The following is a 115343-nucleotide window of genomic DNA, read 5'->3' on the forward strand; positions in this document are numbered from 1 at the left end:
TGCTGCCTCTAATTTAAATTCAGCACTAAATAATCGTCTTGTTCGTTTTGTCATGATGTCACCTATCCATGTTAAGAGGTGATGATATCACCTCTGAGTAGGTGGCCAAATTTAATGTACCACTACAAACGTACGAGGTATATTATATGCGAAAATTGATGGGGAAGTGATGTTTCCTCGTATTTTGAAAGAATTACGAGCACCAAGTCGAATAACGAAAATTGCTACCTCTAGGTATAAAGTTATTTCCTTATTAGTAGACACTGAAAACGTAAATAATCCTTTATACGATAACCCGACGGATTTTCTGATTAAAGCTAAGAACTATGGTGCTCCTCAAGCTCGCCACCGTGTGATTTTATTAGGTGTTCGTGCTGACGTTGAAGGCGTTCCTGGGACGCTGGTGCGAAGAGAAAAGTAAACGATAGTAGAGCAAGTTTTATCTGATTTACCTAGGTTAAGACGTTACTGAAAAGCAATTTGAGAATGCTAAAGATCTAGATCTTTAGTCTTTTAAAAAACTTAACAGAAGTGAGGTTTAGCAAGCAACTCACCTAGGAAAAATGCCTATTCACCTGATTAAGTGGTATCTGAATAATGCTCCTACGTGTGTGCCAAATAATGAAACTCATGGCACATTTGGGGTGACTTGCTGCGCTATGCATTCAGCGCTGCGTATACCAAGATGAGTGGGGGGAACGTTACTAAGGACTAAGGACTTTCCTGACGATCTTGCACCTGAACACGAAAACTGAAAGTCGGGTACACACGCAGACCGTTTTAGAACTCAAGCCGCAAAGAAGTGCTCTACAACAGTAACTAGCCATATCTCGAAAGATGGTCACACTATGTCAAAAGCAATGCCGAAGCCTAACAGTCCGCGAAGCAGCGCGCTTACAGACGCTTCCGGATAACTACTTGTTTGAAGGAAACAGAATACAGCAGTATGTGCAAGTAGGAAATGCTGTGCCACTATATTTGGCACAGCAGATTGGCTTTGTTGTGATGGATTTACTTGCAGGTTAATTAAGCTCGCTAGTACACTGTAACCACAATAAAATTAGTTGGTTATAGGTATGTCTGATTCTCTTATTCTTAAGTTTGACCCAAATACGATCGAGCATTTGGGTGTTTCTCTATATTCAAAACTCCCGAGCGTTCTTTCGGAACTTATCAGTAACTCATGGGATGCTGATGCGGATAGTGTCAATATTGATTTCATCGAAAACGGAGATGAGAAAGAGATCATCTACGTGGACGACGGAGAAGGAATGACATTTGATGAACTGAATGATAAATACCTTGTTATTGGTCGTAACCGTCGCCGTGATACTCAACGTCAAGAAAGTACGAAAGGTCGTCCAGTAATTGGGAAGAAAGGACTTGGGAAACTTTCTGTATTTGGTATCTGTGACGAAATTGAAGTCGTTTCAATTAAAGAAGGTATGAAAAACCATTTCATTATGAACCTTCAGGAAATTAAAGATAGTCGTGGAAATGAGTACTCTCCTGAGTTGTTGGCACATAATGTACCGACATCTGTCCCTTCGGGCACAGTTATTAAGTTAAAACAAATTCGTCGAAAGAGTGGATTTAGCTTAGATGATATTGCACTGAGTTTGTCTAAAAAATTCATCATTTTTAGTGAAATGGTCACACGAATCACCAAGAATGGTGAGGCCAAGTCTGAAGTTCATATTACTAATGAGCTTAAATTTCAGACTCTTAATACGGAGTTTACTTGGTCTTTCCCCGACGAAAAGTATGACAAAAACTATGCTTATTGGGAGCAGATGAAAGGTTCAGTGATTACTCTTAAAACTCCGCTAAAAGATACGGAAATGAGAGGTATTTATCTTACTTCAAGAGGTAAAATTGTAAATGTAGCAAGTTTTTACGGAGCGCGTGACAACGATCAGTTCCATAACTATGTTACTGGATACCTAGAAGTCGACTTCATCGATGACTTTGATGATGATGTTATTTCTACAGATCGACATTCACTAAACTGGGAGCACGAAGAAACCCGCGATCTTCAAGCATACTTGCAATCCATTATTAAGGTAATTGGCAAGGAATGGCGTGAAAAACGTGCTCGAGTAAAACAAGCAGCAGTAGAAAAAAAGCACCAAGTTGGCATTGAGCAGTGGAAAGAAAATTTACCAACATTTGAACGTGAATTAGGTGACAAGATCATTACACCGATTTTAGAAAACTCCAATATTGATGTCGATGAATCAGCAGATCTTATTGGCAATGTAATGGATAAGTTTGATAACCAAGCTTATAAAGAATATGCATCTTCAATTGCCGATCTCTCTGAATCACCTGAAGATATTCCTAAGTTACTACGACTGATGGATGAGTGGAAGTCAATTGAATCGAAGCAATATCGTGATTTAGCTACATCTCGTGTTGAAGTAATTAAGCAATTCGAAAATTATATAAATACCAATACTAAAGAAGTGCCAACATTACATAATTTTCTGAAGAAGTTTTCATGGCTTTTAGATCCTCGCATTCTAGAGTTTAGAGATGAAGTGACATATTCAAAATTGCTTGAGGAAACATATCCAGACGAAGAACTTGATGAAAAAGATCGTCGAATTGATTTCTTATGTAGTAATGCCCTAGGCGAAATTCTGTATGTCATTGAAATTAAGCGTAGCACCTACAAAGTTGACGCTAAAGCCATAGAACAAGCCTATGATTACGCTTCGTTCTTGGAGGAAAGATATGCATCTGAAACTGGCTTTTCGAGAGTGGTTTGTTATGTTGTTGGCGGTAGTAAATCAGAGGATAGACGCTTTAGGTCTAAGGAGAAAACTTATGCTGAAACAGGTGAGGTCTTTGTCAAAACCTACCGAGAATTACTAGAGCAATCTAAAGAATATCATAAAGAGTTTATTGAAACTTATGATGGCTTTAATAGCTAGTAAAATGCCCCGAATTACGGGGCATTTTCTTCATGTTTAGTCAGAAAAATTTATCCGATAAGGTAGGGTGCCTAGATAAGAACTTTTCAATCTGAAATCTATCCCATGTCTCTCTCGTAATGTTACGGTTTTGTGCTATTCCGTCTAATCTATCGAGTAAAGTTGCGTCGATATAACAGTTGCACATTAAACCATAGCCATGAGCTCCATACTGATCAATGACATCAGATATACTCCCAACGTTATTTGCTGAGACAGAATGATCAGTACGCTTAGTATACTTACATTGAAAAATGAATTTCTTTGGCGGAGAACCAGCAGAAGCATTGGTCCAAATTTCTATATCTCTTCCACCATCTCGGGACTTTGATTTTCCTAGTTTTCTAATAGTATTTCGATTAAATTTGCTGTGGTGATATATAATGTTCCAACATAATTGTTCAAAAAGTTCCTCGTCAATACTTAACCAGTCAACCTCACATTCTTGACTAATTTGAAGTTCATCAAAAATACCACTTGAAATACTGGTGAGTACAGTTCCGACGGATTTAGCTTGTAGGTTACTTAGAGGAAGAATATCGAACAAAACAACACTGCAACTAGAGAACTTAAATACAACGAAGTCAGAGAATTCAGAGATGAGAACGGAAGCTCTACTTTCTCTATCGGTGAAATCTGGGTCATCATGACCAACTTGTCGAATGAATTTGCTAGCTTCAGCTCGAAACTGCTTGATTTCTGGAGTTGATACAAACAGTTCTGAGTGAAGGTTTCCTAATCTTTCTTGAAAGTCTTCTTTATCTGAAGAGTACTCTGAATAACAAGCAAGAGCCTGAACCACAGACCCCAGAGGGACCTCAATTACTTTATCTTCAGCTAGTGCATAGGAAGTATTTTTGCAATGAACGAACTCAGCATCTAAGAGAACTGATTCCTTAGAGTATCCAAATATTTCAAGCGCATTTGAAATTTTGACAGAAGATGGGACTAACCAAGCATTCCTAGATATTAGAATTTTGTCTTCAATACCAGCGCAATATGCACTTTCCCAAAAACCATACTCCCTTTCTGGGTAATCCTTTAGCTCATGCCCAAAATTGGCTCTACCGCACTCGTGGTAAGCACCATTTACTAAATTTGAAAAATAGTCTTCAACAATGTCGGGGTAATGTAGTGGCTTATCTAGCATTTGAAATTCATGTTGTAACACAGAATCTCGGACTTGATGGAATGCGTCTGAATTTGCTATCTCATCATCCTCTGGGTAACGAACAGCTAACGATAAGTTTTTTAGAGACGCTGAGAGACGAATAAGTGAGAAATCAGATATGTTAATTTCTAGTACAGAAGCATAGGGCTGCATAGAAACTCGTCTCAATATTGATGTATTTCCGAGTTTAGCCAATGTTTCAAACGCATAGGAAGCGTCTAAATAATCTGAAATCATATCAAGGTACGACCAGCATCGCCTTATTGGAACTTGAACTGTAACAATTGGAGATGATTTTACGAGTTCTTCAATTTCTTTAGAGCTCATCGATGCTAAATCTGGCGAGTCTAAGTTAATTGTGACATGGCTATTTTTCTCACAAGCCCTCATCACTTCTTCTCCATAACTAAAGCCACACGACCTACACCCCTAACTTCATCTTCTTCTACAGTTAAAGTCGAGCCATTAAAGCTGATCACTAGTTTCTTTCCTTGTAAGCGTTGAATTTCGTTTAGTGAGAGTAGGCCGTCCGTGTCGACCAAGTATGTGCCGCTAACTGCTTGACGCACTCCTTTATCAATTATTGAGGTGGAATCCCCTTCGTGAATCGCCATAGCATTTACAACTGATGCCTCATCAAGTAGTGATTTGTCAAATGTAAGTGTTTTTAATTCAGTTAATTCGCCATTGAAAATTTTGAAAGGGTCAATATCAAATAGAAACTTAGTTTCCATGCGTTTTGATTCGTGCTTTAGCGAACTTCTATTCGGAAATACCTCCCTTCTCCTAATAAAAGCCACCTCAGCGATACACCAGCATGCAGGTGAGCTCTCACCGCAATTTCATAAGGAGTTAACCCACGTTTTACCCATGTAGAGATTGTAGAAGTAGGTACACCTAGCCTTTCTGAAAATACTCGTTGACTCTTGGTTTCGGTGACTTCGATCAATCTTTGTACAAAATCCTTACCACTAAAATACGCGAAAGCGGATATCTCTTTTTGATTAGCTGGCATAAGCGATTGATAATCTTTGCTAAGGCGTAGTCAGCAAACAGTAACTTCTGACTACTTATTTAAACATTCAATGACTTAATAGGATACCACTATGCTTTCATATCAAGTAGTTTTTAATAAACCTTTCATGACGTATGTCCAATACTCTCAGTTATCAGGTGTACCGAAACGTACCATTATGGGTTGGGTTGCCGATGGCCGCTTATTTATTAAAACCAAAACAAAAGGTAAGGTAAGGAAATCCCACTCATCAATATGATCTCCTTAGTTGAAATGGCGACTCGTTAAACGATGGAAAAGTTAACGTAGGCCGCTATGCGTTTATCCTCCCTAATGCCAACCAAAGAGTATTGTCCGCTGTGGATCCATATTCTTGGTTAGGGTTTCGTTTTCATCTCATTTATCTTTAATTGAGTATTGGTTATGAACGAAATTGACTTAATGTGCGACTTCCGTGGATCTAAACAAAAAGCATTAATGAAGCGAATTGTGCATTTGCGAACTTGGATAATATGACCAAGTTAACGAAAGCCGTGTAAATACCTAACCGTGTAAGCTTGTTCAAAGCTTTTATCATCGCGTAAGTTCCTCCCCCCTTTGGTATATAAATATCTATGCATGTCATCATGTAATACTTACTTTGCTCACTCCGATCCAGTATTAGAGCGGGCTTTTTTCTCTTTTCCAGACCTGTAGTTCTTCATGAGTTACAGTTTTAGGAGGAGGCGATGACTCAAAATGATCTTTAGTCAAAAAATCCAGGCTGGAACTTTAGTGTGAAAGAAGCTTATTAATATTCTTGTTTATATCTCAGAGCTCAAAAGTTGTCGCCACTTTGTCACCATTTTTTATTTATAATTTCTAAATCTATTATTTTAGTTATTAATTTGGGCGGTAAACATTATATTGTTCAATATTTTTGATGCGATAGCGCATAATGAAGAGACGATGAAACATTCAGAGAAAAAGGGGATGTCGATTGAGCGTGAAACCTTTTTATTGAAACTGATAGCAGAAGAGCTCATCACTGTTAATGCATAAAAAAACGGAGGTATTGAGCCTCCGTTGCATTGAAATCAATCGGTGAATTATTTTACTTTCTTAAATGTCACGGTGTGACGTTCAGAGCTGATAATCAATGTGTTCTGGTTCACTAGGTAATCTGATGGACCTGTTAGCATTCTTTTTACGAATCCATCAACAATAGCTTGTTCGTTTTGAATACACATTTTACGGGTTGACGCTAAATTTTTAGTCAGTAAATTCTGGCCAGTTAGTGTCAGCTTGCCTTTTAATGTATTACAGCCGTGGTAAGTGACCGTCAAATTATTATCAATCACTAATTCTGGCTTTTTAGGTAATGCATCTACAGGCTCTGAATGCCCATCAATCGCCATTACTTCCCATGTGCTTGGAAGCGCAGCAGCATCTTTAGGAGAAGAACTACAACCAGTTAATAGTGATGTCAGTAAAAGCGTACTTAATAAAATCTTTTTCATTATTTTTCTCATGTCGTACAGCAAGAAGGTGCGTTAGATACAGGTGTTGACGATGATAAAGAGCAACGGTCAATAGTCAGATGTGTCAAAAATAACGCAATATTATTCTGTGTCTTGCTTACAAAAGTCAGATGAACATTAAAACTTAACAAGCCATGAAGTGTGACAAATAACCGTAAAAATGTAAACGGCATCTGTTTTTTATTTTTATGTTTTTATTCATTCATAAATATATGAATAATAGACGTACTCATGATCATTAAGGATAATTATTTGATGCAGAAGATTACGCTAAGTTCACCCACTGGAGATAAGTATATAACACCATCAAAAGTGGTATGTGTTGGTCGAAATTACGTTGAGCATATCTATGAGTTAAATAATGAAATTCCTACGCAACTTGTCTTGTTTACGAAACCCAATTCTGCCATTTCTCAACAACTCAAAGCTAAGCATAGTAACGATTTCCTACATTATGAAGTTGAAATTTGTTTTATGTACCAACAAGGTCAGTTTATGGCTGCGGGAGTGGGAATAGATTTAACAAAGCGAGAATTGCAAGCGACCTTAAAACAAAAGGGCCTACCGTGGGAACGAGCAAAAGCGTTTGATGGATCCGTGCTTTTTAGTGATTTCGTGCCACTTCCTAATATTGCTGAAACGGAATTTGAAGTGGTGTTTGAACAACAACAAGACGTTTTACAGCGAGGCGTTAGCTCTCAAATGATCACAAAACCTGCCGCTATTTTGCAGGAAATCCAATCATTCATGACATTAGAAGATGGTGATATTGTTATGACGGGGACACCAAAAGGTGTCGGCGAAGTGAATGCTGGTGGTCATTACACTGCAAGCCTGTATATTGATGGGCAAAGAGTGGTCGCCCAGTCATGGGATGCGGCATAGCGTGATAATCAACTGATTTTTAATTGACAAAAATTTCGCATATTTACAGCTAAGCATTGTTACAATACTTAGCTGTTTTTCTATGTTAAGAAAGTAATGTTTCAGCAAGAGCATGTGATTAAATTAGCAAATATGAAAATGCCGTTTGGTAAGTACGCCGGTCGAATCCTTATTGACTTACCTGAAGAGTATTTATTGTGGTTTCAGAAACAAGGATTTCCTGACGGTGAGTTAGGTATGCTGATGGCTTTGGCGCTTGATTTTAAAATTGAAGGTCTCGAAAGCGTGATTCGACCATTGCGCAAAGACTAAGCGTCGTTTTAATACAGGTAATAGAAAAGATTTTTAAATGAAAAAAGTATTCTCATCTATATTGCTGTTTTTGGGTGGATTGACATTGTCAGGTTGTGCCCAGCATTATGCGGCAATCAGTGATATTCCGTTTGCTGATGCTAACTTTAAACGTTGCGTCATTTTGCAAGGCAAAGTATATAGCGAACACATTACTGAGTTGAAATGTGACGGTTTACATATATCAAAAATTAAAGAATTAAGTAACTTTCCTAACTTACAACAGTTAGATTTATCACATAATCATTTAACCCAGCTTGATGTTAGTCATAATCCAAAATTAGCGCTACTTAGTGTTGAAAACAACCAGCTTAATAAATTGAATATTAAGCATAATAAAAAATTAAGAGTGCTTAATGTGAGTTTCAATCACTTAGTATCGCTTGATGTGAAAAAAAATAAAGATCTCACGTATTTAAATTATTCAGGAAATCATATTAAAGATGTGGATATTCAGAATAATCCACATTTATTAGCCCCTTATGAAAAAGCCTACATTACTAATGGCCCCTCTAATTAATCTCGTTAAAATCAGATAAGGAAAGCATTTTATGTTTAACGGAATGCATCATGTTGCGATCATATGCTCTGATTATCAGCGTTCTAAGTACTTCTATAGTCAAATATTAAAACTAGAGATCATTAATGAAACCTATAGAGCGCAACGTCAGTCGTACAAACTCGATCTACGTTTACCAGATAATAGCCAAATCGAACTGTTTTCTTTTCCTGATGCACCTCAAAGACCCAGTTATCCTGAGGCCCAAGGGCTACGTCATCTGGCGTTTTCAGTTGATGATGTGGAATCTGTAGCAGCATATTTAGTTGAACATCATATTGAGGTAGAAGCGATCCGTATTGATGAATTAACGGGAAAGAAATTTACTTTTTTTAGCGATCCAGATGGATTACCACTTGAGTTGTATCAGTCTTAACGTTGAGAAGTGTGGGTTTTTAGCTAACAAAGATATGCATATAAGGGTATATTGTATTGGTTAATAATTAATCATTGGAAGGGATGTAATGCGCAGGATTATATTTAATCAGAAAGGTGGGGTGGGTAAATCAAGTATTACCGTAAATTTAGCGGCTATTAGTGCGGCGAAAGGGTACAAGACATTGGTGATAGATCTCGATGTACAAGGTAATTCAAGCCATTATTTAGGGTTCGATATTAATCAAAAAAGCGATAAAACCATTGCTGATTTACTTAATCAAACCGCTTCTTGGTTTTCAATGGCATCACCAACATTGGATTACCCCCAACCGACCGATTATGATAATTTATTTCTTATTCCATCGAGCCCTAAGTTAGATAAATTAGAGCCAGAATTAGAACGCCGCTATAAGATTTATAAGTTACGTGAAACTTTAGATGAATTAGAAAAAGAATATGAACATATTTATATTGATACCCCACCAAACCTAAATTTCTATACTAAGTCGGGATTAATTGCGGCGCATAACTTATTGATCCCATTTGATTGTGATAGTTTTTCACAACAGGCATTGATCAATTTAATGGACAATTTAGCAGAGCTTCGAGACGATCATAATCGTGAGTTGTCATTAGAAGGTATTGTGGTCAATATGTTTAATGCCCAGGCAAATTTTCCCCGTCAAATTATTGAGAGTGTTAAAGAATTAGGCTTCCCAGTATTAGAGCCTTATCTACCTCAATCGATCAAAATGAAAGAATCACATTTTCAACAAATCCCGCTTATTCATTTCCAACCAAAGCATAAGTTAACTCAGCAATTTTCGCTATTACATCAACAATTAAGTGATGCTAAACAAGCTGTCAAAAGTTAGCCGTATTTTTTATTGCTTACAATTAAAAAGAGCGAGATTAATGCTCGCTCTTTTTCAGGTTAGTCATCTTTGTTGGGAAAATGCTTTTCGTATTCTTCCATAAAATCTTGTCGAATTTCTTGCTCTAAATGCGTCGCTTGCTCTGTTGGACAAAATAACATGAAGTGAACAATTTGCTCTCCTGTCGCACCACTACTGATATGGATGTGTGGCTCTGAGCCCGGTAAATCAACACCCGCATGTTTTTCTATCATGCTGTTATAGCGACGAGCGACGTCAATAAAATCTTCACAATGATGCTCTATTTTTTTGACCATAGTTGGTAGTAAAGGATAGAGGTTGAGGAAATTGGGTACGACGATAGAAAAGTTATGGTAAACATAACGCTTCATAAAATTGAGGTTTTTTACTGGGTAAGTGAAAAACATACTATTAGGTAAGGTTGCTGTTTTTCCTGTGTAATGATATTGGCCATGATGAAGATCGATCTCTTGGATAACCGTTGCCATCATATTGTGTTCGATGACTTCGCCGCATAACTTGCCCACTTCAATCCAGTCACCGATTCGAAACGAACGTGAGCTTGCGCGTTGAATTGATCCTGTAATACAAAGAATAATTTCTTTCGATGCGACAACAATGGCAACCGCGATCGCTGTGACAGATAATGCAAACTCATTAATTTCTGAGCGCCAAAGGATAAAGAGTAAAAGGATAAGAATAGAAAAGGTGCCATTTTTGGTTCGAGACATCCATTTTCGTTGTTCTTCTGAAAGAAAGAGTTCTTCCCCTCGAATTTTGGTCAAAACCAGACGACGGATCAGTGAAACAATCACAATGATCAGAGCACTTAGCAGTAATTTGTGTGCGATGAGGAAATTAATAACTTCCGTAACCTTATCCATCGTTATTCCTTTTTATTTCAATACATCAATAAAGAGTTATATCAAAAAAAACAGATGAATGTGTTAGAGAAATCAAAACTTTATAGAATTGGGTATAAGACAACTTGGTATTTGAAAATAGAGTACAGAGAAAAAGAGCGATAAGCTCCTTTAAAAATGTGATGAGATCTTATTTATTATCGCGTTTGTATCATTCAGTAAAAGAACGTTGGTAAGCGACGGTAATTTTTTGATGATTTAGTTGGGTGTTAATGGTGAGTGCAATATGAGGTTTTTGATAAAAACAGCCATTATCGAGGAGATAATTAGTGAAACTATCAAAAGTCCATGTTAACTGATTCTATTTAGAGCTTGATATTCATGTTAGTGTTTTCATTGGGTGTTTTTTATACGGAGGTGATGGTGAAAAAACAAGTATGGACACAGTTCAGAAGATAAAGCACAAGCATATAATGAGTTTGTAGTGTTTAGCTCAGTAACAGTCGTCTCTTTACTTGCTAGCATCGCAGGCTTAATAACATGATTGGTTGGTATCAGCTTACCCTTCTTGTCATTCCATTCATGTTCGTCATTATAGCTATGTTGTTTATGTTTAAACCTAAATTAATAGTTTCGATTTAACCTCAAAAGTAACGCTATGTTTATGATTATTTATCGTAATTTTAAGGACTTCAGTCTAAGTTTGATAAAGATAGAATCATAAAATGTAGAGAATCTCTGAGTATGAAAAGTGACATAATTCTTATCGGTAAGGGCGAAAACAAAATTGGGATCCATCCTAAATATGCCAATCGTCATGGTTTTATTGCTGGAGCAACAGGTACAGGTAAAACGGTAACACTTCAATGTTTAGCTGAGGGTTTTTCATCCCTTGGTGTCCCCGTTTTTCTTGCTGACGTAAAAGGTGACTTATCAGGTATGGCGAAGGCTGGTACTGATAACGCCGTTGTTCAAAAACGTTGTCGAGAAATTGGTATTGATGATTTTCAATTTACTTCCTTTCCCGTTGAGTTCTGGGATTTGTTTGGGAAAGAAGGGGCAAAAATCCGCGCGACGTTAGAAGACATGGGACCGCTATTATTAAGTCGTTTGTTAGATTGTAATGATGTCCAAGAAGGGCTAATTAATTTAGCGTTTGAATATGCAGAAGAAAATCAAATGCCGATGTTGGATTTGGATGATTTTTCTACCGCACTAAATTACTTAGGCGATAACTCAAAACAACTGGGTGGGATGTACGGACGTATCAGTAAGTCCTCTATTGCTGCTATTGAGCGGCGTTTATTGGGCTTTAAACGCCAAGGTGGTAGCGAGTTTTTTGGTGAGCCAGCATTGGATTACCATGATTTCATGAAAACTGCCGCAGATGGTCGAGGCATTATAAATATTCTGGATGCAAGTACCTTGATCCAATCACCAAAGTTGTACTCAACCTTCTTATTATGGTTGTTGTCTGAGCTTTATGAAAACCTACCGGAAGTCGGTGATCTCGATAAACCTAAATTTGTGTTCTTTTTCGATGAGGCTCATCTCCTGTTTGATGATGTACCGAAGGTCTTCTTAGATCAGATTGAGCAAGTGGTACGTTTGATCCGCTCTAAAGCGGTTGGGATCTATTTTGTAAGTCAAAATCCAACCGATATTCCAGATTCAGTATTAGGACAGCTGGGTAATCGCATTCAACATGCGTTACGTGCCTATACCCCAAAAGAGAGAAAAGCCGTAAAAGTTGCAGCTGAATCATTTAGGGATAACCCAAATTTAGATGTAGTTACCTTACTGGGTGAATTAGGCGTAGGTGAAGCACTAGTATCAGTATTAGAAGAGGGCGGTGTACCATCGGTAGTTGAACATGCCACTATTCGCCCTCCAGAGTCGCAAATTGGTCCTATTCGTGCTGATAAGCGCATTGAAATGCTAAACGCCAGTCAGTATTTTCAGCAATATAAAGTAGCAGTGAATCGTGAGTCAGCCCATGAGATATTAAATAAGCGCACAGAGCAGAAAAAGCAGCAAACACAAGAAGCTGAACATGATAAACAGGAACGTGCAAGTATTCGAAAACCTCGTCGCTCTCAGCGCCAAACATACACTGAATCGTTTATTAAAACCTTATTAAGGCAACTTGCGAATGCAATCGTAAGAGCGTTATTCAAGCGGCGTTAATTTGATGACTAAATCTCTTCTGTGTTATCGATAAAGAGATACGGTGTAAATCTTATATTGTTGTCGATAAATATGTTACTGAGCCCATGGCTTTTTTATAAGAAAAGCGTAAGGTCTTAAGCTTCTATTTTTAAAGGATAATAGTAGACGTGCATATTTTTACAGATAGAAAAAAAATCCTGATTGATACGCGAAGTTCTGATGAGTTCTTAGCGGGTCATGTTGAAGGTAGTGTATTTGTTGGATTTGGCGGGAAACAATTTAAATGGTGGCTTGAATTAATGCTACCGGATAAAAACATTCAATTAGACGTTATTGCTTCACCTAATAATCAAGACCAAGTAAAAGAAACATTGCAATCACTAGGTTATACCCATATCCGTTTTCAATCGCTTGAGGGGACACTGTCTCAGGTTGAACATATATCTGCTGAAACGTTAGTAACGAAGGCATCAGATCTAAATATTTTAGATGTGCGTGAACAAGATGAAATAGCAAAAGGTGCGCTACCTAATGCTGAGGCATTACCGTTATCCGATATTGTGCAAGGCAAACTGCCTTCAGAGAAAGATAACTTTGTTGTCCATTGTGCGGGTGGATACCGTTCTTTGATTGCTATCTCATTGCTTAAATTACTACGACAATGCCATTTTATTCAAATTGATGGCGGATTCTCTGCAATTAAACGCCATATATAACTGTTTTATATAAAATTAAGTCATTGATAAATAATGTTTATTGATATTGTTTTTTATAAAAGTTATCGATGGCTTTGTTTTTCTCCTTCTAAAAAAAACTTTTTTTGGCCTAAAAATAGCTTTTCGAGGGGGATTTTTAATACGGTTAAATGTTATCAAAATGTTGTTGATTGTTTGCCTCTTGTTGCAAAATCCATGAAATCTAGAAATTCTTGTACGAATATTTGTGCAAAAGAATTGATCCCTGACTTATTTTTTTTGAAAAATAGCCAGTCTCTGAAATGCTGAATACATGTTTCTACTAATAAAAAAAGTCATACCCTGTACCAGACGTAGAAGCATTATATGCTTAATGTTGAGTATAAATTCAAGGATTGAGAGATAGATTATGATTCGATTTAACCTTTGTGCAGCAGGAATATCCCTTGCACTGTCAGGCGCTGCTTTCGCGGCCCCTACGGCACCAAGCATTGATCTGTATGGTTCTAACAACCTTCAGTTCTCTAAAATTGAGCTAGCGATGGAAACAACATCTGGCTATAACGACATGGTTAAATACCATGACAAAGCTAAGATTAATGTGAAATTTAACCAATGGAGTGGTAAATCAGGCGATACTTACAACATCTATTTTGATGGTGAAAAGGTCGCATCTGGTCCAATCAAAGGTAGTCAAACCACCGCTTCTTTTGAGTACGAGCAAGGCGGCTTGTACCAAATGGAAATCGAAGCCTGTGACGAAACAGGATGTGCGAAAAGTGCGCCAGCACAAATCACCATTGCAGATACAGATGGTTCACACTTACCTCCTCTAGCAATGAATGTTGATCCAAACAACAAATCATTTGATACCGACCCAAGCGTTGTTATGGGGACGTATTTCGTTGAGTGGGGTATCTATGGCCGTGAATATACAGTAGATAACATTCCTGCAGACAACTTGACCCATATTCTTTATGGCTTCATCCCAATTTGTGGTCCAAACGAGTCTGTGAAATCGGTAGGTGGTAATAGCTTCAACGCACTACAAACTGCTTGTAAAGGTGTTAATGATTACGAAGTTGTTATCCATGACCCATGGGCTGCATTCCAAAAGAGCTTTAAGCAAGCAGGTCATGAATATAGCACACCTATCAAGGGTAACTACGCAATGCTAATGGCATTGAAACAGCGTAACCCTGATCTGAAAATTATCCCATCAATCGGTGGCTGGACATTGTCTGACCCATTCTTTGATTTTGTAGATAAAGCAAACCGTGACACATTCGTTGCCTCTGTTGAGAAATTCCTAAAAACGTGGAAATTCTATGATGGTGTAGATATTGACTGGGAATTCCCTGGTGGCGGCGGCCAAGCAGCAGATCGCGGTGATGTAGTAAAAGATGGTCCTGCTTACATTGCGTTAATGCGTGAACTGCGTGCGATGCTTGATAAGCTAGAAGCTGATACAGGTCGTACTTATGAGCTAACATCAGCAATCGGTGTTGGTTACGATAAAATTGAAGACGTTGATTATGGCGAAGCTATCCAATACATGGATTACATCTTCGCAATGACATACGACTTCTACGGCGGTTGGAACAACGTTCCTGGTCACCAAACAGCACTTTACTGTGGTAACTTCATGCGTCCTGGTCAGTGTGACGGTACTGGTCTAGATGAAAATGGCGAACCGTACAAAGGACCTGCATACACCTCTGATATTGGTATTCAGTTACTGCTCGATCAGGGCGTTCCTGCTAACAAACTGGTTCTTGGTGCTGCAATGTATGGTCGTGGTTGGACGGGTGTAACACCTGATACGCTAACAGATCCAACAGATCCAATGACAGGTACAGGTACTGGCAAACTGACGGGCAGCAAAGCTCAAGGTGTTTGGGAAGACGGCGTTATTGATTACAAAGGCATTAAATCATACATGCTTGGTGCTAACAGCCAAGGTATCAATGGCTTTGAATATGGTTACGATGAGCAAGCAGAAGCACCGTATGTGTGGAATCGTTCAACAGGTGACTTGATCACATTTGATGATGAGCGTTCTGTTAAAGCTAAAGGTAACTACGTTAAATCACTTGGTCTTGCTGGTTTATTCTCATGGGAAATTGATGCGGATAACGGTGATATCCTAAATGCAATGCATGAAGGTGTATCGGGCGCGGTGATTGATAAGCCAAACAAGGCACCAACAGCAGCAGCTGGCGTGGATCAAACGGTTTCAGGTCCTGCATCTGTAACACTTGATGGTTCAAGCTCGAAAGACTCAGATGGTAGCATTGCTAGTTATGCTTGGGAGCAAGTATCAGGTACAGCGGTAGCATTAACTGGTGCTGATTCTGCTACAGCAAGTTTTGCCGCTGCAGAAGTGGTAGAAGCTGAGCAATTAACGTTCAAACTAACAGTAACAGATAACAAAGGTGCATCGTCATCAGATACTGTTGTTGTCACTGTAACTCCTAAAGATGTTGTCGTACCACCAACAAACACGGCACCAGTTGCAAGTGTAACTGCACCACAAACAGCAAACGCTGGCGATGTAGTTGTTGTTGATGCATCAGCTTCTTCTGATGCAGATGCGGGTGATACGCTAACATTTGATTGGACATTACCAGCTGGTGTTAATGCAACAGTTAATGGTTCACAAGTACTATTTACTGCGGCTGAGTACACGCAAGACACTAACGTAGTCTTTACTGTAACGGTATCTGATGGTGAAGCAAGTTCAAGTGCTTCAGCGACAGTTGTTGTTGCTAAACATACAACGGTAGAGCCACCTGTTGATACATGTGATAACGCATGGGACGCAGCAACAGTTTACACTGGCGGTGACCAAGCGACTAAAGATGGTAAGGTTTGGGAAGCTAAGTGGTGGACACGTGGCGAAGACCCAGCGAAATCTGGTCAATGGGGTGTATGGAAAGAAGTTGGCGTAGCTAACTGTCAATAAGCGTGAAAAAATGTACTGGTGGTTAAGATTGAATTAATCATCAGACATTAACAAACACTTATTATCAATCCCTTGGTATTATTTATACCAAGGGATTTTTTATTTAACCGCGATAAAAAGATAATAAAAAACGCCCCGTTTATAGTACTGAGCGTTGAATCTTTTTAGTGCGAGCTACTAACGGCTAAGAAATGCGTAGCCTGTTGTAAATGCTGCTTCTTGGAATTGACGTAAACCGGTATCACGGAAATCAACCGCCATTGGATTACGCTTTAGCTTTTGCTTTATGTCAGCATTGGTCATGAAGTTAACATCAACATCTGGAATAAGCTGGATAGCCGATTCTAATTTAAAGCCTACTGCGCTACCTGCAAACTTACCACGCGTTTCACGGTTACGGATTACAACTTTATCTACTTGGTAATCATCCAGTAGTTTTTTAAATGCGAATTGGAAATCACGCATTTGTTGGTTATCTAGAGAATCTTCCATGATGAACTTTTGTGTACGACATTGTGGAATATCGAACATGCCATTTTGAAGTGAAAGAAGGCAAATAACCGCTTCGTTACTACGTAGCTCAACAGCACAAATTTTCATGTTAACACCTGAATCTGAATATTTTGGCGCTTATTGTAGGCGAAAAAGTGATTTGCTGTTAGTACCTATTACATTTTTATCGTTCTTTGAGTTAGAGGCGCCTAATGAGTGAGTCTTCGTAAAGGACAATGAAAGAGAGGGGAAATGAATAAGATATGTAAACGCATTTTTTCGTAATGGTATAGCGTTGCATTATTTTATGATGAACTACATCGTAAAAATCAAATCATTTTAAGATTGTTAAAAAGTAATATGAATAATTACTACTAAGTATTTTGCGTGGTAGTAGTGACAATGTTTCTTAATTTTTTAAGGGTAATATCGGTTTTTTTTTGTAGAAAGAATGGCTCTGATACAGCAAAGTTAGATTTAGCTATCAATGTTTTAGTGCGTTGTATGAAACAACCAATCATGTATTTAGGGCTATTATTGTTAACCATGGTTGTTTCGGTTAACGCAAGAGCTGATAGTGATCATTTATTATTACCTCAAGATCCGGCTTGGATCACTGGAAAGCTTGTTACAGGTTTTACATATCACATATTGCCAGTTGATGAGCAAAGCGATCGAATACAGTTATATCTTCGCGTTAAAGCGGGCTCTGTACAAGAAACGGATCAGCAAAAAGGTTATGCTCATTTGCTTGAGCATATGGCATTTAATGGCACAAAACATTTTCCTAAAAACGAAATTATCAGGCTTTTTGAGCAAGCTGGATTAGAGTTTGGCCGTGATCTAAATGCTTTTACAAGTTTTGAAAATACCGTCTATCAACTAAGCATTCCTGAGGGTAATGAGCAATTATTAAAAAAAGTTTTACAATATTTAGCTGATATTAGTTATCAAATAAATTTGGAACAAGATGAAATAGCGAAAGAGATTGGTGTTGTCCAAGGTGAAATTTATTCTCGTGCTAATTTAATTGATAATCCTTATATTGCTTATATGGAGAATTTTGGTGAGGGAACTAAATATCAATATCAGAAAATAACAGGTACAGTTAATAGTATAAAGAAAGCTACACATAAAGGTCTTAAGGCTTACTATGATAGTTGGTATCACCCTACTAATATGGAGCTTTTAATTGTAGGAAATGTAAAAGAGAAGACCACAGTTAAATTTATAAAAGAACAGTTCTCTGATTTTAAAGGGTATCGTCAATTAGAGTTGAAACAACCACCGCATTTACCAACCTTTAAGCAAACGCCTTTTACCGTTTTTAGCTCACAGATAAAAGAAGAAACGTCATCGCTTGTATTTAATTTGTCAGATTATCAATATAAAACGTATCAAGATGATTATCATAATAGATTAGTTAACTTTTTGAATCAATTGATTAATCATCGTTTAACGCGAAGTAATGAGTTGTTAAAAACACCTTATAAATATGCATATTCTTATCTTGGGACACCGAATGATGCCGGTAATAAGTGGGTTTACTCATTAGGTGTTGGTCATGATAATTTTTATAAGAATAGAAGCGGAGCAATAAAATTTTTAGCAACTGAAGTGGCTAGATTACATCAATATGGTTTCACCAATGAAGAGTTTGAGCTACAAAAAAATTTATTATCAGCACAGATAATAAAATCAAATGTTGATTATAAAAATCAGAAATCAGTTGATATTATAAACAGAGCGTTAGATTCATTAATACATAATAAAGTGAATGTTTCTCCATCGTTAGATAACACTTTAGCGAAAAAATTTTTAGCTGAAATACGTTTAGATGAAATTAATAATTTTACGTATGAAGTATTAGTTAACCCACAATTTAGCGCGTTTTATACAAAAGGGGCAGGGGCTCCAGATACAGATAAGATTATTGCTGATATTCAGCAGATTCTTTTGACTAAGCAGAGTCTACCTAATGGTAGTTTGGTCACAGAGAGTAAAGCATTAATCGTCAATTTACCTTCCTTAGGTAAAATTGTTAAAAGTAGTGATCATCCTAAATATAATATGCAAGAATTACATTTAGACAATGGCGTCGCGGTTTTATTACAGCCTGATGCCAGTGCTGATGGAAAAGTGTATTTAGAATTTTCAGCGCCAGGTGGTATTACAATACTTGATCCTAAATATAGAGCTGCTGCTGTTGCGTTAACCGATATATATTTTAACAGTGGTTTGTCAGGTATGACGAATCAGCAAACGACACAGTTGTTTCAACTCAATAATACTCAGCTAATTCCTTATATTAGCAATACTACACAAGGCTTCACGATAGAAACGGTGGCAGACAATTTAGATTTTGCGATGTCGAGTATTTATGCTGCTATGTTAAACGGAGAAATTGATGACACTGTGTTTCATCATGTTAAGCAATCTATGATTCAATGGACCAGAAATAATGATCCTAACTTTGAGTCGGTCACGAAAGGTGACTTGTTTTCACATAATCCTTATGAAGGTAAGTTATCACTTAAACAGTTATATGATCTTGATAAAGACAAAGTCAAAACTGTATATAAGTGGTTATTTGGTCATGCGAATGGGTATAAACTCACTGTAATTGGTGATTTTGAACCGTTAAAAGCGAAAGCCTTAATAGAAAAATATATAGGTAGCTTACCAGAAGGCAAAAAGCACCAATATACAACGAAAAAACAACCCGTTTTAAATAAGAAGGTACGTTTAAAAAGAGGTATTAATAAATTAGATCGTGCAGATTTAGTGTTTAATTTTATTTTTGAGGCAACAGAACCGAATATTAAAGATATCTATGCGTCAGATCTTATCTCTCGAATCTTACAAAGAAAAATGCTTACCTATGTTAGAGAAGAACTCTCGCTGACCTATTCACCTAACGCTTGGTGTGGCTCTGCAACACCTGGAAGTAATTATGCACGATGTCAGATAAACGTGGTAACTGATAAAAAAGATGCAAAAAAAGGTATTGAGGCGGTGGAGTATGCATTAGCTGATCTTTATAAAACAGGAGTACCGCAATTTGAGTTGGATGAGCATAAAAAAGCTTTAGTTTTAGCGATGCTTGATAATGATAAGTTGCCGAAAGATCGGGCTTGGTTTGTTCATCGAGATTTTATCAATGGCTTTCCTATCGGTGCAGTTCTAGAGCCACAAACTGTGGTTGATGAAATTGATAAGGCTTATATTGACTCATTGATTAACCACTATTTAAAAAATGCGGGGCAGGTCACTTTAACTGTTTTACCTTAGCGTTTTTCAGTGATAAAGCTTTTTAAATTAAATAAGGATAATAAAACTAGAAAACTGTTCCATATTTCTATATTCATGACGTTTTAGTCAGTGTAATTGCATCGATAATGGTGAAATAGGGAAGGGGAAAATCGCATTTGTTCTGTTTTTAGTTACGGTTATTTTTAGCAAACTGAGTACAGTTTCTAGAGAGGAGAACCGTTATGACTATAACGAATGTGATGTCGCAATTTTACCTTCAACGTCTTAATGATACTGAAAATAACGAAGAATATGATGCCATAATCAAAATGCTTACGTTATGTAACTGGGTGCCTCGTGTTCAAGATGAAGAAGAATAAGTGTGTAGCTAGAAACCGCCAATAAAAGAACGTTATTGGCGGTGTAAATTCTTTCGTATTAGCTACGTTTTGCAGGTGTGTACGAACGACCTGCAGCTTGATACGTTTCTTTATCGTTAATTTCAAAGGTCGTGTAGAAGAACCATGCAATGAAGCGCATCAGCTCATCATTAGCATTCATTACCCACTCGGCAAACTCTTCTTCTTCGCCTTGATCGTTTTCTTGAGTGAAAACGTGGTAAATACGCTGTTGCCCGTCGATTTCAGCAAGACTAAAGTGACCAATCATTGCTGCTGCTGTTTCTGCAATTTCAGGCTCATCGTTGTCTTTTAAGGCATTTAGGATCGCTGAAACGCTATCGAGTGCTGCCAATTCTTTTACTAAAATCTCAAATTCTTCTTGTTGCATGCTTAATATCTCTGTGACGTTTTACGTTATTGTAATCGTAATTAAATCGACGACCTAATTTTTCCATAGAAAGAGGAGTACTGGCCTTAATCGTTTTTCGGTTGAGAATAAATTGGGCCTAATAGTTCGAGTTGGGTCAGGTACATACGCATATCGAACTCCAATTGGTGATAGCGAGGTTCCATATGGCAACATAATGCGTAGAACGCTTTATTGTGTTCTTTCTCTCGCAAGTGTGCCAATTCATGAACCACAATCATACGCAGGAATTCAAGTGGCGCAGACTTAAATACGGAAGCAATACGGATTTCATGCTTGGCTTTTAGCTTACTTCCATGAACACGCGAGATGAAGGTATGTAGGCCTAGTGCATGATTAATAACGTTGATCTTATTATCATAAGCGACTTTACTGATCGGTGCTGATTTTTTTAGATAGGCATTTTTAAGTTCAACGACATAATCATACAGTGCTTTTTCTGTTTTGATGTTATGTGGCGTCGGGTAGCGCTTTAAGAGCAGTGTCTTGAGCGTATCATTATCGATAAGCTGTTGTACTTGCTCAGTAAGATGAGTTGGGTAACCCTGTAGATATTTTAGTGGCTGCATAACGTGACAAAATAGATAAAACGGTCATGCTATAAGTTGATCGCATTTGAGGCAAATAAAATATCTACTGGATGTAATTATATCTATAATATCAAAGTGATATCTTAATCTGTTTTAGAAGGCTCTCTGTATGTCGTTGCGTGTCCCTCCTCCAATATTATTGTTATTATCCGTGTTAGCCATGTACTTACTTTCTCGCTTTTATCCGATTCTAACCATTGACTTTAGTGGTAAGAGTTTTCTGGTTTCGGTGTTGTGTTTTATTGGCGCTATCCCAGGATTTACAGCGATAATTGCGTTTGCAAAGGCCAATACAACAATTGATCCCCGCCATCCACAGAAAACATCACGGTTGGTGACGACCGGTATTTATCGCTTTACGCGTAACCCAATGTATATAGGGTTAGTCTTTTTTCTATTAGCTGTTGCTTTTTATTTTTCTGCGCTGAGTTGCTTTGTGATCGTACCTGTTTTTATATGGGTGATGAACAATTTTCAAATAGAGCCAGAAGAAGAGGTATTACTCGCTATGTTTGGTGAAGAATATTTGCAATATTGCAGAAATGTTCGTCGTTGGTGTTAATACGTCAGACGATATTAATTGATAATAGAGAGTGTAAGGAAAATAACGGTTTACCTCGACGTCATTTTCTTTACACTTGCGAGCACGTGAGTTTATTACTTAAAAGATTAAGTAATAAAGAGACAAAAGAAAACTGAGGGAAAACGAATGAGCAAAGCGAAAATTGGTATTGTTACGGTAAGTGATCGCGCAAGTGCTGGCATTTATGAAGACATTTCAGGCCAAGCGATTATCGATACGCTAAATGATTATTTAACCTCAGAGTGGGAGCCTGTTTATAAGGTGATCCCTGATGAGCAAGATGTGATTGAAGCAACACTTATTACAATGGCAGACGAAGAAAATTGCAGCCTTATTGTTACGACAGGCGGCACTGGCCCTGCTAAGCGTGACGTGACACCTGAAGCGACTGAAGCGGTTTGCGATCGTATGATGCCAGGTTTTGGTGAATTGATGCGTGCTGAATCACTTAAGTTTGTACCCACTGCGATATTGTCTCGCCAAACTGCGGGTTTACGTGGCGATAGCTTAATTGTTAATTTACCAGGTAAGCCTAAATCGATTCGCGAATGCTTAGATGCTGTTTTTCCTGCAATTCCATACTGTATTGATTTAATGGATGGTCCATTCTTAGAATGTGATGATGCGGTGATAAAGCCTTTTAGACCAAAACAGAAGTAATATAGCGCTATAAATAAAAAAGTAACCTTATGGTTACTTTTTTATTTAGCCAGAGTAAAAAGGCAGTGTATATATATACAGTATTATGAGTTCCATATCTTTTCTTGTTATTTTTTTGTAAATGAAATTAGTACTTGCTCACGAAATTAAGCATAATATAAATATGAATTCCAAAATTATTTATTCATATTCTCAAAACTGAAATTCAAAAAAACACGTAAAAAATAAAATCATTTAAAAACATATAGTTAGTTATTTTTGTTTTTTAAATATATACTTAAACTTATATTTGGTGCCTTTTTGAACAGTATTTGACTTTATATTAATCATTTGTTTTTCAATTGCTATTATAATATTCTATGCGACCAAAGAGGAACATCTCTGATATTTATTACACATACTGTGTATTTATCCATTATATAAATAAACAGTATGTTTTATGGTTTTTAAAGCAGGCTAGAATATGGATGTTAAACAAAGCTGGGGTTTTATTTCAATTTCAATTGGCGTTGTATCGCTATTATGGGCAAGTATTTCTTTAAGTGGTATGGTCGGACAAGAGCACGTACTAATGGAAATGGGTGCATATATTCATGCGAGCAGTACTGATTTGCCTAATGCCAATTATGCAGAAAAAGTTTTAGCCGCTGAGCGTCATAAAAACTTTGTGGTGTTATTAACGGGCCTTGTAATGGCATTGATCGGCTCGATCATGGTTAAAGGTCGATTTAACAAGTTTTAAATTACTTTTTCTTATCAGGATACCGCAACCATGTATGTTAAAAGTACATGGTTGCGGTGTATAAACCGATATTACTGCGCAGATTGTGGTGTTACGTCTTTGGGTACGTAAGCTTTCGTTCCCCAAAGAGGCACAGTTGATAAGCTATGCTTGTAACTGCCTGATGTTTCTTTTGTTGAGTATGATAAATACATCAATGTTTCAGAAGCAGGATCATAAATACGACGAATTTTCATTGTTTTAAAGAAAATACTTTTCGACTTTTTAAATACCACTTCACCCGATTTCGATTTGTCTATTTTTGCAATCATATCAGGTGTAATTTCACCTGTTTGACGACATGAAATCGATGAATCGGATGGATCTGCAAGGCTTAAATCTGCCTCAATACTTGCTATATGACAGGTAACACCGGGCACTAATGGGTCAACTAAAGTATTTAATTTAATATCTTTGGTGGTAAATACCCCTAGTGATACATCGCCAACTTCATTATCTGAACAACCACTTGTTAATAGCGCTGATGCTACCAATCCTGCCACCATTATGGCTTTTTTCATTACTCTCTCCTTAGTCTATTCGCCGTAATCGATTTGTTTTTATTTACGGTAGATCGAATATATAGCTTTATACGTGAAAAATGTCTTATTTTCACTAAACGTTTGATATTTAAACCACATATTAAGGTTTTGCTATTTTTAGGACAAAAAAAACCGAGATACGGCTTGAGTAACTCGGATAAGTGGCGCTACAAGGCTCCAAATCAAAAATGTTTTGTTAGAGGAAATGCATGAAAATCGAACAATATTGGTCATCGTTGATAGTTGTACGAAAAAAAAATAAGAAAAGTTTAAATTTATTTTTATTTGTTTATCTGTATGTTTATTAAAGGTTTTATAGAGTTAGGATAGGGCATGTTAGATTTAAAAAATGTTATACTTATAACGTTTTTTCAAAATTGTGCTTTTCAGAATGAATAAATACACATAGGATAAATGTAACGGTATTGTTACAGGGAAATTTGTTAGGGACTTCACAGTTACTGTCTATGGGAGGATATTATGTCGAATATTCTTACTTTTCCAGTAAAAGAACAACCGAGAGAACGGACACCTTTAGAAACCATTGTTGAGCAGGAACTGCTTGATTTAAATGCTGATCAATACATGATTGATGTCGTTTTAGAGCGAATGGAGAAGTTTTTGGCTCTAGCATCTTTTGAGTTTGATTTAAAAATGAAGGTATCAAAGGAATGTTTAGATGAAATGCATGAGAACGTATTTCCTGCTATATCGGAAATGCAAGCGTCAGTTCGTGACAACATGAATGAAATTCTGACAGAACGTGTATTACATGAGATCCGTCTTTATAATCTTGAAATGCAAGCAGTAAGATAATATATCTATTTTTTTGAGTATCGACTTTGTTACAGATAGCGTTTATAAATAATTTACCGATATAAAGCCACTTTAAACAGTGGCTTTATTTTTGTCATTAAAACGGCAATAGATTGAAACCCCTTCGTCATTTATCCTTTTTATACTGACACCAAATTCGGTGATTTGCGGTGAAAGTATGGAAACGGACACGCCTTTTTTACTTCCAAGAAAAACGCCACTAGGTATTGCTGAGAACGTGGCTGAATGGGTGACAGGACTAAAGCAGCTTAATCAGTATTATTTAAAACGCCCCGTTGATTCAGATAGAACAACTTTTGTGCGCTATGCGTTAGAATCGTTAGGGATTGATTATCAACTCCAACAAGGCTCGGTACAAACGATCCCACAGCAAGGCTCAACCTTGATTGTTGCCAATCATCCTCTTGGCGGTGTGGAAGGCATTATTCTTGCTGAGCTTCTGCTCTCAGTTCGTGCAGATATAAAAATTTTGGCTAATCAATATTTAAAAACAGTGCCTGAATTAGATTCTCTGTTCATTGGCGTTGATGTTTTTGAAAGTCAATCCACAGTAAAAGCGAATGCAAAAGCAGTAAGAGAAGCACATCATCACCTTGCTGCGGGGGGCTTATTGCTGGTATTCCCAGCAGGAGAAGTATCGACTAAAGATCAAAAAAAAAGGTTAGTCGATAAAAGTTGGAATCGCTCGGTCAGTCGCTTTATTCGCCGTCATGAAGCAGTTGTAGTGCCGATTTTTATTAGTGGTGAAAACAGTAAAAAGTTTTATTTAGCAGGGAAAATTCATCCTTTATTACGTACAGCAATGCTTGGGCGAGAGATGCTAAATAAACGCCAACAATGTATAGGGCTAGCGATCGGTGAAGCTATACATTATTCGGAAGTGAAAAATATTAATGATGACTATCAATTAGTTAATTACTTACGGCTCAATACATATCTTTTAGGTTCAAGCTATTTATCTCAGTCAACAAAGCAAGAACCAGTATCGAACCCTGAAATGGCTACGATCCATTCTCCTATCCCAGCTCAATTACTAGCAGCAGAAATTGCACATTTGCCACATGATCAGAAGCTTATTGAAAATTCTCGCTTTGATGTTTATTGCACCACAGCTGCAGACGCGCCACATTTATTAAAAGAAATTGGTAGAGTGCGAGAAGTTAATTTTAGGGCTGTCGGGGAAGGCACTGGAAAAGCATTGGACTTAGATCGGTTTGATGACTTTTATTATCATTTATTCGTATGGGATAAAGAGCAGCAGCAGTTGGTTGGTGCATATCGTTTAGGAGCATCTGATCAAATCATACAGCAGCAAGGGATTGAAGGGTTATACTCAAGAACCTTGTTTAATTATGATCAGGCGTTAGTGAAACAGTTAGGTAATTCATTAGAATTAGGACGTTCTTTTGTTGCTCAGCCTTATCAGCGTAGCCTTAGCCCACTATTGTTACTGTGGAAGGGAATATGCGAATTTGTCTATCGTCATCCGCAATATACGCACTTATTTGGTCCTGTGAGTATAAGTAATGACTATAGTTTAGAGGCTCGCCAATTATTAGCGGCTAGTCTAGAGGTGCACTATTACGATCAGCAGGTAGCAACGTTGGTAAAGCCGAGTTATCCTTTGCCGAAAGGGGATCGTTGTTATCATCATCCCGATATATTGGCCGCGCTTACTGATATTCAACTGCTCTCAAAAGTTGTGAGTCGATTAGATAACGATAAGAAAGGTGTTCCTGTCTTATTAAGGCAATATCTAAGCTTAAATGGCAAGCTACTTTGCTTTAATGTTGATCCTGTTTTTAATGATGCGTTAGATGGTTTAGTTGTGGTTGATTTACGTCAGGTAGCAGAAAAGACGCTGGCTAAGTATATGGGACTTAAAAAGGCCAAACAGTACATAGCCTATCATCGATAGAGATTGAATCGATGACTTTCATAATGGGATAGCTTTACTATTAAGCTATCCCATTTTCATGGTATGGAAGAATGTGTTTTATTTACTGATAAGGTTGCCATAACTTTTCAGCTCGTGTTCCGATAAACCAAAAGCTAAGAGCAAGTATCGCAAAGAAAAGTGCTTTATGGATCTCGCCCCAAAAATACGTGAAATATTCGGTATACAGCACAACTAACATAAAAGTAATACCAAATGCACGCGTCATAACATCATTAGTTTTTATGCCAATAACAATTGCGATAGTACAACAAACCAAAGCTAAAAGGCTCCATGCCCATAATTCCACTTGTTTTATCTGTGACCACTCATGAAAACTGTCATAGTTACCGAATATAGTCAGTAGCCATAAAAAAGTGAAAAAATAGAACAGTCCAGCAAAACGTGTTGCTTCCGTTAGTGGTTTTACTATTTTTATTTTTGGAAAAAACAGACTAATTAAGATAATGATAGCGCCAAAACAAGTAAATTGTAGCGGAATATTCATTCCTAAAAAGAGGTAATGGCTATCACTTAAATAGGACGTTTCTGAGAGTAAATAAAGCCCTGCGCTTAGTAAGAAAAATAACCAAATTAAAACCGATCTTAACTTGATACCTAACCCACAATAGATGCTGGCAGGAATAGCAATAAATAGACTTTCTCGCCAATGTTCAGCGAGTGTTGTTTTACTTAAAAAACCGACAGAAACAGCTGTGAGTAAAACACCAAAAAAGAAAATGGCTTCATTACTAATGCTTTTTTCAGGGAACTTAGTACGTCTTCTAACACCTAGATAGTATAAAGCGGCGGATAAAAACGCGGTAAAAATAGTTAAAACACTGGCAGGAGTATTAATCAATTTGGCCAATAACGACATTAAATAGTTATCAGCAACTAATAAAATGACGGAGAGGATAAAACAAGCAATAGCTATCCAGAATGAATAAACAGCAAGCAGTTTCCAGTCAAAATTTGCGACTTGATAACTTTGTCGTAATTGCTCACTTTGTTCCATAGTTACAAGTTTTTCTTGTTCCCAGTGCGCAATAGCTTCATCAAGGATTTGTGCTTTTCTTTTATTAAGCTTAAGTGTCATTTCACTGTCCTAGTAACAAAAGGCGTGCAAAGCGATCTATATAAGTTAGAACGCCATTTATTATTAAGCGAGAGGTTGCTTTGATAAGCACTGACGACATAAGCAGCGTCCTGAAGGACAATCTGCAGTATCGCGTTTATCTAATTCGAAACACCAACACGTTGTCTTTCCCGCACTAATATCGCAATGTGCGGGCTCATGGCATTCAGGGCAAAAATGAGTATCAGGCTGCCCCTTTATTTCAGCCATAACTGATTCTCGCTTGGCATCATCAAAGTTTTGCCATTCGATAACTTCTTTCATGGTGCGTAAGCAACCACTACAGATACCATCACTATTTTTACACTTGGCAACACATGGGCTTTTCACTACAAGATCCCTTTTTACGATAATTTTTGATGTTGGCGAGTATATCAAAAACATCACTCACTCATAGCGTAGCTTATCAACAATATACTGAGCGATAGGAAAGCATGACGTAGCCGCTGGTGAAGGCGCGTTACATACGACAAGGCTTAATGTTGTTTGATGAAACATAAAATCATCAATCAGTTGGCCTTGTTTATTCACCGCTTGGGCTCGTATCCCACATGGATACGGTTGTAAATCAGAGGTTGTTAATTGAGGGTAATAGCTCTGTACTTTAGCTAAATAAGAAGGTTTCCATACTGCTTGAGTAAACTCTGTCAATGCTGATGATAAGTGTTTGTATAGCAGAGGATATAAGCCTTTAAAGCTAAGTAAGTCCAAACTATCTTTAAGATTAAACATTGGTGAATCATAAGCTTCACGCGCAAAATTGAGGACGGCATTGGGTCCAACAGTAATGCTGCCATCGATCATTTTAGTTAAGTGGATCCCTAGAAAAGGCAAGGTAGGATCTGGGACAGGATAGATTAAATGGTTTATTTGATCGTTGTGCTTGTTTGGGAGTTGATAGTAATCGCCTCTAAAAGGAACAATAGAAAATGAGGGTTGAGTACCGAGCATAGAAACAATTCTATCGGATTGTAGTCCAGCACACGCAATTAATTTACCCGCGACAAATGTTTTCGTTTTACATTTAACAGCAACGTTATCAGTCTTTTCTTCTATTGCTTCAACGGTTTGATTAAAAATAACATGACCGTTGTGATGTCGGATCAACTCAACAAGTTTTTGACAAATCAATCGATAATTAACGATGGCAGAATCTGGGACAAAAATAGCACTAATGCCTGTAATGTTAGGCTCTTGTTGTTTCAGTCCATGCTGATCAAGAAGGGTGATATCAATATCAAGATGAGCAGCTCGTATTGCTAGTTGTTGTAATCGTTGTTGCTCGGAAGTGTTTGTGGCAACGACTAATTTTCCGCATTGTTCGAAAGGAATATCAAATTCATTACAAAAGGCTTTAATAGCTTGATTACCACGAAGACAAAAATCACTTTTTAAGCTGCCTGGAGGGTAATAAATACCAGCATGTATGACACCACTATTGTGGCCTGTTTGATGGAAAGCTTCATGAGCTTCTTTTTCGATAACCCATATCTTTTTTTGGGGAAAACGTTGTTGCAGCTCCCATGCTGTACTTAATCCAATTATTCCAGCCCCAATAACTAGAAAGTCACAATCTAACACTAAAACCTCCCATTGGTATGGCGATGCGTGATGAGAGTTATCATAAGGCTATTTACTATACGGAGTCGTTATTCAGTCGGTATCATGCTGAGGTTGTGATCTCATACAGTGAAATGTCATCATTTATATTGTCTATAGAAGCAATAGAAAGTTTATCAACAGGGCACATACCCACTTTTAGCATGACCTTTGCAGGATCTGTGATGCTTTTACTGTGGCGACCATAAATATGTTTGAGATGTAATCGGTTAAAACCAAACTCTTTAAGACGTTCAACCGCTTCAGTACAATATCCATTGCCCCAGTAAGGTACACCAATCCAATAACCCAATTGACCACTCCCGTTTTGTATATTTTCAAGTCCAGCACAGCCAACCAGTTGGTGATTTGCTTTTAATGTTATCGCAAAGATTGCTGAGTTCTGGGTGAGCCAACCACCTAAATGCTTACCAATCCATTTACCCGCCATACCGTCAGAGTAAGGATGAGGAACATTGATAGTACTATTTGCAATATCGATGTTGCCTGCTAAATGTTGAATTTTTGTCGCATCTGATAATTGTAGTGGACGAAGAATTAATCTGTCAGTTGTTAGTAGTGGTTGTGATTGGTACATAGTCTTAACGACCTCTCAACGTAGTTATGAATGCAATTAAAGGCATATTGTTGAGCTATTAAAACGTATTTTGATATGTACGTCCTCGATTCAATCAAAGATCGTGCAACAAGAGGCATGTTTATGGGAAGAGAAAATCAAAAATGTAGAATTGATTGCGATTTGCTGTTGCGCATTATTTAATGCGGGCTTTGGTTGGAATGTCTTTTATTGAAGTGGTATTACATGAATAAGGTTTCGCTGTCGTTGTGGATTTCCACATATCTTCACTGTGTTTAATCACGTTTGCTAGTGCTTGTTTTAAGAAGTTTTGTATTTGAAACTTAATTAACCAGCCAGTGCCTTTAATTTTAGGGGAAAAAGTAATGCGATAATGAATTTTACTTTGGGTTGCATTGATACTTTTAAACTTTATCCACCCGCCATGTTCATTCACTGGAGCGCCTTGAATTATTTGATAGTGAATGTGTTCATTTTCTTTAAAATCAATGATTTGCTCTTGATATGTGAATGGCCCTTGAATGACTTCGCGTATAGCACCGATCCCATTAATCTCTGGTTTTCCTGAGCGAATCAACGAGTACTGAGCATTAAAAAAACGCCCTAATTTAGCGTGATCAGAAAGTAATGCAAAGAGGACGGTTTTAGGTACATTAGCGGTTACCTCTAAAGTAACGGTATGAATCGTCATTATCGTCTCCATAGCACTTAATTACATCTAACATACCATTTACAATTGGTTGTTGGAAGCCAAAGCGCAAGCTTTAAAGGGATTTTTTCTTTTTTTTGATAGTATTAAAAGGAATGAGTTGGTGGTGATATTAATAATAAAAAGTGAAAATTGGCTGTTTTGATTAAATTTTTGAGAGGGTAGGACGTTGGTATAGATTGCCGATAGCTATAAAAATATACTTATTTTGCAATAGGTTAAGATTATCGTTAATAGGGTATGATCACTTGTATAATAAAATAAAGAGTTGAATCACAAAAAAAATCTATTTTAGTGGTTGTCAAATGAGCAAAAGATACATATATTAAATTGTCGATATAAATTGTTCGAGGTTTTTTAAAGTAAGAAAACGTAGCTGATAATATTTAGCTATGGTTGCATTTCAATACTTCCTATCGAACCCATATCTATAAAAATCATTTTAATAATCTACTGTGAACTTTTCTGATAGTTTGCTGCCTAAGATATATTAATAAAAAAGATGTTCACAAAAAAACTATTGTGATGTCATGTTTATGTCACATCAAGTTGTTTAAGTAGAACAGATAAGTAAAGAGTAAGAACGGTATTAATTTTAGTGATATCAACCTTACTCATATAAGATTAATGAGAGGTTTTAAATGAAAACACGTAACCGTAGACAGTGGTTTTACTATAAAAATCAAACTACTAAAGTTGAAAAAGCATAATCAATGCTGACAGAAAGGCTTTCTTTTAGGTAATTCAGAAAGTCTTATACATTTAGTAAATCCCCCGTTAAATGTTCAAAATCTTAGTAATGTAAATTTAAATACTTATTGAGTATCAGTGGCCAGAAATAAATGAATATTTCTGGCTTTCTTATATTTAAAATTCGCATTTAACTATATTTAGATAGGCATTTAAATTAAAAGGCAAACGATTGCTATTTTTAAATGCAAAATAATCCAATGGCTTGTTAATTGATAATACGACCTTTTATTTTTGCATTATCTGGAATGCTTGTTATTTGAGTGCCCTTAATGTGGATATCGCCATCAACGATGATTTGATTAGGAAGTTTAGTTATTTTGCTGTTGTTTAAGTAAAGATCCCCTTTGACATAAAGGTTATCTGGAAGCGTTTGGATCTCCGTTCCCATTAAACTGAGATCTCCCTTTACTCTCATACCATAGTTAAGTGCTTTAATTTTTGAATGAGCAAGGTTAACGAATCCATCGACGTTAAATACCACGGGGAGGTACTCAACTTCAGTATAAGCAAGATTAAGATTACCATTTACAGTCAGGCTACGTGGAAGTTGTGAAATCTTGCTTTTTTCAAGATTCAAGTTACCAGTGATCACAAGAGGATCGGGTAGTTGTATATCTCTACTATTTCTTAATGAGACATTGCCATATGAATCGACATAGTTCAGTAAGTGAATAGGTGAAAGAGCATAAGCATATAGCGGCGCAGAGCTAGCTAGCAATAAGAAAGTGGCGAACGTATGCAGCGTCAATCTTGTTTTTAATTGTTTTTTCATGATTTCGTTATTCGTCATGCTTGAGTTTGGTTGTTCACGAGTGATGTCCATATTATTGCTATCGTGTTTAAAGTGGTTAACTTTAATTATTACCTTATTAGTAATGAAATTTTGTTATTAGAGTAAATAGCGAAAGACTGTTTTGGAACCAAGCTCAACATAAACAAAGCATTCATTCTAAAAAGTCATTAGCTGACAGTCTACGCGAAAAATAAAAAGCATAGTAATGAACCAGAAATCGATTTCTATTTTCTAAATGAATTATCATGTGTTTGAAATAAATACTTACACTTGAAGTGCTTTTTAGACGCTTAAATTCAGCTCTATTCAGGTTGCATTTAGTTAATAAAATAGTGTTTTATTTGTTAAGTTTTCGTACAGGAGAGATGCTTTAGTTTTGTTGCTAACGAAAAGACACAGGTATTTTGAAAGCCAATTAATCTTCCCTTTAGATTAATGACTTTCACTAATAACAATAAGTTAGGAATAAAATCATGAAAAAGTCTATTTTATCTACGGTCGTTTTAGCAGGTATCGTATCAGCGCCAGCGATGGCAACAAATGTGGAAACATTTATGGGTGGTGGTGTGGGTTATCAATTAGATAACTTTAAAGATGCAGCTAAAATGCATAGTGAAGATGCTAGCTATCAAATCCGTGGTGGTGTAATTGTCGATAACCATCACCGCTTAATGGCAACTTACGGTTATAAGAAAGATAAATTCAATATCGCTGAATCTGGAGAAGAAACTATCAAGGCTAAGCATAAACAAGATTTATTTTTAGTTTCTTATGATTACCTAGTACCAGTCACTTCTAATATTAACCTTTTTGCTGGTGCGTCAATGGGTGCTTCTCATAATAAATTAACAGCTAAGACATCAGAAGCGAGTGGTAAAGATAGCTCTACTGATTTTGTATGGGGTGGACAACTAGGTGCAATGGTTCAACTAACGGATAATATTTCATCAGATCTTACATACCGTTATCTTGATCAAAATTACAAAACAGATGGTGTTCGTTTAAAAGGAACAGAGCAAATTGTTTGGAGTGTTGATTATAAATTCTAATAAATTTAATTATTTATAAAAACGTAGCACCTCACATAAAGTGGGGTGCTATGCGATGTAGAAGCTAAAAGGTAAGCAATAAAATTATTTATTTGTTGTAATACTATAATCTGAATCATTACCACTAAGCATAAATGTATTGTCGATAAATCTTTTTATCCTGCCATTTTCAAGTTCGGATTGTTGCATAACACGAAAAGTTCTCTTGATTCCTTCTGCATCTATGGAGTGAGATAAATGCGTGTCTGTTATCTTAGTGCCGTCTTTTGAGGTAAAAAAGTTAACTACTTCAACTTTAACCTTTGCATTCTTTTTCAACCAGACCATACGTTGCTTAAAAGCATCAGCATCATATTCTTTATCGTTAATATTGATATAGCAATCTTCCGTAAAATAATGATGAAACTTTGATGTATCAGGGTTGACTAATATTTCCTGATATAACTTCTCGTAAGTTTTTATATTATCCCAGTCAGGAGCTCTTGATTCTGTCATTGAGTGTACCTTTTGTTGTTTTATTAAAGCTGTGGTTACTTTAACAGACTGTTTTATTTTGTTTTGATAGTACACGACAATTGCTAGTGATTTTTCGCCAAAGATTAAGCGACATCTTTAGTCATTATATCTGTCAATGTTACTTTTAATTGATCGTTAAATGCTCTTTTAGGGGGATCTTGTTCTAGATAAGTCGCTTTTTAGGAAGATACACAATGACGAAAATATGAATTCAGACAAAGTCGTATTATGATATGGCGCGTTTGAGATCATAGGCAGTAATAGTGAATAAGCAAAAGTTATTAAATCAGGTACAAATTAGGCTACAACAAATATTAGAAGCGGCGACTGAAGCGGCTTTACGTGCCTATAATACGGCGACTGATGATGAAAATGTTGCCGAAAATCAATATGACACATTGGCGCTTGAAGCGTCTTATTTAGCGCATGGTCAGGCACAAAGAGTAGAAGAGTGCAAAGCTGATATAGCAGCTTATCAAGTATTACAAGCTAACTTACCTAAAGCCTTTGATACTGTACTACTTGGGCATATTGTAACGTTAGCTGATGAAGATGATAACGTGCGTTTTGTTTTTCTGGGCCCCAGCTCTGGTGGACTAGTCGTAACGTTTGATCAGTATTCTGTCACGATAGTGACACCAACTTCGCCATTTGGTGATGCATTGATTGGTCGTGAGATCGGTGAAGAAGTCGATGTTCATATTGGTGATAATGTCACTTGGTATGAAGTTATGGCGATCAATTAAATCATTTTATTTAAAGGTATCTCGGTATTTTTGATAATACTGATAAATATGCTCAATGAAGAGTTTCACTTTCATTGGTTGCTGTTTGGTATACGGATATACCGCATAAATGCCTAATGATTTCGCAACATAATCAGTGAGAACTTCAATCAAGCGACCTTTTTTAAGATCTTCAGCGACTAATACTTTGGGAATGTAGACTAAGCCTTGTCCGTGTAATGCCGCGCCACGTAAAGCAGAAGCGTTATTAGTGGTAAAGTTGCCTTTTACTTTAACGGTATGAATACCTAATGTATCTTCAATTAGCCATTCGTTCGCCCCTGTTTCTTGGAAGCTATAACCCAGACAGTTATGTTTTTCTAAATCATAAGGCTGTGTTGGTATGCCATATTGCTTGATATAGCTGGGGGATGCACATATCACCCAGCGAGCTTGAACCAATTGACGGGCAATAAAGCTTGAATCTGGCATTGCGCCTGTTCTTATCGCAATATCAAATCCTTCCTGTACTAAATCAACAAAGCGATTGTCGAGTTCCATTTCAATATGAATATCAGGATACTGACGGCTAAATGCTGCAATTGCTTCGGGTAAAATAAGTTCGCCCGAAATGGTAGGGACAGTAATACGGATTTTACCTGTTAAGCTTTCTCCCAAACCACTCATTGCATCTTCTGCATTTTGAACCGCATTGTAGACTTCTCTCGCATGATGATAAAAAACATCACCAGCTTCTGTCAGTGTCAACTTGCGTGTAGTCCGATAAATAAGCTGAACGCCTAACGCTTGTTCAAGTGCTGTGATACGTTTGCTTACCACCGATTTTGTTAAGCCAATGTGTTCGGCTGCTTTGCTAAAGGAGCCTTTATCAATTAGGTGATAAAAAAGGAGTAGATTATTCGTCGTCTTCATTTATTAGTGTACTTTTTTCAACAAACATGTGAATTAGTCAATATTTATCAACCATACAGAGTAAAGTAGAATATACCTATAAGAAATAAAACAATTAACTCGTATATATACATGGAGCCATGATGCAGCAGCCCTACCTTGAACTGATTGCGCTATTAGAACAACAAATAGATAAAAGTCGCATTATCACCGATCCAACACTCGCACTGGCCTATGGTACCGATGCTAGCTTTTACCGTTTAACACCTCAAGTTGTCCTTCAACTGGATAGTTTGCAAGAGGTGATTTTTGCCGTTAAAACGTGCTACGAGCGCCAAATTCCGGTGACATTTAGAGCTGCTGGTACTAGCTTATCTGGTCAAGCTCAGTCCGATTCTGTGTTAATCACGCTGACTCGAAATTGGCGTGATTATGAGATATTAAATGATGGTGAACAGATTTGGCTCCAGCCGGGAATCATTGGTGCTGAAGTCAATGCGTATTTAGCGCCATTTGGCCGTAAAATTGGCCCAGATCCTGGCTCAATCAATACCTGTAAAATTGGTGGTATTGTTGCTAACAATGCGTCAGGTATGTGTTGTGGCACTTCAGAGAATAGTTACCGCACAGTTGCTGGGATGACGGTTGTTTTAGCTGACGGTACAGTGCTAAATACATTAGATAGTGCCAGTGTTGAAGCTTTTAAACTCAGTCATGCAGAAATGATTGATGAGTTGATGACACTCGTCACCCAGTGTCAGGAAGATAGCGAACTGGCAGCTAAGATCCGTCATAAGTACCGTTTAAAAAACACCACAGGTTATAGTCTTAATTCACTGATTGACTTTGATGATCCAATTGACGTTTTGCAACACCTTTTCATTGGTTCAGAAGGCACATTAGGTTTTATTGCTGACGTAACTTACAACACAGTTGTGAATCATGCACACAAAGCATCTGGGTTGTTTGTTTTCAGTGATATTGAGATCACTTGCCTTGCAGTAAGTGAGTTGAGTAAAACTTCAGTCGCTGCGGTTGAATTAATGGATAGCCGTTCTTTAGCTTCTGTTGCCGACAAGCCAGGAATGCCAGGTTTTATCGCAGAGCTTGGTGAAAAAGGTGATACTGAAGCCGCGGCATTATTGATAGAGATTCATGCTGAGAATGAGGCTGCATTACAGCAACAAATTGAACAGTTGCTAGCTATTATTAATGGTTTCTCGCCGATTGCTCAGGTTGATTTTAGTCGTGATACCAAAACCTGTGAGCAGTTATGGGGGATCCGTAAAGAGCTATTCCCATCAGTGGGGGCTGTGCGAGAGACTGGAACCACAGTTATCATTGAAGATGTAGCCTTTCCGATTGAACAATTAGCCCCTGCTGTACGTGAACTACAGGAGTTATTTACTCAGTTCAATTACCATGAAGCGATCATTTTTGGTCACGCATTGGCGGGAAATCTACACTTTGTATTCACTCAGTCATTTGATAGCCAAGTAGAAATAACACGTTATAGTGATTTTATGGATGCAGTGGCTCAGTTAGTGGCCGTTGATTATAAAGGGTCATTAAAAGCAGAGCATGGTACTGGGCGTAATATGGCGCCGTTTATCGAGCTTGAGTGGGGCGCTGATGGCTATCAATTAATGCAAAATATTAAACGCATTTTTGATAAACGCGGCATTTTAAACCCTGGTGTGATCATCAATGAAGACAAAGAATCACATATCAAAAACTTAAAAGGGATGCCTGAAGCAGATGAGTTGATTGATAAGTGTGTTGAATGTGGTTTCTGTGAGCCTGTTTGTCCTTCTCGTAATTTATCGTTAACACCACGCCAACGTAATACAGTATTTCGTGAAATCTCTCGCTTAAGAAAAACTAACGAAGATCCTAGCCGTCTTGCTCAGATGGAAAAAACCTATCGTTACTACGGCCTAGATACCTGTGCCGCAACAGGATTATGTGCCGATCGTTGCCCTGTTGGGATCAATACCGGCGATCTTGTTCGTAAATTACGTCAAAACCATACAGATAAAGCAAAACAAATTGCGAACTGGACTGCGGATCATTTTTCAACCGTTACGTCAGTAGCTAAAACTGGTTTAACTGTCGCAAATGGTATGCATAAGGTACTTGGCACTAATAAAATGCGTAAGTTGACGAAGGCGGCTTATGACTTATCGGGTCATCGTATTCCGATGTGGTCTTCACATATGCCTGTCGCGGTAAAATCCACTGAAATGTTGAAAGTTAAAAAAGTGGGTCGAGAAAAGATCGTTTATTTCCCGAGTTGTTCTGCACGTACAATGGGCACTGAAGCGAATGCAAAAGATCCTCGACCATTAGTCGATGTGACGATCTCTCTGCTTGAAAAAGCGGGCTATGAAGTTGTTATTCCGAAGGATTTAAACAATCAATGTTGTGGTATGCCATATACCAGTAAAGGTTTTCCTGAAACGGCAGCGAAAAAAGCACAGCAATTAGAAAATGCGTTATGGGAAGCATCTAGCCAAGGAACCTATCCTGTATTAATGGATACCAGCCCTTGTGCAAGTACAGGAAAAGAAACACTACGCAGTGAAATTAAAATCTACGAGCCTTTTGAATTTGTCGCAAATTATGTGTTGCCAAAATTAACCATAACACAGCAAGAAGAGCCTGTGATGTTACACATTACCTGTACTTCACGTCGTAAAGGGTTAGCTGGGGTGATGGAAAAAGTCACGAAAGCTTGTGCGAAGACAGTGATTATTCCAGATGACATTACCTGTTGCGGTTTTGCTGGCGATAAAGGTTTTACCAAACCAGAACTTAACGCAAGTTCACTAGCGCCTTTAAAACGTCAAGTACCTGTAGACTGTACTGAAGGTTATTCAAATAGTCGTACTTGTGAGTTAGGGCTATCTGAACATAGCGGGATAGAGTATCGCTCAATTCTCTATTTAGTTGATAAAGTCAGTATGTAAGTGATCAATTTTTAAATGAAAACGCTGATATGAAAGTATCAGCGTTTTTTTATGTTCAATGAGGGTTATTTATAAAATAAGGCTGTTTGGTTGGAACGCTATTTTAAATGACTTATTTTGATATATTACATTGCATAAATGATTGGCTGAAAGTTAAGAGAACATGTTGTTTTTTCGTATACTATTAGATCTATAACTCTATTTAAATATATAGATAGATTAGCCGATAGGTTCTTTTCGGATTTGTAATTTATCCGTTATTACTCATCTAACGATGAGTGAATATTCAGCTATGGATTATAAATCCCATATAATATAAAGGGTTTAATATGCATTTTCACTCAACTGCTCGCGGTATTTTAATTAACGATGATGCAGTGCTTGTAACCCGAGTTAAAGGTGATGATAAAACATTTTTACCTGGTGGACATATTGATGCAAAAGAATCAGCAGCGACAACGGTGATTCGAGAATTGAATGAAGAAGCGAACTTAAAGGTTAACATTGATTGTTTTTTGGGGGCCGTAGAAAATAACTGGCATATAGGGCAAGAATTAAATACTGAACTATGCTTATTATTTTTATTGTCATCAAAAACAGATAATAATCTTGATACTATTAAGAGTTGTGAAGCTCATATCGATTATTTTTGGTTAAAAAAAGAAGATCTGGTAACGAGTAATTTATACCCATTAGCATTAAGAGAGTGGCTAATGTCTTCGCAATTAGAATTTACAAAATCCCAACCAGCATTTTGGGGCAGTGATTTGTAAATACGTGATTTATTACAACAATATATATTTATCATCTAGACTCAAATTTAGCGATATTTCAGCTAAATAGGATATTTTAATGGCAACGACTGATAACTCGCCGTCTGAACAACTTCAGACGCCAGAAAATGATTCACATATGTTCCGTAATCTATTAATTTTTGTACTTTTAGCTGCACTGTTAGGAACGGCTGGGTATTTTTATATTCGCCATCAAAAGTTATATCCAGCGACGGATGATGCCTATGTCCACGCCAATATTTTATATGTTGCACCACAAATTAGTGGCAAAGTACTTACAGTCAATGTGAATGATTACCAGCATGTAGCGGAAGGCGATTTATTATTATCGATTGATCCTGCTCCTTTTGAAATAGAGTTAGAAAAAGCAAAAGCTGCGTATGAAGTTGCGACACAAGAAAATAAAGCGACAGATGATGCAATTTTAGCGGCAAGTGCTAATGTACGATCAGCAGACGCTACGCTTGTTGATGTGCAAAAAAATTATCGTCGAGTAATGGATTTAGTGAATCGCAAATTATTACCTTTACAGCAAGGTGATGATGCTAAAGCTAAATTAGCCTCCGCTCAAACAGCATTAGAAGCTGCACGTGCTAAAATGAGCCAGTTAATTAACCAGCAAGGTGCTAAAGGTGATGAAGCGCCTCAGGTTAAACAAGCGGCGGCAGCATTAAGCCAAGCGACGTTGAATTTATCCTACACCAATATTTATGCTCCCCATGATGGTAGTTTAGGTAAGGTGAGTGTCCGACCTGGCAGTATTGTATCGCCAGGGTTATCTGTCATGCCTTTGATTGAAGATAATACGGCGTGGCTTCAAGCTAATTACAAAGAAAAGTCGATTGGTTTATTAAAACCAGGCATGAAAGCCAGTATTGTTTTAGATATGTACCCAGATGTGACATATCAAGGCCACGTTATTGCCTTATCACCAGCAAGCGGTTCATCGTTCTCATTACTCCCTCCTGAAAACGCAACGGGTAATTGGGTTAAAGTACCTCAACGTTTCCCTGTTCGTATTCAATTTGATGATTTAAAAGGTAAACCTTTACTTCGTGTTGGAGCGAGTGCGGAAGTCACTATTGATACGTTAACAGAGACTAAGTAATGACGGGTGCTACGTTAACGCCAGCCAATCGGTTGTTGATCACTTTTGCTGTCATGCTATCTGCCATTATGGTGCTGATAGATATGACTATCGCGAATGTTGCTTTGCCTCATATGATGGGAGCGTTAGGCGTAACTTCAGAGCAAGTAACATGGGTGTTAACCTCATATTCGATGGCAGAAGCGATCTTCATTCCTTTAGCGAGCTATTTGGCGCTTAAACTTGGAGTACGTAAATTATTGCTCTTTTCGGTTGCCGGTTTTGTGGCTATGTCTGCTTTATGTGGACAGGCTGACAGCCTTGCTGAAATGGTAACTTTTCGAATATTTCAAGGCGCGTTCGGCGCATCAGTGATCCCCTTATCACAATCTATCATGGTGCAAATATATCCGCCTGAAGAACGTGGTAAAGCAATGGCGTTATTCAGTGTTGGGATATTATTAGGGCCTATTTTAGGCCCTACCGTTGGCGGTATCATTACCGAAAATATGGATTGGCGCTGGATTTTTTACGTTAATGTACCCATTGGTTTGATTTGTTTATCTCTGCTTTATTTCTTTGTGAAGTTAGATGGACGCGGTAAGAGCAAACTAGATTGGCCTTTAGTGATAGGTATGACTATCGGTATTGGGCTGTTACAAATGGTATTAGACAGAGGTAATGAAGAAGGATGGTTTGAATCTAACTTTATTCTGTTCTCTGCGGTGATCAGCGTTATCGCGTGGATTTTCTTTATCGCACGCTCATGGATCACTAAAGGCGATGTTGCTCCTATGTGGTTGCTTAAAGATAGAAACCTTGCTGTTTCTTGTTTAATGATGGCTGGCTTCTCAATGGGGATGTTTGGTATTACCCAATTACAACCTATGATGCTAGAACAGTTACTACATTACCCAGTAGAAGCAACAGGGTTTGCCATGGCGCCCAGGGGATTAACCTCTGCAATTGTACTACTAGTGATTGCTAGATTTATGGATAGATTAGATCCACGTATGCTAGTAGCAGTAGGGCTCGGTTTTAATATTCTTGGTACATACTTAATGATGCAGTATTCAATGAATATTGATTATTACTGGGTAGTAATGCCATCGATTGTTCAGGGGTTAGGGATGGGGCTTGTATTCGCACCATTAAGCCAAATGGCATATCGAACATTAAGTCATACAGATACAATTGGTGGTGCGGTTATTTTCAACCTTTGCCGAACCATTGGTGGTTCATTTGGTATCTCTATTGTTAATACGTATTTTACACGTACAGAGCAACGAGAGTGGCATGCCTTAGGGGCGGATTTAACATTAACTAATCCGCAATTACAGCAGCAGGCAATGATGCAGCATACAACTGTAACCGATCCTCATTTTATCGCCCAAATCAGTGAGCTATTACATCAGCAGTCAACTTTGCTTGCTTTTGTGTATACCTTTGGATTTATTTTTGTCTCTTACATTGTGCTGTTACCACTCTTAACACTGTTCAAGTTTAAGAAAACATAGTCAGTGCCTAAGAATGTAAATATACATTAATCGAGTGATAGAAAAAAAGCAGATCAATAATGATCTGCTTTTTTATAGGTGATATGTGTATTAAATCATTTTAAATCAGTTAGTTATAATTTATTTTGGTTTTTTTTATAAAAAACAGTTTACAGTCAATACATTTAATGTGATGATGTCTTCGCTCTGTTGTTCAGAGTTATTAATGAAAAGTTAAGTTAAAGAAAATCTCCAGAAGTATCTTCGTTTAGTTGTACCTTTGTGTTTCCTTCGCTTCATCATATTTAATAATTCAAGCTTTCAGTGCATCGCAATTTTGCGATATTTTCTATGAATTTTATATAAGGGACACATTATGTCTAAGTCAACTGGTATCGTTAAGTGGTTCAACGAAGAGAAAGGTTTTGGTTTCATTACTCAAGACAACGGCGGTGCTGACGTATTCGTTCACTTCCGTGCTATCGCTTCTGAAGGTTTCAAAACTCTTGCTGAAGGCCAAAAAGTGTCTTTTGAAGTAGAGCAAGGCCAAAAAGGTCTTCAAGCTGCAAACGTTGTAGCTCTTTAATTTTATAGTTTCTATAAGATTTCTAAGTGGTGTAACTTGTTACACCACTTAATCCAAAAATATCTTCTGCGCTACACTCTTCGAAATACTTTACTCATCTTGGTTTTACTTCTTAGCAGTTTTGCTAATCGCTATATTCATAATCTTCATTAAAAATTCATAACGCTATAAAACCGTTGATAATTAGCTTTACTAATGTCATAGCTAAAATTCATCAACGCGACAATTTAAAGAGGTATATTATGATTATCAACTTCAAGGTTAATGATCTTAGCTGGAATGCATCTATGCATCAGTTAAATAGTGATGTATTGCGCCGACATGTTTTAATTAACGGTAAGCTAGATACATTAGATGTCAACTTTACGTACTGTGAACAATCAGAAAAAGGCATTATTACTAATCACAATAATAAAGAGATTGGGCATTTTTCAATTGTTGATTAAGGTTTAAAATAACATGTTTGCAAGTCATGGTTTATTTAAAGCAGAGAGGCAGAACGGGGTGTCTGCCTTAAACTAAAACTAGCAAATAGTTACCCGTTAGTAAGTAAAAATCATCATTTGTCTATGGTTATGTTGGCTTACATACACTTCCTTTATTTTCCCATATTGCCAACAACAATCACTTCTTGCCTTGGCTATTCTGCAACTTCTCCTCCTCGTTAACAAAAACATTTAATGCCACACTGATGCGATAAAGTGCATTCGATGACGGCTTAATGTTCAACATACCTATTTTGTCGATGATCCTGACACATTTATTCGTATCCATGATTGAAACTATATGTAGGCTACTTACTTGGTGAGTGTCATTCTCTATGTGTAGTAAAGGGCTAGGTTGATTTTGGCACTGAATTGAATGTGCAAAAGGTAGGATAATGTGGCGCTCGTTATAAAAAAGCTGCAGAACGTTGCGCTCTACAGCTTATTAATAAACCAGTGAGATCTTAATGATTTTCAGCTAGTAGTTGTTCTTGTGTCTGATGACGTGTCGAATATAGTTTGTAGCTCATAATAACAATCACTAATGCTTTAATGATCATCATTTGTGGATTGCCATAATATCCGGCCATACCAACAAAACCTGATGTCAGCATTAACATGCGATAATTTTTCAGTGAAGTCATATAAAGCGCGGCAACAATAACGGCTAAATCTAAATATTGTAATGCGACAGTAATCGTTGGCTCTGCAATGAAAGCACTAATAGCAACGTAAGTTATATATATAATGGCAGATGCCATAATGGCAGCGAGTGTGTGGACTATTGCCTTCCCCATTTTGGTGAAGTCTTTTACATAGCGATAAGCATTAATCGCATTAACGGAAAGGTTTAAAATTACTTTCGGCCACCATCCCATTAGAATTGACCAAACAGTATCATTTGTTGCAGATGCAAAAGCAGCATAACGAGTGAATTTCATGCTGTTAAATATAGTAAGCAGGATATATAAGACGACGGAAGTCCAGCCTAATACTTCTTTTAATAGATCAACCAATGTAAATATCTCTCAGTGATGTCATTGATAGTAATGACATTTAATAGTGCTTGATTCTGTTTATTAACGTTTAAGCAACATTAGTTACTTGTTGTTAAGCTAATTTCGAGGGATCCTACCACAGTTGTCATTTCCATGACATTAGATGAAGCTTCATATTTCAACTAATTTCTTCTTATACGGAATGAATTAAATGTGCTGAGTTCACATAAATTATATCTTGTTCAACGAATCGTTATTCTTGATTAGTACGTATAAATACGTAGTGTGAGTTATTTTATAACTTATTGATAAATAATAATTTAAATTTTATCGATACGATTTTATACGTGGTTTTCTTTTTGTATTTATTAACGGTTTTAAACTTTTAATCCGTAGTCCTTCTCATTTTATCTTGTATAGCGTTAAGCCAAAGTATGTTGAACATCATTTTGTAGCCTAATCATATAAAGCAAGGATGAGTGAATGACTATTATTGGTAGCGTAGTGAAACGTGTGGTGAAAAAAAGCCTAATCGTTGCACTAGGGTGTGTTGCTATTCTGGCAACAAGCGCACAAGCATCAGAAAAAGTATACCGTTTAAAATTAGCTGAAACATGGGGACCCAATTTTCCGATCTTTGGTGATGCCACAAAGAACATGGCGGCGATGGCAGAAAAAATGTCTAACGGCCGTTTGAAAATTCGTATTGACTCTGCCAATAAGCATAAAGCACCACTTGGTATCTTCGATATGGTGAAATCTGGTCAATACGACATGGGACATTCAGGATCGTATTACTGGAAGGGGAAGGTTCCAAACACCTTATACTTTACCTCTATGCCTTTTGGTATGACCCCTGCTGAGCAATATGCGTGGTTCTATCATGGTGGTGGTATGGAGTTGATGGAGCAAGTCTATTCACCTCATAACTTGCTTTCATTTCCTGGCGGTAATTCAGATATTCAAATGGGGGGATGGTTTCAAAAAGAGATCAATACCGTTGATGATCTGAAAGGGTTGAAAATGAGAATCCCTGGTTTTGCGGGTGAAATTCTTGCTGAAGTTGGTGCTAAGCCAACCAATATTGCACCAGGAGAGCTCTATACTTCACTTGAGCGAAATACCATTGATGCGCTTGAGTGGGTAGGCCCATCATTAGATTTGCGCATGGGTTTTCATAAAATAGCACCTTATTACTACACAGGTTGGCATGAGCCAGGATCAGAATTACAGTTCCTAGTAAATAAGCGCACATGGGAGCGTTTACCTGCCGATCTTCAAGAGATCTTACGTGTTGCAATGCGTACTGCGGCTTATGATATGTATACCCAAGCTACTCATGCAAGCGGTAAAAACTGGTCAACAATTCAACAAACTTACCCTGATATAAAAGTGAAAGATTTCCCGCCAGCAGTGATGAAAGCATTACGTGACGCGAATGATCGCCTCCTTGCACAACATGCAGAAAAAGATGAACAAGCAAAAGCGATTCAAAAATCACAAGCGGATTATCTAAACCAGGTACGTTCATGGACCAATATATCTCATCGTGCCTACCTTAATAGCCAAGCGCAATAAGTCTGTTTAAATAAGGACGTTATTATCCTGCCATTTATGCATATAAGATCGCAGTTATGCGTATTTGGTGGGATTCCATGGAGTGAGGAATGAAAAGTCTGATTACGCTAGAGCGTTTTTTTAATCGTATTGGTGATGTGCTCGGTTGGTTTGCTAGTATCCTATTTATATTATTATTAGTTAATGTCGTTTATGACGTTGTTATGCGCTACGTTTTTAATGATGTTTCCATTGCCCTTCAAGAAATGGAATGGCACCTGTTTTCCGCTGTGTTTTTACTTGGCGTTCCTTACGCGATCCGTTCTGCGGGACATGTTCGTGTTGATGTTTTTTATGAGCGTCTATCCCGTAAAAGCCAAGCGATCATTGATATTTTAGGTACACTTTTCTTTTTACTACCTTTTTGTTTACTGGTGGCATGGTATGGCATTGATTTCGCCAAAGAGAGTTATGCATTAGGCGAAACATCTGGCGATCCTGGTGGTCTTGCTTATCGATGGATAATTAAAGCAATGATCCCTCTCTCATTTGGCTTAATGGCGATCAGCGGTTTAGGGCTGGTTGTTCACTCATTAAATACCTTATTCAATCCGCACCACGCGGCATTAAAACAAGATCAGTAAAGGAATACGTCAATGATCGGAATCGTGATGTTTTTTGTCGCATTATTTGCCTTATTACTGGGCTTTCCTGTGGCATTTACTTTTGGCGGAATAGCCTTAATTTTTGGTGTTTGGGCTGAAGGTTTCGACATGTTTGCATTTATGCCTTATCGCATTCAGTCAATCATGGAAAATACGGTACTTATGGCGGTGCCTCTGTTTGTTTTTATGGGCTTAGTGCTCCAGAAAACCCGTTTAGCTGAGCAGTTATTAGAGTCAATGGGGCGTCTGTTTGGTGGCGTTCGTGGTGGTATTGCAATTTCGACTGTACTCGTTGGTGCATTACTCGCGGCATCAACAGGTGTGGTCGGGGCATCTGTTGTTGCGATGGGGCTTATCTCATTACCCGTTATGCTCAAATATAATTACGATAAAGGCCTTGCGTGTGGAACTATCTGTGCATCGGGGACATTAGGACAAATTATTCCACCATCGATTGTATTAATACTATTAGGTGATGTGCTAGGTGTGCCTGTTGGTGATTTATTTCAAGCGGCTATTTTACCGGGTTTTGTATTGGTAGGTGCGTACGTCGCTTATATTTTAATTTATGCCAAGCTTAACCCTGAAGCGGCACAGCCAATTGAGCGAGATGACAGCATTAGTCGTTCGCAAGAGGTTTTTACTGCGTTAAAAGCGGTTATTCCACCATTAGCGTTAATTATCGTGGTGCTAGGTTCTATTTTTGCAGGTATTGCGACGCCTACAGAGTCTGCTGCATTAGGTGGATTTGGCGCGATTGTGTTAGCAATTTTATATCGCATGTTTAGTTGGAAAATGATCTATGAGGCAGCAAAAGAAACGGTAAAAGTCACGGCAATGGTCTTTGCTATTTTGTTAGGTGCGACCGCATTTTCGATGGCATTTACCTACACTGGTGGTGATTACTTAGTTGAAGAATGGATGATGGCGCTACCCGGTGAAAAGTGGGGATTTTTGATCATCACTATGCTGGTTATTTTAATACTTGGTTTCTTTATCGATTTTGTTGAGATCTGTTTCATTATCGTACCGATTTTAGCGCCTGTTGCCGAAGCGATGGGATTAAATATGACTTGGTTTGCCATACTTGTCGCGATGAACCTTCAAACTTCATTTTTAACACCACCATTTGGCTTTAGTTTGTTTTACTTGAAAGGTGTTGCACCTGCAGGTGTCACGACACGTGATATTTACCGTGGAGTTATGCCATTTATCGCTATTCAAATTGCGGTACTGGCTTCTATTTTGATTTTCCCGAATTTCTATGGCATGGGTTAATATTGATAATGTGATCTATAAAAGTAAAAAATGATAATAAATTGTTAATATGAGCTGGTGGTAAAACATCAGCTTTTTGCTGTTTGGAGGTCTCTATGCCATTAAAAGCAAAATTGATCTTATTAACTTTATTACCGTTACTGATTGTGACTGTCAGTATCAGTTGGATATCGATTTATCAGGCAAAAACCTTAGGCCAGAAAGAAGTCACTGTTTTTCGTGATAGTTTAATTGATGCCAAAGAAGCAGCATTGAAAGATAGCGTTGATCTTGCTTTAAATGCCATTTCCCATATTTATCATGATTCTACAATTGATGTTGATATAGCGCAGCAGCGTGTTAAAGCAATATTGACTAATTTACGTTATGGAAAAGACGGTTACTTTTTTGTTTATGATAAAAATGGAGTTAGTTTAGTTCATCCGATCATGCCTGAGTTGATTGGTAAAAATCTTATTAAGATACAAGATGAACAAGGCGATTTTTTAATTGCTTCTTTGTTATCGCAAGCACAAAGTGGGGGGGGCTATCATCAGTATTTATGGCAGAAACCATCAACGGGAGAAACGGTTACTAAGTTAAGTTATTCCGCATGGTTAGATAAATGGGATTGGATGATTGGTACCGGATTATATATTGAAGATGTCAGCCAAGATGTCGCGATTATGCAGCAAGCGATTAACCATAATATTGATACGATCTTCTTTTCCATTGTGGTGATATTAACAATAACTGTCGCAGTAATTATCGTGATCACATTGGCAATTAACTTACATGAACATCGATTGGCTGATAGAAATCTTAAAGAGTTAGCGCATAAAACGGTCTTATTTCAAGAAGCTGAAAAAAAACATGTCGCCCGAGAATTACATGATGGGATCAATCAGTTATTAGTCTCAAGTAAATGTCACTTAGAGTTACTTAGCCTTCAGTCCATTGATGTAAAGTTTGTCGATTACCTGAATAAATCGATGCATTCCTTAACATTAGCGATTAATGAAGTAAGGCATATTTCTCATAAATTACGCCCAAGCTCTCTGGATGATATTGGTTTAGAAGCGGCACTCACCACATTATTACAAGACTATCAATCTCACGCCGGTACATCAGTTGATATGCTATTTGATACAAAGGCTGGAAAGCTAGACTCTGATGTTGCAACAACACTTTATCGGGTAGTACAAGAATCGCTAAATAATATTGTTAAGCATGCAGATGCGACGCATGTTGAAGTGCATTTGAAACAACTTGGAAAGTTATTGCAATTGATCATTCGAGATAATGGAAAAGGATTTGATAGCCAAAATCGTTATCATTTAAAAGGGATTGGTTTGCGAAATATGCGCGAGCGAGTGGAGTTTATTGGTGGCGAGTTTGATCTTAATAGTGAGCCCGGATTTGGTACTGAACTCACCGTATTATTAAACTTGGATGGTTTAGTGTATGACAGAACAAACGATTAAAATTGTGATAGTCGATGATCATCAAGTGGTGATTGATGGTTTTATGGCAAGGTTACAGTTAGAGCCTGATATCGAGGTCATTGGTACTGCAAGTAATGGCTTAGAGGCACTAGATACCGTCAGTTATCTTCAACCTGACGTTATTTTAATGGATATCAGTATGCCCATCATGAATGGTATTGATGCAACAGAGCAAATTAAAAAAACACTGCCTAATGCAAAAGTATTGATGCTGACGATGCATGATAACCGTGAATATATCATGAAGGTAATGCAGGTTGGTGCAATGGGCTATATGTTGAAAGAAATTTCGGCAGAAAAAATGGTTCAAGCGATTAAAACAGTGAATCAAGGTGCGACATATTTTTGTGAAACGACGAGCCAAACTATTTTTACTCAGACATCTTCACCAGTGAAAAGCCCTGATATTAATCCTTTGAGCCGTCGTGAAGAAAGGGTACTTAAACATGTTGCCGAAGGGCTGAGCAGTAAGCAAATTGCTAAAGCATTAGAGATTAGTTATCGGACCGTTGAGACGCATCGTCAGAATATAAAACATAAGCTTGAATTGCATTCAACAGCCGAGTTAGCGAAATATGCATTAGAAAAAGGGCTTATTGAATAGTATCCAATTATTTTGAAAAAATAGATCTTTCATTATTTATTTACTATATCAATCGCAAAAAATAGTTTTGGTTGTTTAATTCTTATATAAGTTATTTGTAAAGTAAGTTCTTATTGTGTTGATAAGGATTTCAAATGAAAAAAATTATAATAATGAATACCTTAGTCTTTCTAAGTTTGCTAGGTTGTGGTGGTGGAGATAGCGGCGATACAGAAAATAAAGGTGATACAAGTATAACCAAAGATAGAAATAGTAAACCTAAATTGAATGGAAGTAATGTTTATTACTACATTGGTAATGATGCTCTCACTCAAAAGTTACCTATCACTGACCAAGATGGTGATAGAGTAACGTTTGAAATCATTAACTCTCCAAAAAGTGGTAACTTTTCAATTGATAATGAAAATAGTGAATTTACATTTATATCTAATTTGTCATCAATAAAAGAAGAGGTTGTTTCTTTAATCGCTTCGGATGGTATTGATGAAACTGAATTTGAGATTACTTTAAAGCCTGAGTTGGTACTTAAACCTGAAGAATTTGAAAGCTTAAACAATATAGTTGAAGGAAAGTTTGAATTTATTGCCGGCGCTGATGTTGAGTTTAGCTATAACGTAATATCAGATGATAATACTCCGTCGTTTATACCGTTAATAAGTGATGTAAATAGAGCGCAAATACCTGATGTCAATTCTTTTGTAATTAATAACGATGGTTCTTTTAAATTAACGGCACAGCCTTATTCAGAGCCCATTTATATTGATGTTACGTTAACAAGTAACAATAAAACGGTAACTGCTCAAATAAAGTATTTAACAGAGCAAAAGAATATCAATATTGATGCTTTTTCCGATCCATTATATTTCCAACAATGGCATCTAAATAATACAGGTCAAGATGCTTACGCGTTATCAAAGGCAAGTGAAGGATTTGATATTAATATTGGCCAACTGCACGCTCAAGGGATAACCGGAAAGGATATTCATGTCGCTATTGTTGACTCCGGTTTAGAAATTGCGCATGAAGATTTAGTTGAGAATGTTATTCCTGGTATGTCATATGATTTCGTCGAGCAGGATAATGATCCTAGTCCGAATCAATATGAAACAGATGGTGATCATGGCACCTCAGTTGCGGGGTTAACCGCTGCTGTTGGTTTTAATGGTAAAGGGGGGCGCGGTGTTGCTCCATCTGCATCTTTGTCTGGTTTTAATTTCCTGAAAGTACAAGGTCTGGATGTGTTTTATGAAACTCATGGTGGTGATAAAACTCAAACTGCTGACGTTATAAATCAAAGTTATGGCTTTAATAGCAATATATTTTTTCCAGTCAGTTATTTATCTAATGAAACGCTGATTTTAAAATCTTATTATGAAACGGCGAGTAAACCAGCGTTAATGATCAAATCTGCAGGCAATGGCTTTCAAGAATTAGGTTTCTATTGGCGTGTGAATAGTTCCGAAGAGGAAGCGCGACTACCTGCTCAAATCGCTAATTCGGATCCTGAAAGTGCGAGTTTTTATAATACGGTCGTTTCTGCTTTAAATGCCAATAGAGAAACACCATTATCGAGCTATTCAACGGTAGGAGCTTCTGTATTGTTTGCGGCCCCTGGTGGAGAATATGGCTTTGAATATCCTGCTATGATAACAACGGATGTTGCTGGCTGTGACCGAGGATATTCAATTGAGTATGGATTTGGCGGCTATTCTGGTGGATTAGATGATGAAATACAGAGTGAATCAGAGTGTAGCTATACTTCAAGATTTAATGGTACATCATCTGCTGCGCCTGTAGCATCTGGGGTTGCAGCATTAATTATGCAATCAAACCCTGAATTATCGTGGCGTGATGTGAGATATATCATGGCAAAAACAGCCACAAAAATAGATTTAGATTTTGTGCCTGTTATTTTATCACAAGATGGAGAGCAGTATATTGCAGAACCCGGTTGGGTTACTAACGGGGCTGGGAATCGTTATCATAACTGGTATGGCTATGGCATGATTAATGCTGTTGAAGCTGTACAAATGGCAACTCGAAATTATACTTTATTACCTCCGTTGATTGAGTCGGAATTTATCACTAGTGATGTTATCGGAGCTGTTGAAATTCCAGAAAATTTTGAAGGAATAACAAAACAAATTGAAATTACCGATGATATAACAATTGAGGCTATTCAATTAAAACTTGATTTAGACCATGAAAGAATGAGTGATATCGCCGTTGAAGTTATTTCCCCTTCAGGTACACGATCTGTTGTTGCGACACCAAGACATTTACATTATCTCAATCCGAAATATTACTTTGGATATGATGCTGAAATTCTATTTCTTAGTCATGCATTTTTAGATGAAGTTGCTGCAGGTATTTGGACTGTTAAGATTGTTGATACAAATAAAAACACCATGAAAATAGCTGATTACGATGATAACGAGCTGGAATTGCCTAACAACTATTTCTCAGGTTTGTTATTTGATGCCAGTATCAAAGTTTATGGACATAAATAAGGATTTATCGTTATGGAAAAGAGCAATCATTTACTATTCATTAGCTTATTTATGTTAACGAGCTGTAGTGCTAATGCCTATACATCTACAACGTTCACTAGTGGTGGTTTAGATTATGAAGTTATTGCGAGTGAACAAACTGCATTTAGTGCGACTCACTCTCAAGACAATAAAGTCACTAAAGGCGTAAAAGTTCAAAATGAAGACCTAAATATTAACGGGCTAGTGTCAGGTAGTATTATTTTAAAAACAATATTTTCTGATGCACTACCATTCGATGAGCCAGATATGTCTAAAAAACGTCTTGGTGGTGGTATTTGGATAATTCAGTATCCTGAAGGCACTGATTTAAGTAAAAAATTAAATTGGTTACAACAGCAGGATGGTGTTAAAAAAGCTGAAATAGAAGTAGTAAATAATCTTTTAAAACCTAATTGATTGTTTGAGGGCATAGAAGCGCGAGTAAATTATTAAAGTTGATTAAAACCTAGCCTGTTGAACGGTTTTTTTAATTAAACAGTTTACAGAAAGTAATAATCTACGTATTATTCGCGCCATTGGAGAGATGGCTGAGTGGTTGAAAGCACCGGTCTTGAAAACCGGCATACGTTTATAGCGTATCTAGGGTTCAAATCCCTATCTCTCCGCCATATTCTAGAAGTTCGATTTTATCGGGTTTCATAAAGAATTGGAGCGGTAGTTCAGTTGGTTAGAATACCGGCCTGTCACGCCGGGGGTCGCGGGTTCGAGTCCCGTCCGCTCCGCCAATACAACGAAGCCTCGTCAGCAATGACGGGGCTTTTTTGTATCTAAAATTTGATTGTTGTTGGTATGTCTTGATGCACCTAGCCGAGGTTGAGAGTCCCGCTGGAATGCCAGTCCAACCTTCCGCCAACACAACGAAGCCCCGTCAGTAATGACGGGGCTTTTTGTATATAAAATCTATATTGTTATTGAAATGTGATGGCTTCTGTATGCAGAAAGCCAGCTATTCACACTGTAAATCAATAGTATAGTAAAAGCCAAACAACGACCTGTTTGGCTTTAGAGACTGGTTTATTCACCGTTATATTGTAATTCTAACGCTTGAGCGGTTTGGTAGCCTTGATGCTTTTGTAGCTGCTCTGCGTAACGTTGAATATTTGGAAACGCAGCTAATACGCCATAGTTACCAAGGATTTCAGTAATAAATGACATCATGAAATCGGCACCGGTTAAACGCTCTTCTACAAGATAAGTTTTATCCACTAACCGTTGATCAAAATATTGCATTACTTTCTGAGTTTCCATGTCAGCATAATCACCAAGGAAATTCATTTTTGCACCATCTTTGGTGACAAACATCTTTAAAAGTAACGGTAAAATGGCTGAACTTTCGGCAAAATGCAGCCATTGAATATAATCAATATAGGCTTGAGTGCCACGTTCAGGCATAAATTTACCGTTACCGTAAGTTTCAATTAAATATTCTGTGATAGCGCCTGATTCGGTAATGATCATTCCGTTATCTTCCAATACCGGTGATTTACCTAGTGGATGAACACTTTTAAGTTCTGGTGGCGCAAGAAATGTGACCTTGTCTCGGCAATAAGGTTGAATTTTATATTCAACACCTAGCTCTTCAAGTAGCCAGATAATACGCTTTGAACGAGATTGATTAAGATGGTGCAATATGATCATGATAAGTCCTTTTTAGGTTTAGTTAGCTAACTTTAACTACAACTTTGCCGAAGTTTTTACCTTCAAGTAAGCCAATAAAAGCGTGTGGAGCTTGCTCTAGGCCTTCGACTCTATCTTCACGGTAATGAATTTTTCCTTCAGCAAGCCATTGCGACATTTGTTGTGCAAATTCGTCATAACGGTGAGCATAATCGTCAAAGATAATGAAACCTTGCATCTTGATACGCTTAACCAGTAGTTGTCCCATTAACATATTCATACGATCTGGGCCGTCTGGAAGCGATGTTGCATTGTATTGAGAGATCAAGCCACAAAGCGGAATGCGTGCGCCTGTATTCAGTAGAGGAAGCACTGCATCAAAGACTTTACCGCCAACATTTTCATAATAAATATCAATGCCATCGGTACATGCATCTGCTAATTGTTGAGCAAAGTCAGCAGCATGGTGATCAATACATTCATCAAATCCTAATGTCTCTTTTGCGTATTGGCATTTTTCGTTACCACCTGCGATACCAACAACACGACAGCCTTTTATCTTACCAATTTGACCAACCATAGAGCCTACTGCGCCAGTTGCAGCAGCAACAACGATAGTGTCACCTTGCTTTGGTTGACCGATATCGAGTAGCCCCATGTATGCGGTAAAGCCTGGCATACCCATTACTCCTAATGCATAGGATGGGTGACTGGGATTCATTCCTAACTTTATTAATCCTTCACCATTTGAAACGGCATAATCTTGCCAACCAGAATACGCTAATACCCATTCACCCACTTGATAGTCAGGGTGGTGAGAAGCGGTTACTTGGCATACCGTGCCACCGACCATCACTTCATTAATACCGACAGGCTCAGCATAGGATTTTTTATCACTCATACGCCCACGCATATAAGGGTCGAGTGAGAGATAAACGGTTTTAAGTAGTAACTCGCCTTGTTGCGGGCTTGGGATCGTTGTTTCTGTTAAATGAAAATTTTCAGGAGTTGGTGCGCCTACAGGACGAGAGGCTAATAGTAGTTGGCGATTAGTGGCTGTCATTGCTGATTTCCTTTTTTCAATTAGACCAGTCGTCTAGTTGGTGTTTCAAAAAATCCCGCCTTATCGCATCGTTAATGTGTAGATAGGCGGGCATTATCTTTTCAATACTGCGGTTTATCACTATTACGTGTCTTGTCGATAATCATTTTGGTTGCAGTAGTGATTGTGTTGTTTTTAATGCTTGCTGTAATCCTGATAAATCGTGACTTAGTTTGTTGAGTAAACTTGCTCCAAGCCATAAATTATAAAGAGTTCGGGCGGTTACATGGCTGTCGCAGTTAGCGATTGAGCCATCTTTTATTCCTCTTTCTATTGTTTTGGCGATTAAAGCGACAACACTATCTGCTCCTTGCTTTAATGCTTCTCGCATAGGCTCGGAGAGATCGGAGACTTCTGCACTGAGCTTTACCACCAAACATTTATTGGCATTACAGATGCCGTTTTCAACTTTGATCCATAGCTTGAAATACTCATTGAGTTGTTCAAAGCCTGTGCCTTGCTCGCTTTTTAATACCAGAGCGACACGTTGTAAATAATGATGAAAATAAGAGTGGATCAATGCTTCACCAAATTGCTCTTTAGATTTGAAATAATGATAAAAAGAGCCTTTAGGTACTTCTGCCGCACTTAATAATTGCGATAAACCAACACTCGTAAATCCTTTCGTGACCACTAGCTGGTAACCAACATTAAGAATGTGCTGCCGTGTATCAATTGTTTTTTCGTTCATGAAGTCACTATAGAATAAATTAGACCAGTCGTCTAGTGCTTGGGTTTGAATGATTTTACTATAAATTAGCTTAAGAGTAATGATTTGATGTTTGATACTCTATTTTTAAGTTAGCTCTGCTAAGACTGGTCACCCACTTACTGTGGGGGGATTTGTTTTATTGTGTGTAAAACAAGATTATGAAACTATAACGATCTTCAAGTAGAACGCTTTTCTGCTTATTTTATTGGTTAAAAAGGTTAAGTGATGGATTTTCAAAATTACTACGAGATCATTATAGAAGTACTGGTTGATAATTTTGATTTAGACGATGGCGAATACTATGGCGAGGTCATCTTAACGGATGAGCTTTATCAAACAAGCTGCGATATCGCTAAACAGTTTGATGTTGGTTTTAATGACGAACATACCGCACTGGCTGTACTTGAAATGTCTAAGCAAGCAGGTGTAGAGCCAAATACATTCTCAGTATCATCAGCCGCTGTTGGTTGTGTTGTTGATTACTTAGAAGATAACTTCGTTGTCGAATTCGATGATGAAGAGTTTGACGAAGAGTAATGCTCGTCGCATAAAGAAATATAACTATTGAAGCCGACATGATGTCGGCTTTTGATTATCGGAGGCGATGATATGCATCTCAAGACATTAGAATCAATATTAACGACAGAGCTTGAGCTGTTAAATAGTGCAGATGCAGCGCATGATAAAGCGCATGTTTTACGTGTGGTGAAAGTAGCAAAACAGCTTGCTAAGCAAGAGCAAGCACGATTAAACATTACTCTTGCTGCGGCCTATTTACATGACTGTGTTGCCGTTGCTAAAAATGATCCTCGAAGAAAACAAGCTTCAACACTTGCAGCTAATAAAGCGATCGAATTTTTATCAGACAAAAAGTTACTCGTTGACCATCATGATGAGATTCATCATGCGATTGTGGCGCATAGCTTTAGTGCTGATATTAAACCGTTAACATTGGAAGCAAAAATTGTTCAAGATGCTGATAGATTAGATGCACTTGGCGCGATAGGTTTAACACGGTGTATTCAGGTTGGCACATCTTTAGGTCGACCATTGTATGCTCTTGACGATCCTTTTTGTCAAAACCGACAACCTGATGACACGAGTTACACCCTAGATCACTTTTATATTAAGTTACTTGGTTTAGCTGACACCATGCAAACAGATGCTGCGAAGATTGAAGCGGTTAAACGGATCGAGTTTATGAAAAGTTATCTCTTGCAGTTAGAGTCAGAGATAGGGTGAGATAGTACAAAGAATAAGCATTTATGCTGTGTTTGATCTTGCTGAAAGAGTAAATAGTAAGATAACGCTGTAATAGTAACCACTTAATTTAGATGGGTATTTACATCTACATATTATCTCCGTATTATTCGCGCCATGGAGAGATGGCTGAGTGGTTGAAAGCACCGGTCTTGAAAACCGGCATACGTTTATAGCGTATCTAGGGTTCAAATCCCTATCTCTCCGCCATATTTTAAGCCTCGTCAGCAATGACGGGGCTTTTTTGCATCTGAAATTTAAACTGTGAGTTCGCTTCTTTAGCATTGAGTATATTGACTAATAAAATCAGCTTGCGCCATTGCCATAATTGAAGCTGTTAAACGTAGAGCTGCGTTGATTGCATCATCCGATTCATTCAATGATCGTAATAATTCAACATGTCCATCTAGACAACTATAACCTTGGTTTACCATACATGCCGCAATGCAAGCATAGTAGTAAGCAGTTTCATCATCGATATCTAAACTATGTAATGGTTTGAGCTCTAACGCATTAGTTTGTTTGATATTGGATAAATGTAAGCTTTGAATTGCCATATAGTAGTTATTTGTCATGGCCATACGCATGACAGCGTGATTAATATCGGCGAATTGTAAGCTATTAATATCACCGACTTGCTGTTTGATACGTTGTAGCACAGTACTATTTTGTGTCGCGAGTGCTGCTGCATAAGCAATATATTGAATTCGGTTATTCGCAAGTAGCGATTGTCGAGAAATGAGTGAGTGAAGTAAATCAGAATGATCAAAAGTAGTGTCAGTTGGCATAGCAATGCTTCCTTTTACGCTAACAAAATGTGCAAGATAACTGCACGAATGCATTTAATGATATTCCCTTCATTCAGTGACGCAATTGCCAGTTATGCAGCATTACTGTGTAGAAATGATCAGAATAGTTGATGAATAACGTTGTGATAGGTAAGTGATTTAGAGAAGTAGAGGCTTTTGTCTCTTTATTACGCAGTCAAACGGCTACTGATTTACATAACTAAAAATAGCGAGTAGTATTTGCGGCATGGAGAGATGGCTGAGTGGTTGAAAGCACCGGTCTTGAAAACCGGCATACGTTTATAGCGTATCTAGGGTTCAAATCCCTATCTCTCCGCCACATTTTAAACCTCGCCAGAAATGACGAGGTTTTTTTATGTCAAAATAGAATTGATGATTATCAATAATCCCCGAAGAGTGATCAAACAAGCTTCAAGAGTCGTAAGATATTTGGCCTAAAAGATTATTGCTGTTTGAATGAAATCGTGTGATTGCAAGTTTATATTTATTTTTAGAAAAGAGTTGTAGCAGAATGCTATAAAATAGAACCATAAACACACTTATTTTATTTTTTTAAGTTATATTTGAAAATAAAATATCTAAATCATAATTTTCTCGTGCTAGTGAACGTTTTAAACTACTTAAGGATTTTATTTGAAGTTGACGTATACGTTCTCTTGTTAGTCCAACAGCATCGGCAACTTCTTGTAATGTATGCGGTTCGTAGCCCATCAGGCCATAACGACGACAGATGATCTCCTTATCTCTTGCATTCATTCTATTTAGTATCAAGTTCGTGATTTTTACCATGTCATCATTATCGACCTCTGCACTCGGTGATGTTATTTGTTCATCCGCCACTAAATAAGCAATGGTGTGTGATTGTTCAGTATCACCAATGGTTTGATCGAGTGAAATAACATTGACTTCATTAGAGAATAAGGCTGATATTTCTTTACTTTCTTTATTGAGTGCTTGCGCAATATCTTCGTGAGTAGGTTCATTATTATTTCGCTTCATTAGCTCACGATGAGTACGAATTAATGTGTTGATTTCTTTAGAAATATGGACTGGTAAACGTATAGTTCTGTTTTGATTGTGAATAGCACGTTCGATGGTTTGTTTAATCCACCATGAAGCATAAGTAGAGAAACGAAACCCTTTTTCTGGATCGAATTTTTCAACGGCAGTCATTAAACCAATGTTACCTTCATCGATAAGATCACTTAATGAGAGATTAGAAGCACGATATTTTTTTGCAATGCTAACGACAAGCCTTAAATTAGATTCAATAAGAATTTTTTTTGAAGCAAGATCGCCAGTTAAAGACTTACGGCTATATTGAATTTCATCATCTTTATTAAGTAAAGGTTTATTTGAAATATCATTAAGATATAGGCGTATTACATCCACTTCAAAACTTGTCGTTTCCATTTTATTCATCCTTAATAAATAAATGCAGGGGTGCAATCAATCCGTGAACACCTTGTTGATTATATAAATATAAATATAAATGTTAATAAAAAGCAAACATTAATTGTAACATTTATGTAATATTCATGTAATATTCTGTTGGGTGTGGTAAATTTATAAATTTATTGGCTTCATATCTAAATTAAACAATCAATAAACGTAATGTTATTTTTACACTGCTCTTTTTTTGTTGTTTATATATCGTGTTGGTATATATCGTTGTACTATATAAAAAATATATATGAGTTTGTAAATATGTCATCATTAGTTAAAAACGTGTCTCTATCAATCGCACTGTTATCTTCTTTATGTTTTTCTTATGCTAATGCAGCTGAGATATCTGGTAATTCGATTGTGGTTCAATCCTGTATTGATAACCAAAATTTTGATGAGCAAGGCTTGATTCATTGCTATCAACAAGCTGAAGCAACAGCAAAAGATCAAGTTTATAATTTATCAAGTCAAGGTGAGCATTATAAAAGTGCTATCGATAGCCAATGTCAAAAGTTACAAGTAAAACTTAATACAGATACAACAATGATTAAATCTGACAAAGAAGCTAAAATAGCGGCTTGTTATGCTAATGGCTGGTCTCGTGCACGTGATACAGCGTTAAATGAAAAATACTAGTCGAATGGTTGGGGATTATGCGACATTTATCTGACTATCAACAACAGATAGACGTGATTGTTCAAGAGCATTCAGGAAGTCTTGAACAATCACTAGAATCATTACAGCGATTGCTAGATGCTATCGCTGATGATAGGGCATTAACAGATAGTCAATTAAAACAGGATTAAGTTGCTTTAAGAATAAACGGATGAAGATACAATGATCATCCGTTTTTATTTGGTTTTAGATAGTTGCAAAATAGAATTGTATAACAAAACTGTTGATGGGTTATTTTTATTATCTTGAGGACACACGAGATAATAAGTTGGCATTTTATCATTAATGTAAGTGATGTTGAGTCGTTCAACCAAGGTGCCATCATTAAGTTGCTTTTGGACTAAGATTCTATTTACAAAAGCGATGCCTAAACCGTTACAAGCCGCCTCTATGGCTTGAATTGAGTTTTGGAAAAAAACTTTATTCTGATTTCTGTTCGGTTTGATCTTCATATTATGTAAAACAAGATCCCATTGAATTAGACGATTAGTCGTTTCTATCAATGTGATTTCACTGAGTAGTTGCTCTGTGAGTTTTACTTTAGATGAAGGAATATAATCAGGAGTGCAGACTGCAACCATCTTTTCTTTAAATAAGACATCATATTCATGTTGCTCTGGTGGCTTTAATCCATATCGAATCGCAATGTCTATATTCTCTTTGCCAAAATCGAGCGTTTCTAATGTATCAATAAAATTGAGCGAGATCCCTTGCTGAGATAACTGTCGAATATTAATGAGTGGCAAAAGCCATTTATTTAATAACGCAGGTGGTATCGCAACGGTTAACTTTTGATTTTTTTTAGAGATACCGAGATCGGCCGTTGCTTGTTCTAGTTCATTTAAAATTATTGTTGTTCGACTAAAGTAACGAAGACCTGCATTAGTGAGAGTAATACTGCGGTTATGTCGCTGAAATAATTTTTGTTCTATAAAATCTTCAAGTGTGCTTATTTGATGACTAACAGCCCCTGGCGTTACATATAATTCTTCTGCGGCTAGTTTAAAGCTTTGTAGTCTTGCAGCGGCTTCAAAATAGACAATGGCTTTTATTGGTGGGATGACCCGCATTGGTATACCTTCAAGTTATTTTTTCTAAGTTCACAAAATATTATTATCGATTTGTAGTATTTATTTTTTGTGCATATAATTCAAAACGAACAAAAAGTGTTTGGCAGTATACCAATTTAGAATAACATTATGCTGTTAAATCGTTATTAATCTATAATGATGAGTACTAACAATGAAGATCAAACAAGTAGTAGCAGCTGTACTTCTAGCAGTTCCTGCATTTATGTCGCAAGCGATGGTGCTAACGAGCCACGATATTACTAATGATAAAACATTACAAAATCAGCAACTGTTTAACCAATGGGGTTGTACAGGCAAGAATGTATCACCACAATTAACATGGAAAGATGTTCCTGCTGGAACAAAAAGCTTCGCTGTTACGATGTATGATCCTGATGCACCAACAGGTAGTGGTTGGTGGCATTGGAGTGTTATTAACATTCCTGCTGATGTACATAGTTTAGCTGCGGGCGCGGGTGCTGTTGGCGGTAAAGAATTACCAAAAGGCGCAAGTATGGTAACGAATGATTTTGGCTTTAAAGGTTTTGGTGGTGCATGTCCTCCGCCAAACTCAAAACCGCATAATTATGAAATTACAGTGTATGCATTAAATACGGCGAATATTAAATTACCAGAGAATGCATCACCAGCATTAGCAGGCTATAACATTCTTGCTCATGTTATTGGTAAAGCTGTGCTTGTTGCGCCAACGAATGCACGTTAATTGAAATTAGATGAAAAAGCCACTTACCTAAACTATCAATCGTTTTTGTAAGTGGCTTTTTGTTAAGTATTTTTTCATTTACGACGTTTTTACAGGTAATGTTGCCGTGATATATATTTAATCCATTACGTAGATGTTTATCTGTGAGAAGTGCTTGTTTATAATCTTTATATGCTAATGCAAGAATATAAGGCAGTGTTGCGTTATTTAAAGCAATGGCACCTGGCATATTGGCAATACAATAATGTAAGTGGGATCATCATGTGTTGTTGGGTGTGATGTTTCTACACAGCCACTTTGGTCAATAGCAACATCTACAATAGCAGTTCCAGGCTTCATTTTTCTATCATTGCTTTTGTGAACAGTTTAGGTGCTGCTACGCCTGCAATAAGACCCCTCCAATAACAAGATCAGCTCTTATTACATGATCTTCTATAGTTGCACTCGTTGCATATTTTGTATTGATTTCACCATCAAATTGTATACTCCCAAGCAATATGAAAATAACCTGCGATTACATGGGGTTAGTTTCTTAGAATGTAAAGTCGTGAAAGAATTTGCAACTTAAGCTCACTTAGGCATAACAGTATCTATGTGCCTCCATATCATTATAACGTAACATTCTGAGTTCATTTGTCTTTTGTATTATTATAAATATCTATTGCTGTTATTAGAGTGGTACTAGAGATCAATAATAAAATGAGCAACACAGAAAGATAAGCAGAGGAGAGGCGTTAACGGTGAATATAAGGAATGAGTAAAAGTCGCTATTTACTAGCGACTTTTTTACTTAATGTCACGAAATTAAATTTCGAACTCAGAAAGTTGTGCGCCATTATCTAGCAGTTGTTGCAGTGCTTTTGGAGTACGGCCTTGGCCTGTCCATGTTTTTTCTTCGCCGTTTTCATCTGTAAACTTATATTTAGCAGGGCGAGCAGCACGTTTTTTCTTTGCTTTAGGTGCATCACCTAAAAGGGCAACAAGCTCTTCGGCAGTAATACCTTCAGCTTCAAGCATGTCTCGGTATTTTTGAAGCTTAGCTTCTTGCTCTTTGTTTATAGCATTCGCTGCTTCTTCTTCCTCACGTCGTTCTTCAACAACTTGAGTGAATTTTTGTAGGCCTTCTTGAAGATCTGCAACTGACATTTCACGTGCTTGTGCACGCAATGAACGTAGGTTTAAAAGAATATCAATCATGTAATTTGATTCTGAAATAAAAAGAAGTATTAGATCCTATTGTACTTAAGTTTTTAAATAAGGCACGAAAAATAAAGCGATATATTTGAAACTAAATCTCATTTTTAAAAAATTAATAAAATAGAAATGCCGTAATTAAAAATATAGAAATGAAACATTCTAAATATAGAATGCTATTTTATCTAAAGTGCTAAAATGACGGAGTGTAAGCATAAAAAATCGTTTTTTGAACAATGTTCAGGAATTCCAATATGAGCATTTATTCACTGCAATTATTATCGGCTCACTCGTTTTATCTCATTTGTTGTTGCGTAGATAGAAGGTAGAAGTTGCTATTAAATACCAAATGAAAATGAAATGGTAATACAAATCAATATCATTAAGTGTGTGGTTTTGACCTGTACTCTTACTATAGACGTTGTAAATGATTTTTTACCTGTAGTGTTGGAAATACCTTAATAATTTAATGTTTAAAATAAAACTGACGATTAAATAGTAGGTAGATTGTAATCTTAAATATTTTTCAATTATCGACTGTCGATATATTGACATATTTTCAGCTGATTTTTTGACGTGGCAATAATATATTCTTATTTTTAATTTTTTTATTTTAATAATGGTGATGTGTGATGTTTATTTTTAAATATATATCAATTTAACATTTTTAAATGTAACAAAAAGTATTGTTTCAACGCATCTGTGATGTAATTATTTCTTTTAAAACAATTGGTTGGGTTGTTGTTGTTTGTGGTTTTATCGTATTGATTAATTTTGTTTATTATACGTTTTTTGTTCTATGCATTATAAAATGCAGCAGCGGATGGAATGAGTTCTTTGCGCTTTCACTGTATAAAAATAACCATAAAAATGGATTAAAACAGTGGTTATAGAATAGTGTTCTAAATTTTAAATAAAACTTAGGTCACGACACATTTATTGAGAGAAAATAATGTCATCTAAATTAAAAAAACTATCTTTATCTGTAGCATTTGCTCTAGCTAATATAGCTGCAATTGGTGCTGCAAATGCTCACGGTTGGGCTGAGTTCCCAAGTGCTCGTCAAAACACGTGTTATAACGATGGTGGTTTTTGGTCAAATGCGATCCCTAACGCAGCGTGTAAAGCATCGTACGAAAAATCAGGTGTAGAGGCATTCATTCAACGTAATGAAGTGGCATCTTTGAATCCTAATTACAATGATATCAATACGGTTAAAGCGAACATTAAAGATGGTCAACTTTGTGCCGCGGGTATGCCAGGTAAAACGGGTCTAGATATCCCACATAAAGATTGGCAAAAAACGGAAATCGTTCTTGATGCAAACGGTGAGTTCGATTTCGTGTGGACAGCAACAGCACCACATAACCCATCGTTCTGGGAATTTTACCTGACGAAACCCGGTCACGATTTTTCACAACCTTTAAACTGGGATGATCTAGAACTTGTTCATACGGCAGGTAATGTGATGCCAAGTGATGGCTCACCTTACAAAACGTATAACTTTAAAGTGAAGCTTCCAAAGGATCGTTCAGGTGATGCAGTACTTTACACTCGCTGGCAGCGTATTGATCCAGTGGGTGAAGGTTTCTACAACTGTAGTGATATTATCATTAAGCAGTCTGGTAATGGTGGTGAAGTGACGCCTCCACCAGTTGTTGGTGGTGATATGAACGCAATTCCAGGTTACTTTGTACCTGCGGGTTACCAAGTACCAGCTGAAGGTGACATTGTCCGTTTCCGTCTAATGGCACCAGTAACGGGTGCAGAAGTGTTTGATCACCGTTTAGTGATCACTGCTGCTAACCAAGCTACATGGGTAGAAACACTAGCATCTGAGATTAATGCTCTAGATTCAGAAAAGCTTATTGTAGGTGTATGGAACCAAACTTCAGGTCAATACGAATTTAATGACTCTAATATTCATGCAAACCAAGTATGGGTATCAGAGAAAGATTACGCTTTTGCTGTTAGTACGATTAAAGCACTAGAGCCACTACCACCAGTTCCACCTGTTGATCCTGAAGAGCCAGAAACAGAAGTGCCTGAAGGTAGCTGGAGCAAAACGGCTGTTTATAACGATGGTGATGTGGTAACTCACCTAGGTAAGACATGGAAAGCTGGTTGGTACACTAAAGGCGAAGAGCCAAGCAAAGCAGATGTGTGGAAACAAGTACTCGCTGAAGGTGAAAAACCAGAACTGGGAGCTTGGTCTTCTTCTAGAGTTTACAACGAGAATGACGTTGTAACTCACAACGGCTCAAGTTGGAAAGCTGGTTGGTACACTAAAGGCGAAGAGCCAGGAACAACGGGTGATTGGGGTGTTTGGCGTAAGCTGTAACCTTAACTAAAAGAGAAGCCTATATCTACTGGATATAGGCTTTGTTCTATTCGATAAGTTAGAACTTATGAGTTCGTCAGATATTTTGTCGGCAAGAATAGCAAGAAGTTTTGATCGCGCTCTATCTAACATTATGCTCTATTATTGAAAGCCAAATATGAGAGTAAGCAAAACTACCCAATGTTGTTGCACAAAAACACCGATAAAATTGTTCAGTATTCTGTTTTTAAAGATCCAAGAATAAAAGGATTTGATCTTGCTCGATATAAATTTAAGCAGCCCAAAAAGTAAGGTGAAAGTAAATACTTATCAATGACCTCATTATTTGATTTAGCTTAATCATCATTTATAAAGTGAAGCCCGAATAGGGCTTCGCTTTTTTTTTAGGGATATTTATGATCTGGTTCGATATAAAGTATGAATAGGTTGTTAATAGCTACTTATCAGAGTGAATATTTTTGAAAGAGAGGGGGTGATGAGAAAAGGAAAGTAAGAGATCTCAATTGTATCAAAATGTTAATTTAGTAACGTGTTACCGTCTGTTTTTTAATATATATGCGGATTAGTGCTCAGAAAATGAATAAAAACAGAATCGATAAAAAAAACTTATAACCTCAATTAAGTTTTCTGTTTGTGTTGTTGTTGTTAAAAGATGAACATTAGTTTTACTTTTATGGACTATGTGTAGCAGTAAGGAAACATAGTGAACACAATACAAAAAAACTTTAAGTTGATCGATAAGCCAACATTCTTTGGCGCACTCGCAATGTTGATCTCGGTGGTTGTTCCACTGATCCTTTTCCCTAAAGAAGGGGCTATCTGGATTGCGACAGCAAAAACATTCATGACAGATAAACTCGGTTTCTTATACCTAGCGTTAGGTTTAGCTGCTGTATTCTTTATGGTTTACATTATCTTCTCTGATATAGGCCAAATTAAATTGGGTGATGCAGACGAAGAGCCTGAATTTAAAACTGCATCATGGGCTGCAATGCTATTTTGTGGTGGTATTGGTGCAAGTATCCTTTATTGGGGGGCTATTGAGTGGGCTTACTACTACCAAAGTCCGCCTTTCCAATTAACACCAGGAAGTGAAGAAGCGGTACGTTGGGCTGCGACCTACGGTGTATTCCACTGGGGACCTGTTGCGTGGGCTATCTACCTTGTACCGGCTGTGCCAATTGCTTATTTCTTCTATGTTCGTAAGCAGCCTGTCTTAAAAGTTTCTGCAGCGCTAATGCCTGTTATTGGTGAAGCACGTAGCTACGGTTGGACAGGTAAAGTTATCGATGTTCTTTTTATTTTTGGTTTATTAGGTGGTGGTGCAACAACATTAGGTTTAGCCGCACCTCTTATTACTGAAGGTTCAAACTACCTGTTCGGCACACCAAAAAATACAGAAACACAAATTTTCGTACTACTGATTTGTACTTTAATTTTTGGTTACTCAGCATATGCGGGTATGGAAAAAGGCATCAAGATCCTAAGTAATATCAACTTCTGGGGTGCGCTTGGCTTACTTGCGTTTATCTTGGCTGTTGGTCCTACTATTTTCATGCTGGAAACAGGCTTAGATTCACTAGGTCGTATGCTGTCTAATTTCTTTGTGATGGCAACATGGGCAGAGCCATTTGGCGGCTACGGTTCATTTGAAGACACGCACTTCCCACAAGATTGGACAATCTTCTACTGGGCATGGTGGTTAGTGTTTGCACCAAGTATGGGTCTGTTTATCGCACGTATCTCTCGTGGTCGTACGATCAAGCAAATGGTAGCGGGTTCTATCTTCTTCGGTTCAATGGGCTGTTTCCTATTCTTCATGGTACTGGGTAACTATGGTTTATCGCTACAGCTATCGGGTCAGTTAGATGTGGTGTCGATCCTGAATGCTGAAGGTGCAACAAAAGCGATCTTCTCTATCCTAGAACAACTGCCATTTAGCACATTAGTTATCGCTGTATTTACTGGATTATGTTTAATCTTTACAGCGACAACGTTTGACTCAATCTCGTACATTCTGGCCTCTGTTGTACAAAACGACGTAACAGAAGAGCCAATGCGATGGAACCGTCTGTTCTGGGCTTTCGCAATGTCATTTATGCCATCGGTATTGATGTTCATGGGCGGCTTAGCAACACTGCAAACTGCGGCGATTGTAGGTGGCTTACCATTACTGTTCATTACTGTAATGCTAATGATTTCAGCAGTTAAAGCTGCAACATTAGACTTGAGTCACCAAGAAGGCTACGAAGATCCTGTTATTAACATCGAAGATTTACCTGATGTTGATCCATGGTCAAAAGAAGGCATGGCGTTAGCGAAGTTTGAGCAATTGAAAGATGTTGCGATTGAAGCTGCTGATGCTGAGCGTGATGCACTGAATGCAATCTGGAAAATTAAGAAAACAATTAGAGCTGAAGCATTAGCCCGTGGTGATAGTGGCGCGGATATGGGTGAGGTTCCTGCTGAATTAGCAGAAGAGTTACACCGCCTAACCACAGAAGCGATGGCAGCGAAAGAAACCAAGCTTGAAGCATCAGCACAAGCACAGGAAGCACGTGTTGTTTTCAATGAGTTGATGAAAGAGAGAGAACAAGCAGCAATAACTGAAGCAACCGCTTAATAACTAACGTTATTGCATTCATAAAGCGATCCTTAGGGGTCGCTTTTTTTATTTTACTGGCATTGAGATAACAAAATAAAAATATCAAAGAAGTAACAAGTATCTTTGTAAACATTGATACGTTAAAGTTTTGACTTACCGATACGCAAAACATAGCACAAGAAGGGGAATGATAATGACAAGCCGAGTCTATGTACTTGCTCAATTTAAACCAAAAGCAGGGAAAGAAGCTGAATTATTTGACGTGCTAAAAGCATTAGAGCCGGATTCATACCGTGAAGAAGGTTGTATTCAATATATGTTGACGCGTCAGATTGATCACCCTAGTGCAACTCGAAATGATTACCCGATTGTTTTTAATGAAATCTGGCAAGATGCTGAATCGTGGGCCGCTCATGGTCGACGTAAACAAATCCAACATTTTTTTAATAGCCAAGTTAAAGATCCAGCAGGGTTAGTCGAAGATGCCATTGTTACCGCTTACAGTGATGAAGGTTACGATTATGATGCGCCGTGTTTTGATGTATAGATAGAGGTCATATTTTTTGAATGTTAAAGATGCCCTGATAATGTTGATATTACAGGGCATATTTTGATTAGATCGGTATTTTAAAATGCGAAAAACAGATAAAAAAATAGATAACACCATTATTTCGGCCTTAACGGATGTTTGCCATATTGCCCAACAAAGCCAGCCAGGTTTTCAATGGTTAACACACAATGTTAATTATCAATCTTTTCCAGATAGTTTAACGGTTACGTGCGTTTATGAGATTGAGCCGACCGATACGGTTAAAAATGAGATGCGTTTATTAGTAGCAGATAAACTCGCTGAAATTGGTATTGTTTTAAAAGATAACCATCGTAAAATTTTATTTGCGAATAAATAGCCGCAGTAATGGTGTTATTGGATGATGTATAGCGTCATAAATTTGGCATAGGTTGCAACTTTGATGTAATTATTGATAGCTCTCTTGTTATTTTGTCTTACCACTTGTGTTATTTCTCTAAAAATTGTGGGTTTGGTTGCGATGTAAAAATGCGCTCGCAATACTGACAACGTATATCCACGATAAAATAACAAGTTGAGAAATAGAGGTTGAGGGTTTAAACATAGCTCTCATTATTCATCATCATTTATTTTGTCATCTTGTAAACTTCCAAATCAAGGATGATAAAATGCTGAGAATTAAACCAGCAAATAAAGTCGCTTCAATTGCTTTATACCTATCAGCTGCAATAGGGCTATTTGCTACCCATGTTTCTGCTAAAGAAATCTCTTTTGAGCTTGGTGTTACGAAAGTCACTAATGGCGATATTGTCTCTTTTAAAGGGGAATGTTACACCGCAAAAAATAACCCGGGAACGTGGGAAGCACCAAAATCAGGTTCATGGTTTTGGGTGCCGGTAATCTGCTCAAGTGATACCGTTGAACCGCCTGTCGCGCCTCCTGTTGTAGAACTTCCTGTTACTGAGCCACCCGTCATAGACCCAGAGCCACCAACAACAGACATACCTTCTGATATTACCACTTTTGTGTTAGGTGAAACTCGTGTAGCTAATGGTGATATTGTTTCTTATCAACGACAGTGTTTTATTGCTCAAAATAACCCTGGGGTATGGGAAGCACCAAAAGCCAGTTCATGGTTCTGGGCTCAAACAAGTTGTGGCACTGTTGAGCCACCAATTACTTGTGAGTTACCTGAAGTATTAATTGAAAATCAATGTGTGATACCGCCTGTTGAATGTCCTGATGGCAGCAACGCAGCAACGGTAGATGAGTGTCCAGTTGCTCCGCCTGTGGTGTGTTCTGATGGAAATTCTGCTGATTCTGTTGAGTTTTGTCCGCCAGAAAAAGTGGTCTGTGAAGATGGTAGCCAAGTTGATGATATTGCACAGTGCCCAGTCATACCTGTGACGTGTCCTGATGGAACAACTGCAACTAAGGTTGAAGATTGCCCGGCTATTGATGTACCAACAACCATGACAGTAACCTCTGATGGTAACGGAGGATACTTAATTCCACGTGCTGAGTTTATTGCAATTGAACAAAGCCTAACCAGTGGTGAGTTATTCGATCGGGTACGTTCAGATACTGTAACGTTAGATAATGTATCAGTAGAAGCGGTATTACCATTACGTGCAGCGAATCCTGAAAACGTAAAACGAGCAGAGTCGATTGTAAATGAAGCATTATGGGAGTTCTTGTTCCCGATCCGCAATCAAGCTTATACCTATAATCGTTTCCTTCAAGCGATTGCAAAATTCCCTGCGTTTTGCCGTACCTATAATGATGGTCGAGACTCTTTAGTGATCTGTAAGCGTTCACTTGCCACTATGTTTGCTCATTTTGTACAAGAAACGGGGGCTCATGCGCCAAACTGGGAAGGAGCATTAGGTAATCCTGAGTGGCGTCAAGGTTTGTATTATGTGCGTGAAATTAACAAGTCAGAAAGTGATACCACAGGCCCTTACAATAAATGTACTGGGTGGGCTGGTGATCGCTGGCCTTGTGCAAATAAGAGTTACTTTGGACGTGGGGCAAAACAGTTAAGTTGGAACTATAACTACGGACCTTTCTCTGAGGCTATGTTTGACGACAAAATGGTGCTGTTAGAAAAACCAGAGCTGGTGGCTGATACATGGTTAAATCTTGCGTCTGCAGTTTTCTTTTATGTCTATCCACAACCACCAAAGCCGAGTATGTTACATGTTATTGATGGTACGTGGCAGCCAAATGCAGCAGACAAAGCCAACGGTATTGAGCATGGCTTTGGCGCCACGATTCAAATCATTAACGGTGCCTTTGAATGTACGAAAGGATCGACAACACCACAAGCTAAAGCGCGTATTGCTTATTATAAAGAAATCACTAATTACTTAAAACTTGATATCTCAGGCGAGAAGTTAGATTGCGCTGATATGAAACCGTTTAATACGAGCGGTGCAGGAGCACTAGAAGTGTACTGGGACAAAGATTGGAGCTGGGATGCGAATACTCCAAGTAATGCTAGTTTCAAATGTAAGTTAGTGGGTTATCAAACCGCTTACAGTGCATGGAATGCTGGCGATTACGAGCTGTGTGTTGAAGATAATTTCAATGTACAGGCAACGGGCGTGAATGGTGACATTATTCCTAATTAATTAGGATCCAAAAGTAAATAACAAAGCCCACAGTGATGATGAATTTCAGCTGTGGGCTTTTTCTTTATAGCAAGACGACGCTATAAAAAGGGATATTATAACCAGCCTTTACGTTTAAAGTAGAGGTAAGGTGCAAAACCTGCCAGTAGCATGAGCAATAGCGCATAAGGATAACCGAGCTCCCAATGAAGTTCAGGCATAAACTTAAAGTTCATACCATAGCTAGATGCAACTAATGTTGGCGGAAGAAATATTACCGATACCACCGAAAATATTTTAATAATTCGGTTTTGCTCAATATTAATGAAACCCATAGCCGCATCCATCAGGAAGTTAACCTTTTGGAATAAAGATTCATTGTAGGGCAATAGAGATTCAATATCGCGTAATACTTCGCGTGCTTGCTCTAACTCACTTGCAGGTAAACGCGCTTTTCTTACTAAAAAGCTTAGTGCGCGCTGAGTATCCATAAGACATAAACGAATCTTCCATCCTGCATCTTCTTGCTCTGCAAGACTAGATAAGGCTTTGTCAAAATGCTCGCCCGGTTTACCACCTAAAATGACCTTACCAATTGACTCTAACGCGCTGTAAATGTCTTCAATAACATCAGCCAGTTGCTCAATTTTTGTTTCAAATAGATCTAACAGCAACTCATAAGCACTACCTTGTTGTAAATGTTGAGTACGTGCTCGCATTCGGTAAAGACGAAATGCAGGTAATTCACGCTCACGTAAGGTAAATAAGCGACCATCACGGATGGTAAAAGCCACTGTTGAGTTAGTGGCATAATCTTCAGCATCCTCATAATAGAAGAAAGAGTGAATATGAAGACCGTCTTCATCTTCAAAAAAGCGCGCACTAGCCTCAATATCTTCTAGTTCAGGGCGAGTTGCTAACTCTTGACCTAGTTCTATTTGAACGCGATCTCGTTCTTCTTCATTGGGTTCGATAAGATCAACCCATAATGCTGATGAGATTGGATCTTTATCTTCTAAATTCAAACGTTGTAAACGGAAATCGTTCAATTTAAATGCGTTTAGCATGTTTATATCTCCGCGAATGGTGATGATATTAACAACACATTAAAACACAATTTGAAGCAAGATAAACAGAGCTTCTACCAATACAAACTGGTGGAATAAGATTTAAACAAAAGCAACGAACAATAGGGCTGCGTATGCTGACAGTTAAACGTTGTCAACTCACACGCAAAAGCAGGGGAGGACAGATTAACGAGGAAAAATATTATTCCAGTATCGACTGGGAGTGTTCAAAGTGGTGTCCTCTCAAATGATGGTGTGCGCATGTTACGCTTGAGCTCATAGAACATCAACTAGCGCTATTGCAACATTAGATTTGCGCTAAGATAAGTTAGGTAAATGGCTCATTCAGCGTTGATTCAGGAAAGTTATTGTGAGCAGATAGCTGCTCGGACGGTTGTGGTTGTGTTATTTAGAGAGGCGTCTTCTCTACTAACGCGAGGAGTATTAATGAGTAACTATGGGAAAGAATAAAGCCTTCTTCAAACACGGAAGTCGCGAAGAAAAAGGCTATATCAAATTATGACTTTCTATTTTTTAAATATAAAATCAATAACTTACTCTTTACCGTAAACGTTGTTTTCTTGCTCTTGTACTCGAATAAATGTCGTACGCTTAGTTAGCTCTTTAAGCTGCGCAGCACCGACATAAGTACATGTTGAGCGGACACCACCCATAATATCTTGGATTGTATTTTCAACAGGGCCACGGTAAGGAAGCAGTACAGTTTTACCTTCTGCTGCACGGTATTTCGCCACGCCACCTGAGTGCTTGTCCATTGCACTTTGGCTAGACATACCGTAGAACTTCATAAATGTTTTGCCATCTTGCTCGATAAGTTCGCCGCCGCTTTCATCGTGCGCCGCTAACATACCACCAAGCATAACGAAATCAGCACCGCCACCAAATGCTTTTGATACGTCGCCAGCACATGAACAACCACCGTCACCAATGATACGGCCACCTAGGCCGTGCGCAGCATCTGCACACTCAATAATAGCGGATAGTTGAGGGTAGCCGACACCCGTTTTCACACGTGTTGTACATACTGAACCTGGGCCAATACCCACTTTAACAATATCAGCACCTGCAAGAATCAGTTCCTCAACCATATCACCTGTTACAACGTTACCAGCACTGATCACTTTATCTGGGAATGCCGCACGTACTTTTTCAACATACTCAACAAGGTGTTCAGAGTAACCATTAGCAATATCAATACAAATGAAGATTAAATCATCTGTCATAGCCATGATGTCTTTGGTTTTTTGGAAATCAGCGTCAGAAGTGCCAGTAGAAACCATGGCATTATTCAGAACAGATGCGTCGTTGCTGTTAATAAAGTCAGCCCATTGTTCTACCGTATAGTGTTTATGAACTGCTGTCATCACATTGTGTTTTGATAAGGATTTAACCATTTCAAAGCTACCAACAGAGTCCATGTTTGCAGCAATAATGGGTACGCCAGACCATTGACGACCACTATGTTTGAATGTAAAATCGCGGGTTAATTCAACTTGAGAGCGACTTTTTAAGGTTGAACGTTTTGGACGAAACAGTACATCTTTAAAGCCCAATTTCAAGTCTTGTTCGATACGCATGGTTATTCCTTAAACTTATCTTATCGAATGCTGCTCAACGAAATCGTTACTGGCAGGTAAACATTTTCGCCTAGTGAGCAGGCACAAAAAAACCGGAGCGTTGTCAGACGCTCCGGTTTTCAACATTATAGGAAGCAAATTTTCAAAAACAAGCCTACAAATGTAAATAAATGTGTATTTGTGACGATAAATGAAGATAAAACTAGCCTGATTTACTATCAAAGTAATACTTTTTATAAACTTTTCGCTTCCATTCTTGGTAAATCCTTGCATAATTTCCTGCGTAGTTTGTACTGATAAAAATAAAATTTGAAATAATTCGTATCTTTAAAATGAGAAGCTATTCTTAAAAGGTGGCCAGTTTGTAAAGCTATCTTTTTCTACGAAGGGTTGTGGGAAGGTTTAATTTGTTGAAGAAAAGAAAGGTAAGGAAAATTTTTCCTCTCGATTTTTACGGGGAAGATGGAAGTTGGCGTTTCATCATTCGGGCAGAGCAGCCTGAAGAGATCATTGATGCAATGTATTGGCGTGCTTATATTTCTTGTCATCGTAAAGATTTTGATTTGTTGCATATGGCGTGCGATAAATTTAACTACAAATATAACTACTCATCATCTGATTCTTCTGAAATACACTATGGTTTAGGCGGAACACCGTTGCGTGTCAATATGATGGGGCCTATCGTGTTGATGGCGACAATCCGAGATAAAGTGATTAACGTTACAGCCGATAGCACGGATATAACTGCACAAGCTGTCGCTTAAATTAATGATTAAAATTGAAAAAAGCGTTAAATAACTGAGTTATTTAACGCTTTTTTGTATCTGCTATTTATGATTTTTGTTTTTCTAGTAAACGCTGCTGATATTGTATTGGCGTTACCCCTCGATTTCTTTGAAAGGCTTTGTTAAAGCTTTGGACATTTTTATAACTTAAATTCGCCGCGATCTCTGTTATTGGCAGCCCGCGTTGCATGTACTTTATTGCAATGTTACATAATACATAGTTAGTGGTATCGGTGAATGTCCAGCCAAAGCGGTGCAATCGTCGTTGCAGCTGTTGCTTTGATAAGTCTAAACGTTGTGCAATAAAATCGAGATTAGGGTACTGGTAGTAGCGTGAATAATTGATCAACTCAAACATTAATTTTGCGGTATCAGTCGGTTGTGGCATGTTTAAAAAATCATCAAGTTGTAAATTTGACATTAACATGGGTTTTTTAAATTTAAGCACACGATTATCGACATGCTCTAATACTGACATAGGCAGCCAAACTTGGGTTGAATGTGCGTTCCAGCGAATAGGGCATTGAAAATAATCATTGATAGCTGAGTTGTGGGTTTCAGTGGTATTTAGTTGGATCTTTAATGGAGTGAAGTCGTCACCCAAATACTCACGAATTGTTTGAACAAATAAGATAGCTACCCGCAAATTATCATGCAGCCCTCCTCGTCCTTTAGAGTAAGGGTTGTGATAAGTCCATTTTAAGATATTGCCCGAGAGTTCGCTGTGGTATGACGCACCACTTTGCAAGCATGATAAGCCATAGTTGATTCGTCTCAGTGCTAATGGCAAATCGGGGCAACTTAAATACCATTCTCCTAATCCTCCCATTTGTTCAAATGTTATCTCTTTAGCCAGCTTTACCATATAAGCGGAGTCATCGGTGAGTTGTTCTATACGTTCTAACCAAGCCAAATAATCATTAAAAGGGAGCAGCGACATGCTTTCTTTTAGCAATAAATCTGGCACTTCAAGGTGGCTGAATGAAAGGTCGTAATGCTTTATGAGTGCACTATTGAGAGGCTTGATAAATAAGGTTCTTATAAAAGCAATATCTAACATGTTAGCAGACCGATAAAAAGCATGTAATGGATAGAATATATCAAATAGTAGTAATAAATGATGTTTTCAGTCCGTTTTTATTTCTCGATACACAAAATTATTCACAATGAACTCAATTAATAACGCTAATCCGTTAAATAAGAATAATGACTAAATGACCGGAGAATTTAATGAGTTTATTTAGTATGCCTTTCACTGGCACGAACATAGATACGGTATTACATATTGTTGCAGGTGTTGTCTTGATTGGCACGATTGCAGCTATTGGCATTGGTTTTTGGAAACTACATGAATTACCGATTCATAAAGCATCAAGTAGTCAACATCACCAAATAGGATTAATTACAGCATTAACCTGGATAGGCTTTATCTGGCATTGGGTATGGGTTCTTGCCGTGATTATTGCGTTCGTTGATGGAGAGCAAGCACTGAAGCGATTACGTGATATCTGGCATGGCGATAGTCCTAATACAAAAACCAATAGTGTAGATAATGATTCATCTTTAGCGCCACCAACAAAAGAGGAGCAGACGAATGCTTGAAGGTTTAGCAGTATGGGCGCTATTTATTTATCTGCTTCGTCTGGTGGGTATGCCATGGAATAAGTTTACTAAGGCTTTTGCGTATATTGGCGGTGGTAGTTGGCTAGTGTTTGTATGGTACGGGTTAATTACGTTCGCACCGATGGATTTATCTGGAGGCTCACTAGTACAGTCACCCCATATTCAGTTAAGGCCTGCAGCAACAACAATTAATGGCCATGTTAAGGCTATTCACGTTACACCAAATAGTCAGGTGAAAGAAGGGGATTTAGTGTATGAGCTTGATACGGAACCCTATCGCATTGCGCTTAATAAAGCCCAAGCAAGTTTAGCATCAGCAGAAGTGGCTTTAGATATTGCTAAAGAAGATGTTGATATGGCCCAAGCGAGTTATCACGCCGCAGATAAAGATATTGAGATCGCGCAAAACCAGCTTGTTGCCGCGAATGAAGATTATAAATTAAAACAAGCAATGCTGAATCGTTATATTAAGCAAAATAAAGTCGTACAACATACGATTACGCAAAGTAAATTAGATGAGCAACGGACAGCTGTAGAAGTTGCTAAGTCACAAAAGGTGATGCTTGCTTCACAAATTGAAAAAGCAAAAATATCAGTGAAGAAAGCGAAGTTGGCATTAGAAAAGTCACGTTTAGCCGTGAATAGCCGTGAAGTTGATGTTGATACACAGCATGAAAATGTAGCAAAAGCACAATGGGATTTAGATCATACTAAAGTATATGCGCCTGCAGATGGTTATGTAACAAACTTTATTATGCGTGAAGGGCAGTTTGTCGGCTCTGTACCTCGTATGCAAATGTATACCGACGAAAAATACGTATTAATGCGAGTTAACCATCAGGCTATCCGTAATGTAAAAGTGGGACAACTGGCTGAATTTGCAACGGCAGTTTACCCTGGAAAGGTGTTTACCGCTGAAGTGGAAGGTATTGTTGAAGCGACGGGTGAATCACAAGGTAACTTGATTGGTCGAGAAACCAATGTGCGTCAAACAACGGGGGCGAATATGGCAAATAAACATCACTTCGTCCGCCTGAAAGTACTTGAAACGGAAGGTTATGATATTCCTGTCGGATCGGTCGGTATCGGTTGGATCAGCGCAGAAAAGCCGATTAGCTTCTTAGGTTTCTTAGATGTGGTACGTGGGATCATCATTCGAATGAAGTCTCAGCTATTCTATGTGTGGTCAATGTAAGTAATTACTTACAATATACAATAAGCCAGCTCTCTTATTATAAAGAAGCTGGCTTTTTTAGTCTTGGCGTAACGTATTAACATTCGATATAGGGGTTGGGTAACGACTCACTATCCAATAGGTTGAAAGAATGAAAGTTGTTAATGTTACGATCTGAATAAATGTCTTTCCTTGTTCTGAAATTAATCCATTAGCGACGGCAGTGTAAGCGAGCAATAAAGAAAACTCGCTGGCTTGGCTTAATCTTGCACTCAACTCTTTGTTGATAGGAGCTTCTGTGTTTGAAATGATAAGAGCGCGATAAAATCCCCATGCCTTTAGACGAATCAGTACTACACCAAATAAAATCCCCCATAAAGTATAAATATCGCTGGCCAGTAAGTTAATGTTCGCACCAATAGCGAAAAAGAACAGGATTAAAAAAAACTCTCGCAATGGTTTCAAGTGAATAGAAATAACATTGGAAATGGGGCTAACGGCTAACAATGTACCCGCGATAAACGCTCCTGTTTCGTACGATAGACCAATACGATGGCTGATTTCAGCCCAACAGAAACACCACGCTAGGGTTGCGACAAAACTGTATTCTTGAATAACATCAAACTTTTTCATTAGCGGAAGCAGCATGAGCTTAACGGCGAAGTATGCACTTACAATCACAATGAGAAGCTTGGCGAATATCAAAACGATAGCAAGGTCGATACGCTGCTCGGTATCGATATTGAGCAGTAGTAAAACAGTAATGGCTAAAATATCTTGAATTAACAAGATACTGGTCATTATTTCTCCCATTTTCTGGTGGTGAAGCGTTGTGGTAGGAATTAACTTAAGGCCAATAACGGTACTAGAAAACATCATTGCGGCCGCTGTGATAATGGCATCTTTGAGAGGAAGTTGGATCATTAATGCGAAAAGCAATGTGCAAATGAAGAAGAATAGACTGCAACAAAGCGTGATAAGCGCACTTTCTTTAAACAGACGCAGCAAGCGTTGAGGTTGTAAGTTTAGGCCAAGTAAGAAAAGCAGTAAAATGACGCCAATATGCCCCATTTGGGTCATCGCTTCAGCATTATTGATCATGCCGAGCCCATAAGGACCAATAATAATACCCGCAACGATGTACGCGATGATGATGGGTTGCTTGGCAAAGAGGAACAAACTCCCTAAGCCCGCAGCGCTAATCACAATCGCGCAAAGCTCGAAAATCATGGTATTGATACTATCAACCATCGACACCTACCTAGCTATGAAACGCAGCATGCGTAGTTGATTGCAGAAGGCAATGATAAAAGCATAGTGGTTGCAAAAAAATTGGGTTGAATGTTTTTGCGACAAGAAATTAGGAATAGGTAAAAGCGGGTGTGTAACGTGATAAATAGCGAAGAGATAACGAGAAATAAACATAGATAACGCTTAGTTATCTATGTTTATTGATACTATTAAGCGCGATACCGTTTGTATTGCGATAAAATATCGGCAATCAATTCAGGCTCAGACAGCCCATCAACTAAATACGATTGTTGATTGTTTTTAATCATTACCTCAAGATGAATTTGTTCATTATCAGTGTTTTTATGGAGCTGTAATGCGTATTCATAAGGTTGATGTCGATTGTTATCAATCACCAAACGAATACGACCATCGATACAATAAAGATCGGTGTCAAAACCATCATCGGCCAGCTTTTTACTGGCTTTGGTTAAGGCTGATCTTGCAATTGTATAGATATCGGCATGGGAAGAATACTGCGCCATGACTTGTCTCCCTCTGTTCTAAAATATGCTAGGACGTTGGTAAACGTCTGTCGCTGTCAGAAGATTTTATCGGGCAAAGACAAGGTGTTACCAACTAAAAAAATCTATCATTATCATCAGTTCTACTTATTAAAATGTAACCAATTATTAACGTATAACTCACTGATTTTAAAGCCATATGAAAGGAGGGGATATCCATTTCAGGAATAATCAATAGTCGATTTTTTTTATTATTTCATTTTAGTCTGAAATTTTAATCTCTGTTGCTACTATTGATAGGTGCAATAAATTCAATATGTTAAAAGGAATATATGAATGTGTAAGCGTTACCTTACTTTAATCCCAGTGGTTGCTTTATTGACTCTCTCAACGGCCCATGCCGATTCTCTAATTCAAGGGTTAAATCGTGTCGATAACTCTATAGATAAAGTACAAAATACAATTCATGGAACGCAGAACTCGATACGCAATGGCCAGAATAAAGTTGATAATACACAACGTGCTATCAGTGAAATTCAAGATGGTACTTATGTAGAAAAGCGTGTTGAAAAAAAAGTACGCAACCAAAAGCGTAAAGTCGTGAATGGGGTCATTAATAAGTCATCGAATGCGATACGTAAAGCAACGAACGTTTATTAAGTTAAGCATAACTAAGTTAAGTATAGTGATAAAAAAGCGGCGATATCATTATCTATATAAATAGAATGATATCGCCGCTTTTTTTACCCATAATTTGGGTTAAGTATATAAGTCGTAATTATGAGTTTTGTAATTTCGCCTTCGCTTCTTTTCGCTCTGCTGCTCGACATGCTGCAGCGGTAAATACCACATCCGTTGAACTGTTGAGTGCCGTTTCTGCTGAATCTTGAATCACACCAATAATAAAGCCAACAGCAACAACCTGCATAGCTACTTCACTAGGGATACCAAATAAGCTTGAAGCTAAAGGGATCAACAGTAGTGAACCACCGGCGACACCTGATGCACCACAAGCCGAAACCGCAGCAACAACACTCAGTAAAACGGCTGTTGCTAAATCGACTTCAATACCTAAGGTATGAACGGCTGCAAGGGTTAATACAGTAATAGTGATTGCCGCTCCCCCCATATTGATGGTAGCGCCCAGTGGGATAGACACAGAGTAAGTATCTTCATGCAGGTTAAGATCTTTACAAAGTTTCATATTTACTGGGATGTTAGCGGCAGAGCTACGAGTGAAGAAAGCGGTAATACCACTTTCACGTACACAACGGAAAACAAGTGGGTAAGGGTTTTCAGCTGTTTTTACGTAAACAATGATTGGGTTAATAACAAAAGCAAGAATTGCCATTGAGCCTAATAGTACACCTAATAAGTGGGCGTATCCCGCCAATGCTGCAAAGCCTGTTTTAGCAAAGGTTTCAGAGACTAAGCCAAAAATACCGATAGGTGCTAAACGAATAATAAAGCGAACAATGAGTGTAACGCCATTCGACATATCATGGAAAACTTGTTTCGTTGCATCGCTTGCTTGGTGAAGCGCAAAACCAAGCGCTATAGCCCATGCCAAAATCCCAATAAAGTTACCGTTCATAAGTGCATGAACTGGATTATCAACAATCTTAAATAGCAGGGAACTAATGACTTCTGCGATACCTTCCGGTGGTGCAATTGAGTTAGAACTAGCAACAAGCGTTAAAGTGGTCGGGAAAAGAAAGCTCATCGCGACAGCAGTAAATGCCGCCATTAAGGTGCCAAATAAATACAACACGATAATTGGCTTCATGTTGGTATGAGTGCCTTTCTTTTGGTTGGCAATAGATGAAGCAACCAAAATGAAAACAAGAATAGGGGCAACGGCTTTTAGCGCTGCAACAAATAACCCCCCAAGAAAACTCACACTCATCGCTGATGATGGTGATAGTATTGCAAGTAATACACCAGCAACAATACCGACCATAATTTGTATAACTAAACTACCATTGGCCACTCTGGCTAAAAAAGGTTGTGATTGACTCATATAACATCCTGCATTTTATATTCTGTGAATAGCTTTTTATTTTGCTTCTGAAACATTTTTTAACAGGATCTGTTTGAAATAGCCAGTTATCTTTTTATAAGGTTTTAACCAACATTAATATAACGTTATATTTAACATTTTTTTATCAAAACATGGTGGATCGGCATACAAACAGCTTGTTTGATAACGATAAATGACAGTGAATGTATAATGTGTGTTAATGGATGTTGTGTGGTTATGCCAATCGTGATGAAAATGCAAAAAAACAGAAAGAATTAAATGCTTTAATATGTAAGAAAATAAAACCTCTGCTACAGCATTTATATCTGCCACAGAGGTTTTTGAGGTCGCTATTAAATTTATATATTTATTTAGGATCTAAGTCTGAGAGAGATGATGCACGTGATGCAGTTGCTTTCAGTTGCTGTGCTTGATTAAGCAATTGCATAATACGTTTATCATTCCATTGCTGGCGATCTTGGCTGTAAGTTGATGCCATAATTTCAGCGACAGCATTATCTAATTGTTCTGCTAGATCTGGATTGGCAGAGAGTTTCTCACGCTGCTGCTGTTTCCATTGTTGGTAGTAAGTTTGAATTTGTACAGTTTCACGTTTGGTAATGGCTTCTTTCAACGCTTGCTCTACATTCGTCGTTCCTGATTGAAGCACGATTTCGGTATGTGATGCAGGCTGCGCTTTACGGGCTTTAATTAATAGTCCTAGTGTTATTAACCAAAGTAAGGCAAATACTGCTGTCGCCCATTGCCAGTAGTCATGTTGTGCTACATTATTACCCGCATTGTTAGTATTAGCGCTATGTTGAGGCGTAACAACGGATGGGGTTGTTAATGCTGGTGGCGTAATTGTATTGCCTGCATTGGGATCGACCGTTACATTTAATGTTAATCCATCAACTTTTGTGGTTTGCTGCTTTTCTTGCTGGGTATTCCACCAATTAATGCTAACCGCAGGTAATTCAATCGTGCCTGTTTCACGAGGAATGATGACTTGCTTTAACGTCATTGTTGTATAGCCATTCCCTTCTGAATATTCAGGTTTCTCATCATAACTTCTTACCGATGTTGGATACGTTAAGCTGATATTCGGCATATTACTTTGGGCAATATTTTTAATACGTAAGGTTAAAATACGTGTAATAGGCTCGCCTACTTTTGCATCTACGGTTGTTTTACCATTGACCGATGGTTGCCATACCTGATTGAGTTGCAAATCAGAGGTTGGTAGCCATAAACCTTTATAGTTACTTGGTTTTGCTTTAATTGTTAGTTCAATATTTTTTGCTGTTTTATCCACTGGCACTGTTAATGTTGAGCCGAAGCCACGACTCCCTTTAATCACGCTACCGCTGAATTTCGCACCATGTAAGGTAATATTCCCTGGCTTATCTGCTGTGATCTGGTAATTGCGGGTGATCACAATATAGCGACGTCCATTTTGAACAACTTCGTTTTGAGCATCTTGCCCAACTTGCGTTGCTGTTAGTCCATCACCATAAGGTGGTGCTAAAGTCGCTTGATCCATTTGCTCGCCAATTAAGATACGCACCCGATAATTAATTGATTCGCCCACATAGATGGTTGATTTATCGTTAATACCTTCAATGGAAATAGATGATTGCTTCGCATTGGCTGCCTGTGTTTGTTTACTGCTTTTTAAAACAGTAATCGTAATTGGTTCGGTTTTTGAGCTACCAATTTGAAACGCAGGGATAGTAAGAGTGCCAACCTTGGTTGCAGCTAGTGCTACTGTCCAACTAGTATTACGTGAGATAACCCCATTAATCATCGAAGTCCCGCTACTTACGCTAGGACGACCATAAGCAAAATCAGGACTTAATGGCGCAAGATCAAGTGAATTGGTATTCACACTATCATCGACAGCAACCGTTAATTGGAAAACCTCATTAACACCAACAATATTTTTAGACACTGTTGCTTCCGCTTGTGCCGCCATCACTTGGGTTGATAGTAGCGCACTGAAAAACAAAGCAATGTACAACAATGGTGTCGTTACTTTTTTGCCAAAAAATAATTTATTCATAAATCTATTCATTGTCCTATTACCATGAGTTCTCAGTTTTTTGCTGCGCTTCTTTCTGTTGCGCTTGCAAAATTAATTGAGCTCGGATCAAACCACTGGTGTCATCAGGTACTTGTTCCAATTTTTTCAAAATAGGGTTACTGGCTGAAAGCACATCCCCGTCTTTTGCTGCTTGGTCACTCATTCGTACTTGATTGTTGTTGGTTGTTTCTTTGTTTTTATCTTGTTCTGACTTAGTGGCTGATTTTGACTCTGCTTGCTGTTGCTGTTGCTGTTGCTGTTGCTGTTGCTGTTGCTGTTGCTTTGCTGCTTGTTTCGCATTTTCATCAGCACGTTGTTGTTCAGCCGCTTTTTGCTCGGCAGTTTTCTCTTTTTCTGGCTGTGATTGTTTATCACTACCTGCTTGCTGAGATTGCTGCTGATCTTTCCCTTGTTGTTTATCAGACTGACCTTGTTGCTGTTTACTCGTGTTGCTCTGATCCTGCTTTTGGTCATTTTGTTTCGATTGTGAAGACTGCTTATCATTAGATTGTTTGTTATCTGATGATTTCTGCTGATCTTGGTTTTGTTGTGACTGCTGGCTGTTATCTTGGCTCTGATTTTTGTTGTTAGAGCCTTGTGATTGCTGCTGTTGCTTGTCACTCTTCTGCTGATTCTGCTGATTCTGCTGATTCTGTTGATTCTGTTGCTGTTGTTTCTTTTGTTGCTCCAGTGCTTTCTTCACTATATCGAGGTTTTTCTTAACATCGGGGTAGTTAGGATCGGCTTTCTGTAGCTTTTCATAGGTATCTACTGCTTGCTGTAACTTCCCACTTTGTGCATAAGCATTACCTAGGTTGTACTGCGACATTGAATCATGTAATGGTTTTAAGGTTTCAATGGCTTGTGCATAATTTTTTGCTTTATATTCAGCGATACCTTTCCATTGCGGAGATTCAAAATCTTGTGCCGCTTGCTTATATTTACCATCGGTATAAGTTTGGTAAGCTTGCTGCTCAGCATTTACCCATGGGCTCGCTTGCGCATGATCAATAGGTAAAAAGAAGAACATAGTGGCAATGACAACGCCACGGCGGAAACCCAGTAATGCCAGTAATAACAAAGGTAAAACTAACCAAAATCCGCCATTTAAACGTTCTTGCAGTTCTTTTTGTTGATCTTTTTTACCGCTATCTTGTGGTTTTGCAGTGAAGTGGACAATCGCATTAACATCTTGATCTGTCGGTTGAACCATCTGCAAAATACCACCCGTTTGCTTAACAATAGGTTCTAGTGTTTTCAGGTTAATTTTTGAAATAACAGGAGAGCCATTATCCATTAATAATCGACCATCAGGCAGTGGAACAGGTGCTCCATCAACTGTGCCCATTGCTAAGATAGAGACACGATATTTAGTACCTTTTAATTCGGCTAAACTTTTAGCTGATTCCTGCTTAGACATACCATCGGTCACTAAGATAATATCACCCGTACTATTACCAGCCTGTTTAAGTAACTTTATCGCTTCAGCAATACCTGCCGCGGCATTACTACCAGGAATTGGCATAATCTTTGGCGATAGGCTAGGGATCAAGTTTGCTAAAGTATGGCTATCTTCAGTTAACGGGCTGACTTCATAGCCATCTCCCGCATAGGTGACTAACCCCGTACTGCCTTCTTTCCAGCCCGGTAACATATCAAGCGCTTTAAAACGCGCCTGTGTTAAACGGTTCGGTTTTATATCGGTCGCATACATAGAGCGGGACATATCCATTACCAATACGCGTGCGCCACTTAAGTTATAAGCAGGTAGTTTTACTTTTTGCCAACTAGGACCAGCCATCGCAATAACAGCGATTAGCCAGCCCAAAGTGAGTATGGCAATGGGCCATGATGTCGATTTAGGCTGAGCCATACCTAATTTTTTTGCTAGGTGTGGCGCAATTAACCCCGTGGTTTGTTTCTTGGTTTTAAGCCAAGGTAAAAGAAAGACTAATGGCACAAGTGCCAAAAACCACATAGGGTGCATAAAAGTAAAATTAGCCATGACGTCTCCTCATAACAGCAATGACGACAGAAAGTAGTAATGCTATGGCTAAAGGATATCGGAACAACTCATCACGTGGACGCCATGTTTGCTGGGCGTTATTGACAGGTTGAAGTTTATTGATGATGTCGTAAATTTTCTCAAGCTGTTGTGGATTACGTGCTCGGAAATATTCACCGCCCGTCATCTTGGCGATTTCAGTTAAAGTCTTTTCATCAAGATCTTGTGATGGATTGACGATGCGATCACCGAAGAAACCTTGTTGCACCATTTGATCGGCACCAACACCTACGGTATAGATTTTCACACCGCTTTCTTTGGCTAATTTAGCGGCTTCAAGTGGATCAATTACACCAGAGGTATTTGCACCATCACTTAATAAAATAATTACCCGTTGTGGCGCTTTACTGTTAATAAAGGTTTTTGTCGCAATACCTAGGCCTTCACCAATTGCAGTGCTTTGCCCAATTAAGCCTAAAACAGTACGATCTAGTTGTTGTTCAACCGTCTTACGGTCAAATGTAAGAGGTGTTTGTAAGTAAGCATGATCAGCGAAAAGGACTAAACCTAAGCGATCACCTTTTCGTTTTTCAATAAAATCCGATAACACATGTTTTACCGCGGTTAAGCGATCAATACTTTTCCCATTTTTAGTCACCATATCTGGAATTGACATCGAGCCTGATAAATCGACAGCTAATAACATGTCACGGTGTTCTGGTTTTATTTCGATAGGATTCCCGTACCAAACCGGTCTTGCAGCAGCACAGACAAGACAAGTCCACAGTAAAGCCATTAATACTTTACGTATGATAGAGCGAGGCTGTTTTTGACCAACACCGCTGGGTAATTTGGGTAATTGAATTGCCGCAGGTTGCACAACCGGTTTACTAAAACGGTAAACGAGCCATGCTAAAGGCAACAATGCCCAAGCCCAAAGCCATACAAATTCAAACATTTGAAGACTCCTTTTGCGTCATGCTGGGTAGTTTTCGTGGCGGCAAAGCATGTTTAAGCCATGTGTTTGCCATTGTTTTACATTGTTGAAAGTCATCATGACTCAGTGGCGTATTTGAAAATGAACCTGATAGCCATACCGATTTAAGTTCTGAAAAACCACTATATTTTACGGGCAGTTGATTATCTAAAAATGCCAACCATGCCTCACCTGTTAATGGTGCAACAATGGTGCGCGAGTAATAACTTAACGCGGCTTGTTTTAGTAACGTATTGAGAGCAGGTAACCCTTGTTCTGCTGTTATTAGCGACAGTTTCTGTAATGCTTCTTTTTGTGCAGCATCAGCATGCTTTTTACGCCTAATAAAAGTGACGACAACTGCAATAGCGAGGATCACCACGGCAAATAATACCCACCATCCCCATGCTAAAGGCCAAAAGTTTGGAGCTTGAGGAAGATGTATATCCGCTAAAGGGAGTTGCTGAACGCTTGGTGTTGCCATTACTTAACTCCTTTGACGCGTTGTTAATTGCTGCAACAAAGGTTCCGCTGCAGATAAATAATGTAGAGGGATCGCAAGTGATTTCGCAATATCAGCCACAAAGTTTTGATGCGTTAGATACTGCTGACTTAATGAATCACGTGTTTTCTTTGATGAAAAATTAAGCCATGCAGATTGCTCTTTATCAGCAACATGTTCATAGCCTCTAAATTGTGTTTGTCCTTGTTCTAGTGGGTCATGGATTTGGACAAACTGAATTCGATTATGTTGACGTAATTGTGTTAAACGTCGCTTATCATTAAGCGATAATTGGTTAAAATCGCTGATAATAATAATTTCACTGCCTTTAGAACAAAGGTGGTGTAACCGTTTTAATGCATCAGAAAAGTTAAATTGTTGAGGCTGTTCTAATGCATTTAATGCTAACTGCTGTGATTCAATTAGCTTATTGATGATATGAAGTGGACCTTGCTGGCGTGCCGTTGGCTTACATTCATTAACATTCAAACCGTTATAAATTACTGCCCCTATACGATCTTGTTCACTTATAGCAAGCCAGCTTAATAAGCTAGCAAAGTGAGCTGCTTGAACAGATTTCAGCATTAATTGTGAGCCGAATTGCATGCTTCGGCTTAAATCAATAAGCAACATAACGGGTTGCTCGCGCTCTTCGGTAAAGAGTTTGGTATGTGTTTTGCCAGTTCGTGCGGTTACACGCCAATCAATAGCTCTAATATCATCACCAGCTTGGTAGGGACGTACTTCTGAGAAGTTCATCCCACGTCCTTTGTGGCGACTTTGATGTAGGCCATTTAACTGTGACCAGATACTGTGCGCTGGTGGCAACCAACGCACGGCCTGATTCTTATATTGCAGTAGCTCAGCCAAACACACATTAACCCCATCGCTATGGGGGGGCAGCGCTACGGTTAAGTGTGATTTGCTCATATACTAGCGACCTGTGAAATCAATTCTTCAACTACGCGATCTGCGGCAATCCCTTCAGCTTGTGCTTCATAGCTAAGTAATAAGCGATGACGTAAAACAGGATATGCCATTATTTGAATATCTTCTGGTGTAACAAAATCACGACCACTTAGCCAAGCGTGAGCTCGAGCACAACGATCAAGGGCTAATGTTGCACGTGGGCTAACACCCATTTGAAGCCAATCTTTAAGCTGAGAGCTGAACTTGTCAGATTGACGTGTCGCCATGACGAGACGAATAATGTAATGCTCTACATCTTCTGCCATATGAATGTTAAGCACTTCTTTTCGCGCAGCAAAAATATCATGTTGGCTAATATGAATAGGCTCTGCTTTTTCAATACCTAATGCTTCACCACGGTTCAGACGTAATATCTCTAATTCACTTTCAGCACTAGGATAATCGACATTAAGTTGTAATAAGAAACGGTCTAATTGTGCCTCAGGCAGTGGGTAAGTACCTTCTTGCTCAATGGGGTTTTGCGTTGCCATTACGAGGAATAACTCAGGTAATGGGTATGTTTTTCGACCAGCAGTGATCTGCTTTTCAGCCATCGCTTCAAGCATTGCAGCCTGTACTTTTGCTGGTGCTCGGTTGATTTCATCTGCAAGAATTAATGAGTTGAAAATAGGACCGGGTTGAAAAATAAACTCGGCAGTTTCAGGACGAAAAATATCAGTACCTGTTAAATCAGAAGGTAATAGATCGGGCGTAAACTGAATACGGTGAAAATCACCTTCAATACAATCAGAAAGCACTTTAACAGCGCGTGTTTTTGCCAGTCCTGGAGGACCCTCTACAAGGATGTGTCCATCAGCCAGTAAAGCAATTAATAACTGTTTCACTAAATCGGGTTGACCAATGACTTGGCTTTGTAAGTAGTGATTTAATCGTTGAAAAGTACTCGCTAACATAAATTCATTTTCCTATAGAGCTTACTTAATACATTAAGTAAAAAACCTGAGACTATCTAATATGGCTTTAGTTCACGTTTTTTAGATTATCAGAATAGCTGTTAACCATTCATTCGATACGTTTCATGGCGTTTTATATATATCAGGGCAGCAAGAAAGTTATCAAGTCACTTATGTCGTCTTATGTTTTGAATTACTGCAAACAAAGGTTGAGATAGAGCTGCTCAAAAAGTAAACGCTAAGTAGTATTTCAAAGATGGCGCATAACTTTTCTCACAACGTCTTAATAAGAAATGCATTATTAACAAATATATAACGTGTTTTATTGCACGGTTAACAAGATTTCTAACAGTATTTTTTTTATTGGAATAATAAATTTATCCAAGAATGCTCTGATATTAATCCATAAATATATTGTTAAATTCAAATTTGTCACTTTAGTTATATTGATACTTTTGTTAATACCAGTGACAAATAGCGTTGAAATTGTTAATTCCTTTCTTGCCATCAATATGCATCTGTGTTGTTATATTAAATATGCAACGTGTTTGTAATACATTTGTATTATATGCGGCTTAATATGTGAGCTATGTTGTATTAATGATTAGATAGAGCTCATAGGTTGAATTGTTTAAATTTATGGAACAAACCTTGAGCTTATTAAGTGTATTAATAATTTGATAGAAAGGAAGGAGCCTTAAATGAGTAAGGTAGCATTAGTTACAGGTGCTAAAGGTGGTATTGGTTCATCGATCACTCAAGCATTAGTCGATGCAGGTTTTCGAGTAGTTGCAACATATTATCCAACAGGTGAAAAAGCGGCTCAAGAGTGGTTCGCGGATAATAATTATTCATCTGAGTCTGTTCGACTATTTCCACTCGACGTAACTGATACGAATTACTGTCAAGAAGCGTTAGCAACATTGCTTCAGGAAGAAGGTCAAATCGATGTGCTAGTTAACAACGCAGGTATCACTAAAGATACGACATTCAAGCGTATGACTGCTGATCAATGGAATGCAGTAATCAACACAAATTTAAATAGTCTGTTCAATGTTACTCAGCCTTTATTCGACTCAATGTGTAATAAAGGTAATGCTCGCATTATTAATATTACATCAGTAAATGGACTTAAAGGTCAGTTTGGTCAAGCAAACTATTCAGCAGCTAAAGCTGGCATGATTGGCTTTACAAAAGCACTAGCAGCAGAAGGCGCACGTGCTGGCGTAACGGTAAATGCGGTCGCTCCTGGTTATACCGGCACGCCAATGGTTGAAGCGATTAAACCTGAAATACTTGATTCAATTAAAGCTGAAATTCCGATGCGCCGTTTAGCGCTACCACAAGAAGTAGCGGCAACAGTGACATTTTTAGCAAGTGATGCAGCAGCCTATATTACTGGTGAAACATTATCAGTAAATGGCGGCTTATACATGAACTGATCAAGATTGACTGATTATTGAATTTTTAAGTAAGGACGCGAATTAATATGGCTAGGGTATTTATTGTTGCTGCAAAACGTACACCAATCGGTAGTTTTAGCGGCGCACTAAAATCAGTAACAGCAGCAGAACTTGGCGCAGCCGCAATCAAAGGCGCGTTAGCAGAAACATCAGTACCAGTAGAAGCGATTGATGAAGTGATTTTCGGAAATGTCGTTGGTGCTGGTCAAGGTATGGGACCGGGTCGACAAGCAGCTTTAAAAGCGGGCATTCCTAATGAAGTACCTGCATACACATTAAACATGGTGTGTGGTAGTGGTATGAAAGCGGTAATGGATGCTGCCGCCCACATCAAAGCAGGTGATGCTGATATCGTGGTTGCTGCAGGCGCAGAAAACATGTCTCAAATTCCATTTTGTGCATCATCGAAAATTCGTGATGGGCAAAAAATGGGTAATCTGGAACTTAGCGATTTATTAATTGCTGACGGTTTAACGGATGCCTTTAATAATTACCACATGGGTGTAACCGCTGAGAATGTTGTTGAGAAAGTAGGCTTAACACGTGAACAGCAAGATAATTTCGCACTAGCGAGCCAACAAAAAGCCGTTGCTGCTATTGAGCAAGGCAAGTTTGTTGATGAAATTACACCTGTAGAAGTAGTAGGTCGTCGTGCAACGGTTATTGTTGATACCGATGAGTACCCGAAACAAGATGCTTCAATCGAAGGTCTGGCAAAACTACGTCCTGCATTTAAACGTGATGGTTCTGTTACTGCAGGTAACGCATCAGGTATTAATGATGGCGGTAGTGCAATTATTGTTGTTTCAGAAGCGGCAGTAAATAAATATAACCTTACGCCACTTGCTGAAATTGAAAGTTATGCCCAAGCAGGTATTGCTCCTGAAATCATGGGCTTAGGGCCTGTGCCAGCAGTACTTAAAGCATTAGATAAAGCACAACTATCAATTGATAAAATTGAGCGTTTAGAGTTTAACGAGGCTTTTGCTGGCCAAGCGCTGGGTGTGCTTTATGAAGTAGCAAAAGAAACGAATTCAAAAGTTGAAGATCTCGTTGAACGTGCAAACGTCAATGGCGGAGCCATCGCTCTAGGTCACCCATTAGGTGCATCAGGTAATCGTATTTTAGTGAGCTTATTACATGAAATGCGCCGCCGCGAAGATAAGTACGGTATTGCGACCTTATGTGTAGGTGGTGGTATGGGTACAGCGGTCATTCTAAAACGCGTTTAATTTTTATCTAAATATCGGCGCTGTATGAGGATACATGCAGTGCTTTATTACTATCAATGAGGAAAGATCTATGTATACGGAAATGTTTAAGTCGTTCTCTGAACAAACTGAGAAATCTCTAGCACCATACGTTAAGTTCAACAAACTATTCACTAAGAATGTTGAAGAACTAACTGAACTTCAACTTGCTGCTGTTCGCGCATACAGTGATTTAGGTCTGTCTCAGCTTAAAGCTGTTAGCGAAGTAAAAGATATCCAATCTCTAACTGCGTTCAATAGCCAACAACTTGAAACGTTGACTAAGCTTTCTAAGCAGCTTATTGATGATAGCAACAAGTTCAACGCTGTTGCTCAATCATTCAAAACAGAAGTAGAAGAGCTTGTTGCTGACAATGTTAAAAAAGCAACGCCAGTAGCTTAAGGTTTATTTCTAGTCGCTCTCATTTATATGAGGGCGACTTTTTTGTTACAGCTTATCTCAATTATGCTGAGTCAACTGTTCCTTAGTGTAATTGAATTAGTCCAAGTACAGGGTTTTTGTTATGAACAATCACTTCTTTTCGGACTACTTTGCCAAGCTCCAAGATATGAACCAGCTATGGTGGAAGGAGTTAGACTCCGGCAAGGCAGCCATGAACACCCCATTAAATAAAGCGCTGAATGATATTAATTTGGAAGATACTGCAGAGTTTTTTGAAAAAGCAGCATCACAGCCAGCAGCACTTGCTCAAGTCCAAATGGATTGGTGGGAAAAACAAGTAAAAATCTGGCAGAACATCGCGATGCCATCAACTGATGGTGGACAATCTCTAATTAAGCCAGCAAAAGATGATAAACGTTTTAGCGATCCTGCGTGGGAAAATGAAGCGTTTTACAATTATATTAAGCAATCTTATTTGCTTTTTAGCGACTCAATGCGTGAAGCGATTGATTCTATTGAAGGTGTTGATGAGAAGGCAAAAGAGCGTTTAGGCTTTTTTTCACGCCAAGCAATCAATGCGATGTCGCCAACAAACTTTGTTACTACAAACCCAGAACTGGCTAAGTTGACCGTTGAAACTAATGGTGAAAACTTAATTAAAGGGATGGAGTTACTGCAAGAAGACATGCAGAGCAGTGCGGATGTTCTGAAAATTCGCATGACTAATCGCGACGCATTCCAACTGGGTGTCAATATTGCAAATACTGATGGTGACGTCGTATTTAAGAATGAGTTATTTGAACTTATTCAATATAAGCCATTAACTGAAAATGTTAATAGTACACCATTGTTAATTGTTCCTCCGTTTATCAATAAATATTATATCCTTGATTTACGTGAAAATAACTCAATGGTTCGTTGGCTTGTAGAGCAAGGTCATACTGTCTTTATGATGTCTTGGAGAAATCCAGGTACACCACAAAGGGAGGTGGATTTTGAAAACTATGTACTAGACGGTGTTATCCCTGCCGTTGACGCTATTGAAGATATCACTGGCGAAAAACAAATCAATGCAGCGGGTTACTGTATTGGTGGTACATTATTAGCTACTACTCTGGCGTATTACGCAGCAAAACGCATGCGTAATCGTATTAAATCAGCAACATTCTTCACAACATTACTCGATTTTTCACAACCGGGTGAAATTGGTGCTTATGTTAATGATCCATTAGTATCAGCAATTGAAGCACAGAACGATGTAAATGGTTATATGGACGGCCGCTCTTTGAGTGTGACGTTTAGTTTATTGCGTGAAAATAGCCTTTATTGGAATTATTATGTCAATAATTACTTAAAAGGTAATAGCCCAATAGACTTCGATTTACTTTATTGGAACGGTGATAGTACGAATGTTACAGCTGCATGTCATAGTACTATTTTACGCGAGTTTTATTTAAATAATAAGTTAGTCGATAATAAAGGAATAAAAATTGGTGGTGTTTTTATTGATTTATCTAAAATCAAAGTACCAACATACTTTATTTCTACTCAAGAAGATCATATCGCTTTATGGCAAGGTACATACAGAGGCGCTCAGAAATTAAGTGGGAAGTCGACATTTGTACTAGGAGAGTCTGGTCATATTGCTGGGATTGTAAATCATCCTAAAAAGAATAAATATGGTTTTTGGCTAAGTGATAAGCAAGAAGAAAACCCAGAATCTTGGTTAGATAATGCTAAACGTCAAGATGGCTCTTGGTGGACGCATTGGGATACTTGGTTAGGGGATTTTAATAAGAAAGAAAAAGTGCCGGCACGCGAAATTGGAAGTGATAATTATAAAGCACTTTATACAGCGCCTGGAGATTATGTGAAAGAAACACTGCCACTTAAATAACTCCTCTGAATGAATAAGGCTCAGCATTATAAATGCTGAGCTTTTTTTTTGACATAAATATGATATTTTAAATCAGCCATTTTAGATAAAATGTATATACTAGTTGTGATTCATGTATTATTTAACGATTTACGATGTTGATATCTGAACAAAAATAAAAATAATTGTCAGAATGTAGAATTTTCCTATTGGAAATAAAACGGGCGTGTTAATGAATAGAAAAACTCTTGAAGTAGCCGATGATGGTTATTCATTTATAATTAATTTTTTTGATTTTTTAGTTATAAATTTCTCTCTTACTCTTGTCTATGCATTTTTTGCCCAAGAACCATCACCGTTTGATTTATTATACGGTATTTTTATCAGCGTTACTTTCGTCGGTTGTGGCCACTACGTTGGTTTTTATGACAAAGAAAATCGTGCTAACTATCGACGAATGACTTTGCGCTTATTAGGTAACTTTTTACTTGTTGAGTTCTGTGTTTTATCGATAACGTTTTTCTTCGCTTTCATTGATCATGTCAATGTACGGGGCTTTATTGGAAATATAGGACTTTCGTGGTTTTTATTATCGTTTCTGATTATTTGGAGTTCGCGTGTTGCTGTTTATTATGTAACTAAATACATTGGTCGCCATAAAAAAACACATCGTATTGCTATTCTAGGAATGACAACAGCGGGTTTAGCAATAGAGAAAGCATTATTAGAGAAATACAAAAATACGAATTTTGAAATTAGTTATTATGATGATCGTGGTGAAGAACGCTTTAGTTATTTAACGAAATCTCAGTGTAAAGGGAAAGTTAACAAGCTTATTTCCTTTGCAAAAAAAGGCGAAATTGATGATGTGTATGTCGCTTTGCCTATGGTTGCCAAAGAACGTATACATTTCTTCTTACATCAGTTATCAGATACAACGGTTGATACTTTTGTGGTACCTGATCTCTTTACTTATAATTTGAATGCTTCTCAAATTTGTCGTGTGGGTAATGTGGAGACATTGAGTGTTTTTGCGAGTCCTTTTGAAGGTATTGGTGATTACATTAAGCGTCTGGAAGATTTGATTATTGGTAGTGTGATTACGCTTCTTATCTCACCTGTACTTATCGCTGTTGCTATCGGTGTTAAATTGAGTTCGCCTGGTCCTATTTTATTTAAGCAAGATCGTTATGGTCTTCGTGGTAACAAAATTAAAGTGTGGAAATTCCGTTCCATGAAAGTAATGGAAAATAACCATGTGGTGAAACAAGCAACTAAAAATGATCCACGAGTGACTAAATTCGGTGCGTTTATTCGTCGAACATCACTAGATGAATTGCCACAGTTTATTAATGTATTGCAAGGCACCATGTCGATTGTAGGTCCGCGTCCTCACGCTGTCGCACACAATGAAGAATATCGAATTCTTGTCGATAACTATATGATTCGTCATAAAATCAAACCTGGCATCACGGGGCTTGCACAAATAAGTGGTTATCGTGGTGAAACGGACACGCTTGATAAGATGGAAAAACGAATTCAATATGATATTCGTTATATGCAGAATTGGAGCTTAGTCTTAGATTTAAAGATTATTTTCTTAACCATTTTTAAAGGCTTTGTCAGCGAAACGGCATATTAATTAACCTCCATTACTGGATTGAAATTATTTTTTGCATTTTTTGAGTTTTTTAATTTTCTGTTGTCTATTATGTTGTAACGACGGGCTTTATTTAATATTTGGAGCGGGTAATGACTAAACTAGCAACTATTGAAGGTATCGGTGAAGTATATGCGGCTAAATTAGAAGCGGCAGATGTCCATACGATGGAGCAATTATTAGATAAAGGTCAGAAACCTGCAGGCCGAAAAGCTATTGCTGAAGCAACGGGCATTAGTAGTAAATTAGTATTAAAGTGGATTAACCGAGCTGATTTATCTCGTGTTAAAGGTATTAGCACTCAATACGCTGATTTATTAGAGTTTTCTGGTGTTGATACGGTTCCAGAACTTGCGCAGCGTAATGCAGAAAATTTACATGAAAAAATGCTAGAAGTGAATGAAGAAAAGGCACTAGTTCGTCAATTACCGGCATTGAAAAGTGTTCAAGATTGGATTGCACAAGCGAAGGAATTGCCTCGAGCAATTGAATATTAATATTTTATCTAATTAGAAAGCAGCCATTTTGGCTGCTTTTTTATTATTTGAAATATATAGTCGCCTATAGAAATAAAGGATTTGAATGGAGTTTGGGATGATGAACGGGCGTTCTATTAATTGTTTCGTAATAAGTTGCTTAGTAATGATGCTCTTAAGCCTACCGACACAGGCGAAAAACTACAGTGTTGCAGATACGTCAAAAATAGAGCCAAGTATTGAGTTTAATCTTGATGGGCAAGTAACCAATCAGCGTTTATGCTTCTATGAGGATAAAGCTTATTCATTGGGCGCGATTATTGATATCGATGGTTATAAACTTCAGTGTGCTGTTGAAAATGAAGTGGAATTAAACGGTCGCTTAATGTGGAAAAACTTAGTACCAGTAAAATAAAAGAAAGCCAGCAATGATTATCTATATTGATAATCATTGCTGGCTTAAGCGAAAGAACAATAATTACTTAGCTAGAGAGCGGCTACGAAGTTCGAAAATTAGCTTCTCAGCACTGCATTCGAATTGAATACGCGCTGTTAATTCAGTGCTATTTTCATCTACTGGGGTTGTTTCAACTTTGTAGTTAGCATTCACTTCTTTTGCTAGTGCAAGGTAGTTTGCTAATTCTACTTCTAGTGCATCTTTACCTTGAGCAAAGATTTGAACGTCTGCAGTATCATCGTTTTCTTTGATGATAAAACCGAGTTCACCTGATACACCACATGCTTCACAAACTTGGTATTCTTCTTTTTCAATAGTCATAACTTTAATCCCCATCGGTTAAGGGGCTATTCTAGAACGTTGTGATGTAGATCGCTATTCATTAATAATGAAAAGTGAGTTTCATATATCTAAATTGATAAAAAATTAACATAGATTAGCCATATAAGCGTGTGATGTGAGCAAAAGTTTGCTCAAATGGGTACGCTTCAAGTTGACCAAAACCATCAAATTGCTTGGCTTTTATCTTGGTGGTCAATGGTGTTGTCATACCATTTAAAAATCGTGTAATAGCAGCAACAGATGGTGCTATATCACATGCATTGATGAATTGATCGCACCATTGGGTTAAAACGTGATCGGAAACCTCTGGTAGTGTCGGTAATGGTGGCAATGTGATACTTTTTCCTCGACAAACAGAGCAATGGTTACAATGTTCCGGAGCATGATGATCAGCAAAATAACGCGCTAATTGATAACTTAAACAGGTTTTGCTTTCAAAAAAATCAATCATACTATTGATACGTTTTATTTCACTATGCTCTTTTTGTTGGAAAAGTTGATACAGTGCCTCACTCTCAACACCGATATCAAAGTGATGATTTTTGATAGCATATACGTCAGTCATTTGTTTACTTTCTAAAGTGATCCAACCTTTTTCATTAAAATAGTCAATCGCAGCAACAACACGTTTTCTATCTGCATTATAGCCTTGCCATAATGCGTCCATATCTAGTGTATTCCATACTCTTGCTTTTGTTGAACAAGCAAAAATTGCTTCGACGAACTGGCGACGCTCATTATTAAAATGCGATAAAATTTCATGCTGGCTAATGTTGAGCTTGTAACGGTAATCAGCAAAATAAGTATATTGAGGCTCAATGATCTGGCGAATCTCTAAATAGACCAATAGTGTTTTTAAAGGCAATAATCGAATATTGGCATCTTTTGATAGCCGATTATTCATTACTTCCCACTGTTGTGATTGTGCTTTGATTTCATGTAATACGGTTGCTATCGAACTGCGATCAGGCGTATCTCCATAAATGAAATTTTGTAGCACATTTAGACCTGATTTATTTGCAATGACTGTGCAGGTTGAGTTTTCACCATCACGACCAGCACGACCTATTTCCTGACTATAGTTTTCAATTGATTTTGGTAGATCGAAGTGTATCACTTGGCGAATATCAGATTTGTCGATCCCCATGCCAAAGGCGATGGTGGCAACAATGCAATTGATTTCTCCTGCCATAAACTGTTGTTGTATATGCTGGCGGCGATCGGCATCCATACCTGCATGGTAAGCTTGAGCGGGAATATGATTACTTGTGAGAGTTGCCGCAATCTCTTCTGCAGTATGCTGTAAAGTGACGTAAACAATAGATGGTGTATTGGGTTGTGCTATCAATTGTTGCTGTAGTACATCCAATTTTTCATCATCTTGGGCTGCCAAAATAGAGAGATCAAGATTCTTGCGATAGAAACCTGTTACGACGATATCATCTTTTGCAATATTGAATTTATCTTGCATATCATTAATAACAGCTGGCGTCGCCGTGGCTGTTAGTAGTAATACTTGTGGAATATTTAAAGACTGTTGGTAATAAGGTAATTTCAGGTAATCGGGTCTGAAATTGTGCCCCCACTCCGAAATACAGTGAGCTTCATCAACGACGAGTAATGAGATAGGGACTTGACTGATAAAATGTCTAAAGCGCTCATTTTTCAATCGCTCAACAGAGATCATTAATACTTTAATTTCGCCTTGGCGAATATTTTGCATAACTTGCTGAGTCTGTTGCCAAGTTTGGCTTGAGTCGATAGATGCTGCGGGAATACCTTTTGATGCAAGGAAATCCAACTGATCTTTCATTAATGCTAAGAGTGGTGAGATCACCAATGTTAAGTGTGGTAATTCAATTGCTGGGAGTTGGTAACACAGTGATTTACCCGAGCCAGTAGGAAAAATAGCGGCTGCAGAATGGCCATCAAGAACACGAGTAATGACTTCTTCCTGACCTGTTCTAAGAGAATCAAAACCAAAATATTTTTTAAGTGTTTGATGATACATGCTGAATACTCAATTGTCTTAATTGATAGCATCATACCGTATGTTGATGTCATAAGGGGAATGAGATATTAAATCACGTTACAAAATTGCGAAATAATTATCGTTGTATTCCTACCGACTAAATATATTTAAAGGAATATGTAAATGGAAACCATAAGCATCATTCTCACTATACGACGTGATATACAAACGTGTATCAGAATCAAAACTTATGGCGATATTTGCTTCTTGATAGTGAGATGATGTTGGTTTTAACGAAAGTGGCTGAAAATTGTTTAACGCTTTGTTTGCACATAAGCCAGCATGGAAAAATGATAGTTGGAGGAGTGTATTACAGTTTGAAGAATCAAACGTTAATGCTGTTTTTGCTTCGAAGGTAGTAATAGGGGAATGATTATTAAAACTATACGCTGATGGTGATGAAAGAAGCACAAAAAACAATAAGTATAATTTCATTGGTCTTTCTCGTTATTGGGATATAACAAGAAAATGCATATAGTGTTCCAATATGATGTTTATTGCTAATTATTCGAGAAAAAGGAAAAATAAATCGTTTGTAGATAACGTGTGAACGCATCCTTGCGTTGCTGTTTACTTAGTGTTTTGTGATTTTATCAAGATATCCCATAGCAAAAGCAGATAATACAAAGGTAATATGAATGAGCAGGTACCATATTAATTTTGAGTTATCAATATTTTCTATATTCATAAATATTTTTAATAAATGAATTGAAGATATTGCAACAATAGAGGCTGATACTTTGTTTTTCAATGAGCTTGCATCAAGTTTACCTAACCAGCCTAATTTGTCGTCATGATCATCGAGATCTAGGCGTGAAACGAAGTTTTCATAGCCAGAAAACATCACCATAACAACGAGTCCGCCAACAAGAGCAATATCAACAAGTGAAAGAATAATCAGAACTAAGTCCATACTTTTCATTGTGATAATAACTGGGATTAGATCAAATATCTCTTGAAAGAATTTCACTGAAAGTGCCAATAACACAAAGCTGAGACCGAAGTAGATAGGTGCCATTAACCAACGTGACCCATACATTATTCGTTCAAATAGTTTTTCCATCACAAAGTGTCTCGTAAAAGGGGGGGAAGGGTAATCTAAAGTGGGATTTTAGATCGAAAATCTAGAAGTGAATAGTTAGAATGCACGATGAAAGCATTTTTTGCTGAAAATTTTATGCCTGAAGTAAATAAAAGGCTCTATCTTAAGATTACAGATAGAACCTCTTTACTGATTAAAAAGAAAAACCAATACCACCTGCATTATCGTAATGGTTGTAGTCAGAGATCGAAATACCGTAACCACTTTCTAACATCATATATCCACGTAGGCGCTTATAGATTGGAAAACTCCAGGTAATGCGCTCATAACCACGTGAAAATCCACTTTCTAAAGCGTTACGCACGGTTAATGAAATCAGATTATTATTATCAACAGCCCAGTTCATGCTGATGCGTCCGTATCCCATGTAGTTGGTAATATCTTTATTGTAATCTTTTGCACCAAAGTCGAGACGTAGCCATGGCTTGATACTTAATGTGTAGTTGTTATGTTCGAATGTGAAATCAGCAAATGCACGATTCCAGCTTCTTTCTTGTTCGCCGCCTCTACCATTAGATTCATGGACGAGACCAACCGTTGTTCCAGCATACCCCAAAGCATTATTTTCGGCTTTTTCAGGAAGGGTCCAAAAAATAGATGGCTCATATTCAGTGTCCCTAAAATAGGCTGAAGAAGCGTACGCTTGCCAATTTGAACGCTGTGTATAAGTAACATAGAGCTTGTCGTTTCTATTTAAAACACCAGATGCTAAACGGTACTTTAGGCTGATCTGAAAGTTAACGTTGTACTTACTTAATTTACCGTCTTCAGGAATAATCGATTGGTATTCTTGATAGTTAGGTTTTTGAGTGTAGTAAAAAGGTAGAACGTAATTGTCTTTGTACTGCTGAAGCAATAGATTATTTGAGCTTGAGTAATCTAACGAGTTATTAACCACTTCTTTAGCTAAAACATTACTAGAAAAAAAAGAACAGCCAATTAGCAGGGTAGAAAAAAGTAGAGGGTATCTAATTGGTTGCCATACAAATTGCGTCATAATTTTTATCGTCACAGTCATTTAAGAGTAAATTCTTATTATCATAGACAGAATTTTTATATTATGTATACAGATATTAATGAAATCATAAATTGGTTGGGTTTATTTATTAAAATAAGTATGAAAAAGGGACGTATTACAATACGTCCCTTGGATAAGATATCTGGCTATGTGGTTACTATTGTGATTCGATTTCCACTTTAAACAGTACTGCATAAAGTAGTGGAATAATCACCAAAGTTAAAATGGTTGCAAACAATAAACCAAACATGATTGTTACTGCCATACTCTTGAAGAAAGGATCAATAAGTAAAGGAGCAACGCCTAAAATTGTGGTTAATGCACCAAGTAAAACAGGGCGTGCACGACTTAAGGCTGAGTCAATAATCGCTTGATAAGGTGTTTTGCCTTCTTTTATTTCTACATCTGTTTGGTCAACCAGAACAATCGCATTTTTAACCATCATACCAATTAAGCTAAGGAAGCCAAGAATAGCCATAAACTCGAAAGGTGTTTGGAAAATAACCAGACCAATGGTAACGCCAATAATAGCTAATGGCGCTGTTAGCCAAATAATCAATGGCTGTTTTAATGCATTAAACATAAATATCACGGATAAAATCATCGCAGCAAAACCATAAGGTGCAGAAATCGCGAGTCCTTCATTTGCGTCTTTTGATGCTTTATATTCACCGTACCATGTCAATTTATAACCTGGTGGTAACTCGATAGCTTCGATTTTTCCACGCAGTTCATTAAATGCATCGGCCGTCAGTACACCTGGTGCAGGATCTGCCTGAACCAAAATGGTTGGTATACGGTTAATTCGACGTAAGATGGCATCTTCCCACGTGACATTAACAGACTCGATTAATTGGCTAACAGAGATTGGTCCATTGACCATACGACTATGGACTTCTGTGTTTTCAATAGCACGTTCATGAGTACGTTCACTTTCTGGCGCACGAACAACAATTGGAATTAAGTCATTTCCTTCACGATATACACCAACCGTTCGACCTGATAGCGTTTGTGCAATTGCTTGGCTAATTTCCTGATTGGTTAGTCCATAACGTTGCGCTTTTTCTGTTGAATAAACAGGTTTAATAACTGGTACTTGTTGACGCCAATCATCTTGAACGGCAATCAAGTTTTGATCAGACAGCATGATTGACTTCGCTTGTTCAGCAAGATCACGTAGGACTCTACTGTCAGGGCCTTGGAAACCGGCTTCAATTTTTTTACCGCCCCCACGACCTAGCATGAATTTCCATACTTTGATCGAGGCTTCTGGGTATTTATTATCAAGCTCAGTTTGTAACTCAACAAGTAATGGGGCTATGTTACGGTAATCATCAATATCAATCAGTAATTGACCATAACTTGGATTGCGTGCTTCTGGTGCATAAGTAAGCATAAAGCGTAAGCCACCACCACCAATGAAACTTGAGATATTCCCGATACCTTCTTTATTGGTAATATCTTGTTCAATCCGAGCGATCGTTTTTTCTGTATTGGTGATGTCTGTTCCCTGAGGAAGGTAGACATCAACAACAAATTGCGCACGTTGTGATTCTGGCATAAAGCCAGGTGGTACAAATTTCATTCCCCAAATAGCGCCAACCAGTGTTGCCAGTAGCAATGCCCCAGTTATTTTTCGGTGTGACAAAACCCAAGTTAATAAAGCTTTGTAACTTTCTACAATTTTACTTGGCTTAGTATCTTGTTGTTTGATCTTAACTTTTAAGAACTGATGGCACAGTAACGGTGTTACGGTAACAGCAAAGACCCAGCTAAGTAACATTGAGTATAAGATCACCCAAAATAGCGAACCGGCATATTCACCCATATCTGACGGTGATAAGCCAATCGCACTGAAAGCACAAATACCCACAACAGTACCGCCTAAAAGCGGCCATTTAGTTGCATTGACAACCTCTGGAATAACGACATTACGATCTTCATTGTTTTGGAGGCGTACCAGAATACTGTCAGTTACCACAATGGCATTATCTACTAACATGCCTAATGCGATGATCAGCGCACCTAACGAAATTCGTTGCATTGCGATGTCATCAATTAACATGATGCATAGAGTACCAGCCACTGTTAAAAGCAATACAAAGCCAATAATCACGCCAGATCGAATACCCATAAATAGCAGTAAAACGATGAAAACAATCACCACAGCAGCAATCAAGTTATCTATAAAATTCGTTACCGAATCACGAACAGAGTCTGATTGCATTGAGATAATATGAAGATCCATACCCAGTGGACGTTGGTTTTCAAGTTCAGCAATACGCGCTTTAACCGCATCACCCATATCAACCACGTTACCACCAGTGACATTGGAAATACCAAAGCCAATCGCCCGTTCACCATTAAAGCGCATTAGCATGCTAGTGGGTTCTTGATAACCTCGGCTAACATCGGCAATGTCTTTTAAACGTAAAACAGTATGGTTATCACCAATACCAATTTGAAGGTTACGTAAATCTTCAAATGAATTAACGTTAGGTGTTGGAATAACAGGTAAACGCATACCATTAGATGTCAGACTACCTGCAACATTAACAATATTTTGTTTTTGTAATACTGATAAAACGTTATCAACTGATAAACCGTAATTAGCTAAGCGCTCACTGGTGATCTCAACAAAAATACCTTCTTGTTGTTCTGCCAACGTTGCCGTTTTAGCAACCCCAGGTACCAATACAAGTTCACGACGCAGTGAATCAACGTAGTCTTGTATTTGCTTATCGGTAAAGCCTTCTCCCGTTACAGCGAAAAATAGGGCATAAACATCAGAGAAGTCATCGTTTACGATTGATGGGCCAGCACCAGGAGGAAGAAGACGTTGGGCATCAACAACTTTACGACGTAGCTTATCCCAAACTTGTTGAAGCGCTGCCTGATCTTTTGAAAATTCAAGTTTTATCTCAACAGTAACTTCTGACATTCCTTGTTTGGAAACAGACTTAACTTCTTTTAGTTCCTGTAAAGATTGCACCGCACCTTCAATGACATCTGTTACTTCGTCGGAAACTTCTTGTGCTGTTGCACCTGAATAAGGGGTAACAATGACGGCTTGGCGGATCACAAATTCAGGATCTTCAAAACGACCTAGCTTTAAGTAACTGATGTAACCGCCAATTAAGATCAGTGCAATGATCACCCAAACACTTGTTCGTTTGGCGATGGTATAGCGAGCGATATCCATCTATTTACGCTCCATTTTTTGTGTTATCAGTGTATGGGCGTACTTCCATACCTGGCTTCAACTTAGATACACCAGCGATGACAATACGTTCACCAACTGTTAGGCCATTAAGAACGGTAATACAGTTTTTGTTGACACTACCCACTGTGATGTAGCGTTTTGATACTGAATTGTCTTTATTCACCACCCATACAAATTGTTTGCTCTTGTTATCTGGAACGACAGATGCCAGTGGAACAATAATTGGGTTTCGGTTTTCTTGTGGACACAATGCTAGGTTTGGAGAAACTTTAACGGGCATACCCGGTAAGAGATTTAACCCTTTGTCGTCGTTAATACTAAGGACAACAGAGAAGGTTTGTGTGATCGGATCGGCTTGGGTTGAGTAGGTACGCAAACTCAAAGGTAATAATTGATCTGTATTATTATTTAACTCTGCAACAGCTTTATTACATGTCATTCCTGCAAGCATGACACTGTCTGTAATATTAATAACCACTTCTAAGTCATCAATATTATGTAATGTTAATACCGGATTATTAGCTTGAATTTGAACGTGATTATCAATTAATTTACGTCCAATGATACCACTAAATGGTGCAACTAACTGGGTGTAATTTAGCTTGTTTTTCGCTTCTTTTACCCGGTTTTGTGCCAAGTTATATCGGACAATAAGTTTATCTAAATCACTTTTAGAAATCGCTTGGCTGCTTTCATAGATGGCTTTACCACGTTGGTAAGCTTTGCTTGCATCTGTTAATTCAAGTTGTGCAGCGGCAAAAATAGTTTGGGCATCTTTGGGATCAAGCTTTGCTAATAGTTGACCTTTAGTCACACGGTCACCTTCGTTAACAAAGATATGGTTTACTCGACCTGTAACTTGAAATGATAAATCGGCACGTTGCGCAGAACGAATGACACCGTTAAAGCTCAAATTAGTATTTGCTTTGGGCTTTACAATTTCAGTAAGCGCAGGGCTAATGATGGGTTCTTGAACTTGTTCTTGTTGTTCTTTATCGCCACAACCTGACAGTGCGACAAGCACGATTGAAAAACTCACTGCGAGTTTACTAAATGAGAATGATGCCATTTTAGACATTGCTGATTGAGTTTTCACCGGATTCTCCGCTATCAGTATGGGACGGTATAAAAATTAGAAAACATGTTTATTTGTATGGAAATATAACAAGTAAACTTTTGGGTGTATTTTATGGGGGAATGGTATTTTGTAAACTACTAAGTGTACTTTTTTGTGACAAAATGTTAGATTAGGATCACAGGTGGTGAAAATAGGCAGTGAATCAATGAAGCAAACAGAACGTAAACATTTAGCAATTATTGCGGCAGCAAAAGCAGAATTTATCGAACATGGATTTATTGCTGCCAATATGGATAGAATTTCACAGGTTGCTGAAGTATCAAAACGGACTTTATATCGTCATTTTGATAGTAAAGAAACGCTATTTATTTCAGTATTGAAGATCATTCAAGACTCAGTGAATGAAAATGTGCAATACCATTTTGATCCACAAATGCCATTAAAAACACAGTTAATTGAAATTACACGTCGTGAAGTTGATATCTTGTACCATACGTATGGTATTTCTCTTTCTCGTATTATTGTAATGGAATTTATTCGCCAGCCAGAATTAGCTAAAAACTTAGTGAAAGATTTGTATAGCACCAGTGCAATTGCAGATTGGTTTAAATTGGCTATTGAAGAAAAAGCAATTGTTGATAAAGATGTCGCTTTGTTAACAAATATCTACATGAGTTTATTCCAAGGCTTATTTTTCTGGCCTCAAGTCATGGAGCTAGCGCCACCTTGTGAAGGTATGCAAGTAGAAGAAAATATTAATACTGTTGTTGATGTATTTTTGAATTCGTTTGCTATTGCCAAGTAATATTCTTCATAAAAAAGATATCTCGATATTTACAATATTACTTCACGTTTATTTGATATATAGCATGATATAATCCCTTTAAGAAATAGGTTGGGAAAGTAAATACTTATTTGTAGTTATTGAATGGTGGTGTATATTTGCTTTAGCAATAACACTTATTGTCAACCGTAATATAATATTCATAACATCGGATTAACGTGATGAAAAAATTATTAGTTGTTTCTGCTTTTCTTCTTTCAACGTCAGCGTTTGCTGCAACTACCGCTGCACCGGCACAACCTGCTCACGGTGGGTTCACTGGTCCTTCAGTAACACCTGTTATTAAGACAATTAGCCAAGTTAAAAATGCACAAGATGACGCGGCTGTTGAATTAACAGGTTACATCACAACTTCACTGGGTAATGATGATTACATGTTTAAAGACAATACCGGTGAAATCAAAGTTGAAATCGATCATAATGATTGGAACGGCGTGAATGCAACACCATCAACGAAACTTAAGATCCGTGGCGAAGTAGACAAAGATTGGTCTGAGCGTACGATTGATGTAAAAGCCGTTGCTTTAGCTAACTAATTATTTCCTCAAAAATAATTTGAATAAATCGCTATTTCTGATTTAGAAATAGCGATTTTTTTGTTATTTATCTAAAATAAACTGCTGAATAACTTTGGCAACACCTGCATTATTGTTAGTGTCAGTAATAAAATTAGCGATAGCTTTCGTTTCTTCTGTTGCATTTCCCATTGCAACACCAAGACCAGCATACTCAATCATATGGTGATCATTGCCGGCATCCCCCATACAAATAACTTCACTTTGTTTGATGTCTAAGTATTCTGCTAGCGCTTCAACACCTACACCTTTATTACTATTTGGATTCATAAATTCAAGAAAAAAGGGAGCACTTTGTACAATCGTGTAGGATTGATAAAACGCTTTTGGTAATTGAGCAATGGCGGCTGATAGGCGATCAGGTTCATCGATTATCATTACTTTCATCACTTCTTCGTCATTTTCTAGTGTTGCAAAGTCTTCAACAGTAATTTCAAGACCATTAATTTTTGCTTCATGATCAGTGTAATAGTTATTTTCTGGTGTAATCAGGCCTTGACGACGAGTAAATGCATGAACATGAACACCAAGCTCATGAGCCAGTGAAGCAATGTTTTTAGCGTCCAAACCCGTTAATGTTTCGCTACGAATAGTCTCTTTATTAGAGACGCGTTGAACGAGTGAAGCATTGTAACTTAAAACAAAGTCATTACTGCCTGTCATTTCTAGTTCGTTTAGTGCCCATGTCATCCCTTCTAAAGGGCGTCCTGACGCTAACACAATTGATACCCCTTGCTTGCGAGCGGCTGAAATTGCAGCTTTATTTTCTTGGGAAATCGTACCGTCAGAACTCAGAAGAGTACCGTCCATATCAAGCGCAACTAATTTATACATCATTCTACCCATTACAGAATTAAAACGGTTTTCATCATAAGCAAATTGAGCGCCGAAAACGATAAGAATAATGTTTAATAAGCGTTCTTTTGATCATTAATCGCTGACAAGTTTATGAATGTAATAAGCATTAATGTATTATTAAAAATTGTTACCAAATAATTATTTATTGTTAATAAACTTGGTATTTTTAGTTTAATTTGTTTAGACTACTAAATAAATTGGCACAATAAATTGCCTTTTGAGTAGTTATTAGCGCACAGAAAAATTGTTTTTTACTCGTTTGCGCTGACCGATTCGATATAAATGATAAGGATAATATTTATGCGAAAGCTTCTGGCTGCGACGGTATTGCTATCAGCAATGTCAGCATCTCAAGTTCATGCAAGTGAATGTGGAAAAGTCACTATTGCAGATATGAATTGGAACTCAGCAACATTATTAGCCAACGTCGACAGTTTCATTTTACAGCATGGGTATGGTTGTGAAACGGATCTTGTTCCTGGCGATACGATGCCGACTGGTACATCAATGGTTGAGAAGGGCGAACCGGATATTGCACCTGAATTTTGGAGTAATTCGATGAAAGCCGCGTTAGATCGTGGTGTTGAAGAAGGGCGTATCCAATATGCAGGTACGAGCTTTTCTGATGGTGGTGAAGAAGGCTTTTGGGTTCCAGAATACATGGTGAAAAAAGATCCAAGCCTAGCGACTATTGCGGGCATTAAGAAGAATGCCAAACTTTTCACTCACCCAGAAGATCCTGAAAAAGCAGCATTTTATAATTGTCCAGCGGGTTGGAATTGTCAGATTTCTGCTGGTAACCTATTCGAAGCACTAAAACTTGAAGATGCAGGGTTTGATCTTATTGATCCAGGTTCAGGTGCAGGCCTTTCAGGTTCAATTGCTAAAGCTTATGAGCGTGGTGAAGCATGGTTTGGTTATTACTGGGCACCGACAGCGGTGTTAGGTAAATACAAAATGGTAAAAGTGGACTTTGGCTCAGGCGTTGATGCGAAGTACTTTAAAGAGTGTTTAACCAAGCCTGAATGTGTTGATCCGAAAGTTTCTATGTACCCACCGTCAGAAGTCGATACCGTTATTACCACCTCGTTTGCGAAACGTGCACCTGAAGCGGTGAAATACCTAGGTCAACGTTCTTTTACTAATGCACAAATGAATAGCCTTTTAGCGTGGATGGAAGATAACCAAGCTGATGGCGAAACCGTAATGGAAGAGATTCTAACGAATCACGAAGATATTTGGGTGAAGTGGGTTTCTCCTGAAGTTGCAGATAAAGTACGTGGTGCTTTAGCTGATTTGTAAGCTGTACGTCTACAGTGGTAGCTAACTACCACTGTAGCCACTTCGCTAAGGATATAGCGTAAGTGGGGAATAAAAGTAGTATGTATGGATAACAGTTATGTCAGATAAATCATGGTTAACTGAATTTCCGCAGCTTGAGCGTGCTCAGCTAGTTGAAATTCGAAAAACGTTGGACGGTGCTTATCGTTCTTTTTCTCGTGAATATGGCGACACAATCGAAGGCTTCTTCGATCCTCTTCTTTCTTTTCTTATCTGGTTTGAAAAACTTTTACTCGCCACTCCTTGGTGGATAGTGATTGCGGTATTGGCAGCGATTGCTTTCGTCGCAAGCCGATCGTGGAAATTATCACTTGGTGTCGTGTTGTCTTTTGGTTTCATCGGTGTGTTTGGTATGTGGGATAATACCATGCGAACCATGAGTATTATTTTAGTTTCTACGATGGTTGCCATAGGGATCGGAATACCAATAGGTATTGCTATGGCACGTTCTGAGAAGGTTCAGCGGGTTGTCACACCACTACTTGATGTGATGCAAACTATGCCTGCCTTTGTTTATTTGATCCCCGTTGTTATGTTACTCGGTCTTGGTAAAATTCCAGGCTTAATCGCTGTTGTTATTTATTCTGTCCCACCAGTGATCCGCTTAACCAATCTTGGTATTCGTTTGGTTGATGAAGAGGTGCTTGAGGCAGCGACAGCCTATGGCGCAAGCCCAATGCAGCGCTTATTTGGGGTGCAGATTCCACTGGCAATGCCTAATATTATGGCAGGGATAAACCAAACCATCATGATGGCACTTGCGATGGTTGTTATTGCTTCAATGATTGGTGTGAAAGGGTTAGGTCAACCGGTATTAAAATCGATTACCAACCAGTATTTCACCTTAGGTTTATTAAACGGCTTAGCGATTGTTGCGCTCGCAATTATTTTTGATCGTATATCACAAAGCTATGCTAAACGTACACAGCAACACTTAGGAGGTCGATCATGAGTTCATTATCAAAGCAGGATCCCCTCATTAGAGTGAAAAACCTCTATAAAGTGTTCGGTCCAAAAGCAAAAAAAGTTGTTCAACAAGTGAAAGATGGTGCATCTAAAGATGACATTTTAGCGAAAACCGGTCATACGGTTGGATTAAGCGATATCAACTTAGATATTTACCCGGGTGAAATTTTTGTGATTATGGGCCTATCAGGTTCTGGTAAATCAACCCTGATCCGTCACTTTAATCGCTTGATTGATCCAACTGAAGGGGTCATTGAAATTGAAGGGACAGATGTTATGTCACTCAATGAAAAGCAGCTTCAGGATTTTCGCCGTCATAAAATGTCGATGGTTTTTCAACGCTTTGGTTTAATGCCGCATCGCACGGTTTTACAAAATGTTGGCTATGGGTTACAAGTACAGGGACTGAGTAAAAGCGCATGGCAAGCCAAAGCCAAAGAGTGGTTAGCGACTGTTGGTTTGACGGGATATGAAAATAGCTACCCAGCAAATCTTTCTGGTGGTCAGCAACAACGTGTTGGTTTAGCTCGCGCATTATGTACTGATGCTGAAATTTTATTAATGGATGAAGCATTCTCTGCACTTGATCCTTTGATCCGTAGTGAAATGCAAGATCAGCTTATTGAGTTACAAGAAAAGTTACATAAAACAATTGTCTTTATTACCCACGATTTAGATGAAGCATTACGGTTAGGTGATCGTATTGCCATTTTACGAGATGGGGTATTAGTGCAGCAGGGTAAACCTGTTGATATTTTATTAAACCCAGCTGACGACTATGTCGAAGCGTTTGTGAAAGACGTTAACCGTGCTCGTGCACTGACGGTTGAAACGGTTATGAAGCCACAAGTTGTTCGTATCTCTTCTGAAACGATTGGCGAAGCTGTTGCTGAAATGCGTAAAGTAAAAGATGATTTCGCGTATTACGTTGATAATCAAGGTTATCAAGGGGTCATCACGCAAGAGAAATTAGAGAGCGTAAAAGAATCTGATTATTCTAATGCAATAGACGCTTCAATGCTCGAAGATGTCCCAGCAGTTTCAACTGATGCGCTACTTGAAACCGTGATCCCTGAGACTTTAGATAGTGATCATCCACTGCCAGTAGTGGATGCTGATGGACAGGTAACAGGGCGATTGTCTCGTTCAACATTGGCTGAAGTATTGAGTGATCATGCAAATGACGCGGCATCAGATAAAAATGTTGAAGTCATTAAAAAAGTAGAATCTAAAGTCGCTTAAGTCAGCTTTTCTTACCATTGATTGGCGATAAAAATATAACCAGTGTGTTATTGCTTTTATTAGTAATTACCACTGGTTTTTTCGTTGTAAGGTATTAAATATGTTAACAAGGTACCGATAATGCGTCATGGATAGCGCAAATTGCTGACATTTTTTTTAAATAGTGGTCAAATACACGAAATAGTAAATAGCCTATATTCGCTCTATTTCTCAATGCATTCGCTGATTAAAAGCGAGAAATAGTCTAATGTCGTATGGTGAGCAAAAGACATGAGTATCTCTAAACAAATCCTCGTCGTTGATGATGATAAAGAAATCCGTGAACTACTGGAGGAGTACTTAACCAAGAACGGTTTTGAAGTCCAAACTGCCGCGGAAGGCGAGGAAATGAAACGTTGCCTTGCTGGTGGATATCCAGATTTGATTCTTCTCGATATCATGATGCCTGGTGATGATGGGTTTACCTTATGTCAGCATATTCGCAAAAAGTCAGATGTCCCTATTATTATGTTGACGGCTGTTTCTGAAGAGATGGATCAAATCATAGGACTTGAAATTGGAGCCGATGACTATATCGCCAAACCCTTTAGTCCTAGACAGCTGTTAGCTCGTATTAAAGCGATATTACGTCGTAGCAAAGTGTCAGATAACCAACATTCTAACCCTAGTGCAAAATTTATTAGTTTTTCTAATTGGCGTTTAGATACCACAGCACATCGTTTAGTGAATGTACTTAATAATGAAGCGTTTGAGTTAACAAGTGGTGATTATTCATTGTTGATGCTATTTCTATCGAGACCGAATCAAATTTTAGATCGCGATACTATTTCATGTGCGACTCGAGGAAGAGATGCACAACCGTCAGAGCGTGGTATTGATGTCGCATTAAGTCGTTTACGTAACCGTTTAGGCGACAAAGGTCGTACTCAGCGTTTAATTAAAACCAGTCGTGGTAACGGTTATATATTTACTGCCGATGTTCGTTATAACGACCATGTGTAAAGTTAGCCACATTATAGAGAAATAATATTAAGTGTGGTGATAGCCACACTTTTTTAATATCTTGAGATAGGTAGATATTGAATTATGAAATGGAAATCATTGTGGCCTAAATCATTGGTTTCACGTACTTTATGGTTAACTTTGTTGGCCGTCTTTCTTGCTCAAGTGATCGCAACAGGCATTTGGTACACCCAATCAAAAAAACGAGATTTAGAGGGGTTGCAATCAACATCTGCGAGCATGGCAACCATGTTTGCATCGACAGTGAATTTCTTTCAATCATTGCCGCTAGAATATCGCCATATTGTATTAGAGCAGTTGCGCAATATGGGCGGGACACGGTTTTTTGTATCGTTTAATGATCAAGAAATCAATATTAAGCCAATTAAAAATACTGAACAAAAAGAAATGGCAGTGTCAGTTTTTAAAACGGTGCTACATGAAAAATTACCTACCCTTAGTAATATTCAGGTTGAGTTTTCACGACCAGAAACGCTGCATGTATTAAAAAATGATATTTTGCTGTCAGATCTACCGCGTTCTTGGGTACATAATACGCTAAGTTTAGAGCCACTTAATCCCCCTATTTTAGTGGTGCAAATAGAGCTTGATAAAGGTCAGTGGTTATATATTGCAGCGTTATTGCCTGCCCCTTATATGATGCTAAAAGATGAGATTATTACGCGTCAGCAAATAATATTCCTAACCTTTAGTACCGTTTTATTACTGCTGTTTACTTACATCATGGTAAGACGACAAACACGACCATTAAAACAATTGGCGGATGCTGCTAACGCGTTAAGTCTTGATATTTACCAGCCGCCATTAAAAGAGCAAGGGGCGAGTGAATTAGTGATGGCAACGCAAGCATTTAATCGAATGCAGTTGCGTTTAAGAAAATATATTGAAGATCGTGAACAGCTATTTTCCTCTATATCACATGATTTAAAAACGCCGATTACTCGCTTACGGTTACGTGCAGAATTGATCGATGATGATGAAAAAATTGATAAATTTAATCACGATCTCGATGAACTCGAAATCATGGTGAAAGGGGCGCTACAGTGTGTAAAAGATACCGATTTACATGAGAATTTGGTGACCATTGATGTCGAACTTTTATTAAATAGTATTGCTGAACATCATAATCATAAAGACACCAAAGTTCGTTTACCTCAACACCCTATTTTGCCGATTATGGCAAAACCGTTAGCTTTAAAACGTTGTTTAAGTAACTTAATCGATAATGGTGTGAAATATGGACACAGCGTGACGATAAATGTCATTGATAGTCCAGATAAACTGATCATCACCATTAGTGATAAGGGACAAGGGATCCCTGATACAAAGCTAAAAACGGTATTTGAACCCTATGTTCGCTTAGCGACTGACAATACGGGGCATGGGCTTGGGATGGGAATTTCACGCAATATCGTACGAGCTCATGGTGGTCAGTTAACGATCAAAAACAGTATTAAAGGTGGGTTGTTAGTGGCTGTTGTACTTCCTCGGTTATTAAAAAATGCTTAATGTTATTGTCGGATATAAGATGAAAATGAATATCAAGCAATGGCGTCTCTGCGCCTTATTACTGCTTGTTTGTCAGCCAGCTTTTGCAGAAGGGACTGTTGAAGTATTGCATTGGTGGACGTCAAAAGGCGAATCTAAAGCGATTCAAGTTTTAAAAGAGAAAATGGAAACGAAAGGGCATCACTGGAAAGATTTTGCCATTGCAGGTGGTGGTGGCCAAAGTGCGATGACCGTCCTAAAAATGCGGGCAATCTCGGGGAATCCACCCACCGCGGCACAGTTAAAAGGGCAAGATATTCAAGAGTGGGGACGTTTAGGCTTTCTAACATCACTTGATAAAGTTGCAGAACAAGATCATTGGGATAACGTGTTATTACCTGAAGTGCAGCAAATCGTTAATGATCTTCAGTTGATAAAATATGACGGTCATTATGTGGCAGCACCAGTAACTTTACATCGTGTCAATTGGCTATGGATCAATCCACATATATTTAAACTTGCAGGCGCAAAAGTACCCACAACCTTAGCTGAATTTTATGTGGCGGCTGACAAAATCAAAGCGGCAGGTTATATCCCATTAGCTCATGGTGGCGAGTCTTGGCAAGATGCGACTTTGTTCGAAGCGGTGGCGTTAAGCGTACTTGGCGCAAGAGATTATACGAAAGCGTTTGTTGATTTAGATTTAACTGAGCTTAGTAGTGATAAGATGGTTGAGGTGTTCCGTCAGTTCAAAAAGATGCGACAGTATATAGATCCAAATGCAAAAGGGCGTCGTTGGAACCAAGCCACCGAAATGCTCATGCATGACAAAGCCGCAATGCAAATAATGGGAGATTGGGCAAAAGGCGAGTTCACTAGCGAACACAAAATTGCAGGTAAGGATTATTTATGCGTACCTGTACCGGGAACACAAGGTATGTTTTCTTATAATCTTGATACTATTACTTTTTTCAAATTAAAAAGTAATGAAGAATATGAAATAGCACAACAAGATTTAGCGCAAATACTATTAACCAAGCCATTTCAACGAGCTTTTAGTTTATATAAAGGTTCGATCCCGATCCGTCAGGATGTATCGTTAAAGGGATTTGACTCTTGTTCATTAGCCTCAATGAAAGCATTTAAGGTTGCAGCAAAAAACAATGCGCTTGTCCCCAGTTTTTCGCATAATTTAGCGACATCCAGTGATGTTCAAAGTGCAATCATTGATGTTGTAAGCCGTTTCTTTGATGATCCAAGCGCGGATCCTAAAATGGCAGCTGTTCGCTTATCTCGCGCAGTAAAATCAGCAATGTAACTGCGTGTCTGTATTTGGAAAAGAATAAGGATAGGAAAATGGATTATTTAGCGAGTGTTGAAATAGAACCCAATGTGCCCGCGACAGCCAGTGTTATTTGGTTACATGGTTTAGGCTCTAATGGCCATGATTTTGAGGCTTTGTTACCGCATTTACAGTTGGAAGAAACATCGCCAATACGTTTTATATTTCCTCACTCACCGACGCTGAATGTCACCATTAATGGTAATGCCTTAATGCCAGCATGGTATGACATTATTTCATTAGATACATATCGTAAAATTAATGAAGCACAACTGATGGAATCTGCTCAAAAGGTAATAGATCTTGTCGAACGTGAAATTAGTCGTGGCATTCCTTCTGAACGTATTATTCTTGCGGGATTTTCACAAGGCGGTGCGGTAGTTTATCAAGCAGGATTAAGCTACTCCAAGCCATTAGCGGGAATATTGGTGCTATCAACTTATTTCCCAACTGCAGAGGTCATTCAATATAGCGATGTGAATCGTAATATGCCGATTGAAATTATGCATGGCTCTTATGATCCCGTTGTTATTCCTAAATTAGGTGAAATGGCACGAGATGATGTCATTAAGGCGGGATTTAAACCGCACTGGCGTACATACCCCATGGAGCATCAGGTTTGCATGCCTCAAATTGAGGATATTTCAGCATGGATAAAACAAACACTGTCTTAAATCTGACCTTAAATGGATTTAAAGATTTGTAGTGAAAAATAAAACGCATCAGAGCGGTTACCGATCTGATGCGTTTTTATTGCCGATTGCTTTACTTATTAATCGATCAGGGGAGCTTGATTTTCTAGTGAATCAAGCGGCTTACAACGTTTAT

At 38.1% G+C, this 115343-nt stretch carries 107 protein-coding genes, 4 tRNA genes and 5 pseudogenes (1 of these 116 running past the window's edge); 70 read left to right on the forward strand and 46 right to left on the reverse strand.

The features are described 5' to 3' along the window. Window positions 1–169 precede the first annotated feature (169 nt). From C9J42_RS12240 to C9J42_RS12250, 3 genes are all read left to right on the forward strand, one after another. Window positions 170–421: a DNA cytosine methyltransferase gene (locus C9J42_RS12240; RefSeq protein ID WP_107302040.1), complete on the forward strand. Its 252-nt coding sequence runs from the start codon at window positions 170–172 to the stop codon at window positions 419–421. Window positions 422–837: 416 nt separating this feature from the next. Continuing rightward, window positions 838–1026, forward strand: coding sequence for a DNA cytosine methyltransferase (locus tag C9J42_RS21625; protein WP_199189325.1), 189 nt, complete (start codon window positions 838–840; stop codon window positions 1024–1026). Between the two features lie 50 nt (window positions 1027–1076). Further along, window positions 1077–2936: an ATP-binding protein gene (locus tag C9J42_RS12250; protein ID WP_107302041.1), complete on the forward strand. Its 1860-nt coding sequence runs from the start codon at window positions 1077–1079 to the stop codon at window positions 2934–2936. A 40-nt stretch (window positions 2937–2976) separates the two neighbouring features. Here the strand turns inward: C9J42_RS12250 and C9J42_RS12255 are convergent, their stop codons facing one another. Together C9J42_RS12255 and C9J42_RS12260 are read right to left on the reverse strand one after the other, a co-directional pair. Continuing rightward, the gene (locus C9J42_RS12255; protein WP_146144301.1) at window positions 2977–4539 is read right to left on the reverse strand and encodes a hypothetical protein; all 1563 of its coding nucleotides are present in this window, start codon (window positions 4537–4539) and stop codon (window positions 2977–2979) included. Then, window positions 4536–5161, reverse strand: a pseudogene (locus C9J42_RS12260) (helix-turn-helix domain-containing protein). Before C9J42_RS12260 ends, C9J42_RS12255 begins: the two are co-directional and overlap by 4 nt. A 91-nt stretch (window positions 5162–5252) precedes the next feature. Here C9J42_RS12260 and C9J42_RS12265 point away from each other — a divergent pair. From C9J42_RS12265 to C9J42_RS12275, 3 pseudogenes are all read left to right on the forward strand, one after another. Then, window positions 5253–5449 (forward strand): annotated as a pseudogene (locus C9J42_RS12265) (hypothetical protein). Window positions 5450–5584: 135 nt separating this feature from the next. Beyond that, a pseudogene (locus C9J42_RS21845) lies at window positions 5585–5697 on the forward strand (transcriptional regulator); the annotation flags it as partial. 367 nt (window positions 5698–6064) lie between these two features. Next, window positions 6065–6202: pseudogene (locus C9J42_RS12275) on the forward strand (DNA mismatch repair protein MutT); the annotation flags it as partial. Between the two features lie 47 nt (window positions 6203–6249). Here C9J42_RS12275 and C9J42_RS12280 read toward each other — a convergent pair. Further along, the gene (locus C9J42_RS12280) at window positions 6250–6660 is read right to left on the reverse strand and encodes an META domain-containing protein (RefSeq protein ID WP_107207064.1); all 411 of its coding nucleotides are present in this window, start codon (window positions 6658–6660) and stop codon (window positions 6250–6252) included. A 276-nt stretch (window positions 6661–6936) separates the two neighbouring features. On the opposite strand from C9J42_RS12280, the gene C9J42_RS12285 reads away from it, so the two are divergent. From C9J42_RS12285 to C9J42_RS12305, 5 genes are all read left to right on the forward strand, one after another. Next, window positions 6937–7566, forward strand: a complete 630-nt coding sequence (locus C9J42_RS12285; protein WP_107287350.1) for a fumarylacetoacetate hydrolase family protein — start codon at window positions 6937–6939, stop codon at window positions 7564–7566. Between the two features lie 96 nt (window positions 7567–7662). Continuing rightward, the gene (locus tag C9J42_RS12290) at window positions 7663–7878 is read left to right on the forward strand and encodes a DUF3820 family protein (RefSeq protein WP_107207062.1); all 216 of its coding nucleotides are present in this window, start codon (window positions 7663–7665) and stop codon (window positions 7876–7878) included. 37 nt (window positions 7879–7915) lie between these two features. Then, window positions 7916–8437 carry a hypothetical protein gene (locus tag C9J42_RS12295; RefSeq protein ID WP_107207061.1) on the forward strand — a complete coding sequence of 174 codons (522 nt, stop codon included), beginning with the start codon at window positions 7916–7918 and terminating at the stop codon, window positions 8435–8437. 31 nt (window positions 8438–8468) lie between these two features. After that, the gene (locus tag C9J42_RS12300; RefSeq protein WP_107207060.1) at window positions 8469–8852 is read left to right on the forward strand and encodes a VOC family protein; all 384 of its coding nucleotides are present in this window, start codon (window positions 8469–8471) and stop codon (window positions 8850–8852) included. Between the two features lie 88 nt (window positions 8853–8940). Continuing rightward, window positions 8941–9729, forward strand: coding sequence for a ParA family protein (locus C9J42_RS12305; protein ID WP_107259872.1), 789 nt, complete (start codon window positions 8941–8943; stop codon window positions 9727–9729). Between the two features lie 59 nt (window positions 9730–9788). Here the strand turns inward: C9J42_RS12305 and C9J42_RS12310 are convergent, their stop codons facing one another. Beyond that, on the reverse strand, window positions 9789–10634 hold the full coding sequence (locus C9J42_RS12310) for a mechanosensitive ion channel family protein (RefSeq protein WP_107207058.1): 846 nt from the start codon (window positions 10632–10634) through the stop codon (window positions 9789–9791). 723 nt (window positions 10635–11357) lie between these two features. Here C9J42_RS12310 and C9J42_RS12315 point away from each other — a divergent pair. From C9J42_RS12315 to C9J42_RS12325, 3 genes are all read left to right on the forward strand, one after another. Then, complete coding sequence (locus tag C9J42_RS12315) at window positions 11358–12800, forward strand: helicase HerA-like domain-containing protein (protein WP_107287351.1); 1443 nt, start codon at window positions 11358–11360, stop codon at window positions 12798–12800. Between the two features lie 149 nt (window positions 12801–12949). Next, window positions 12950–13498 (forward strand): rhodanese-like domain-containing protein, encoded by a 549-nt coding sequence (locus C9J42_RS12320; protein ID WP_107246869.1) that lies wholly within the window; start codon window positions 12950–12952, stop codon window positions 13496–13498. Window positions 13499–13886: 388 nt separating this feature from the next. Next, window positions 13887–16442, forward strand: coding sequence for a glycosyl hydrolase family 18 protein (locus C9J42_RS12325; protein ID WP_107287352.1), 2556 nt, complete (start codon window positions 13887–13889; stop codon window positions 16440–16442). Window positions 16443–16619: 177 nt separating this feature from the next. Here C9J42_RS12325 and C9J42_RS12330 read toward each other — a convergent pair whose 3' ends face one another. Then, a complete protein-coding gene (locus C9J42_RS12330) occupies window positions 16620–17042 on the reverse strand; it encodes a DUF3010 family protein (RefSeq protein ID WP_006644285.1) in 423 nt (140 codons plus the stop codon). A gap of 396 nt (window positions 17043–17438) precedes the next feature. On the opposite strand from C9J42_RS12330, the gene C9J42_RS12335 reads away from it, so the two are divergent. After that, window positions 17439–20225 carry a pitrilysin family protein gene (locus C9J42_RS12335; protein WP_158259277.1) on the forward strand — a complete coding sequence of 929 codons (2787 nt, stop codon included), beginning with the start codon at window positions 17439–17441 and terminating at the stop codon, window positions 20223–20225. Window positions 20226–20428: 203 nt separating this feature from the next. After that, window positions 20429–20566 (forward strand): hypothetical protein, encoded by a 138-nt coding sequence (locus C9J42_RS21630; protein WP_181316924.1) that lies wholly within the window; start codon window positions 20429–20431, stop codon window positions 20564–20566. A gap of 58 nt (window positions 20567–20624) precedes the next feature. On the opposite strand, the gene C9J42_RS12340 is transcribed toward C9J42_RS21630, so the two are convergent. Both C9J42_RS12340 and C9J42_RS12345 read right to left on the reverse strand, forming a co-directional pair. Continuing rightward, entirely contained in the window at window positions 20625–20975 is a 351-nt protein-coding gene (locus C9J42_RS12340) for a hypothetical protein (RefSeq protein ID WP_005364069.1), read from the reverse strand. Window positions 20976–21061: 86 nt separating this feature from the next. Next, on the reverse strand, window positions 21062–21583 hold the full coding sequence (locus C9J42_RS12345) for a M48 family metallopeptidase (RefSeq protein ID WP_107207053.1): 522 nt from the start codon (window positions 21581–21583) through the stop codon (window positions 21062–21064). Window positions 21584–21713: 130 nt separating this feature from the next. On the opposite strand from C9J42_RS12345, the gene C9J42_RS12350 reads away from it, so the two are divergent. From C9J42_RS12350 to C9J42_RS12360, 3 genes are all read left to right on the forward strand, one after another. After that, a complete protein-coding gene (locus C9J42_RS12350; protein ID WP_107207052.1) occupies window positions 21714–22166 on the forward strand; it encodes an isoprenylcysteine carboxylmethyltransferase family protein in 453 nt (150 codons plus the stop codon). 147 nt (window positions 22167–22313) lie between these two features. Further along, on the forward strand, window positions 22314–22847 hold the full coding sequence (mog, locus tag C9J42_RS12355; protein ID WP_107259863.1) for a molybdopterin adenylyltransferase: 534 nt from the start codon (window positions 22314–22316) through the stop codon (window positions 22845–22847). A 463-nt stretch (window positions 22848–23310) separates the two neighbouring features. Next, entirely contained in the window at window positions 23311–23589 is a 279-nt protein-coding gene (locus C9J42_RS12360; protein ID WP_107207051.1) for a molybdenum cofactor biosynthesis protein, read from the forward strand. 71 nt (window positions 23590–23660) lie between these two features. On the opposite strand, the gene C9J42_RS12365 is transcribed toward C9J42_RS12360, so the two are convergent. Continuing rightward, complete coding sequence (locus C9J42_RS12365; RefSeq protein WP_045152230.1) at window positions 23661–24149, reverse strand: CreA family protein; 489 nt, start codon at window positions 24147–24149, stop codon at window positions 23661–23663. Window positions 24150–24650: 501 nt separating this feature from the next. Between C9J42_RS12365 and C9J42_RS12370 the strand changes: the two genes are divergently transcribed. Both C9J42_RS12370 and C9J42_RS12375 read left to right on the forward strand, forming a co-directional pair. Further along, window positions 24651–24986, forward strand: coding sequence for a hypothetical protein (locus C9J42_RS12370; protein ID WP_005364081.1), 336 nt, complete (start codon window positions 24651–24653; stop codon window positions 24984–24986). A gap of 178 nt (window positions 24987–25164) precedes the next feature. Next, complete coding sequence (locus C9J42_RS12375) at window positions 25165–26925, forward strand: lysophospholipid acyltransferase family protein (RefSeq protein WP_107302043.1); 1761 nt, start codon at window positions 25165–25167, stop codon at window positions 26923–26925. An 82-nt stretch (window positions 26926–27007) separates the two neighbouring features. Here the strand turns inward: C9J42_RS12375 and C9J42_RS12380 are convergent, their stop codons facing one another. The 6 genes from C9J42_RS12380 to C9J42_RS12405 form a co-directional block, all read right to left on the reverse strand. Continuing rightward, window positions 27008–28042 carry a DUF2157 domain-containing protein gene (locus C9J42_RS12380; RefSeq protein ID WP_107287355.1) on the reverse strand — a complete coding sequence of 345 codons (1035 nt, stop codon included), beginning with the start codon at window positions 28040–28042 and terminating at the stop codon, window positions 27008–27010. Between the two features lie 63 nt (window positions 28043–28105). Then, the gene (locus C9J42_RS12385; protein WP_107207048.1) at window positions 28106–28411 is read right to left on the reverse strand and encodes a DUF1289 domain-containing protein; all 306 of its coding nucleotides are present in this window, start codon (window positions 28409–28411) and stop codon (window positions 28106–28108) included. A gap of 57 nt (window positions 28412–28468) precedes the next feature. Then, complete coding sequence (gene lhgO / locus C9J42_RS12390; protein ID WP_107302044.1) at window positions 28469–29662, reverse strand: L-2-hydroxyglutarate oxidase; 1194 nt, start codon at window positions 29660–29662, stop codon at window positions 28469–28471. Between the two features lie 82 nt (window positions 29663–29744). Then, a complete protein-coding gene (locus C9J42_RS12395) occupies window positions 29745–30278 on the reverse strand; it encodes a GNAT family N-acetyltransferase (RefSeq protein WP_107207046.1) in 534 nt (177 codons plus the stop codon). Between the two features lie 175 nt (window positions 30279–30453). Beyond that, the gene (locus C9J42_RS12400) at window positions 30454–30969 is read right to left on the reverse strand and encodes an SRPBCC family protein (protein ID WP_107292739.1); all 516 of its coding nucleotides are present in this window, start codon (window positions 30967–30969) and stop codon (window positions 30454–30456) included. 976 nt (window positions 30970–31945) lie between these two features. After that, window positions 31946–32563 carry a hypothetical protein gene (locus C9J42_RS12405; RefSeq protein WP_107207044.1) on the reverse strand — a complete coding sequence of 206 codons (618 nt, stop codon included), beginning with the start codon at window positions 32561–32563 and terminating at the stop codon, window positions 31946–31948. A gap of 443 nt (window positions 32564–33006) precedes the next feature. Here C9J42_RS12405 and C9J42_RS12410 point away from each other — a divergent pair, with 443 nt between their 5' ends. Then, window positions 33007–33582 (forward strand): porin family protein, encoded by a 576-nt coding sequence (locus tag C9J42_RS12410; RefSeq protein ID WP_107302045.1) that lies wholly within the window; start codon window positions 33007–33009, stop codon window positions 33580–33582. Window positions 33583–33666: 84 nt separating this feature from the next. Here C9J42_RS12410 and C9J42_RS12415 read toward each other — a convergent pair whose 3' ends face one another. Beyond that, a complete protein-coding gene (locus tag C9J42_RS12415; protein ID WP_107259859.1) occupies window positions 33667–34077 on the reverse strand; it encodes a hypothetical protein in 411 nt (136 codons plus the stop codon). Window positions 34078–34361: 284 nt separating this feature from the next. On the opposite strand from C9J42_RS12415, the gene C9J42_RS12420 reads away from it, so the two are divergent. Beyond that, entirely contained in the window at window positions 34362–34844 is a 483-nt protein-coding gene (locus C9J42_RS12420; RefSeq protein ID WP_107207041.1) for a GreA/GreB family elongation factor, read from the forward strand. 6 nt (window positions 34845–34850) lie between these two features. On the opposite strand, the gene C9J42_RS12425 is transcribed toward C9J42_RS12420, so the two are convergent. Next, window positions 34851–35756: a LysR family transcriptional regulator gene (locus C9J42_RS12425; protein ID WP_107259856.1), complete on the reverse strand. Its 906-nt coding sequence runs from the start codon at window positions 35754–35756 to the stop codon at window positions 34851–34853. 122 nt (window positions 35757–35878) lie between these two features. Between C9J42_RS12425 and C9J42_RS12430 the strand changes: the two genes are divergently transcribed. From C9J42_RS12430 to C9J42_RS12455, 6 genes are all read left to right on the forward strand, one after another. Next, entirely contained in the window at window positions 35879–38704 is a 2826-nt protein-coding gene (locus tag C9J42_RS12430; protein ID WP_107259854.1) for an FAD-binding and (Fe-S)-binding domain-containing protein, read from the forward strand. Window positions 38705–39033: 329 nt separating this feature from the next. Beyond that, window positions 39034–39477 (forward strand): NUDIX domain-containing protein, encoded by a 444-nt coding sequence (locus C9J42_RS12435; RefSeq protein ID WP_107207038.1) that lies wholly within the window; start codon window positions 39034–39036, stop codon window positions 39475–39477. 79 nt (window positions 39478–39556) lie between these two features. Further along, window positions 39557–40606, forward strand: coding sequence for an HlyD family secretion protein (locus C9J42_RS12440; RefSeq protein WP_107207037.1), 1050 nt, complete (start codon window positions 39557–39559; stop codon window positions 40604–40606). Further along, window positions 40606–42102 carry a DHA2 family efflux MFS transporter permease subunit gene (locus C9J42_RS12445; RefSeq protein WP_107207036.1) on the forward strand — a complete coding sequence of 499 codons (1497 nt, stop codon included), beginning with the start codon at window positions 40606–40608 and terminating at the stop codon, window positions 42100–42102. The genes C9J42_RS12440 and C9J42_RS12445 overlap by 1 nt, the downstream gene beginning before the upstream one ends. A 355-nt stretch (window positions 42103–42457) precedes the next feature. Beyond that, complete coding sequence (locus tag C9J42_RS12450) at window positions 42458–42667, forward strand: cold-shock protein (protein ID WP_005364106.1); 210 nt, start codon at window positions 42458–42460, stop codon at window positions 42665–42667. A gap of 242 nt (window positions 42668–42909) precedes the next feature. Further along, entirely contained in the window at window positions 42910–43113 is a 204-nt protein-coding gene (locus tag C9J42_RS12455; RefSeq protein ID WP_107246857.1) for a hypothetical protein, read from the forward strand. 503 nt (window positions 43114–43616) lie between these two features. Here C9J42_RS12455 and C9J42_RS12460 read toward each other — a convergent pair. Beyond that, window positions 43617–44168, reverse strand: coding sequence for a hypothetical protein (locus tag C9J42_RS12460; protein WP_107207034.1), 552 nt, complete (start codon window positions 44166–44168; stop codon window positions 43617–43619). A 465-nt stretch (window positions 44169–44633) separates the two neighbouring features. Between C9J42_RS12460 and C9J42_RS12465 the strand changes: the two genes are divergently transcribed. From C9J42_RS12465 to C9J42_RS12505, 9 genes are all read left to right on the forward strand, one after another. Further along, entirely contained in the window at window positions 44634–45728 is a 1095-nt protein-coding gene (locus tag C9J42_RS12465; protein ID WP_107207033.1) for a TRAP transporter substrate-binding protein, read from the forward strand. An 89-nt stretch (window positions 45729–45817) separates the two neighbouring features. Beyond that, a complete protein-coding gene (locus C9J42_RS12470; protein WP_107207032.1) occupies window positions 45818–46351 on the forward strand; it encodes a TRAP transporter small permease subunit in 534 nt (177 codons plus the stop codon). A 12-nt stretch (window positions 46352–46363) separates the two neighbouring features. Continuing rightward, window positions 46364–47650 carry a TRAP transporter large permease subunit gene (locus C9J42_RS12475; RefSeq protein WP_045149978.1) on the forward strand — a complete coding sequence of 429 codons (1287 nt, stop codon included), beginning with the start codon at window positions 46364–46366 and terminating at the stop codon, window positions 47648–47650. A 95-nt stretch (window positions 47651–47745) separates the two neighbouring features. Then, window positions 47746–49113, forward strand: coding sequence for a cache domain-containing protein (locus C9J42_RS12480; RefSeq protein ID WP_107207031.1), 1368 nt, complete (start codon window positions 47746–47748; stop codon window positions 49111–49113). Then, a complete protein-coding gene (locus C9J42_RS12485; protein WP_107207030.1) occupies window positions 49094–49738 on the forward strand; it encodes a response regulator transcription factor in 645 nt (214 codons plus the stop codon). Before C9J42_RS12480 ends, C9J42_RS12485 begins: the two co-directional genes overlap by 20 nt. Window positions 49739–49872: 134 nt before the next feature. Beyond that, window positions 49873–52248, forward strand: coding sequence for a S8 family serine peptidase (locus tag C9J42_RS12490; protein ID WP_107287362.1), 2376 nt, complete (start codon window positions 49873–49875; stop codon window positions 52246–52248). A 12-nt stretch (window positions 52249–52260) separates the two neighbouring features. Beyond that, complete coding sequence (locus tag C9J42_RS12495) at window positions 52261–52686, forward strand: hypothetical protein (protein ID WP_107287363.1); 426 nt, start codon at window positions 52261–52263, stop codon at window positions 52684–52686. A gap of 121 nt (window positions 52687–52807) precedes the next feature. Further along, a tRNA-Ser gene (locus C9J42_RS12500) sits at window positions 52808–52898 on the forward strand. 40 nt (window positions 52899–52938) lie between these two features. Beyond that, window positions 52939–53015: transfer RNA gene (locus tag C9J42_RS12505), tRNA-Asp, on the forward strand. A 289-nt stretch (window positions 53016–53304) separates the two neighbouring features. On the opposite strand, the gene C9J42_RS12510 is transcribed toward C9J42_RS12505, so the two are convergent. The 3 genes from C9J42_RS12510 to C9J42_RS12520 form a co-directional block, all read right to left on the reverse strand. Beyond that, window positions 53305–53928, reverse strand: a complete 624-nt coding sequence (locus tag C9J42_RS12510) for a glutathione S-transferase family protein (protein WP_107207027.1) — start codon at window positions 53926–53928, stop codon at window positions 53305–53307. 22 nt (window positions 53929–53950) lie between these two features. Next, complete coding sequence (locus C9J42_RS12515) at window positions 53951–54970, reverse strand: NADP-dependent oxidoreductase (RefSeq protein WP_107207026.1); 1020 nt, start codon at window positions 54968–54970, stop codon at window positions 53951–53953. 142 nt (window positions 54971–55112) lie between these two features. Beyond that, complete coding sequence (locus C9J42_RS12520; RefSeq protein WP_107302046.1) at window positions 55113–55700, reverse strand: TetR/AcrR family transcriptional regulator; 588 nt, start codon at window positions 55698–55700, stop codon at window positions 55113–55115. Between the two features lie 246 nt (window positions 55701–55946). Between C9J42_RS12520 and C9J42_RS12525 the strand changes: the two genes are divergently transcribed. The 3 genes from C9J42_RS12525 to C9J42_RS12535 all read left to right on the forward strand — a co-directional run bounded on the left by C9J42_RS12525 (window position 55947) and on the right by C9J42_RS12535 (window position 57191). Further along, window positions 55947–56258, forward strand: coding sequence for a hypothetical protein (locus tag C9J42_RS12525; protein ID WP_107207024.1), 312 nt, complete (start codon window positions 55947–55949; stop codon window positions 56256–56258). A gap of 72 nt (window positions 56259–56330) precedes the next feature. Then, the gene (locus C9J42_RS12530) at window positions 56331–56963 is read left to right on the forward strand and encodes an HD domain-containing protein (protein ID WP_107207023.1); all 633 of its coding nucleotides are present in this window, start codon (window positions 56331–56333) and stop codon (window positions 56961–56963) included. 137 nt (window positions 56964–57100) lie between these two features. Further along, window positions 57101–57191: transfer RNA gene (locus C9J42_RS12535), tRNA-Ser, on the forward strand. Between the two features lie 68 nt (window positions 57192–57259). Here C9J42_RS12535 and C9J42_RS12540 read toward each other — a convergent pair. Then, window positions 57260–57769, reverse strand: a complete 510-nt coding sequence (locus tag C9J42_RS12540; protein ID WP_107259840.1) for a hypothetical protein — start codon at window positions 57767–57769, stop codon at window positions 57260–57262. Window positions 57770–58018: 249 nt separating this feature from the next. Between C9J42_RS12540 and C9J42_RS12545 the strand changes: the two genes are divergently transcribed. Then, window positions 58019–58109, forward strand: a tRNA-Ser gene (locus C9J42_RS12545). A 233-nt stretch (window positions 58110–58342) separates the two neighbouring features. Here the strand turns inward: C9J42_RS12545 and rpoS are convergent. Next, window positions 58343–59203, reverse strand: coding sequence for an RNA polymerase sigma factor RpoS (rpoS, locus tag C9J42_RS12550; protein WP_107207021.1), 861 nt, complete (start codon window positions 59201–59203; stop codon window positions 58343–58345). Window positions 59204–59497: 294 nt separating this feature from the next. On the opposite strand from rpoS, the gene C9J42_RS12555 reads away from it, so the two are divergent. Both C9J42_RS12555 and C9J42_RS21535 read left to right on the forward strand, forming a co-directional pair. After that, on the forward strand, window positions 59498–59872 hold the full coding sequence (locus C9J42_RS12555) for a hypothetical protein (protein ID WP_107259838.1): 375 nt from the start codon (window positions 59498–59500) through the stop codon (window positions 59870–59872). A 17-nt stretch (window positions 59873–59889) separates the two neighbouring features. Continuing rightward, the gene (locus C9J42_RS21535) at window positions 59890–60042 is read left to right on the forward strand and encodes a hypothetical protein (protein ID WP_158259278.1); all 153 of its coding nucleotides are present in this window, start codon (window positions 59890–59892) and stop codon (window positions 60040–60042) included. Between the two features lie 45 nt (window positions 60043–60087). Here the strand turns inward: C9J42_RS21535 and C9J42_RS12560 are convergent, their stop codons facing one another. After that, window positions 60088–60981 (reverse strand): LysR substrate-binding domain-containing protein, encoded by an 894-nt coding sequence (locus C9J42_RS12560; protein WP_107207019.1) that lies wholly within the window; start codon window positions 60979–60981, stop codon window positions 60088–60090. Between the two features lie 172 nt (window positions 60982–61153). Between C9J42_RS12560 and C9J42_RS12565 the strand changes: the two genes are divergently transcribed. Beyond that, a complete protein-coding gene (locus tag C9J42_RS12565) occupies window positions 61154–61705 on the forward strand; it encodes a YbhB/YbcL family Raf kinase inhibitor-like protein (RefSeq protein WP_107207018.1) in 552 nt (183 codons plus the stop codon). Between the two features lie 76 nt (window positions 61706–61781). Here the strand turns inward: C9J42_RS12565 and C9J42_RS12570 are convergent. Both C9J42_RS12570 and C9J42_RS12575 read right to left on the reverse strand, forming a co-directional pair. Beyond that, window positions 61782–62186: pseudogene (locus C9J42_RS12570) on the reverse strand (alanine dehydrogenase); the annotation flags it as partial. Between the two features lie 323 nt (window positions 62187–62509). Then, window positions 62510–62902 carry an H-NS family nucleoid-associated regulatory protein gene (locus C9J42_RS12575; protein ID WP_107207017.1) on the reverse strand — a complete coding sequence of 131 codons (393 nt, stop codon included), beginning with the start codon at window positions 62900–62902 and terminating at the stop codon, window positions 62510–62512. A gap of 949 nt (window positions 62903–63851) precedes the next feature. On the opposite strand from C9J42_RS12575, the gene C9J42_RS12580 reads away from it, so the two are divergent. The 5 genes from C9J42_RS12580 to C9J42_RS21720 all read left to right on the forward strand — a co-directional run bounded on the left by C9J42_RS12580 (window position 63852) and on the right by C9J42_RS21720 (window position 71007). Then, window positions 63852–65240, forward strand: a complete 1389-nt coding sequence (locus tag C9J42_RS12580) for a lytic polysaccharide monooxygenase (protein ID WP_107207016.1) — start codon at window positions 63852–63854, stop codon at window positions 65238–65240. Between the two features lie 712 nt (window positions 65241–65952). Further along, the gene (locus tag C9J42_RS12585) at window positions 65953–67863 is read left to right on the forward strand and encodes a BCCT family transporter (RefSeq protein WP_107207117.1); all 1911 of its coding nucleotides are present in this window, start codon (window positions 65953–65955) and stop codon (window positions 67861–67863) included. 175 nt (window positions 67864–68038) lie between these two features. After that, on the forward strand, window positions 68039–68392 hold the full coding sequence (locus C9J42_RS12590) for a putative quinol monooxygenase (protein WP_107207015.1): 354 nt from the start codon (window positions 68039–68041) through the stop codon (window positions 68390–68392). 85 nt (window positions 68393–68477) lie between these two features. Continuing rightward, window positions 68478–68753: a hypothetical protein gene (locus tag C9J42_RS12595; RefSeq protein WP_107294440.1), complete on the forward strand. Its 276-nt coding sequence runs from the start codon at window positions 68478–68480 to the stop codon at window positions 68751–68753. 289 nt (window positions 68754–69042) lie between these two features. Continuing rightward, complete coding sequence (locus tag C9J42_RS21720; protein WP_233220744.1) at window positions 69043–71007, forward strand: chitinase; 1965 nt, start codon at window positions 69043–69045, stop codon at window positions 71005–71007. Window positions 71008–71102: 95 nt separating this feature from the next. Here the strand turns inward: C9J42_RS21720 and corA are convergent, their stop codons facing one another. Beyond that, a complete protein-coding gene (gene corA / locus C9J42_RS12605; RefSeq protein WP_107207013.1) occupies window positions 71103–72053 on the reverse strand; it encodes a magnesium/cobalt transporter CorA in 951 nt (316 codons plus the stop codon). A gap of 554 nt (window positions 72054–72607) precedes the next feature. Next, a complete protein-coding gene (locus C9J42_RS12610) occupies window positions 72608–73651 on the reverse strand; it encodes a GMP reductase (RefSeq protein ID WP_107207012.1) in 1044 nt (347 codons plus the stop codon). Window positions 73652–74061: 410 nt separating this feature from the next. Between C9J42_RS12610 and C9J42_RS12615 the strand changes: the two genes are divergently transcribed. Next, complete coding sequence (locus tag C9J42_RS12615) at window positions 74062–74415, forward strand: hypothetical protein (RefSeq protein WP_107302047.1); 354 nt, start codon at window positions 74062–74064, stop codon at window positions 74413–74415. A gap of 67 nt (window positions 74416–74482) precedes the next feature. Here the strand turns inward: C9J42_RS12615 and C9J42_RS12620 are convergent, their stop codons facing one another. Next, entirely contained in the window at window positions 74483–75496 is a 1014-nt protein-coding gene (locus tag C9J42_RS12620) for an AraC family transcriptional regulator (protein WP_107246827.1), read from the reverse strand. 170 nt (window positions 75497–75666) lie between these two features. On the opposite strand from C9J42_RS12620, the gene C9J42_RS12625 reads away from it, so the two are divergent. Together C9J42_RS12625 and C9J42_RS12630 are read left to right on the forward strand one after the other, a co-directional pair. Next, window positions 75667–76038: an MFS transporter gene (locus tag C9J42_RS12625; RefSeq protein ID WP_107246826.1), complete on the forward strand. Its 372-nt coding sequence runs from the start codon at window positions 75667–75669 to the stop codon at window positions 76036–76038. Continuing rightward, a complete protein-coding gene (locus tag C9J42_RS12630; protein WP_107207007.1) occupies window positions 76031–77254 on the forward strand; it encodes an HlyD family secretion protein in 1224 nt (407 codons plus the stop codon). The genes C9J42_RS12625 and C9J42_RS12630 overlap by 8 nt, the downstream gene beginning before the upstream one ends. Before the next feature lie 57 nt (window positions 77255–77311). On the opposite strand, the gene C9J42_RS12635 is transcribed toward C9J42_RS12630, so the two are convergent. Continuing rightward, window positions 77312–78484 (reverse strand): cation:proton antiporter, encoded by a 1173-nt coding sequence (locus tag C9J42_RS12635; protein ID WP_107246823.1) that lies wholly within the window; start codon window positions 78482–78484, stop codon window positions 77312–77314. Between the two features lie 209 nt (window positions 78485–78693). Continuing rightward, complete coding sequence (locus C9J42_RS12640) at window positions 78694–79008, reverse strand: hypothetical protein (protein ID WP_105061871.1); 315 nt, start codon at window positions 79006–79008, stop codon at window positions 78694–78696. 315 nt (window positions 79009–79323) lie between these two features. On the opposite strand from C9J42_RS12640, the gene C9J42_RS12645 reads away from it, so the two are divergent. Beyond that, the gene (locus C9J42_RS12645) at window positions 79324–79647 is read left to right on the forward strand and encodes a hypothetical protein (protein WP_107246821.1); all 324 of its coding nucleotides are present in this window, start codon (window positions 79324–79326) and stop codon (window positions 79645–79647) included. Between the two features lie 118 nt (window positions 79648–79765). On the opposite strand, the gene sstT is transcribed toward C9J42_RS12645, so the two are convergent. The 7 genes from sstT to C9J42_RS12680 form a co-directional block, all read right to left on the reverse strand. Continuing rightward, window positions 79766–81007, reverse strand: coding sequence for a serine/threonine transporter SstT (gene sstT / locus C9J42_RS12650; RefSeq protein ID WP_107207005.1), 1242 nt, complete (start codon window positions 81005–81007; stop codon window positions 79766–79768). Window positions 81008–81374: 367 nt separating this feature from the next. Further along, window positions 81375–83069, reverse strand: coding sequence for a BatD family protein (locus C9J42_RS12655; protein WP_107246820.1), 1695 nt, complete (start codon window positions 83067–83069; stop codon window positions 81375–81377). 19 nt (window positions 83070–83088) lie between these two features. Next, a complete protein-coding gene (locus tag C9J42_RS12660) occupies window positions 83089–85095 on the reverse strand; it encodes a VWA domain-containing protein (protein WP_107302048.1) in 2007 nt (668 codons plus the stop codon). Further along, entirely contained in the window at window positions 85088–86053 is a 966-nt protein-coding gene (locus C9J42_RS12665) for a VWA domain-containing protein (protein ID WP_107259822.1), read from the reverse strand. Before C9J42_RS12665 ends, C9J42_RS12660 begins: the two co-directional genes overlap by 8 nt. Beyond that, on the reverse strand, window positions 86046–86555 hold the full coding sequence (locus tag C9J42_RS12670; protein WP_107207001.1) for a DUF4381 domain-containing protein: 510 nt from the start codon (window positions 86553–86555) through the stop codon (window positions 86046–86048). The genes C9J42_RS12665 and C9J42_RS12670 overlap by 8 nt, the downstream gene beginning before the upstream one ends. A 3-nt stretch (window positions 86556–86558) precedes the next feature. Then, complete coding sequence (locus C9J42_RS12675; RefSeq protein ID WP_045130227.1) at window positions 86559–87503, reverse strand: DUF58 domain-containing protein; 945 nt, start codon at window positions 87501–87503, stop codon at window positions 86559–86561. After that, window positions 87500–88456, reverse strand: coding sequence for a MoxR family ATPase (locus C9J42_RS12680; RefSeq protein WP_107302049.1), 957 nt, complete (start codon window positions 88454–88456; stop codon window positions 87500–87502). The genes C9J42_RS12675 and C9J42_RS12680 overlap by 4 nt, the downstream gene beginning before the upstream one ends. Window positions 88457–89157: 701 nt before the next feature. On the opposite strand from C9J42_RS12680, the gene C9J42_RS12685 reads away from it, so the two are divergent. The 7 genes from C9J42_RS12685 to C9J42_RS12715 all read left to right on the forward strand — a co-directional run bounded on the left by C9J42_RS12685 (window position 89158) and on the right by C9J42_RS12715 (window position 95999). After that, window positions 89158–89898, forward strand: a complete 741-nt coding sequence (locus C9J42_RS12685) for an SDR family oxidoreductase (RefSeq protein ID WP_107206999.1) — start codon at window positions 89158–89160, stop codon at window positions 89896–89898. A 47-nt stretch (window positions 89899–89945) separates the two neighbouring features. Next, complete coding sequence (locus C9J42_RS12690; protein WP_107206998.1) at window positions 89946–91151, forward strand: acetyl-CoA C-acetyltransferase; 1206 nt, start codon at window positions 89946–89948, stop codon at window positions 91149–91151. 70 nt (window positions 91152–91221) lie between these two features. Beyond that, window positions 91222–91572, forward strand: a complete 351-nt coding sequence (locus C9J42_RS12695) for a phasin family protein (protein ID WP_005364186.1) — start codon at window positions 91222–91224, stop codon at window positions 91570–91572. A gap of 121 nt (window positions 91573–91693) precedes the next feature. Further along, a complete protein-coding gene (phaC, locus tag C9J42_RS12700; RefSeq protein ID WP_107206997.1) occupies window positions 91694–93469 on the forward strand; it encodes a class I poly(R)-hydroxyalkanoic acid synthase in 1776 nt (591 codons plus the stop codon). Window positions 93470–93680: 211 nt separating this feature from the next. Continuing rightward, window positions 93681–95090, forward strand: a complete 1410-nt coding sequence (locus C9J42_RS12705; protein ID WP_107246813.1) for an undecaprenyl-phosphate glucose phosphotransferase — start codon at window positions 93681–93683, stop codon at window positions 95088–95090. Between the two features lie 110 nt (window positions 95091–95200). After that, complete coding sequence (locus tag C9J42_RS12710; RefSeq protein WP_107302050.1) at window positions 95201–95605, forward strand: DUF4332 domain-containing protein; 405 nt, start codon at window positions 95201–95203, stop codon at window positions 95603–95605. Window positions 95606–95702: 97 nt separating this feature from the next. After that, window positions 95703–95999: a DUF1496 domain-containing protein gene (locus C9J42_RS12715; protein WP_233217733.1), complete on the forward strand. Its 297-nt coding sequence runs from the start codon at window positions 95703–95705 to the stop codon at window positions 95997–95999. A 63-nt stretch (window positions 96000–96062) separates the two neighbouring features. On the opposite strand, the gene C9J42_RS12720 is transcribed toward C9J42_RS12715, so the two are convergent. From C9J42_RS12720 to C9J42_RS12750, 7 genes are all read right to left on the reverse strand, one after another. Next, window positions 96063–96362, reverse strand: coding sequence for a DUF406 family protein (locus C9J42_RS12720; RefSeq protein ID WP_005364200.1), 300 nt, complete (start codon window positions 96360–96362; stop codon window positions 96063–96065). A 115-nt stretch (window positions 96363–96477) separates the two neighbouring features. After that, window positions 96478–98394 carry an ATP-dependent DNA helicase RecQ gene (locus C9J42_RS12725; RefSeq protein ID WP_107246811.1) on the reverse strand — a complete coding sequence of 639 codons (1917 nt, stop codon included), beginning with the start codon at window positions 98392–98394 and terminating at the stop codon, window positions 96478–96480. A gap of 111 nt (window positions 98395–98505) precedes the next feature. Next, the gene (locus C9J42_RS12730; protein ID WP_107206992.1) at window positions 98506–98850 is read right to left on the reverse strand and encodes a hypothetical protein; all 345 of its coding nucleotides are present in this window, start codon (window positions 98848–98850) and stop codon (window positions 98506–98508) included. A gap of 139 nt (window positions 98851–98989) precedes the next feature. After that, a complete protein-coding gene (locus C9J42_RS12735) occupies window positions 98990–99478 on the reverse strand; it encodes a TIGR00645 family protein (RefSeq protein WP_107206991.1) in 489 nt (162 codons plus the stop codon). 172 nt (window positions 99479–99650) lie between these two features. After that, window positions 99651–100514, reverse strand: a complete 864-nt coding sequence (locus tag C9J42_RS12740; protein ID WP_107246885.1) for a phospholipase A — start codon at window positions 100512–100514, stop codon at window positions 99651–99653. A gap of 178 nt (window positions 100515–100692) precedes the next feature. Beyond that, entirely contained in the window at window positions 100693–103737 is a 3045-nt protein-coding gene (locus C9J42_RS12745; RefSeq protein ID WP_107206990.1) for an efflux RND transporter permease subunit, read from the reverse strand. A gap of 4 nt (window positions 103738–103741) precedes the next feature. Further along, window positions 103742–104854: an efflux RND transporter periplasmic adaptor subunit gene (locus C9J42_RS12750; protein WP_369917489.1), complete on the reverse strand. Its 1113-nt coding sequence runs from the start codon at window positions 104852–104854 to the stop codon at window positions 103742–103744. A 187-nt stretch (window positions 104855–105041) separates the two neighbouring features. On the opposite strand from C9J42_RS12750, the gene C9J42_RS12755 reads away from it, so the two are divergent. Both C9J42_RS12755 and C9J42_RS12760 read left to right on the forward strand, forming a co-directional pair. Further along, complete coding sequence (locus tag C9J42_RS12755) at window positions 105042–105641, forward strand: TetR/AcrR family transcriptional regulator (RefSeq protein WP_107207113.1); 600 nt, start codon at window positions 105042–105044, stop codon at window positions 105639–105641. Between the two features lie 200 nt (window positions 105642–105841). Beyond that, window positions 105842–106216, forward strand: a complete 375-nt coding sequence (locus C9J42_RS12760) for a YgiW/YdeI family stress tolerance OB fold protein (protein WP_107206989.1) — start codon at window positions 105842–105844, stop codon at window positions 106214–106216. A gap of 63 nt (window positions 106217–106279) precedes the next feature. On the opposite strand, the gene yidA is transcribed toward C9J42_RS12760, so the two are convergent. Beyond that, window positions 106280–107089 carry a sugar-phosphatase gene (gene yidA, locus C9J42_RS12765; RefSeq protein WP_107302051.1) on the reverse strand — a complete coding sequence of 270 codons (810 nt, stop codon included), beginning with the start codon at window positions 107087–107089 and terminating at the stop codon, window positions 106280–106282. A 324-nt stretch (window positions 107090–107413) separates the two neighbouring features. Between yidA and C9J42_RS12770 the strand changes: the two genes are divergently transcribed. The 7 genes from C9J42_RS12770 to C9J42_RS12800 all read left to right on the forward strand — a co-directional run bounded on the left by C9J42_RS12770 (window position 107414) and on the right by C9J42_RS12800 (window position 115189). After that, window positions 107414–108415, forward strand: a complete 1002-nt coding sequence (locus C9J42_RS12770; RefSeq protein ID WP_107206987.1) for an ABC transporter substrate-binding protein — start codon at window positions 107414–107416, stop codon at window positions 108413–108415. A 97-nt stretch (window positions 108416–108512) separates the two neighbouring features. Then, window positions 108513–109406 carry a proline/glycine betaine ABC transporter permease gene (locus tag C9J42_RS12775; protein WP_005364222.1) on the forward strand — a complete coding sequence of 298 codons (894 nt, stop codon included), beginning with the start codon at window positions 108513–108515 and terminating at the stop codon, window positions 109404–109406. Beyond that, window positions 109403–110662 carry a glycine betaine/L-proline ABC transporter ATP-binding protein gene (locus C9J42_RS12780; protein WP_107302052.1) on the forward strand — a complete coding sequence of 420 codons (1260 nt, stop codon included), beginning with the start codon at window positions 109403–109405 and terminating at the stop codon, window positions 110660–110662. Before C9J42_RS12775 ends, C9J42_RS12780 begins: the two co-directional genes overlap by 4 nt. A gap of 270 nt (window positions 110663–110932) precedes the next feature. Further along, on the forward strand, window positions 110933–111664 hold the full coding sequence (locus C9J42_RS12785) for a response regulator (protein WP_107206985.1): 732 nt from the start codon (window positions 110933–110935) through the stop codon (window positions 111662–111664). Between the two features lie 84 nt (window positions 111665–111748). Beyond that, complete coding sequence (locus C9J42_RS12790) at window positions 111749–113194, forward strand: ATP-binding protein (RefSeq protein ID WP_107302053.1); 1446 nt, start codon at window positions 111749–111751, stop codon at window positions 113192–113194. A gap of 19 nt (window positions 113195–113213) precedes the next feature. After that, entirely contained in the window at window positions 113214–114491 is a 1278-nt protein-coding gene (locus C9J42_RS12795) for an ABC transporter substrate-binding protein (RefSeq protein WP_370445021.1), read from the forward strand. Between the two features lie 38 nt (window positions 114492–114529). After that, a complete protein-coding gene (locus C9J42_RS12800) occupies window positions 114530–115189 on the forward strand; it encodes an alpha/beta hydrolase (protein WP_107259805.1) in 660 nt (219 codons plus the stop codon). A gap of 98 nt (window positions 115190–115287) precedes the next feature. Here the strand turns inward: C9J42_RS12800 and C9J42_RS12805 are convergent, their stop codons facing one another. After that, on the reverse strand, window positions 115288–115343 hold the final stretch of the coding sequence (locus C9J42_RS12805) for an MATE family efflux transporter (protein WP_107302054.1). The gene runs 1321 nt beyond the window's last position; 56 of the gene's 1377 nt are visible here — the last part of the coding sequence; the start codon falls outside the window, past its right edge; it ends in the stop codon at window positions 115288–115290.

The sequence above is a fragment of the Photobacterium sp. GB-56 genome (assembly GCF_003026105.1).
Lineage (GTDB): Bacteria > Pseudomonadota > Gammaproteobacteria > Enterobacterales > Vibrionaceae > Photobacterium.

What these genes read in the sequence shown, in the direction of transcription:
- C9J42_RS12800 (WP_107259805.1), top strand. Translation starts at nt 114,530, where the DNA reads ATGGATTATTTAGCGAGTGTTGAAATAGAACCCAATGTGCCCGCGACA.
- C9J42_RS12625 (WP_107246826.1), top strand. Translation starts at nt 75,667, where the DNA reads ATGAGTTTATTTAGTATGCCTTTCACTGGCACGAACATAGATACGGTA.
- C9J42_RS12660 (WP_107302048.1), bottom strand. Translation starts at nt 85,095, where the DNA reads ATGGCTAATTTTACTTTTATGCACCCTATGTGGTTTTTGGCACTTGTG.
- C9J42_RS12455 (WP_107246857.1), top strand. Translation starts at nt 42,910, where the DNA reads ATGATTATCAACTTCAAGGTTAATGATCTTAGCTGGAATGCATCTATG.
- C9J42_RS12720 (WP_005364200.1), bottom strand. Translation starts at nt 96,362, where the DNA reads ATGACTATTGAAAAAGAAGAATACCAAGTTTGTGAAGCATGTGGTGTA.
- C9J42_RS12590 (WP_107207015.1), top strand. Translation starts at nt 68,039, where the DNA reads ATGACAAGCCGAGTCTATGTACTTGCTCAATTTAAACCAAAAGCAGGG.
- mog (WP_107259863.1), top strand. Translation starts at nt 22,314, where the DNA reads ATGAGCAAAGCGAAAATTGGTATTGTTACGGTAAGTGATCGCGCAAGT.
- C9J42_RS12620 (WP_107246827.1), bottom strand. Translation starts at nt 75,496, where the DNA reads ATGTTAGATATTGCTTTTATAAGAACCTTATTTATCAAGCCTCTCAAT.
- C9J42_RS12770 (WP_107206987.1), top strand. Translation starts at nt 107,414, where the DNA reads ATGCGAAAGCTTCTGGCTGCGACGGTATTGCTATCAGCAATGTCAGCA.
- C9J42_RS12640 (WP_105061871.1), bottom strand. Translation starts at nt 79,008, where the DNA reads ATGGCGCAGTATTCTTCCCATGCCGATATCTATACAATTGCAAGATCA.
- C9J42_RS12425 (WP_107259856.1), bottom strand. Translation starts at nt 35,756, where the DNA reads ATGAAGACGACGAATAATCTACTCCTTTTTTATCACCTAATTGATAAA.
- C9J42_RS12790 (WP_107302053.1), top strand. Translation starts at nt 111,749, where the DNA reads ATGAAATGGAAATCATTGTGGCCTAAATCATTGGTTTCACGTACTTTA.
- C9J42_RS12695 (WP_005364186.1), top strand. Translation starts at nt 91,222, where the DNA reads ATGTATACGGAAATGTTTAAGTCGTTCTCTGAACAAACTGAGAAATCT.
- C9J42_RS12445 (WP_107207036.1), top strand. Translation starts at nt 40,606, where the DNA reads ATGACGGGTGCTACGTTAACGCCAGCCAATCGGTTGTTGATCACTTTT.
- C9J42_RS21625 (WP_199189325.1), top strand. Translation starts at nt 838, where the DNA reads ATGGTCACACTATGTCAAAAGCAATGCCGAAGCCTAACAGTCCGCGAA.
- C9J42_RS12665 (WP_107259822.1), bottom strand. Translation starts at nt 86,053, where the DNA reads ATGTTTGAATTTGTATGGCTTTGGGCTTGGGCATTGTTGCCTTTAGCA.
- C9J42_RS12315 (WP_107287351.1), top strand. Translation starts at nt 11,358, where the DNA reads ATGAAAAGTGACATAATTCTTATCGGTAAGGGCGAAAACAAAATTGGG.
- C9J42_RS12485 (WP_107207030.1), top strand. Translation starts at nt 49,094, where the DNA reads ATGACAGAACAAACGATTAAAATTGTGATAGTCGATGATCATCAAGTG.
- C9J42_RS12560 (WP_107207019.1), bottom strand. Translation starts at nt 60,981, where the DNA reads ATGCGGGTCATCCCACCAATAAAAGCCATTGTCTATTTTGAAGCCGCT.
- rpoS (WP_107207021.1), bottom strand. Translation starts at nt 59,203, where the DNA reads ATGGAAACGACAAGTTTTGAAGTGGATGTAATACGCCTATATCTTAAT.
- C9J42_RS12310 (WP_107207058.1), bottom strand. Translation starts at nt 10,634, where the DNA reads ATGGATAAGGTTACGGAAGTTATTAATTTCCTCATCGCACACAAATTA.
- C9J42_RS12755 (WP_107207113.1), top strand. Translation starts at nt 105,042, where the DNA reads ATGAAGCAAACAGAACGTAAACATTTAGCAATTATTGCGGCAGCAAAA.
- C9J42_RS12785 (WP_107206985.1), top strand. Translation starts at nt 110,933, where the DNA reads ATGAGTATCTCTAAACAAATCCTCGTCGTTGATGATGATAAAGAAATC.
- C9J42_RS12540 (WP_107259840.1), bottom strand. Translation starts at nt 57,769, where the DNA reads ATGCCAACTGACACTACTTTTGATCATTCTGATTTACTTCACTCACTC.
- C9J42_RS12490 (WP_107287362.1), top strand. Translation starts at nt 49,873, where the DNA reads ATGAAAAAAATTATAATAATGAATACCTTAGTCTTTCTAAGTTTGCTA.
- C9J42_RS12350 (WP_107207052.1), top strand. Translation starts at nt 21,714, where the DNA reads ATGTCGTTGCGTGTCCCTCCTCCAATATTATTGTTATTATCCGTGTTA.
- C9J42_RS12740 (WP_107246885.1), bottom strand. Translation starts at nt 100,514, where the DNA reads ATGACGCAATTTGTATGGCAACCAATTAGATACCCTCTACTTTTTTCT.
- C9J42_RS12290 (WP_107207062.1), top strand. Translation starts at nt 7,663, where the DNA reads ATGTTTCAGCAAGAGCATGTGATTAAATTAGCAAATATGAAAATGCCG.
- C9J42_RS12330 (WP_006644285.1), bottom strand. Translation starts at nt 17,042, where the DNA reads ATGAAAATTTGTGCTGTTGAGCTACGTAGTAACGAAGCGGTTATTTGC.
- C9J42_RS12675 (WP_045130227.1), bottom strand. Translation starts at nt 87,503, where the DNA reads ATGAGCAAATCACACTTAACCGTAGCGCTGCCCCCCCATAGCGATGGG.
- C9J42_RS12380 (WP_107287355.1), bottom strand. Translation starts at nt 28,042, where the DNA reads ATGACACTTAAGCTTAATAAAAGAAAAGCACAAATCCTTGATGAAGCT.
- C9J42_RS12725 (WP_107246811.1), bottom strand. Translation starts at nt 98,394, where the DNA reads ATGTATCATCAAACACTTAAAAAATATTTTGGTTTTGATTCTCTTAGA.
- C9J42_RS12345 (WP_107207053.1), bottom strand. Translation starts at nt 21,583, where the DNA reads ATGCAGCCACTAAAATATCTACAGGGTTACCCAACTCATCTTACTGAG.
- C9J42_RS12795 (WP_370445021.1), top strand. Translation starts at nt 113,214, where the DNA reads ATGAAAATGAATATCAAGCAATGGCGTCTCTGCGCCTTATTACTGCTT.
- C9J42_RS12370 (WP_005364081.1), top strand. Translation starts at nt 24,651, where the DNA reads ATGTCGAATATTCTTACTTTTCCAGTAAAAGAACAACCGAGAGAACGG.
- C9J42_RS12410 (WP_107302045.1), top strand. Translation starts at nt 33,007, where the DNA reads ATGAAAAAGTCTATTTTATCTACGGTCGTTTTAGCAGGTATCGTATCA.
- C9J42_RS12680 (WP_107302049.1), bottom strand. Translation starts at nt 88,456, where the DNA reads ATGTTAGCGAGTACTTTTCAACGATTAAATCACTACTTACAAAGCCAA.
- C9J42_RS12340 (WP_005364069.1), bottom strand. Translation starts at nt 20,975, where the DNA reads ATGCAACAAGAAGAATTTGAGATTTTAGTAAAAGAATTGGCAGCACTC.
- C9J42_RS12735 (WP_107206991.1), bottom strand. Translation starts at nt 99,478, where the DNA reads ATGGAAAAACTATTTGAACGAATAATGTATGGGTCACGTTGGTTAATG.
- C9J42_RS12780 (WP_107302052.1), top strand. Translation starts at nt 109,403, where the DNA reads ATGAGTTCATTATCAAAGCAGGATCCCCTCATTAGAGTGAAAAACCTC.
- C9J42_RS21720 (WP_233220744.1), top strand. Translation starts at nt 69,043, where the DNA reads ATGCTGAGAATTAAACCAGCAAATAAAGTCGCTTCAATTGCTTTATAC.
- C9J42_RS12525 (WP_107207024.1), top strand. Translation starts at nt 55,947, where the DNA reads ATGGATTTTCAAAATTACTACGAGATCATTATAGAAGTACTGGTTGAT.
- C9J42_RS12610 (WP_107207012.1), bottom strand. Translation starts at nt 73,651, where the DNA reads ATGCGTATCGAACAAGACTTGAAATTGGGCTTTAAAGATGTACTGTTT.
- C9J42_RS12580 (WP_107207016.1), top strand. Translation starts at nt 63,852, where the DNA reads ATGTCATCTAAATTAAAAAAACTATCTTTATCTGTAGCATTTGCTCTA.
- C9J42_RS21535 (WP_158259278.1), top strand. Translation starts at nt 59,890, where the DNA reads ATGCGACATTTATCTGACTATCAACAACAGATAGACGTGATTGTTCAA.
- C9J42_RS12520 (WP_107302046.1), bottom strand. Translation starts at nt 55,700, where the DNA reads ATGAACGAAAAAACAATTGATACACGGCAGCACATTCTTAATGTTGGT.
- C9J42_RS12730 (WP_107206992.1), bottom strand. Translation starts at nt 98,850, where the DNA reads ATGAAATTATACTTATTGTTTTTTGTGCTTCTTTCATCACCATCAGCG.
- C9J42_RS12430 (WP_107259854.1), top strand. Translation starts at nt 35,879, where the DNA reads ATGCAGCAGCCCTACCTTGAACTGATTGCGCTATTAGAACAACAAATA.
- C9J42_RS12240 (WP_107302040.1), top strand. Translation starts at nt 170, where the DNA reads ATGTTTCCTCGTATTTTGAAAGAATTACGAGCACCAAGTCGAATAACG.
- phaC (WP_107206997.1), top strand. Translation starts at nt 91,694, where the DNA reads ATGAACAATCACTTCTTTTCGGACTACTTTGCCAAGCTCCAAGATATG.
- C9J42_RS12360 (WP_107207051.1), top strand. Translation starts at nt 23,311, where the DNA reads ATGGATGTTAAACAAAGCTGGGGTTTTATTTCAATTTCAATTGGCGTT.
- C9J42_RS12635 (WP_107246823.1), bottom strand. Translation starts at nt 78,484, where the DNA reads ATGGTTGATAGTATCAATACCATGATTTTCGAGCTTTGCGCGATTGTG.
- C9J42_RS12475 (WP_045149978.1), top strand. Translation starts at nt 46,364, where the DNA reads ATGATCGGAATCGTGATGTTTTTTGTCGCATTATTTGCCTTATTACTG.
- C9J42_RS12280 (WP_107207064.1), bottom strand. Translation starts at nt 6,660, where the DNA reads ATGAAAAAGATTTTATTAAGTACGCTTTTACTGACATCACTATTAACT.
- C9J42_RS12450 (WP_005364106.1), top strand. Translation starts at nt 42,458, where the DNA reads ATGTCTAAGTCAACTGGTATCGTTAAGTGGTTCAACGAAGAGAAAGGT.
- C9J42_RS12575 (WP_107207017.1), bottom strand. Translation starts at nt 62,902, where the DNA reads ATGATTGATATTCTTTTAAACCTACGTTCATTGCGTGCACAAGCACGT.
- C9J42_RS12400 (WP_107292739.1), bottom strand. Translation starts at nt 30,969, where the DNA reads ATGACGATTCATACCGTTACTTTAGAGGTAACCGCTAATGTACCTAAA.
- C9J42_RS12705 (WP_107246813.1), top strand. Translation starts at nt 93,681, where the DNA reads ATGAATAGAAAAACTCTTGAAGTAGCCGATGATGGTTATTCATTTATA.
- C9J42_RS21630 (WP_181316924.1), top strand. Translation starts at nt 20,429, where the DNA reads ATGACTATAACGAATGTGATGTCGCAATTTTACCTTCAACGTCTTAAT.
- C9J42_RS12495 (WP_107287363.1), top strand. Translation starts at nt 52,261, where the DNA reads ATGGAAAAGAGCAATCATTTACTATTCATTAGCTTATTTATGTTAACG.
- C9J42_RS12305 (WP_107259872.1), top strand. Translation starts at nt 8,941, where the DNA reads ATGCGCAGGATTATATTTAATCAGAAAGGTGGGGTGGGTAAATCAAGT.
- C9J42_RS12470 (WP_107207032.1), top strand. Translation starts at nt 45,818, where the DNA reads ATGAAAAGTCTGATTACGCTAGAGCGTTTTTTTAATCGTATTGGTGAT.
- C9J42_RS12715 (WP_233217733.1), top strand. Translation starts at nt 95,703, where the DNA reads ATGATGAACGGGCGTTCTATTAATTGTTTCGTAATAAGTTGCTTAGTA.
- C9J42_RS12690 (WP_107206998.1), top strand. Translation starts at nt 89,946, where the DNA reads ATGGCTAGGGTATTTATTGTTGCTGCAAAACGTACACCAATCGGTAGT.
- C9J42_RS12760 (WP_107206989.1), top strand. Translation starts at nt 105,842, where the DNA reads ATGAAAAAATTATTAGTTGTTTCTGCTTTTCTTCTTTCAACGTCAGCG.
- C9J42_RS12655 (WP_107246820.1), bottom strand. Translation starts at nt 83,069, where the DNA reads ATGAATAAATTATTTTTTGGCAAAAAAGTAACGACACCATTGTTGTAC.
- C9J42_RS12285 (WP_107287350.1), top strand. Translation starts at nt 6,937, where the DNA reads ATGCAGAAGATTACGCTAAGTTCACCCACTGGAGATAAGTATATAACA.
- C9J42_RS12645 (WP_107246821.1), top strand. Translation starts at nt 79,324, where the DNA reads ATGTGTAAGCGTTACCTTACTTTAATCCCAGTGGTTGCTTTATTGACT.
- C9J42_RS12670 (WP_107207001.1), bottom strand. Translation starts at nt 86,555, where the DNA reads ATGGCAACACCAAGCGTTCAGCAACTCCCTTTAGCGGATATACATCTT.
- corA (WP_107207013.1), bottom strand. Translation starts at nt 72,053, where the DNA reads ATGCTAAACGCATTTAAATTGAACGATTTCCGTTTACAACGTTTGAAT.
- C9J42_RS12375 (WP_107302043.1), top strand. Translation starts at nt 25,165, where the DNA reads ATGGAAACGGACACGCCTTTTTTACTTCCAAGAAAAACGCCACTAGGT.
- C9J42_RS12335 (WP_158259277.1), top strand. Translation starts at nt 17,439, where the DNA reads ATGAAACAACCAATCATGTATTTAGGGCTATTATTGTTAACCATGGTT.
- C9J42_RS12555 (WP_107259838.1), top strand. Translation starts at nt 59,498, where the DNA reads ATGTCATCATTAGTTAAAAACGTGTCTCTATCAATCGCACTGTTATCT.
- C9J42_RS12465 (WP_107207033.1), top strand. Translation starts at nt 44,634, where the DNA reads ATGACTATTATTGGTAGCGTAGTGAAACGTGTGGTGAAAAAAAGCCTA.
- C9J42_RS12415 (WP_107259859.1), bottom strand. Translation starts at nt 34,077, where the DNA reads ATGACAGAATCAAGAGCTCCTGACTGGGATAATATAAAAACTTACGAG.
- C9J42_RS12515 (WP_107207026.1), bottom strand. Translation starts at nt 54,970, where the DNA reads ATGACAGCCACTAATCGCCAACTACTATTAGCCTCTCGTCCTGTAGGC.
- C9J42_RS12775 (WP_005364222.1), top strand. Translation starts at nt 108,513, where the DNA reads ATGTCAGATAAATCATGGTTAACTGAATTTCCGCAGCTTGAGCGTGCT.
- C9J42_RS12630 (WP_107207007.1), top strand. Translation starts at nt 76,031, where the DNA reads ATGCTTGAAGGTTTAGCAGTATGGGCGCTATTTATTTATCTGCTTCGT.
- C9J42_RS12300 (WP_107207060.1), top strand. Translation starts at nt 8,469, where the DNA reads ATGTTTAACGGAATGCATCATGTTGCGATCATATGCTCTGATTATCAG.
- C9J42_RS12480 (WP_107207031.1), top strand. Translation starts at nt 47,746, where the DNA reads ATGCCATTAAAAGCAAAATTGATCTTATTAACTTTATTACCGTTACTG.
- C9J42_RS12685 (WP_107206999.1), top strand. Translation starts at nt 89,158, where the DNA reads ATGAGTAAGGTAGCATTAGTTACAGGTGCTAAAGGTGGTATTGGTTCA.
- C9J42_RS12440 (WP_107207037.1), top strand. Translation starts at nt 39,557, where the DNA reads ATGGCAACGACTGATAACTCGCCGTCTGAACAACTTCAGACGCCAGAA.
- yidA (WP_107302051.1), bottom strand. Translation starts at nt 107,089, where the DNA reads ATGTATAAATTAGTTGCGCTTGATATGGACGGTACTCTTCTGAGTTCT.
- C9J42_RS12325 (WP_107287352.1), top strand. Translation starts at nt 13,887, where the DNA reads ATGATTCGATTTAACCTTTGTGCAGCAGGAATATCCCTTGCACTGTCA.
- C9J42_RS12530 (WP_107207023.1), top strand. Translation starts at nt 56,331, where the DNA reads ATGCATCTCAAGACATTAGAATCAATATTAACGACAGAGCTTGAGCTG.
- C9J42_RS12565 (WP_107207018.1), top strand. Translation starts at nt 61,154, where the DNA reads ATGAAGATCAAACAAGTAGTAGCAGCTGTACTTCTAGCAGTTCCTGCA.
- C9J42_RS12405 (WP_107207044.1), bottom strand. Translation starts at nt 32,563, where the DNA reads ATGGACATCACTCGTGAACAACCAAACTCAAGCATGACGAATAACGAA.
- C9J42_RS12510 (WP_107207027.1), bottom strand. Translation starts at nt 53,928, where the DNA reads ATGATCATATTGCACCATCTTAATCAATCTCGTTCAAAGCGTATTATC.
- C9J42_RS12595 (WP_107294440.1), top strand. Translation starts at nt 68,478, where the DNA reads ATGCGAAAAACAGATAAAAAAATAGATAACACCATTATTTCGGCCTTA.
- C9J42_RS12435 (WP_107207038.1), top strand. Translation starts at nt 39,034, where the DNA reads ATGCATTTTCACTCAACTGCTCGCGGTATTTTAATTAACGATGATGCA.
- C9J42_RS12295 (WP_107207061.1), top strand. Translation starts at nt 7,916, where the DNA reads ATGAAAAAAGTATTCTCATCTATATTGCTGTTTTTGGGTGGATTGACA.
- C9J42_RS12250 (WP_107302041.1), top strand. Translation starts at nt 1,077, where the DNA reads ATGTCTGATTCTCTTATTCTTAAGTTTGACCCAAATACGATCGAGCAT.
- C9J42_RS12710 (WP_107302050.1), top strand. Translation starts at nt 95,201, where the DNA reads ATGACTAAACTAGCAACTATTGAAGGTATCGGTGAAGTATATGCGGCT.
- C9J42_RS12395 (WP_107207046.1), bottom strand. Translation starts at nt 30,278, where the DNA reads ATGTACCAATCACAACCACTACTAACAACTGACAGATTAATTCTTCGT.
- C9J42_RS12745 (WP_107206990.1), bottom strand. Translation starts at nt 103,737, where the DNA reads ATGGATATCGCTCGCTATACCATCGCCAAACGAACAAGTGTTTGGGTG.
- C9J42_RS12365 (WP_045152230.1), bottom strand. Translation starts at nt 24,149, where the DNA reads ATGAAAAAAGCCATAATGGTGGCAGGATTGGTAGCATCAGCGCTATTA.
- sstT (WP_107207005.1), bottom strand. Translation starts at nt 81,007, where the DNA reads ATGAGTCAATCACAACCTTTTTTAGCCAGAGTGGCCAATGGTAGTTTA.